Source organism: Brevibacillus sp. FSL K6-0770, assembly GCF_038000275.1.
Taxonomy (GTDB): Bacteria; Bacillota; Bacilli; order Brevibacillales; family Brevibacillaceae; genus Brevibacillus; species Brevibacillus parabrevis.
Map to the genome: position 1 here is coordinate 4154523 of NZ_JBBOBQ010000001.1, position 115343 is coordinate 4269865.

At 54.5% G+C, this 115343-nt stretch carries 104 protein-coding genes, 1 pseudogene and 1 riboswitch (2 of these 106 cut by a window edge); of the genes and pseudogenes, 26 read left to right on the forward strand and 79 right to left on the reverse strand.

Annotated elements, in window-relative coordinates; all coding sequences use genetic code 11:
* On the forward strand, positions 1-1427 hold the 3' portion of the coding sequence (locus tag NST23_RS19805; RefSeq protein ID WP_340964418.1) for a cell division protein FtsA. Its footprint begins 751 nt before the window's first position; 1427 of the gene's 2178 nt are visible here — the last part of the coding sequence; the start codon falls outside the window, past its left edge; it ends in the stop codon at positions 1425-1427.
* A gap of 66 nt (positions 1428-1493) precedes the next feature.
* Here NST23_RS19805 and ytxJ read toward each other — a convergent pair whose 3' ends face one another.
* The 3 genes from ytxJ to NST23_RS19820 all read right to left on the reverse strand — a co-directional run bounded on the left by ytxJ (position 1494) and on the right by NST23_RS19820 (position 2813).
* Positions 1494-1820 carry a bacillithiol system redox-active protein YtxJ gene (gene ytxJ / locus NST23_RS19810; protein ID WP_167470276.1) on the reverse strand — a complete coding sequence of 109 codons (327 nt, stop codon included), beginning with the start codon at positions 1818-1820 and terminating at the stop codon, positions 1494-1496.
* A gap of 164 nt (positions 1821-1984) precedes the next feature.
* Positions 1985-2383, reverse strand: coding sequence for a hypothetical protein (locus NST23_RS19815; RefSeq protein WP_229049716.1), 399 nt, complete (start codon positions 2381-2383; stop codon positions 1985-1987).
* Positions 2384-2579: 196 nt separating this feature from the next.
* A complete protein-coding gene (locus NST23_RS19820) occupies positions 2580-2813 on the reverse strand; it encodes a hypothetical protein (protein WP_063228116.1) in 234 nt (77 codons plus the stop codon).
* A gap of 212 nt (positions 2814-3025) precedes the next feature.
* On the opposite strand from NST23_RS19820, the gene NST23_RS28490 reads away from it, so the two are divergent.
* Together NST23_RS28490 and NST23_RS19825 are read left to right on the forward strand one after the other, a co-directional pair.
* Positions 3026-3118 (forward strand): YjcZ family sporulation protein, encoded by a 93-nt coding sequence (locus NST23_RS28490; protein ID WP_007783189.1) that lies wholly within the window; start codon positions 3026-3028, stop codon positions 3116-3118.
* 157 nt (positions 3119-3275) lie between these two features.
* Positions 3276-4388 carry an aminopeptidase gene (locus NST23_RS19825; RefSeq protein WP_173599886.1) on the forward strand — a complete coding sequence of 371 codons (1113 nt, stop codon included), beginning with the start codon at positions 3276-3278 and terminating at the stop codon, positions 4386-4388.
* A gap of 78 nt (positions 4389-4466) precedes the next feature.
* Here NST23_RS19825 and NST23_RS19830 read toward each other — a convergent pair whose 3' ends face one another.
* On the reverse strand, positions 4467-5006 hold the full coding sequence (locus tag NST23_RS19830) for a PadR family transcriptional regulator (RefSeq protein ID WP_122964010.1): 540 nt from the start codon (positions 5004-5006) through the stop codon (positions 4467-4469).
* 329 nt (positions 5007-5335) lie between these two features.
* Between NST23_RS19830 and NST23_RS19835 the strand changes: the two are divergent.
* A pseudogene (locus NST23_RS19835) lies at positions 5336-5716 on the forward strand (trypsin-like peptidase domain-containing protein); the annotation flags it as partial.
* A 78-nt stretch (positions 5717-5794) separates the two neighbouring features.
* Here the strand turns inward: NST23_RS19835 and NST23_RS19840 are convergent.
* A complete protein-coding gene (locus NST23_RS19840) occupies positions 5795-6913 on the reverse strand; it encodes a YheC/YheD family endospore coat-associated protein (RefSeq protein ID WP_122964009.1) in 1119 nt (372 codons plus the stop codon).
* Between the two features lie 239 nt (positions 6914-7152).
* On the opposite strand from NST23_RS19840, the gene NST23_RS19845 reads away from it, so the two are divergent.
* From NST23_RS19845 to NST23_RS19855, 3 genes are all read left to right on the forward strand, one after another.
* Positions 7153-7473: a winged helix-turn-helix transcriptional regulator gene (locus NST23_RS19845; RefSeq protein WP_005828119.1), complete on the forward strand. Its 321-nt coding sequence runs from the start codon at positions 7153-7155 to the stop codon at positions 7471-7473.
* Between the two features lie 136 nt (positions 7474-7609).
* Entirely contained in the window at positions 7610-9058 is a 1449-nt protein-coding gene (locus tag NST23_RS19850) for a recombinase family protein (protein ID WP_217022314.1), read from the forward strand.
* A gap of 11 nt (positions 9059-9069) precedes the next feature.
* The gene (locus tag NST23_RS19855) at positions 9070-9348 is read left to right on the forward strand and encodes a S1C family serine protease (RefSeq protein WP_122964007.1); all 279 of its coding nucleotides are present in this window, start codon (positions 9070-9072) and stop codon (positions 9346-9348) included.
* 38 nt (positions 9349-9386) lie between these two features.
* Here the strand turns inward: NST23_RS19855 and NST23_RS19860 are convergent, their stop codons facing one another.
* Together NST23_RS19860 and NST23_RS19865 are read right to left on the reverse strand one after the other, a co-directional pair.
* The gene (locus NST23_RS19860; RefSeq protein WP_157128119.1) at positions 9387-9563 is read right to left on the reverse strand and encodes a hypothetical protein; all 177 of its coding nucleotides are present in this window, start codon (positions 9561-9563) and stop codon (positions 9387-9389) included.
* Between the two features lie 32 nt (positions 9564-9595).
* Positions 9596-9877: a DUF2325 domain-containing protein gene (locus tag NST23_RS19865; RefSeq protein WP_005828113.1), complete on the reverse strand. Its 282-nt coding sequence runs from the start codon at positions 9875-9877 to the stop codon at positions 9596-9598.
* Positions 9878-10195: 318 nt separating this feature from the next.
* On the opposite strand from NST23_RS19865, the gene NST23_RS19870 reads away from it, so the two are divergent.
* The 3 genes from NST23_RS19870 to NST23_RS19880 all read left to right on the forward strand — a co-directional run bounded on the left by NST23_RS19870 (position 10196) and on the right by NST23_RS19880 (position 12725).
* A complete protein-coding gene (locus tag NST23_RS19870; protein WP_122964006.1) occupies positions 10196-10804 on the forward strand; it encodes an IMEF encapsulin system ferritin-like cargo protein in 609 nt (202 codons plus the stop codon).
* A gap of 36 nt (positions 10805-10840) precedes the next feature.
* Positions 10841-11689, forward strand: coding sequence for a family 1 encapsulin nanocompartment shell protein (locus NST23_RS19875; RefSeq protein ID WP_063228109.1), 849 nt, complete (start codon positions 10841-10843; stop codon positions 11687-11689).
* 208 nt (positions 11690-11897) lie between these two features.
* Positions 11898-12725, forward strand: a complete 828-nt coding sequence (locus tag NST23_RS19880) for an alpha/beta fold hydrolase (protein WP_173596900.1) — start codon at positions 11898-11900, stop codon at positions 12723-12725.
* Between the two features lie 80 nt (positions 12726-12805).
* On the opposite strand, the gene NST23_RS19885 is transcribed toward NST23_RS19880, so the two are convergent.
* The 5 genes from NST23_RS19885 to NST23_RS19905 form a co-directional block, all read right to left on the reverse strand.
* Positions 12806-14011, reverse strand: a complete 1206-nt coding sequence (locus NST23_RS19885; RefSeq protein WP_122964004.1) for an aminotransferase-like domain-containing protein — start codon at positions 14009-14011, stop codon at positions 12806-12808.
* 235 nt (positions 14012-14246) lie between these two features.
* Positions 14247-14885 carry a metallophosphoesterase gene (locus NST23_RS19890; RefSeq protein WP_122964003.1) on the reverse strand — a complete coding sequence of 213 codons (639 nt, stop codon included), beginning with the start codon at positions 14883-14885 and terminating at the stop codon, positions 14247-14249.
* An 8-nt stretch (positions 14886-14893) separates the two neighbouring features.
* Positions 14894-16003, reverse strand: coding sequence for an ABC transporter ATP-binding protein (locus NST23_RS19895; RefSeq protein ID WP_122964002.1), 1110 nt, complete (start codon positions 16001-16003; stop codon positions 14894-14896).
* Positions 16000-17703 carry an ABC transporter permease gene (locus tag NST23_RS19900; protein ID WP_340964421.1) on the reverse strand — a complete coding sequence of 568 codons (1704 nt, stop codon included), beginning with the start codon at positions 17701-17703 and terminating at the stop codon, positions 16000-16002. Before NST23_RS19900 ends, NST23_RS19895 begins: the two co-directional genes overlap by 4 nt.
* Before the next feature lie 4 nt (positions 17704-17707).
* Positions 17708-18823 (reverse strand): extracellular solute-binding protein, encoded by a 1116-nt coding sequence (locus NST23_RS19905; RefSeq protein WP_217022320.1) that lies wholly within the window; start codon positions 18821-18823, stop codon positions 17708-17710.
* Between the two features lie 153 nt (positions 18824-18976).
* On the opposite strand from NST23_RS19905, the gene NST23_RS19910 reads away from it, so the two are divergent.
* Positions 18977-19888 carry a LysR family transcriptional regulator gene (locus NST23_RS19910; RefSeq protein ID WP_254223353.1) on the forward strand — a complete coding sequence of 304 codons (912 nt, stop codon included), beginning with the start codon at positions 18977-18979 and terminating at the stop codon, positions 19886-19888.
* A 37-nt stretch (positions 19889-19925) separates the two neighbouring features.
* Here NST23_RS19910 and NST23_RS19915 read toward each other — a convergent pair whose 3' ends face one another.
* From NST23_RS19915 to moaC, 4 genes are all read right to left on the reverse strand, one after another.
* Positions 19926-20396 (reverse strand): hypothetical protein, encoded by a 471-nt coding sequence (locus NST23_RS19915; protein WP_122963998.1) that lies wholly within the window; start codon positions 20394-20396, stop codon positions 19926-19928.
* 216 nt (positions 20397-20612) lie between these two features.
* Positions 20613-21794 (reverse strand): pyridoxal phosphate-dependent aminotransferase, encoded by a 1182-nt coding sequence (locus tag NST23_RS19920; RefSeq protein ID WP_122963997.1) that lies wholly within the window; start codon positions 21792-21794, stop codon positions 20613-20615.
* 84 nt (positions 21795-21878) lie between these two features.
* Positions 21879-21992, reverse strand: a riboswitch (SAM riboswitch).
* Between the two features lie 96 nt (positions 21993-22088).
* On the reverse strand, positions 22089-23369 hold the full coding sequence (locus tag NST23_RS19925; RefSeq protein WP_173599133.1) for an MFS transporter: 1281 nt from the start codon (positions 23367-23369) through the stop codon (positions 22089-22091).
* Positions 23370-23372: 3 nt separating this feature from the next.
* Positions 23373-23855: a cyclic pyranopterin monophosphate synthase MoaC gene (moaC, locus tag NST23_RS19930; RefSeq protein WP_063228098.1), complete on the reverse strand. Its 483-nt coding sequence runs from the start codon at positions 23853-23855 to the stop codon at positions 23373-23375.
* Positions 23856-24087: 232 nt separating this feature from the next.
* On the opposite strand from moaC, the gene NST23_RS19935 reads away from it, so the two are divergent.
* The 5 genes from NST23_RS19935 to NST23_RS19955 all read left to right on the forward strand — a co-directional run bounded on the left by NST23_RS19935 (position 24088) and on the right by NST23_RS19955 (position 28011).
* Entirely contained in the window at positions 24088-24624 is a 537-nt protein-coding gene (locus tag NST23_RS19935; RefSeq protein WP_173599132.1) for a methylated-DNA--[protein]-cysteine S-methyltransferase, read from the forward strand.
* Entirely contained in the window at positions 24617-25330 is a 714-nt protein-coding gene (locus NST23_RS19940) for a 2OG-Fe(II) oxygenase (protein ID WP_280648755.1), read from the forward strand. Before NST23_RS19935 ends, NST23_RS19940 begins: the two co-directional genes overlap by 8 nt.
* Positions 25331-25344: 14 nt before the next feature.
* The gene (locus tag NST23_RS19945) at positions 25345-26163 is read left to right on the forward strand and encodes an SPL family radical SAM protein (protein ID WP_340964424.1); all 819 of its coding nucleotides are present in this window, start codon (positions 25345-25347) and stop codon (positions 26161-26163) included.
* Between the two features lie 109 nt (positions 26164-26272).
* The gene (locus NST23_RS19950) at positions 26273-26980 is read left to right on the forward strand and encodes a molybdenum cofactor biosynthesis protein (protein ID WP_173596893.1); all 708 of its coding nucleotides are present in this window, start codon (positions 26273-26275) and stop codon (positions 26978-26980) included.
* Between the two features lie 5 nt (positions 26981-26985).
* On the forward strand, positions 26986-28011 hold the full coding sequence (locus NST23_RS19955) for a ThiF family adenylyltransferase (RefSeq protein ID WP_122963991.1): 1026 nt from the start codon (positions 26986-26988) through the stop codon (positions 28009-28011).
* A gap of 34 nt (positions 28012-28045) precedes the next feature.
* On the opposite strand, the gene NST23_RS19960 is transcribed toward NST23_RS19955, so the two are convergent.
* The 3 genes from NST23_RS19960 to NST23_RS19970 are packed head-to-tail and all read right to left on the reverse strand — an operon-like array spanning position 28046 to position 31631.
* Complete coding sequence (locus tag NST23_RS19960) at positions 28046-29191, reverse strand: sensor histidine kinase (protein ID WP_340964427.1); 1146 nt, start codon at positions 29189-29191, stop codon at positions 28046-28048.
* Positions 29188-29862, reverse strand: a complete 675-nt coding sequence (locus NST23_RS19965; RefSeq protein ID WP_122963989.1) for a response regulator transcription factor — start codon at positions 29860-29862, stop codon at positions 29188-29190. Before NST23_RS19965 ends, NST23_RS19960 begins: the two co-directional genes overlap by 4 nt.
* Positions 29859-31631 carry an ABC transporter ATP-binding protein gene (locus NST23_RS19970; protein ID WP_280648752.1) on the reverse strand — a complete coding sequence of 591 codons (1773 nt, stop codon included), beginning with the start codon at positions 31629-31631 and terminating at the stop codon, positions 29859-29861. Before NST23_RS19970 ends, NST23_RS19965 begins: the two co-directional genes overlap by 4 nt.
* A 280-nt stretch (positions 31632-31911) precedes the next feature.
* On the opposite strand from NST23_RS19970, the gene acnA reads away from it, so the two are divergent.
* Positions 31912-34641, forward strand: a complete 2730-nt coding sequence (gene acnA / locus NST23_RS19975; RefSeq protein WP_122963987.1) for an aconitate hydratase AcnA — start codon at positions 31912-31914, stop codon at positions 34639-34641.
* A 225-nt stretch (positions 34642-34866) separates the two neighbouring features.
* Here acnA and NST23_RS19980 read toward each other — a convergent pair whose 3' ends face one another.
* The 3 genes from NST23_RS19980 to NST23_RS19990 are packed head-to-tail and all read right to left on the reverse strand — an operon-like array spanning position 34867 to position 39164.
* Positions 34867-36753: an ABC transporter ATP-binding protein gene (locus NST23_RS19980; RefSeq protein WP_274874142.1), complete on the reverse strand. Its 1887-nt coding sequence runs from the start codon at positions 36751-36753 to the stop codon at positions 34867-34869.
* Entirely contained in the window at positions 36750-38480 is a 1731-nt protein-coding gene (locus NST23_RS19985; protein ID WP_340964430.1) for an ABC transporter ATP-binding protein, read from the reverse strand. Before NST23_RS19985 ends, NST23_RS19980 begins: the two co-directional genes overlap by 4 nt.
* 36 nt (positions 38481-38516) lie before the next feature.
* Complete coding sequence (locus tag NST23_RS19990) at positions 38517-39164, reverse strand: TetR family transcriptional regulator (protein ID WP_173596888.1); 648 nt, start codon at positions 39162-39164, stop codon at positions 38517-38519.
* Positions 39165-39316: 152 nt separating this feature from the next.
* Between NST23_RS19990 and NST23_RS19995 the strand changes: the two genes are divergently transcribed.
* From NST23_RS19995 to NST23_RS20005, 3 genes are all read left to right on the forward strand, one after another.
* Positions 39317-39640, forward strand: coding sequence for a DUF3892 domain-containing protein (locus NST23_RS19995; protein WP_122963985.1), 324 nt, complete (start codon positions 39317-39319; stop codon positions 39638-39640).
* Between the two features lie 145 nt (positions 39641-39785).
* Entirely contained in the window at positions 39786-40967 is a 1182-nt protein-coding gene (gene alr / locus NST23_RS20000) for an alanine racemase (RefSeq protein ID WP_122964071.1), read from the forward strand.
* A 122-nt stretch (positions 40968-41089) separates the two neighbouring features.
* Complete coding sequence (locus NST23_RS20005; RefSeq protein WP_173596887.1) at positions 41090-42691, forward strand: alkaline phosphatase family protein; 1602 nt, start codon at positions 41090-41092, stop codon at positions 42689-42691.
* Between the two features lie 14 nt (positions 42692-42705).
* On the opposite strand, the gene NST23_RS20010 is transcribed toward NST23_RS20005, so the two are convergent.
* On the reverse strand, positions 42706-43179 hold the full coding sequence (locus NST23_RS20010) for a DUF4188 domain-containing protein (RefSeq protein WP_122963983.1): 474 nt from the start codon (positions 43177-43179) through the stop codon (positions 42706-42708).
* 10 nt (positions 43180-43189) lie between these two features.
* On the reverse strand, positions 43190-43828 hold the full coding sequence (locus tag NST23_RS20015) for a TetR/AcrR family transcriptional regulator (protein WP_340964432.1): 639 nt from the start codon (positions 43826-43828) through the stop codon (positions 43190-43192).
* Positions 43829-44007: 179 nt separating this feature from the next.
* On the opposite strand from NST23_RS20015, the gene NST23_RS20020 reads away from it, so the two are divergent.
* Positions 44008-45135, forward strand: coding sequence for a glycosyltransferase family 1 protein (locus NST23_RS20020; protein WP_122963981.1), 1128 nt, complete (start codon positions 44008-44010; stop codon positions 45133-45135).
* A 48-nt stretch (positions 45136-45183) separates the two neighbouring features.
* On the opposite strand, the gene NST23_RS20025 is transcribed toward NST23_RS20020, so the two are convergent.
* A complete protein-coding gene (locus NST23_RS20025; RefSeq protein WP_122963980.1) occupies positions 45184-45927 on the reverse strand; it encodes an IclR family transcriptional regulator in 744 nt (247 codons plus the stop codon).
* Between the two features lie 186 nt (positions 45928-46113).
* Here NST23_RS20025 and NST23_RS20030 point away from each other — a divergent pair, with 186 nt between their 5' ends.
* Positions 46114-46899, forward strand: a complete 786-nt coding sequence (locus NST23_RS20030) for a YheC/YheD family protein (RefSeq protein ID WP_229049719.1) — start codon at positions 46114-46116, stop codon at positions 46897-46899.
* A 170-nt stretch (positions 46900-47069) separates the two neighbouring features.
* Here NST23_RS20030 and NST23_RS20035 read toward each other — a convergent pair whose 3' ends face one another.
* From NST23_RS20035 to NST23_RS20195, 33 genes are all read right to left on the reverse strand, one after another.
* A complete protein-coding gene (locus NST23_RS20035; RefSeq protein ID WP_122963978.1) occupies positions 47070-47894 on the reverse strand; it encodes an aldo/keto reductase in 825 nt (274 codons plus the stop codon).
* A 108-nt stretch (positions 47895-48002) separates the two neighbouring features.
* On the reverse strand, positions 48003-48641 hold the full coding sequence (locus NST23_RS20040) for a pyridoxamine 5'-phosphate oxidase family protein (protein WP_173596885.1): 639 nt from the start codon (positions 48639-48641) through the stop codon (positions 48003-48005).
* Positions 48642-48728: 87 nt separating this feature from the next.
* Complete coding sequence (locus NST23_RS20045; RefSeq protein WP_233454100.1) at positions 48729-49673, reverse strand: GntR family transcriptional regulator; 945 nt, start codon at positions 49671-49673, stop codon at positions 48729-48731.
* A 133-nt stretch (positions 49674-49806) separates the two neighbouring features.
* On the reverse strand, positions 49807-50334 hold the full coding sequence (locus NST23_RS20050; protein WP_122963975.1) for a phage tail protein: 528 nt from the start codon (positions 50332-50334) through the stop codon (positions 49807-49809).
* Positions 50335-50350: 16 nt separating this feature from the next.
* Positions 50351-50848, reverse strand: coding sequence for a phage tail protein (locus NST23_RS20055; protein ID WP_122963974.1), 498 nt, complete (start codon positions 50846-50848; stop codon positions 50351-50353).
* Positions 50849-50879: 31 nt separating this feature from the next.
* Positions 50880-51392, reverse strand: coding sequence for a phage tail protein (locus NST23_RS20060; RefSeq protein ID WP_122963973.1), 513 nt, complete (start codon positions 51390-51392; stop codon positions 50880-50882).
* 107 nt (positions 51393-51499) lie between these two features.
* Positions 51500-56479 (reverse strand): Ig-like domain-containing protein, encoded by a 4980-nt coding sequence (locus NST23_RS20065; protein WP_340964433.1) that lies wholly within the window; start codon positions 56477-56479, stop codon positions 51500-51502.
* A gap of 246 nt (positions 56480-56725) precedes the next feature.
* A complete protein-coding gene (locus tag NST23_RS20070) occupies positions 56726-57721 on the reverse strand; it encodes an agmatinase family protein (RefSeq protein ID WP_340964436.1) in 996 nt (331 codons plus the stop codon).
* The gene (gene hutI / locus NST23_RS20075) at positions 57718-58992 is read right to left on the reverse strand and encodes an imidazolonepropionase (RefSeq protein WP_340964438.1); all 1275 of its coding nucleotides are present in this window, start codon (positions 58990-58992) and stop codon (positions 57718-57720) included. Before hutI ends, NST23_RS20070 begins: the two co-directional genes overlap by 4 nt.
* 5 nt (positions 58993-58997) lie before the next feature.
* Positions 58998-60668: a urocanate hydratase gene (gene hutU, locus NST23_RS20080; protein WP_173599122.1), complete on the reverse strand. Its 1671-nt coding sequence runs from the start codon at positions 60666-60668 to the stop codon at positions 58998-59000.
* A 165-nt stretch (positions 60669-60833) separates the two neighbouring features.
* Entirely contained in the window at positions 60834-62330 is a 1497-nt protein-coding gene (locus NST23_RS20085) for a helix-turn-helix domain-containing protein (protein ID WP_173599121.1), read from the reverse strand.
* Positions 62331-62423: 93 nt separating this feature from the next.
* Entirely contained in the window at positions 62424-62993 is a 570-nt protein-coding gene (gene lepB / locus NST23_RS20090; protein ID WP_122963967.1) for a signal peptidase I, read from the reverse strand.
* Between the two features lie 142 nt (positions 62994-63135).
* Complete coding sequence (locus NST23_RS20095) at positions 63136-64911, reverse strand: sigma-54-dependent Fis family transcriptional regulator (protein ID WP_274874149.1); 1776 nt, start codon at positions 64909-64911, stop codon at positions 63136-63138.
* Between the two features lie 64 nt (positions 64912-64975).
* Positions 64976-66139 carry an ArgE/DapE family deacylase gene (locus NST23_RS20100; protein WP_242774910.1) on the reverse strand — a complete coding sequence of 388 codons (1164 nt, stop codon included), beginning with the start codon at positions 66137-66139 and terminating at the stop codon, positions 64976-64978.
* A gap of 16 nt (positions 66140-66155) precedes the next feature.
* Positions 66156-67397 (reverse strand): diaminopropionate ammonia-lyase, encoded by a 1242-nt coding sequence (dpaL, locus tag NST23_RS20105; protein ID WP_173596875.1) that lies wholly within the window; start codon positions 67395-67397, stop codon positions 66156-66158.
* Between the two features lie 439 nt (positions 67398-67836).
* Positions 67837-68718 (reverse strand): putative RNA methyltransferase, encoded by an 882-nt coding sequence (locus tag NST23_RS20110; RefSeq protein ID WP_340964440.1) that lies wholly within the window; start codon positions 68716-68718, stop codon positions 67837-67839.
* Between the two features lie 240 nt (positions 68719-68958).
* Positions 68959-69942: an ATP-grasp domain-containing protein gene (locus tag NST23_RS20115; RefSeq protein ID WP_340964442.1), complete on the reverse strand. Its 984-nt coding sequence runs from the start codon at positions 69940-69942 to the stop codon at positions 68959-68961.
* Positions 69939-71222: a diaminopimelate decarboxylase gene (locus NST23_RS20120; protein WP_340964446.1), complete on the reverse strand. Its 1284-nt coding sequence runs from the start codon at positions 71220-71222 to the stop codon at positions 69939-69941. Before NST23_RS20120 ends, NST23_RS20115 begins: the two co-directional genes overlap by 4 nt.
* Positions 71209-72387 carry a DegT/DnrJ/EryC1/StrS family aminotransferase gene (locus NST23_RS20125; protein WP_173599115.1) on the reverse strand — a complete coding sequence of 393 codons (1179 nt, stop codon included), beginning with the start codon at positions 72385-72387 and terminating at the stop codon, positions 71209-71211. The genes NST23_RS20120 and NST23_RS20125 overlap by 14 nt, the downstream gene beginning before the upstream one ends.
* A gap of 2 nt (positions 72388-72389) precedes the next feature.
* The gene (locus NST23_RS20130; protein WP_173599114.1) at positions 72390-73418 is read right to left on the reverse strand and encodes a GNAT family N-acetyltransferase; all 1029 of its coding nucleotides are present in this window, start codon (positions 73416-73418) and stop codon (positions 72390-72392) included.
* Positions 73387-74034 (reverse strand): sugar transferase, encoded by a 648-nt coding sequence (locus tag NST23_RS20135; protein WP_122963958.1) that lies wholly within the window; start codon positions 74032-74034, stop codon positions 73387-73389. Before NST23_RS20135 ends, NST23_RS20130 begins: the two co-directional genes overlap by 32 nt.
* Positions 74018-75043 carry a polysaccharide deacetylase family protein gene (locus NST23_RS20140; RefSeq protein WP_309538772.1) on the reverse strand — a complete coding sequence of 342 codons (1026 nt, stop codon included), beginning with the start codon at positions 75041-75043 and terminating at the stop codon, positions 74018-74020. Before NST23_RS20140 ends, NST23_RS20135 begins: the two co-directional genes overlap by 17 nt.
* Positions 74997-76223, reverse strand: a complete 1227-nt coding sequence (locus NST23_RS20145; protein WP_173596868.1) for a glycosyltransferase family 4 protein — start codon at positions 76221-76223, stop codon at positions 74997-74999. Before NST23_RS20145 ends, NST23_RS20140 begins: the two co-directional genes overlap by 47 nt.
* Positions 76192-77391, reverse strand: coding sequence for an O-antigen ligase family protein (locus NST23_RS20150; RefSeq protein ID WP_173596867.1), 1200 nt, complete (start codon positions 77389-77391; stop codon positions 76192-76194). Before NST23_RS20150 ends, NST23_RS20145 begins: the two co-directional genes overlap by 32 nt.
* 3 nt (positions 77392-77394) lie before the next feature.
* Complete coding sequence (locus NST23_RS20155; RefSeq protein ID WP_280648737.1) at positions 77395-78111, reverse strand: phosphocholine cytidylyltransferase family protein; 717 nt, start codon at positions 78109-78111, stop codon at positions 77395-77397.
* Positions 78056-78883 carry a CDP-alcohol phosphatidyltransferase family protein gene (locus tag NST23_RS20160; protein WP_122963953.1) on the reverse strand — a complete coding sequence of 276 codons (828 nt, stop codon included), beginning with the start codon at positions 78881-78883 and terminating at the stop codon, positions 78056-78058. The genes NST23_RS20155 and NST23_RS20160 overlap by 56 nt, the downstream gene beginning before the upstream one ends.
* The gene (locus tag NST23_RS20165; protein ID WP_173596866.1) at positions 78880-80301 is read right to left on the reverse strand and encodes a flippase; all 1422 of its coding nucleotides are present in this window, start codon (positions 80299-80301) and stop codon (positions 78880-78882) included. The genes NST23_RS20160 and NST23_RS20165 overlap by 4 nt, the downstream gene beginning before the upstream one ends.
* Positions 80302-80329: 28 nt before the next feature.
* Positions 80330-81019, reverse strand: a complete 690-nt coding sequence (locus NST23_RS20170) for a CpsD/CapB family tyrosine-protein kinase (RefSeq protein ID WP_063228054.1) — start codon at positions 81017-81019, stop codon at positions 80330-80332.
* Entirely contained in the window at positions 81000-81752 is a 753-nt protein-coding gene (locus tag NST23_RS20175; protein ID WP_122963951.1) for a YveK family protein, read from the reverse strand. The genes NST23_RS20170 and NST23_RS20175 overlap by 20 nt, the downstream gene beginning before the upstream one ends.
* On the reverse strand, positions 81745-82854 hold the full coding sequence (locus NST23_RS20180; protein ID WP_340964449.1) for an LCP family glycopolymer transferase: 1110 nt from the start codon (positions 82852-82854) through the stop codon (positions 81745-81747). The genes NST23_RS20175 and NST23_RS20180 overlap by 8 nt, the downstream gene beginning before the upstream one ends.
* Positions 82851-84749: a polysaccharide biosynthesis protein gene (locus tag NST23_RS20185; protein WP_340964451.1), complete on the reverse strand. Its 1899-nt coding sequence runs from the start codon at positions 84747-84749 to the stop codon at positions 82851-82853. The genes NST23_RS20180 and NST23_RS20185 overlap by 4 nt, the downstream gene beginning before the upstream one ends.
* A 44-nt stretch (positions 84750-84793) precedes the next feature.
* On the reverse strand, positions 84794-86074 hold the full coding sequence (locus tag NST23_RS20190) for a nucleotide sugar dehydrogenase (protein WP_340965205.1): 1281 nt from the start codon (positions 86072-86074) through the stop codon (positions 84794-84796).
* Positions 86067-87050, reverse strand: coding sequence for an NAD-dependent epimerase/dehydratase family protein (locus NST23_RS20195; RefSeq protein WP_287102048.1), 984 nt, complete (start codon positions 87048-87050; stop codon positions 86067-86069). The genes NST23_RS20190 and NST23_RS20195 overlap by 8 nt, the downstream gene beginning before the upstream one ends.
* Positions 87051-87274: 224 nt before the next feature.
* Here NST23_RS20195 and NST23_RS20200 point away from each other — a divergent pair, with 224 nt between their 5' ends.
* The gene (locus tag NST23_RS20200; RefSeq protein WP_173599109.1) at positions 87275-88813 is read left to right on the forward strand and encodes a glycosyl hydrolase family 28-related protein; all 1539 of its coding nucleotides are present in this window, start codon (positions 87275-87277) and stop codon (positions 88811-88813) included.
* A gap of 67 nt (positions 88814-88880) precedes the next feature.
* Here the strand turns inward: NST23_RS20200 and NST23_RS20205 are convergent, their stop codons facing one another.
* The 5 genes from NST23_RS20205 to NST23_RS20225 all read right to left on the reverse strand — a co-directional run bounded on the left by NST23_RS20205 (position 88881) and on the right by NST23_RS20225 (position 97313).
* Entirely contained in the window at positions 88881-89276 is a 396-nt protein-coding gene (locus NST23_RS20205; protein ID WP_122963945.1) for a hypothetical protein, read from the reverse strand.
* 130 nt (positions 89277-89406) lie between these two features.
* Positions 89407-90630, reverse strand: a complete 1224-nt coding sequence (locus NST23_RS20210; protein WP_340964453.1) for an MFS transporter — start codon at positions 90628-90630, stop codon at positions 89407-89409.
* Positions 90631-90668: 38 nt separating this feature from the next.
* Positions 90669-92453 (reverse strand): ABC transporter ATP-binding protein, encoded by a 1785-nt coding sequence (locus NST23_RS20215; protein ID WP_340964455.1) that lies wholly within the window; start codon positions 92451-92453, stop codon positions 90669-90671.
* Between the two features lie 59 nt (positions 92454-92512).
* Entirely contained in the window at positions 92513-93055 is a 543-nt protein-coding gene (locus NST23_RS20220) for a MarR family winged helix-turn-helix transcriptional regulator (RefSeq protein ID WP_122963942.1), read from the reverse strand.
* Positions 93056-93359: 304 nt separating this feature from the next.
* The gene (locus NST23_RS20225; RefSeq protein WP_340964457.1) at positions 93360-97313 is read right to left on the reverse strand and encodes a DNA translocase FtsK; all 3954 of its coding nucleotides are present in this window, start codon (positions 97311-97313) and stop codon (positions 93360-93362) included.
* Between the two features lie 168 nt (positions 97314-97481).
* On the opposite strand from NST23_RS20225, the gene NST23_RS20230 reads away from it, so the two are divergent.
* Entirely contained in the window at positions 97482-98750 is a 1269-nt protein-coding gene (locus NST23_RS20230) for a hypothetical protein (RefSeq protein ID WP_122963940.1), read from the forward strand.
* 42 nt (positions 98751-98792) lie between these two features.
* Here NST23_RS20230 and cysC read toward each other — a convergent pair whose 3' ends face one another.
* The 14 genes from cysC to NST23_RS20300 form a co-directional block, all read right to left on the reverse strand.
* Complete coding sequence (cysC, locus tag NST23_RS20235; protein WP_242774892.1) at positions 98793-99422, reverse strand: adenylyl-sulfate kinase; 630 nt, start codon at positions 99420-99422, stop codon at positions 98793-98795.
* A gap of 47 nt (positions 99423-99469) precedes the next feature.
* Positions 99470-100612, reverse strand: coding sequence for a sulfate adenylyltransferase (sat, locus tag NST23_RS20240; protein ID WP_340964458.1), 1143 nt, complete (start codon positions 100610-100612; stop codon positions 99470-99472).
* Between the two features lie 44 nt (positions 100613-100656).
* A complete protein-coding gene (locus tag NST23_RS20245) occupies positions 100657-101373 on the reverse strand; it encodes a phosphoadenylyl-sulfate reductase (protein WP_173596853.1) in 717 nt (238 codons plus the stop codon).
* On the reverse strand, positions 101370-102455 hold the full coding sequence (locus NST23_RS20250; RefSeq protein WP_122963936.1) for an inorganic phosphate transporter: 1086 nt from the start codon (positions 102453-102455) through the stop codon (positions 101370-101372). The genes NST23_RS20245 and NST23_RS20250 overlap by 4 nt, the downstream gene beginning before the upstream one ends.
* Before the next feature lie 18 nt (positions 102456-102473).
* A complete protein-coding gene (gene cobA / locus NST23_RS20255) occupies positions 102474-103994 on the reverse strand; it encodes a uroporphyrinogen-III C-methyltransferase (RefSeq protein ID WP_287102435.1) in 1521 nt (506 codons plus the stop codon).
* Positions 103995-104058: 64 nt separating this feature from the next.
* Complete coding sequence (locus NST23_RS20260; protein WP_063228036.1) at positions 104059-104298, reverse strand: DUF3906 family protein; 240 nt, start codon at positions 104296-104298, stop codon at positions 104059-104061.
* A 44-nt stretch (positions 104299-104342) separates the two neighbouring features.
* Entirely contained in the window at positions 104343-105959 is a 1617-nt protein-coding gene (locus tag NST23_RS20265) for a nitrite/sulfite reductase (protein WP_173596851.1), read from the reverse strand.
* Positions 105925-106737, reverse strand: a complete 813-nt coding sequence (locus tag NST23_RS20270; RefSeq protein ID WP_122963933.1) for a sirohydrochlorin chelatase — start codon at positions 106735-106737, stop codon at positions 105925-105927. The genes NST23_RS20265 and NST23_RS20270 overlap by 35 nt, the downstream gene beginning before the upstream one ends.
* A gap of 184 nt (positions 106738-106921) precedes the next feature.
* Positions 106922-107692 carry a potassium channel family protein gene (locus NST23_RS20275; protein WP_122963932.1) on the reverse strand — a complete coding sequence of 257 codons (771 nt, stop codon included), beginning with the start codon at positions 107690-107692 and terminating at the stop codon, positions 106922-106924.
* 40 nt (positions 107693-107732) lie between these two features.
* Positions 107733-108170 (reverse strand): DUF350 domain-containing protein, encoded by a 438-nt coding sequence (locus tag NST23_RS20280; RefSeq protein ID WP_063228032.1) that lies wholly within the window; start codon positions 108168-108170, stop codon positions 107733-107735.
* Positions 108171-108191: 21 nt separating this feature from the next.
* On the reverse strand, positions 108192-109433 hold the full coding sequence (locus NST23_RS20285) for a glutathionylspermidine synthase family protein (RefSeq protein ID WP_287102466.1): 1242 nt from the start codon (positions 109431-109433) through the stop codon (positions 108192-108194).
* Entirely contained in the window at positions 109433-109699 is a 267-nt protein-coding gene (locus NST23_RS20290) for a hypothetical protein (RefSeq protein ID WP_122963930.1), read from the reverse strand. The genes NST23_RS20285 and NST23_RS20290 overlap by 1 nt, the downstream gene beginning before the upstream one ends.
* Before the next feature lie 12 nt (positions 109700-109711).
* On the reverse strand, positions 109712-110161 hold the full coding sequence (locus NST23_RS20295; RefSeq protein ID WP_173596849.1) for a hypothetical protein: 450 nt from the start codon (positions 110159-110161) through the stop codon (positions 109712-109714).
* Positions 110162-110538: 377 nt separating this feature from the next.
* Positions 110539-111339: an inositol monophosphatase family protein gene (locus NST23_RS20300; protein ID WP_122963928.1), complete on the reverse strand. Its 801-nt coding sequence runs from the start codon at positions 111337-111339 to the stop codon at positions 110539-110541.
* A 179-nt stretch (positions 111340-111518) separates the two neighbouring features.
* On the opposite strand from NST23_RS20300, the gene NST23_RS20305 reads away from it, so the two are divergent.
* Positions 111519-111896: a hypothetical protein gene (locus NST23_RS20305; protein ID WP_122963927.1), complete on the forward strand. Its 378-nt coding sequence runs from the start codon at positions 111519-111521 to the stop codon at positions 111894-111896.
* Between the two features lie 3 nt (positions 111897-111899).
* Here the strand turns inward: NST23_RS20305 and NST23_RS20310 are convergent, their stop codons facing one another.
* The gene (locus tag NST23_RS20310) at positions 111900-112388 is read right to left on the reverse strand and encodes a PaaI family thioesterase (RefSeq protein WP_122963926.1); all 489 of its coding nucleotides are present in this window, start codon (positions 112386-112388) and stop codon (positions 111900-111902) included.
* Between the two features lie 210 nt (positions 112389-112598).
* On the opposite strand from NST23_RS20310, the gene ilvD reads away from it, so the two are divergent.
* A complete protein-coding gene (ilvD, locus tag NST23_RS20315) occupies positions 112599-114275 on the forward strand; it encodes a dihydroxy-acid dehydratase (RefSeq protein ID WP_122963925.1) in 1677 nt (558 codons plus the stop codon).
* Positions 114276-114358: 83 nt separating this feature from the next.
* Here the strand turns inward: ilvD and NST23_RS20320 are convergent, their stop codons facing one another.
* A protein-coding gene (locus NST23_RS20320; RefSeq protein WP_173599137.1) for a glycosyl hydrolase family 18 protein crosses the window boundary here: on the reverse strand, positions 114359-115343 show its 3' portion. 83 nt of this gene lie beyond the right edge of the window; only the last 985 of its 1068 coding nucleotides appear in the window; the start codon falls outside the window, past its right edge; the stop codon is at positions 114359-114361.

The window sequence follows — 115343 nt, forward strand, 5'->3', positions numbered from 1 at the left end:
ACGAGATCACGGACGCGCTGATGAATGCCTTTTTGCTCGATTTTCCGATGGCAGAAGAGGTCAAACGCCTGCTCACCACCCATGAATCGGTGACGTTCACGGACATTCTCGGCATGGAACACACGATGAGCGCAGCGGAAGTAACCAGCGCCATTGAAGGAGACGTTTCCCAGCTGGCAGAAAAAATCGCGACGAAAATCATAGAGCTGAACGGCAAGGCACCACAAGCTGTCATGCTGATTGGCGGAGGCAGCCTGACGCCGGGCTTGACCGGAAAAGTCGCCCAGTTCCTGAACATGCCTGCCGCTCGCGTCGCTGTGCGTGGTGGCGATGCGATCAAGCAATTCGTGGGAGACAATCCGCTGCTTAGCGGGCCAGAATTTGTCACGCCAGTGGGAATCGCGGTAGCAGCACGCCGCCACCCGCTCCGCTACGTGACTGTTACCGTCAACGATGTGCCGCTGCGCATTTTTGACTTGCGGAAAATGTCCCTTGGCGATTCTTTGATCGCTGCCGGACTGGACATTCGCCGCCTTTACGGAAGACCGGGTCTGGCGATGAGCGTCACGGTAAACGGCCGGATGAAAATGATTCCTGGCGGTCACGGCACGCCTCCTGTCATCATGAATAACGGAGAAGCCGCCAGCCTTGATTCACCGATTGCCGATGGAGACACCATCACGGTTGTCGCGGGAAAAAACGGCGAGGACGCCCATGTTTTCGTGCGCGAGCTGCTCGATCAGCTGGACACGCTGGATATCGTCTGCAACGATCGCCCGCTGTCGCTGGGGCCAGTGATCCACGTCAACGGCACGCCTGCGCAGCTCGACGACTCGCTGGCCGATCGCGCGGAAGTAGAAATCCGCCTGCCCCGCACCGTTTCCGAAGTGCTGGCGGCAGCTGGTCTTTTGGCGCCTGATGAACAGCCAGCGCCATCCGGGCTGCACTTCAGCGTGAACGGGCAGTCTTACACACTCCCAGCGCACAACCCGATTCTGCTCTTAAACGGCAAAACCGCCACTTTCAGCGATGTCGTCCGCCAGGGAGACAAGCTTTCCTATCGCCTGGAGGAAATCGCACCGCCAGCCATCCGCGACGTCATCCCGCTGGAAGAATGGGTGCAAGAAACGATGACCGTCTCCTTCAACGGCGAGCGAGTGATGCTGCCCGTCGCACAGGTGACGATCACGTTGGACGGCAAAGTGGCATCCGCAGACGAGCTTGTGCCTGATGGGGCCGTCATTACGGTCAAATCTGCCCCATCCGCCCCTCCGGTATTCAGCGATGTGTTCCGGTTCGTCAACTTCTCTCTGGAGAAGCCGGACAATGAGAGCATCTCCGGCTTCGTCATGCTGGTAAACGGACAGCAAGCCAGCTTCCAGACCGAGCTGAAAAGCGGAGATAAACTGGAGCTGTTTTGGGAGTAAACACAAAAAAGAGCTGCGCTAAAAGCGACAGCTCTTTTTTCGTAACAAGCTTTTTCGATGAGGGGACTAGGCGCCGACTGCCTGCTTGATGGCATCCTTGGTAATTTTCCAGTGAGAAGTATGCCATTTCACTTCCCCGTTTTCCAGCAGGAAAATTTGCGGAGACTCGTGCTTGATCGCAAAACGCTCCGCTACTGCGTTCGATACCGGACGATCTTCGCGCACGAGAATCACGGCCGCTTCTACGGAATGATCCAGCAGATACGCCTGGAACTCTTCATAAGCGGATGTGCTGATCGGGCAAATCGTGCTATGCTTGAACAAAAGCTGCTTCCCTTTTTGCGCAACGAACTGATCCAGTTCCTCGATCGAGTGGAGTTGTTTTTGGGCCACCATTCATCTCTCCTTTTGTCGCTTCCTATGCGCCTTTCAGTATACCGAAATCTGGATGGCAAAGTCTACGCTTGCGGTGCACGGGGGCAAAAAGGGGCAGAAGCTGACGTCTCGACTGCGCCAACAAAAAGGAGCCGCCTGTTCCAGCGCCTCCTCTTTCGTGTTTATACCATGATTTTGGTCAATCGCTCCCGCAGTTCCAGCATCCATCTCTCATCGCCTAGGGACTGCGCCAACAAAAACAGATCCAGAAGCTCGTTGACCCTCTCGCCCAGCACTTCACGAACCGAAGAATCTGCCTTTTCGTTAGCAATCAATACCAATAAGTTGGATAACTCTGACATTTCTTCAAATTCGATCGCCTGGCGCTGCGGATGTTGGCCCAGTTCCTCCATGAGTGATTTCAAATCTTCTTTGATGACATCTACCACCTGGGAATGCGCGCAGCAATCGTCGACGCAAACGTGTACCGGGACGTTCATGATTTTGACCCGCTTTTTATACACGACATTGCGCAGCACGATCTCCATGTCATTCCCGCAGCGGCTGCATTTCTTTTGCACAAAGTTCACCCCTAACTCTATCTACATATGTATACCTCTCATACTATTCGAGGCTCCTCCCTTCAATCCTGCTAAAACGCAGGTGGTACATGGTGGATGCAGTGGCAAATATCGTCCATCCATGAAGGACGTGTCAAAGCAAAAAGCGATGCCCGCTTGAGCATCGCTTTTCGTGTATGTGCCACTGTCTCGCCGCTTACGCGTAAATGGCGTTTACTTTTTCACAGTGCGGGCAAACCGCTACCTTGCCGGAATGCCCCGCCTCATCTTCCACCCGGTATCCTGTAATCTGCTCCGAGAAGCAAAACAGGCATTCCGTATTGAAATCCATATCGTACTGGGCTTTCCACACAATGGACTTGAAATCCTCGCCTACATTAATCGTAATGGGAACCAACTCGTGCTGAAGACTCGACAATGATCTTTGCATCGCCATAACATCCTTTCGTTTTTTGCAAAGTCTTTTCGTATCCTCTAGCTTTTCCTGATTTTCAGAATAATAAACATGCGCAGGCAAGCAGATGGCATGGAAAGAATCTTCGCAAAAATGGGCGGATGCCCGTATCGGGACTGTGCATAAACCCATATGTTATGGATGTAAGCACAAGAGGCTTAACACACAACAAGGAGGATGTTCATCCTATGAGTAGCATTTTCAATGGAGACCTCGATGATTTCACCTTAGTGTTGATTCTTTTTATCCTGTTGGTCATCATCGGCTGCGGCTGCGATTGACATAGCCATATTGGCGCAGGACCCTGCATATACATGAAGAACCGAATCCTGTAAACGCGTTTCCTCCGCACGCTACCCTGGTATGGGTAGCTTTTTTCTATGCGATTTGTGTACAATACATACTGATATGATATGGAAAGCGAGGGATCCCCTTCCTATGAAAGATCCACGTATTGAGCAATTAGCTGACGTCCTCGTCAACTACTCCACCAAAGTACAAAAAGGTGAAAACGTTTTAATCTACTCCATCGGCGATGTGACTGACTTGACGAAAGCCGTAATTGCCAAAGTTTACGCAGCGGGAGGCAATCCTTACGTTCAACTGATTGACCAAAGCATTCAGCGCGAACTGCTTCTCGGTGTCAACGAAGACCAGCTCGGCATCATGCGTGAAGCTGACGTCTCCTTTATGAAGCAAATGGATTGCTACATCGGTATCCGTGGCGGCGACAACATCAGCGAGCTGGCTGACGTGCCGGGTGACAAAATGCAAATGTACTCCAAGCTGTTCGCCCGCCCTGTGCTGGACGTGCGCGTGCCTGAAACCAGATGGGTCGTGCTTCGCTACCCGAACGCTTCCATGGCTCAACTGGCCAACATGAGTACAGCCGCTTTTGAAGATTTCTACTTCCAAGTGTGCACGCTCGACTACGGCAAAATGGACAAGGCGATGGACAGCCTCGTCGAGCTGATGGAAAAAACCGACAAGGTGCGCATCACAGGACCTGGCACCGACCTGTCCTTCTCGATCAAAGGCATTCCTGCCATCAAATGCGCCGGAGAAGCCAACATCCCGGACGGGGAAGTATTTACAGCCCCAGTGCGCGATTCCGTCAACGGCACGATCTCGTACAACACGCCATCCCCATACCAAGGCTTCACTTATGACAACATCAAGCTGACCTTCAAGGATGGCAAAATTATCGAAGCGACTGCCAACGACACGACGAAAATCAACGAAGTGTTCGACACAGACGAAGGCGCCCGCTACGTCGGCGAATTTGCGATCGGGGTCAATCCTTACATCCAAAACCCGATGAAAGACATTTTGTTCGATGAGAAAATCGACGGCAGCTTCCACTTCACGCCTGGACAAGCCTATGACGATGCGTTCAACGGCAACAAGTCGTCCATCCACTGGGATCTCGTCATGATTCAACGCCCTGAGTGGGGCGGAGGGGAAATCTGGTTTGACGACCGCCTGATCCGCAAAGACGGACGTTTTGTCGTGCCAGAGCTGGAGTGCCTCAACCCGGAAAACCTGAAGTAAACAAAAAGAAGGCTTCGCCACTTTATTGCGGCGAAGCCTTCTTGCATGCGTGTTCAACCCAATTGGTCAAATCCCTGCTCAGATGGAAGCAGACAATGCTGGTTGTTTGGCTAGCGAGGGCATTTTGTGCTCCAAAAAGGAAATCGTCGACTCCAGATGATGGATCGTATATTCCCAGCAAAAGCGCTGATATTCGTCAAAATGCAGCTCCAGCTTCTTGAATGAGGCTCGGCTTTGTTGAAGCATTTGGCGCTGAAGGTTCAAACAGCTCTCCAGCATGTCCTTTTGCTCCTCGGGGGAACGGCTCTTGCCAAAGAAAATTTTCACCAGCATGTCAGAGCGCAGCACAGGAGGCAAAATCGGCGTCTGGATTTCTTGACGGAACGTGTCCTTGCCCTGCTCTGTAATCTGATACAAAATTTTGTTCGGCTTTCCAGACTGGATGACCTCTTGCTTGGTGACCAGTCCTTCCTCTTCCAGCTTGCGCAGTGCGGGGTAGATCGCGCCAAAGCTGGCATCGTAGAAAAAGCCGATGCTGTTGGAAAACGCCTGCTTGATATCGTACCCACTCATTTCTCCATAGCTCAAAAAGCCGAGTATGATCGTTTTAACATCCATCTCTTCGCATCCTCCATTATCTTTCTTTTTCTCTCTCTAGCGACAAAGCAGACAATTGCCTTTTTTCAGACAGAAGTGAATATCCATCTGCTAAGCCTTTATGTTCAAAATATTCTCTAACTACATGTATTATAATTCGATTCTAATAATTATACCAATGCTATTTCTTTATTATATCAATCAAAAATAATGATATAACAAACGCCGCGCTCAAATTGGGCGTCCCTTCCCTTTCGCCCCTCCATAAGATGATATATACCTAACTGCTGTAGGGGGAGAGATTGGTGAAAAGTAAAAAATGGTCCCAATATACGCGAGTAAAGTACCCTGTGAGCAGCAGCAGTCTGCACCCGTTCAATTTTTTTGTCCCTATTGTAGAGCGCGTACAGGAGGGAGTCGTTTCCATCGTCACGGAAGACGCTCCCCTAGCTAAAGACGTCGATTCTCTGATTCGCAGTCTCATCGACCAGGATGATAATACTTCGTCACCGCCTACCGAGCGCAGTTTCGGCTCCGGTTTTATCTTCCACCCGAGAGGCTATATTTTGACCAGCGAGCACGTCATCGGCAAATCGAAAAACATTTTTGTCAAGCTGTACAACGGCAAAGTATTTGAAGCCAAACGCATCATTGCCGATCGAGTCAGGGACTATGCTGTTATCAAAATCGACGCGGACTGCAAGCTCTATCCTTTGGCACTCGGAAACTCTTCACACACCAAGGTTGGTGAATGGGTCATCAGTGTCGGTTCCCCGCTTGCTTCCAAAGGAACAAAAACCAAGCTTCTTTCAGACCCTGACACGTTGTTCCCTCTGCCCTACATCCCCGGTCTGTCTCTTGCGGGCGAGATGGAGAGCGAATTGCACAGGCCGCTCGATCGCCTTGGCGTACGTGACCATATCCCCCATTTGGCGAAATACTTCCCGCCCCGGTTTCGGATTGACCTCGATCAGCCAGACGCTCCCGTCTACAGCGACACCGATATCCAGCCCGAACTCCATCATTCGTCCAAAGTAATCCTCCAGCGTCTTCGCCACCTCATGGGCAAGCGAGTGACACTCCTTCGTGATCAGCTGTGCTTGTCTCTTGCCGAATCGCTGCTCGATCAACCCTTCAAAGGAAACAGCGCGCCCTCCGCCGTGCAAATTGGAGGTCGAACTGCCAGCCTCCCCGATCCGTACCCCGGAGCCAGTCACCCTCCACTCCCCTGCCTGATCCTTTTGGATGAGCACGCGCACATCTGCCACATGATTCGGAATCAATCCGAGATCGATCCCTTGCTGCACGAGAAAATTGCCATCTGCAATCTGCTGCTCGACTACCCAGCGGCCAACCCAGTTCTCCACAGCACTGACGCTGTCCAGCTTGGCAGTGTGCGTCTGATATTGCTTGTCGCGCCCGGAGAGGCTAAATTCTTTGCCCTTGGCCGATATCCGCAAAATGCTTTTCCCCCCGGAGCCGTTCCCCGGTTTGACGTACACGAGTGGATATTTGCTCAGCATGGTTGCAACTCGCTTTTTTTCGTACAAGTGTGTTTCCGGAATCCAGTGCATCACCCGCCTGTCCTTGGCCAAAAGCTGGGTGACCCGCCACTTTTTGCTGAACGGGCTGTTGGCAAAGAAAAGCAGGTCGCTGTTTCGCAGCCGGATGTACTCGGGGACACGCCGCCGATAGCGGTCGATGACGACCTGCGGCCACGGAAACCATCTGCTGCTCCAGCCGCCGCCTGCTTTGGGAAGAAAGCCTTTGATCTTTTTTTCCTTCATGTTTACGTCCTGATGCGAAAACAGGTAAATTTCCGCCCCCAGCTTCTGCCCTGCCAGCACCAGCTTGCGCAAGTAGTCCGGCTCGCCAAAGCGCTGCCCCTGGCGCCAGGTCAAAATCCCGATCACCGGTTTTGGAAGCATCCTAACACCCTCTTCTTCTCGTATCGTTCGCCACAGTCTATGTGCATGTGCCTGCCTGTGAAACGATTTTTGCCGGAAACGGGCTTGGCTCGTGCGGACAATCCTATTTCCAGCATAACCCCGCCCCGGTATGGCAAACATAGATAAGCACATGCCAAACACTTCGTTACTTACTTTTTTCAAGTTTATCTGCTACAATAAGCGTTAACATAACCATGCTGTATAGAGGTGACACCAACATGAGTCAAGAATTTGCTGGCGAGCACATGTGTCCCAAGTACGAATGCGCCATCAATGTCCTCGGCAAGCGCTGGACAGGTTTGATCATCCACGTTTTGCTTCGCGGCGCTGTTCGCTTCAAAGATATTCGCGAGATGGTTCCGCACATGAGCGACAAAATGCTTTCGGAGCGACTGAAGGAACTGGAGGAGCTGGGAATTTTGGAACGAAAAGTATACCCGGAAATTCCTGTGCGCATCGAGTATGAATTGACAGAAAAAGGAAGAGATCTGCGTCCGGTCATTGAATCCATTCACGAATGGGGACAAAAATGGATGTAGCGCAGCCCCACTTGTCCAATCAGGATAAGCGGGGTTTTTTTGTGCGCAAAAAATCCAAGTTTTCCAATCTGTCCAGGCATACAAAGCGCTGTTTTGCTGTAGACTCTAGCAACCTCAGTTGATGGGAGGAAATCCGATGCGAACGGCTGTCTACATGCGCGTCAGCACCGAAGACCAGGCACGTGAAGGATTTTCAATCCCGGCCCAGCGGGAAAAACTGTTGGCTTACGTCCACTCACAAGGGTGGGAGGTTGCCGCCATCTACGCGGAAGAAGGCGTGAGCGCCAAAGATACGAACCGCCCTGAACTGAAACGGCTGCTGAAAGATATCCGCGAAGGGAAGACCGATGTCGTCCTCGTCTATCGTCTCGATCGCCTCACCCGCTCTGTGCTGGATCTGTACCGGCTTCTCCAGGAGTTTGAAAAGTATGACGTGCGCTTCAAAAGCTGCACAGAGGTGTACGATACGACTACCGCCATCGGCCGACTGTTCATTACGCTGGTGGCGGCGCTCGCCCAGTGGGAGCGGGAAAATTTGGCGGAGCGAGTCAAGCTCGGCATGGAGCAGATGGCGAAGGAACGAAAACGGCCAGGCGGCCCCCCGCCTTTTGGCTACGAGCTGGTGGACGGGGCGTTGACCATTCAGCATGCGGAGGCGGCTGGCGTCCGCGAAATGTTTGAGCGCTATGAGAAAGGCGAGTCGCCGCGGCAGATTGCGGAGTGGGCAAATCGCCAAGGACTTCGCGGGAAAAACGGCGCGAGCTGGGGGGCAAGTTCTGTCCTGCGCCTGCTGAAAAATCCGGTGTATCACGGGGCGCTGCGCTGGAATTACACCGACGGGCTTCAGCGCCAAAACTCGCCTGATCAATGGATCGTGGAAGAGGCCGCCCATCCGGCGATTATCGACAAAGACCTTTTCATGCGCATTCAGCAAAAAATGGCTGCGCGCAGCTCGCTCCACCCGCGTGTCCTTGGCTCCACCTTTTGCTTTTCCGGTTTGCTCTACTGCTCCCTGTGCCACTCCCCCATGCGCGGCAAGACAGCCAACACCAAGAGCGCGGGAAAACGTTACGTCCATCGTTATTATGTATGCAAAAACAAGCAGGCTGGCCGCTGCGACGCCCCCGCCATCCGGGAAGACCGTCTGGAGCAGGCCATCCTCTCCGAGCTGATGAGCTATTCGCACGAAGCGCGTGCTGCTTTGGAAGAAGTCCGGGCCTCGCTTTCTTCTGTGGTCCCTTTTGCAGATGCAGAAGCGCGAGAACAGAGGCGAGCGCTCAAATTGCGGCGCTGGGAAGCAGCTTACGAGGAAGGACTGCTCACCCTCGAAGCATTTCGGCTGAAAATCGCTGCCCTCGCCAAAGAAGCTGACGCTCTGTTCCCTGATCCACCTCCGTCTTTTGCCAGAGCTGCCTTCCCGCCCTACAGTCAGCTGACCAATTGGCCGCTCCTCTGGTCACATGCCAGCGATGAAGAGCGCCGCATGCTCATGACGGCACTCGTCAAACGCGTGGAAGCAGCCGAAGCTCCCGGCAGGAACGCACACGGCCGGACGATTCATCTGCAGCAACTGGTCTTTTTGTAGTTTTTGTCGCTATGTACACAGGCGGTTCCCCGCTTGGGTTGGAAAACTCTGTAACGGCCGGAATTATCAGCGCCAAAAACCGTCGCCTCCAGGTGGCAAAACGAATGTATGAAGAGATTTTCCAAACCGATGCCGCCATCAACCCCGGCAACAGTGGTGGGCCACTTATCAATCTGAATGGCGAGGTCGTGGGGCTGAACGCCTTTATCATCCAGTCCAGCCAATGCCTGGGCTTTGCCATCGGGATTGACGCACTGAAAACGCAGCTTGAGCAGTATGTTTTCAAATAAGCGGAGAAGCAGATATTGGGAAAATAAAAAAACCCCGTCTACGATGACGGGGATTGCTTCTCAAATGCGATCAGGTACACATTCTCGCCTTCTGAATTGAGTTGTTCCTCTGCCTGTTTCAACTGTTGCAGCTGCACGGCCGTCAGCTGCGCAATAGGCAGTTCGCTTAAACGATTTTGCTCCATGCGCCATTCCTCCGTTGGTATCAGACTCATGCGTTAGTCTGTCCACCTGAACGGGTATGTATTTACGCCGTCAAATCGAAAGCTTTGGCAATCGCCGAACACGAGCGCTTGCAGAATACGATTGGCAGCTCACGATCCTTCGCCTGGTTTTTCACGGTTTTCGCGAGGTTGTGATTGACGAAGTCGGTCAAAACGAGAATCATATGAATGCCCGCAGGAATTTTCACGCCTGTTTGGGAGCTTTTGCGCCCCGTTACGTGATGAATATCTTTAAACCCTTGTCCGTGCAGCAAATCTACGATATTACCAAGGCGATCTCCGCCAATGACTAAAATGGATGACATAATGTTTTCCTCCTTAAAATGGGTGAGTGTCGATGTATGTTCTGGTTCTCTGTTTTCTAATTGATAATGAATATCACTCTTATTGATAAATATTATCATTCCCAATTAGCTTTGACAATACTCTCCATGATAACTTTTTTGTAAAAATCCAAAACTAAACGTATCCACCTCAGTCGTGGCGTGGCTTGAGGCGATGTGCTCCCGGCAAAACGTGCCATTTATTAACAGAAAACGCCGAAAATCTACATATGTATTGCCCGGTTCATTTTTCCAACTGTATAATGAACAAATAGATCGTGAATGAGGAGGTGGCGGAGGGTGCAAGAAATTACACAGCTGCACGCCATTTTTGATCGCACCAGAGGTTACATCAATCGTTTCATGGGCATCATCCAGCCGATTATCGACGCTGCACAGGACGAGCACACCCGCTTGTACTACCATCACATTTTGGAAGAAGAAGAACAGCGCATGGGACGTCTCCAGGAACTGGTTCCTTACCTGGAAAACGTATCCGGAAAAGAATCGCTTGCCCAGCTGAGCGACCGCGAGCTTTCTCAGTTGCTGTCGGATGTGAACCTGGAGCGGTTTGGCCTGCACAATTTCCGCGAGCATCTGGAGCTTTCCCTGTACGAGTTTCAAGATGACGAAACCCGCACGACATTGGACGGCATGCGCGAAAAAACTCACGCCGACTACTTGCAAGTAAAAGAAATCATGGCTTCGCTCAGCGGACGGTTCTCTGACGGATCCCATCCTGACCTGACCGACCACGATGAAGGCCACGATATTCATCAGGTGGATCACCTGAAAGCTTCTGCAACGGCTGCTCACGGTGTTGCTTCCGTCATCAAACACGCGGCTCCTGCCAAGACTGCCGCTCCTGGCAAAAAGGGGCTTACTGTTGGAAGTTTGAAAGGACATTAAGGAAACACCGATCTTATATGACCTGGAGGTTACGCTATGGACAAGCTTCGCAAATACCCAGACTCTCCATTAACCAATGAAGAATGGAGCCAACTGGACGCTACTGTAGTCGACATGGCCCGCCGTCAACTCGTGGGACGTCGCTTTATCGATATTTACGGTCCGCTTGGTGAAGGTATCCAGACGATCACCAATGACGTATACGATGAATCGCGCTTCGGCGGTCTGTCCTTGCGCGGCGAATCGCTGGAAATGACACAGCCTAGCCGCCGCGTAAGCATGACAATCCCGATTCTTTACAAAGATTTCATGCTTTACTGGCGCGATGTCGCGCAAGCTCGCACACTGGGCATGCCGCTTGACATGAGTGCCGCTGCAAACGCCGCTGCTGGCGGTGCGCTGATGGAAGACGACCTGATCTTCAACGGAGCGGCTGAGTTTGATCTGCCTGGTCTGATGAATGTAAAAGGCCGCCTCACGCACCTGAAGAGCGACTGGATGGAATCCGGCAATGCGTTCGCTGACATCGTGGAAGCGCGCAACAAGCTCTTGAAAATGGGTCACAGCGGTCCTTATGCGCTGGTCGTGTCCCCCGAGCTGTACTCCCTCCTGCACCGCGTACACAAAGGCACCAACGTGCTGGAGATCGAGCATGTGCGCAACCTGGTGACAGACGGCGTATACCAATCGCCTACGATCAAGGGACGCTCCGGCGTGCTGGTGGCTACAGGCCGCCACAACCTCGATCTGGCGATTGCCGAAGACTTCGACTCCGCTTTCCTCGGAGACGAGCAAATGAACAGCCTGTTCCGTGTATACGAGTGCGTAGTGCTGCGCATCAAGCGCCCTAGCGCCATCTGCACATTGGAAGAAACAGAAGAATAAACAGCCTCGGATGGCGCAAACAAACCATCCCGGCCAACACGAAAAACGTATCCATTCGATCTGATCGCTTGGATACGTTTTTTTATGGCTTTTTGCTCCATATTTTTCTATTTCCCTCTTGCTTTTTCCAGATCTTAGATTAAAATAAGAACAAACGTTCCTTTTTTAGTTATGGAACGCAAAATCGGCGGGAGAGGTGTTAGCCAGTATGATTCAGTCACTGCACAACATTGACTTTTTTCAAGAACAAATCGGTTCCGGCGTTCCGATTGTCATGCTTCACGGTTTTTCGCTCGATCATCACGTCATGAAAGGCTGCATGGAGCCTGTTTTTGCTGAGCGCGAAGGTTTTCGCCGACTCTATATCGACCTGCCCGGTATGGGAAAGACGAAAAATTACGACAGCGTGCAAAATACGGACGACATGCTAGAGGCTGTTCTGCACTGGATTGATCGTGAACTGCCAGGCGAACCGTTCCTCCTCGCTGCGGAGTCGTACGGAGGTTATTTGGCGCGTGGAGTCATCGAAAAGCGCAGAGAGCAAGTCAAAGGCGCCCTGTTCATCTGCCCGAGTGTTTTCCCCAAAATGAGCCAGCGCACGCTGCCAGACAAAGTCATTTTGGTAGAAGAGCAAAGCCTGTGGGACAAGCTGACAGAGTCGGAGCGCGCCGAGTTCGAAGCCATGGCTGTGGTCGCCACAGAAGAGACATGGGACCGCTACAAAACAGAGATTATAAGCGGGTACAGCATCGCGGACTTCCCCTTTTTAGAACGACTGAAAACATCGTACGGCTTCTCTTTCCCGCTTGATACGCAGCTTTTTCCCCATCCTGGATTGTTCGTCGTAGGCAAGCAGGATCATGTCGTCGGCTACCAGGACGCATGGAGCTTGCTTCCTCACTATCCACGCAGTTCTTTTGCCGCGCTCGATTGCGCTGGACACAATCTGCAAATCGAACAGCCCACGCTGTTCACAGAGCTTGTCCATGAGTGGCTGAACCGGGTCGAAAGAGAGCTTTCTTTGTCCTTGTCCTAACAATAAAAAAGACAATCAGCTTTTCAGCAGCATGATTGTCTTTTTGCATCCTTTTGCTTTTCACTTACACGCCCCGGACGCTATTGCGTCACGAGACTTTTGCTGTACTCTGTAAACGCTTTGCCGAGTCTTGCGATGGCGAGCTGCGTATCTTCGCGGTTCAACAGTGTGTAGTTCAAGCGCATTGTGTTGTGCTGCGGCTCGGCGGCGTAAAACGGCTTGCCTGGCACGAATGCCACGCCTTCTTGTACAGAGCGGGCCAACAGCTTCTCTGCGTCCACATCGGCTGGCAAGTTGACCCACAGGAACATGCCTCCGCGCGGCTTTTCCCACTGCACGCCATCCCAGCTTTGTGCGAGCAAAAGCTCGTTCATCCATTCCATGCGCTCTTTGTAGGAAGCGCGGATTTTTTCGATGTGGCTTTCCAGATCGAAGCGGGAGAGCAACTCGTGCAGCGCGATCTGGTCAATGGTGCTGGACTGGAGGTCGACGGCTTGCTTCGCTTTTACCATCATCGAAATGACGCGCTGGTCGCCGATTGCCCATCCGGTGCGCAGACCAGGAGCAACGATCTTGGAAAACGTGCTGGTATAGACGACACAGGAATTGGTCGGATGTTCGTCGAGCGAGAAAATCGAGCGGTACGAAGCTTCGCCGTCAAACTGGATTTCGCCGTACGGATCGTCCTCCAGAATGAGAATGTTGTTTGCCTTGCACTGGGCGAGCAAGCCCTGGCGGCGTTCGAGGCTCCATACTTTTCCCGTAGGATTCGCAAAAGTCGGAATGACGTAGACCATTTTCGGACGATACTGCGCGATCTTTTTCGCCAGATCCTCCAGGTCCATCCCTTCCGAATCACCTTCCACCGGAATGGCGCGAATCCCCCGGAACTGGAACAATTGGACTGCAGCCAGATACGTTGGATTTTCTACCAGCACGACGTCGCCTTCATCCAAATAGACTCGACACAGTAAGTCGACGGCCTGCTGGGAGCCGGTGGTCAACAGCATATTGTCCAAGCCTACGTTCATATGTTTTTGCTTCATTCGTGAGGCTACCCACTCCCGAAGCGGGATATATCCGTCTGTCAAACCGTATTGCAACGATTTCGCGCCCAGATCGAATGCCCGATTAAACGCTTCGCGCATTTCCTGGATGGGAAAAGAATCCTCGGCTGGCAGGCCACCTGCGAGCGAGAGCACTTGATTGCCTTGGGTCAGCTTCAAGATTTCCCGGACAGCCGAGGAGGATAATGCATCTACTGATTTCGAAAATGTGTACTCCATGTTCCGTTCCCCCTTGATTTTGCTTATTCTTGTTTTATCACTGTCGATAGGCAAAGTCCAATCCCCGCTGGCTATGAGCGGATAGGTTTTGGCTATGTCGAGCGATTGTTCAATCGACTGCTTCCTCGGCTAAGGTGATCAGGATGCCGCTAACTGCTGCCTAGTGTGCCGTGCCGTTGCAGGCTGTTTTCCCATGTAAAAAAGCCACTGCCCGCTTTTCGCGCAGGCAATGACCCTACTTTTCGATGCACCAGTCCGCTGTGCGAAAATCTGTGTACACCCCTTTTGTCTCGGTCGAGCAGGAATAGCTTTTGTGGTGAGTGAGATCGAGCAGCGTCAATCTGACGCCGTGCTTCGCCCCGGTATCAATGCCGATCCGGTCAGCTTCTGCCCAGATGTCTCCCGGCGCAACCCCCATGCGATAGGTGGGAGTGTGACCAAAGACGACGATCCACTCGTAGCGAGACGGGCTGTTCCAAAACTCCTCGCGAATGGAAAGCAGATCGACCTGCTGCTGGGCAGCGAGCGCGATTCCCGGGCGAATGCCCGCATGGACGAACAAGTATGGCCCGTACTCGATGTACAATGGCAATCCGGCGACAAAGGCAACGGCTTGCTTGATCGACTCTGGCTGCTCTCCTGCCGCATGCTGGTCGAGAAACCATTGCTCCAGATTGCCCCGCACAGCTGCCGCCCCTTCTTGCAGCAGCCCTTGCACAAAAGAGAGCGTCTCCCACGTCTCCGGGCTTTTGTCGATATAGTCGCCGAGCAGAAACAGCCGATCGACTTTCGGATCGTACTGGGCCAGCTCCAGAAGCTGCTTTGCCCCTGCACCGTGCCCGTGAATGTCTGAAATGGCAAGGATACGTGACATGACTTCGCTCACCTTTCGTCCAGATGAGGAAACAAGTAAGCGGCTGATGGCTTCAGGCAGACGTATCCCCGTTCCGTATTTTCCAGTCGCTCCGCGTGAAAAAAGGCCAAAGTCTGTCCTCCGCCGATTTCACCGAGGATGCGCCAGCGATTGCCCTCGTATGTGCTGTGCACGACGCGAACAGGCAAGCTGTTTGCCTCCGGCTGCTGCGCCCACTCTGCTTCTTCGGGACGAAACAAAAGGTCAATCTGCTCGCCGTCTGCAAGCGCTGACTGGACATGAGCGCGATCCCCGCTTCCTTTTGCGGCGGGTATTGTACCCTCGACGAGCGCTTCTCCGATGAGCGCGATGTCGCGGCCAGCTGCCTTGCGCAACGTGCCCGTCAGCTGATTGCCAGCCCCCAGCAAAGACGCGGCAGAGCGTGTCGCTGGCTGCTCGTAGCAATCTTGCGGCGCTCCCATCTGATCGATCGCCCCCGCTCTCATGATGACCAGCCGATCTGCCATGGCAAACGCTTCATCCGGATCGTGTGTCACATGAAAGACGGTTGTTCCCAGACGGCGGAACAAGTAAGCCATTTCCGTGCGCATGCGGATGCGCAGCCGCATGTCGAGATTGGATAGCGGCTCATCCAGCAAAAGCAAATCCGGCTCTGTGGCAAGCGCGCGAGCAATCGCCACACGCTGCTGTTGGCCTCCTGAAAGCTGCGGCGGCAGGCGTTGCTCCAGTCCTTCGAGACGCAGCAAGCTGACAAGCTCGGCAATCTTGGCCTTTATGTAATCCGCTTTCGCTTTTTTGCGCTGCAATCCATAAGCGATGTTCTCGTAGACCGTCATGTGCGGCCACAGGGCGTAGTCTTGAAACACCATGTTGATATTGCGCTTTTCCGGGGGCACCAGTCGCGTAGGCGAAGCGACCTGCGCACCTCGCAGCTGCACTTCTCCCGCATCTGGCTGCGTCAGCCCGGCAATGACTTGCAACAAAGTCGACTTCCCGCAGCCGGATGGCCCCAGGACGCTGATGATTTCTCCCTTTTGGACGGACAAATCAATTCCGCGCAGGGCAGCATAGTTGCCAAACGATTTGTGTACTCCGCGAACTTCCAGTATCGGATTCAAGCATGATCTCTCCCAGCTTTCCATTTTTTCGGCTGAAACAACAGCTCGACAATGACGATGATCAAGACGACCAAACCGCCGCCCATCAAGGTCGAAGCCGCCGCATAAGCGAATTTCAGATCTTCAAACGCCTTGTTAATAAAGACGGGCAAGGTCATAAAATCAGGCGGGAACAAAATCGAAGTCGCCGCCAAATCAAACACACTGCTGCCAAAAGCGGACAAACCTGCTGCGACGAGCGCCCCGCGGATCAACGGCAGCAAAATCCACCTCACGCGCTGGACGAAGCTTGCTCCCTGCATTTGCGCAGCTGCCAGCAGCTGCCCCGGCACTTTTGCCATCGCGCCGACAATGACCCGCGTAATGATCGGGATGGCACCTGCCACACTTGCCAGCGCGAGAATCCACGGCGTTCCGTACAGCAACAAGCCGATCGGTTCGAGCCAACGCTGATTCCAGACAAAAATATAGCCAATGCCGAGAACAACGCCAGGTACAGCCAGCGAGACCAGCGAGATAACGTCGACAGCCCTGCGGTATTTGAACGGCGAATACGTCAGCACGTAGGCGACGAAAAATCCGACGATCAGTCCGATAATGCCTGCGGTAGCGGCGATGCCAAGCGAATGCAGCAAGCCGTCCAGCAAGGCTTCTCCATCGGCAAACAGCTCTTCGTAATGACGCAGAGTCAATCCTTGCAAGCCCTGATCCATGCTCGATGTATCCGAGATGGACATGAGCAGGTTCGCCCCGAACGGAATGCCGATGACGACCAGCAAAAAGCTGATGCAGCCGATATTCAGCCACAGGCTGCCCCGCTTTGTTGTCTTGCGCTCCTGTCTGGTCGCCCGGGAGGACAGTACATCAAACCGCGCCTTGCGCATCACATAAAACTGAATGCTCATCGCAGTGACAATCAGCAGCACGAGGTAAAACGACAGCACTCCCGCCATGTCAAAGCGGATGGGCGACGTGTACAGAGCCGAATAAATCGAATACGGCAGCGTCGGAAAACGGAAGACAGCAGCAATTGAAGCTGGCAAGCCGAAGTCGCCGATCGTATCCATGAACACGAGCAGCGCCCCGGAACAAATCGCAGGCAGCAATAGCGGCAGCTCCACCGTGCGCCAGACCGTCCAGAGCGAGCCGCCGCACAATCTGGCTGCCTCTCCCAATCGGTCCACCTTCCATTCCAGCGCACTCGCAATCGCCAAGTAAGCGAGCGGGAATTTGCTGAGCGACATCACCACAACCAGACCTTCTGGCGAAAAGACGAGACTTGTGATCCAGGTCCAGCCCAGCCAGGCGTTCGCCAGACCATCTGCCGCAGCAAACATCACCCAGCCTTGCGCCAAAATGAACGATGGCGTAATCAGCAACACCCAGACCGCCAGATCGAGCAGCCTTGCCGTTTGAAACGACCAGCGCGAACGGACGATAGCCAGTGCGCAGCCGAGCGCTGTCGCAAATACCGTCGTTCCTACGCCAAGGTATAAGGAATTTTTCAAGGAAGCCAGCCAGAGCGGCCGAGTGAACACGTCCAGCAGCAGCGATAAATCCCCGATGTTCCACTGCCCGAAAAACACACCGGGCAACAACACTTGAATGATGACAGCAGCAAGCGGCAATAAAATCAGGAAAAAGAGAATGGCCAGCACGAGCCAGCCCATTCGGTTTCCATATGTCCCTAGCAATCTCATCGCTTTACTTTACCGCTTTGTCGGCAAACCATTGCTTGATTTCCGCTTCATGCTCGGAAGCCCACTCTGGATCGGCGACGACCAGCTTGGCATTGGCAGCCCGGTCTTTTTTGGCAACGGCTCCTTTTGCGGACGGCTCGAAGTAGCTTTCTTCTCCCTGATCGATCAATTGCTGCTGGACCTTCGGATCGAGAATGAAGTCGATAAACGCTTTCGCTGCTTCCACGTTTTTCGTATCCTTCTGAATCCCGGCTACGCGCACAGATGCAGGCGCTCCTTCTTCTGGCCAGATGATTTCAACAGGCTCTTTTTTGTTTTTCAGCGTGTAGGCATTGCTTTCTTGCAGGGCTGCCAGTTTGATCTCGCCCCCTGTCAAAGCTTTTGCCACATTCGGATTTTTCGGGTAGACGCGAGCGCCGTTTTGCAGCAGCAGATCGAAGTAAGCTTTGCCTTTGTCCATGCCCTCCTGCTGGAAAAACCAGGCGACAAACGGATAGGCCGGAGCAGCTACCGCCGGGTCCGCCATGCCGACCATATTTTGAAACTCCGGCTTGACCAGATCGTTCCACGATTTCGGAGCTTTGTCTGCCGGGAGTTGTTTCGTATTGGCAATGATGACACCCGCTGCATGCGCACCTGTCGGGTAGTACGTTTTGTTCGCTGGAACGAGCTTCGCCGCAAAGTCTGTCAAGCCCGCAGCGTTATTCGGCGTCCAGCCTTCGAGCAGTTGTCCGTCTTTGCCCAGCTTGTGAATCGACGGCATCGCGTCCATCCAGACGACATCCCAGTGCGGATTGCCTTTTTCCGCTTCGATCCGCGACATGATTTCTGCTCCGTTGCCAGAGACGAGTTTGACTTTGTAGCCTGTCTCTTTTTCAAACATCGGGCCGATGATCTCATCGAAGTCATTGAGATAGACGACGAGCGGCTCTCCCTTCGACTTGTCTTCTTTTGTTGGCGCGCTCCCGGTTGTTGTGGATGCTGCCGGCTGATTGCCCGCTTTGTCTGTACCTGATGCTGCCGGAGTGGTGGAGCCTTGTCCACATCCTGCAAAAAGCAAAGACGTTGAGACGAGCAGCGTCAATACGGACCATTTTGGCTTGCGATTTTTCTTGTTCATTCCGTTTCCCTCCCATTTCTTTTCCTACCGACAACTTTACGCGATTAGTGTGAGCGGAAAGTAAATGAGATGCTAAGCTTGTGTTAAATAACGTCTATGTTTATTGATGGAACGATAGAGAGTATCTATACTGGTGGCGGAGGGATCGACTCGATGAATATTCAGCAATTGCGCGTATTTGCCGTTTCCGCTCAATGCAAGTCGCTGACCGAAGCCGCCGAAGCTTTGCATATCAAGCAGCCAACCGTCAGCTTTCACCTGAAAAAACTGGAGAGCGACCTCGGCGTGGAGCTGTATTACAAGCAGCCGCGGCACTTTCGCCTGACGGAAGCAGGAGCGGCGCTCTTGCCTTATGCCCGCAGAGTGTCCACTTTGCTCACAGAGGCCGGACAAGTCATGGAGGAGTTTCGCCACGGCGGCAGAGGAACGCTGAAAATCGGGGCGAGCTATACGCCTGCCACCTACTATCTTCCCCCTTATCTGGCTTCATTTCAGGCGGAGCATCCGCACGTCCTGCCGATTTTGACCGTAAAAAAAGCGCGGCCGCTCATGGAGCTGCTGCGCGATTTTGAGATCGATTTGGCGATTGTCTCGTTGTCCATGCAGCCCCAGGACGGTCTGCATGTCATTCCGCTGCTTGCCGACGAGCTGCGCCTCGTTCTCGCTCCGCAAAATCCGCTTGCCCAAAAAAACGTGATCGAGCTGACTGATTTGCAATCCGAGCCGTTTCTCATTCACGAAGCAGGCTCCACCTCACGCGAGCTTGCTGAACTTTGGGCCCAGGAAAACCAGCTGCGCTGGCAAGTGCGCATGGAGCTGGGGGCGATCGAGACGATCAAGGAAGCGACCAAACACAACATGGGCGTCAGTGTCCTGCCGTATCGCAGCGTCGTGCGCGAAAGCGAGACTGGTGAACTGATCGTTCGCGAACTGCCCGGCTACGTCAATCGCCGGCACATTTGCCTCGTCTATCGCCAGGACGACATCATGCCTTATCCGGTCCAGAGCTTCATCCGGTTTTTGCAGCATCAACGCCCGCACGCAAAAAGCCCCTCTCCGCTGTAAAAGGGAAAGGGGCGATTATGTAAATCAAATAGCTATTCTACGCGATGCGAACAACACGAGCCTTTTCTGCTTGCGGCAAGAAAGACAAGTCTACGTGTCCGCGTGCTTCATCCAGTCCGATGTCCTCTGCCAAAAGCAGCGCTTCTTCCTGGAAAGTCGGCGTACAGCTTCCTTCGTTCAGCTCACAGAGACGCTTCAAACGCTTCAAGCGATCCGCGCATTTCTCTGCACGCATGCATTCATTGGTCAGCTCACATACATTTACATGGCGCGCATCTGCGATCATGCTGATATCATCTACGTGCACAATCAGCCGCTTGCCTTCTTCTGTGACGAATCCGATCGAGCAAAAATGCGCACCTGACATTTCCAAACGAGTGAGAACCGCATTGGCAAAAATCTCTCCCGTGCGCAGTCGAACCTGAGCTGCTTCAATGGCTCCACCGATCTTCCGCTCGTTGGCGATCACCGTATACATGTCCGTGTAACCGTTAATCTGATAGCGCATAGTACCCTCCCGCTCTTGCTGAGATCAATTATCATTACCATCCTATAATGAAAATCATTATCTGTCAACGGTGAGAATGATTTTTATTCGCCTTGCCTGTCTTGGTTTCCAAAAACGCATGGCCCTTACATTTTACCCAGAAAATCTCCTGCTATCCCCTGATTTCCAAACAAAAACCGCACTTTCTCATGCAGGAAAGTGCGGTCCGTTCTCATCCTATTTGGTATTGGCAAACAGTCCTAATTTCTCAATGCGCTGTACCGCTTCGGCCAGACGTTCTTCACTCGACAACAGCGCGGCGCGAACGTATCCTTCCCCGGTAGGGCCGAAGCCGTCACCGGGAGCAACGACGACATGCGCTTTTTCCAAGAGCAAATCGGAAAACTCGATGGAAGTGAATCCGGCTGGAACCGGGAGCCAGGCAAAAAACGAGCCTTGGGACGGCGGCGCTTGCCAGCCGATGCGGTGCAGATTGGAGAACAAGGCGTTGCGTCTGCTTTCGTAGACAGCCACCAAATCCCGAACGCATTGCTGCGATTCGGTCATCGCGGTTACCGCTGCCATTTGCACAGCACCGAACAGGCTGACGAAATAATGATCCTGAATCAGATTGATCAGTCTCACCAGCTCGCGGTTGCCGACCATCGCACCTACGCGCCAGCCAGCCATGTTGTACGTTTTGGACAAAGTGTAAAACTCGACACCGACCTCTTTTGCCCCTGGCACCTGCATGAAGCTGACCGGCTTTTTGCCGTCGTAGCTGATCGCGCCGTAGGCAAAGTCGTGGCAGACGACGATCTCATGCTTGCGGGCAAATTGAATCGTTTCCTCGTAAAATTCAAACGGCGCATTCACCGCTGTCGGGTTATTCGGATAGTTCAAAAACATCAGCTTGGCCCGATCCAAATCGGCTTGCGGAATTTTGCTGTAGTCCGGCAAAAACTGATTTTCTGCTGTCAGCGGCATCATCGACATCCGACCATTGACGACCGCCACACCCGACCAGTAATCCGGATAGCCCGGGTCCGGTACGAGCGCGACGTCGCCTGCGTTCATCAGCACCTGGCAAATTTCCACCAGTCCTGTTTTGCTGCCGAACAAAACCGCTACTTCTTCTTCCGGATCAAGGTCTACGTCAAATTGTTGTTTATACCAGTGCGCAACAGCCTGCTTCAGTTCCAGTCGGCCGGAAAAAGGCGGGTACTTGTGGTGAAGCGGGTTGGCTGTATGTGCTTGCAGCGCTTCTACGATGTGGGGAGGAGTCGGCAAGTCCGGGTTTCCCTGCCCCAGGTTGATCACATCGTGCCCGTTGGCGATGACTTTATTTACTTTCGCTACCAGCGTCGCGAAAAATTGGGTTGGCAGTCGGTCAATCATGTCGGAAGGTTGGATACGCATTTCTCTTCAGTTCCTTTCTTTTCGCCCATACAGCAAAAACCCCTTTTTTCCGTACAGAAAAAGGGGGAGATCAGCTTGGTCACGTCCTTATCTGTCAGGAATACTCCTGCTGGAATTGGCACAGCATCTGCATCGCTACACGCGCAGATCCGCTGCCGGGCTTCATAGGGCCAGTCCCTCCGCCTCTCTTCATAAGTAAATCACACGGAATATACTGTTTTTAATCTTCTTCATACTACATTGCCTGCTCTCGACGTGTCAAGATGCTTCCCCGCAGGCGCTCGCCTTTTTTCGCTACATCTTTTCTGCGGTTGGCACAGCCACCTTTTGACGGCGATTCAAAAACGTTGTGTGGAAGGCGAAAAACGCCACGGACAAGAGCGCAAGCCCTGCCATGATGTACAAAAGCCCTTGCGCCTGAAAGTGCTGGAAAATGATCGCGCCGAGCAACGGTCCGAGCATCCGCCCTGCCGAGCCTGTTCCCGCGATCAGCCCTTGAATAAAGCCTTCCCGTCCTGCTGGCGTAATTTGTGCGGCTACGGCAGGAACGGCTGGCCAGACGAGCATTTCGCCCAACGTCATGATAAACATTGCGGCGACGAAGCCCGCATAGGAGGTCGACTGCGACAAAATCAGCATCGACAAGGCAAAGACGTAGGAGCCGAGCAGCATTTGCGCTTTCAGCGTGCGAGCAAAGCGGCGAATGACCCAGGCGATCAGCGGTTGACCAAACAGGATCAAGCCGCCATTCAGCGTCCACAGCAAGCTGTACTGGCGCAAGGAGATGCCCAAAGATTGCATGTAAGTCGACAACACCGTCGTCCATTGCACGTACACAATCCAGCTGATCAGCAAGCCGCTGCACAAAAACAGCAAGGCTCCCCAAACCACTTTTCGCGTTGGCTGAAGCTCTCCTGCGCCATGTGCGCCAAGCTGTCCGTCAGCATCGGTCTTGCTCGTGTCCGACTCGCCCGCTGGCGAAGCAGGCAGTGGCCGATTCTCCGCCGCTTTCAGATGGCGCGGCAAAAAGATCACGAAGATGGCGAGAACGATCATTTGCGTGAGTGCGTTCCCGAAAAAGGTCCAGGAAAACGATACGCTCGCCAAAAGTCCGCCCAGCGCCGAGCCTGCCGCCACTCCCGCATTCAACGCGACGTAAATCATGTTGATTCCTTTGCGCCCGCCTTCCGGCCACAAAACGACCGCCAGCGCGTTCATGACAGGAGACAGCGTTCCGTAGAACAGCCCGTTTAACAGCAGCAGGATCGTATACACGGTAAAATCGTGCGTAAGTCCAAGACCGATTGTAATCAAAATAATGCCGACAGAGCCGATTATGATCGTCCGCATTCTTCCCCAGCGGTCAAACAGCATGCCACCCGTGATGCTTCCGATCAAAAACGCGCCCTGGTTCAATAACAGCAAAAAACCCGCTACAGGCAGCGGCTTCCCCAAGTAATCGTGAATGTAAATCGTGACGAGCGGCCATATACATGCCATACCCGTAGAAAAAATGATGGCAGCAACCGCCAGAAGACGAATGCTGCTCGGATAGGATTCCCATTTCTGTCTCATAATCTAGTTCTCTCCCCGACGAAAATCGCCGTTCTTTCCGCCTGATTTGCTCAACAGACAGGTCGGCCCGATGACCATGCCTTTGTCCATCGCCTTGCACATGTCGTACACCGTAAGAGCAGCAACGCTTACCGCTGTCAAAGCTTCCATCTCGACGCCTGTTTTTCCGGTCGTCCGCACGCTTGCTTCCAGGCCCAGCGTCGTCTCGTTTTCAAAAGTGAAGCGAATATCAATCCCGGTCAAGGAAAGCGGATGACACATCGGAATGATGTCCCACGTCTTTTTCGCAGCCATGACTCCCGCTACTTGCGCGACTGCCAGCACATCCCCCTTCTCTACCCGCCCTTCGCGAATACGCTGAAGCGTCTCGGGCTTCATGACGATTTTGCTTTCCGCTACGGCCTCCCGCTTGGTGATGTCTTTTTCCGAAACATCCACCATGCGTGCACGGTTTTGTTCATTAAAATGCGTCAGTTGATCACTCATGTTCCTGTTCGTCCTCCATTTGTACGATCCCGTAACCCGCTTACAACTTTGCTTCTTCTACCTTACTCCCGCCGCTTGCGAAAAGCAATGGGAACACCGCGAGATTTGTCTTTGGCAAATCATGTCGCACCGCTTTCACTATCTTGCTGATTTATTGCCGAAAACGTACGGAATCGCGAAAACAAAGGTATACTGTGCGTACATTGGCAACTGTTAAGGAGGCGCAAACAAAATGAACAAAAATCAGCACATATACTGGGCAAAAGTAGAGCATGGCGAGTGGAGTCTGTACATCGCAGCAACAGAGAAGGGACTTGCTTTCGTCGGCTCCAATCACCACCCGATTGACGAATTGGCACAATGGGCAGCGCGGCGCAAACCCCGATACGCTCTCGTCCAGGATGCGGCTCGGCTGGCTCCGTACGCCAAAGAGATCATCGAGTATTTGCAGGGAGAACGCCAGCAGTTTTCAGTCGCCCACGATCTGTCGGGCACTCCTTTTCAACAAGCGGTTTGGCAGGCGTTGCAGCAAATTCCGTACGGACAGACGGCCTCTTACTCCGACGTTGCTGCCCACATCAACAACAGCGCGGCTGTCCGGGCAGTGGGCGCAGCGATTGGCGCCAATCCGTTGTTGTTGACGATTCCGTGCCATCGGGTGGTCGGAAAAGACGGGAAGCTTACAGGCTATCGCGGCGGCCTCCCCATGAAAACAGAGCTGCTCAAGCTGGAGAAAACGAGCGTGAAACGGAGCGCTGTCCATGTCTGACACGTTGGCGAATCGAATCGACGCGCAAAGCTGGGAGCAGATCGTTCATGAGTTGGATGCACAAGGCTACGCCACTCTCCCGCGCCTATTAAAGGAAGAAGAATGTCAGGAGTTGATCGCGGGCTACTCCGCTGACTCGCTTTTTCGCAAAACAATCCCGATGGAGCGCTACCGCTTTGGCAGCGGCGAATATCGCTACTATCAGGCTCCGCTGCCGCCGCTCGTCCAACAGCTCAGGGCAAGCTTGTATCCCCGGCTGGCTCCAGTAGCCAATCATTGGGGGCAACTGCTCGGACATACGGCTGCTTTCCCTGCGGCTCTGACTGATTTTCTCGATCATTGTCACCAGCACGGACAGACCAGGCCGACGCCGCTGATTTTAAAATACGAAGCAGGCGGCTACAATTGTCTGCATCAGGATATGTACGGAGAGCTGTTTTTTCCGTTTCAGGTTGTGTTTGTCTTAAATCAGCAGGAAAAAGACTTTTCCGGCGGGGAATTTCTCCTGACAGAGCAACGGCCACGCGCGCAAAGCAGAGGTCATGTGATAACCTTGGAACAAGGGGCGGGATTGATTTTCCCCACCTCCTACCGCCCTGTAGCCGGGACACGCGGCTACTACAAAACGACGATGCGTCACGGAGTCAGCACGATCACGACAGGCACGCGGTACAGCCTGGGCATCATTTTCCACGACGCTACGTAAAAGAAGGGATTAGCTTGAAAAGCACGCTCTTTTACAAACAACCGAAGTCGCTCCTGAATAAAGGCAGCGGCTTTCTCGCGGATTACACGCATTCGCTCAACCCGTACACAGGCTGTTCGTTCGCCTGTTCTTACTGTTACGTGCGGCAAATGCCTGTCTCGCTGTTTCGCGGTTTGGACTGGGGCACGTGGGTCGACGTCAAAACCGAAGCAGCCACGCTGCTTGTCAAAGAGCTGAGCAAAGCAAAGGCAAAAGGCAAGGTCACGATTTTCATGTCGTCGAGCACAGACCCTTATCAGCCTGCGGAGTACCAGGAAAAAGTGACGCGCTCGCTGTTGGAAGTCATGGCGGACAATCCACCCGACTTTTTGCTCGTTCAGACGCGCAGCCCGCTGGTCACGCGCGATATCGATTTGCTCGTTCAACTCGGAGAGCGTGTACGGGTCAGCATGACGGTGGAAACCGACCGGGAGGATATGCGCAAGCTGTTTTCGCCGCAGGCCCCGCCGATTGCGGCTCGGCTGAAAGCGTTGGAGCGACTGGCTGCCGCTGGCGTCCCGACCCAGGCGACGATCGCTCCGGCCTTGCCGAGCACGGAAGCGTTTCCCGACTTGCTGCGGCCGCTGGTCACGCGCGTCTGTTTGGACGACTTTTATATGGGAGACGGCAGCGGCGGCAAACGGACGAGCAAAAACGGCATCCCCGCCCTGTTCAGCGAAGCGGGACTAGAGGAATGGGCGGGACCTTCCGCGTATCGGATCGTCTACAAGCGGCTGTTGCGCGTCTTCGCCCCTGACGAAGTCAAAATCAGCCAGGAGGGATTCGCCCCCTAGCCCTTTTAGCGTGCACCTTGCAGCCCTTCGCTCATTGGCATCTCTCTCCGATTGTGATATCGTCAAGCCATAGAGAACTGTCATTTACAAGCGGAAGTGAGGAATTGCCTTGACGATTACCGTATTGTTGTTTGCCGGACTGGCCGAACGCGCCAATGCCCGCGACATCCAATTGACTTTGCCAGAAAACGCTACTGTACACGATCTGCTGCAAGCAATCCGGGAAGAGTACCCTGTCCTCGCCCCGCTGCTCGGCAGCAGTTTTGTTTCCATTAATCACGAATACGCCCAGCCTGATCGCGTCATTTCCGCTCAGGATGAGATCGCTCTTTTGCCTCCAGTCAGCGGCGGCGAAGAAGTGCCCTTTTTTGCCGTTACCCGGGAAAAGCTCTCGGCGGACAAGCTGGTCAGCCTCGTGAGCAACCCGCACGCAGGCGCGATTCTCACCTTTGTCGGGACGGTGCGCGAATTTACGCACGGACAGCGCACGGTCTACCTGTCCTATGAAGCGTACGAACCGATGGCAGTGGAAAAAATGAAGCAGGTCGCGGACGAGATCAAGGAACGCTGGCCTGGCGCGACCGTCGCGATGCATCATCGCATCGGAGACTTGGCTGTAGAGGAAATCGCAGTCGTCGTCGCCGTCGCTACTGCGCACCGCAACGAGTCTTTTGAAGCAGGGCGCTACGCCATCGAACGACTGAAGCAAATCGTTCCGATCTGGAAAAAAGAAATGTGGGAAGACGGCAGCGAATGGAAAGGCCACCAGCAAGGCCCGTGGAATCCGCTTGCCTCCGAGTACGGAAAGGAGGAGTAGTCGCTTTGGATACACGCTATTCCCGTCAAATCCTGTTTCATCCGATCGGACGCAGCGGGCAGGAGAAGCTCGGACAAAGCCGTGTGGCGATCGTCGGCATGGGGGCGCTTGGCACCGTGCTGTCGAATCATCTGGTTCGCGCCGGAGTAGGCTTTGTCCGCCTGATCGACCGCGACTTCGTGGAGCCGAGCAACTTGCAGCGGCAGATGCTCTACGACGAGACAGATGCCGCCGAGCATTTGCCAAAAGCGATTGCAGCCCACGCCAAGCTGTCGAACATCAATTCATCCGTCGTCATCGAACCGATTGTCGCCGATCTGTCCGCCTATAACGCCGAGGAACTGCTTTCTGACGTCGATCTGGTGCTGGATGCGACAGACAACTTCCAGGTTCGCTATCTGGTCAACGACGTCTGCGTCAAGCACGGCATTCCGTGGGTGTACGGCGGTGCTGTCAGTGCGACGGGCACGTTTACCACGATCCGTCCCGGCATCACGCCATGTTTGCGCTGTTTGTTCCCGGAAGCTCCCAACCCGGGCGAAATGCCCACTTGCGATACAGCGGGCGTCATCGGCCCGATCATTCATATCGTAGCTTCGTATCAAGCTACCGAAGCGTTCAAGCTGTTGGTCGGCGCAACAGACGACCTCAACTTGAATCTGGAGCATTTTGAAATCTGGCAAAACCGCCACCAGCAAATCAAAGTGGCGAATGCCCGCCGCAGCGATTGCCCAACCTGCGGCAAGCACGAATACACCTTTTTGCAGCCCGAATCCCAAGACGGACAAGCAGTCTCTCTCTGTGGCCGAGACACGGTGCAAATCTCGCCGGGCGCTGCTGTCTCGCTCGATTTGGACGCTCTCGCAGCACGGCTCGCTCCACTGGGCCGAATTGAGCAAAACAAATTCCTGCTCCGCTTCCACGTCGATGCTTACACCCTCGTCGCCTTCCCGGACGGGCGCGTACTCGTGCAAGGAACGGATGAGGTCAGCGTAGCAAGATCGCTGCACGCCAAATACATCGGGGCGTAATGCCACGAAAAAAGACCTTGAGATTGTATGGCTCTCAAGGTCTTTTTCTTTTTCGATGCTGTTCCTCGGCGCCAGGCTGCCCATCTGGTTGAGCGTCCGCCTGCTCGCTCGGCCATGCTACTGTAAAAGTCGTTCCTTTTCCCGGCTCGCTCTCCACGGAAATGGTCGCCTCGTGCATCTCCACAATTTTTTTGACGATGGACAGTCCAAGACCGCTTCCGCCTGCTGTGCGATTGCGCGACTTGTCTTCCTTAAAAAACCGCTCAAAAATGCGTTCGAGATTTTCTTTGGCGATGCCGATCCCCGTATCGGAAATGCGCACCTGTACAGCGCCCTGCTGCTCGTGCAGTGCGACGCGAATCTGCCCGCCCGGCTCGGTGAACTTGATGCTGTTGGCAAGCAGATTGTTCCACACCTGGCTCATCATGTCCTCGTCAGCCACGATGTGCACCTTTTCCAGATCAAGCTCCATCTCAATCTCTTTGTCCAGCCATTGCGGTTCGCACGCCAAAATGATTTGTTGCAACTGCTGATCGAGACGATAGCGCTTGCGTTCAAACGGGTGATGCTTGCCCTCCAGCGAGGTCAGCTTCAACAAGTTGTCGCTGATTTTGGACAAGCGGTTGCTTTCCGTTTCGATGATTTCCAAGTAATGTTGACGCTCTTCGGCGCTCAGGCTGTCGTTTTGCAGGGCGCGGGCGAAGCCGCGAATCGAAGTCAGCGGCGACTGGATTTCATGCGAGACATTGGAAATGAACTCTTGGCGCATGTTCTCCATTTCCTGCAATTGCTCCGCCATGTGATTGATGCCCGCCACGAGCTGCCCCCACTCCCGCTCCACTTTGAAATCCAGATTCACGTTGAAATCTCCTTTGGCAATCCGTCTTAACGCATCGATCAGCAATTGAAACAGCTCCAGATGTCGCGGACGGACAAAGCGAGAAATCACAGACGCTATGAGAATAAACAAAACGAAGCTGAGGAAAGAGCTGACTACTGCCCGAATAAATTCGCTCTGCGTAAGTCCGGCATAGTGGAAAACGAAACCAGTCGCCCAATACGCCCCAGCCCCGCAGGCGATGAGCAAAGCCACCAGCCCGACCAGAAACAGCAGTTTCAGAACGATAAACTTGCGACTGGAATGGGACAAATGGTTCGGCATTTGTTTTGGCTGTTTCATTTGTCCAGCTCCAGTCGATAACCGAGGCCGCGGACGGTGCGGATGCGAAAGCCGTACTCCCCTTCCGGAAAACGCTCGCGCAGCCGATTGATGTGCACGTCGACGGTGCGTTCGTTGCCTTCAAAATCGTAGCCCCAGATTTGCTCGATCAACTGCTCGCGCGGAATCGTCTGCCCCGGATAGCTCGCCAGCTTGAACAACAGTTCAAACTCTTTCAACGGAATCGTCCACGCCTTGTCCTGACACGCAATCTCGAACGTCTTGCGATCCAACTGCAAAAGCCCTGCCTGTACTTTGTGGGAGGCGGCGATTTTGTAGCGCTTGAGCAGCGCTTTTACCCGCACAGCCAGTTCTGCCGGCTCAAACGGCTTGACGAGATAATCGTCCGTTCCGAGTTCGAAGCCTTTGACTTTTTGTGCCGTCTCTCCTTTGGCCGTCAGCATGAGCAGCGGGGTATCGTAATGCTCACGCAATTGTCGGCACAGCTCCCAGCCGTCCATCTGCGGCATCATAATATCGAGGATGACCAGATCGGCACCGGGCGATTCCATTTTTTTCAGCGCCTCGACGCCATTTTCCGCTTCCACGACCTCGAAGCCCTCGTTGCGCAAAAAGACGCGGACAAGCTCACGAATGTGCGGATCATCGTCCACTACCATAATTTTCGTCATGTCGCCTGCACCTTCTCCTTCATCAGCAATTGCTGGCTAGCCAGCTCCTTGTACATGTCATGCGATTCAAACAGTTGTTCGTGCGTTCCCATTCCGGTTATTTTGCCTTTTTCCAGGAAGATGATCTGATCCGCGTCCACCACGGTAGACAGTCGGTGGGCAATCACGAGAGTCGTGCGCCCCTTCATCAAGTTTTGCAACGCTTGCTGAACGATGATTTCCGACTTGCTGTCGAGGCTTGAGGTCGCTTCATCCAGCATCAAAATTTGCGGATCGCGCAGCAGGGCGCGGGCAATCCCGATGCGTTGGCGCTGTCCTCCCGACAGCTTGACGCCTCGCTCTCCTACTTGAGTGTCGTAGCCATCAGGCAATTCGTCAATAAACTGGTCCGCGTACGCCATCGCCGCCGCTTGTTTCAGTTCTGCTTCGCTAATCGGGCGGGAAATGCCGTAGCAAATATTTTCCCGGATCGTGCCTGCAATCAAAGGGCTTTCCTGGGAGACGTAGCCGATCTTGCTGCGCCATGATGCCAGCGAAAACGTATCGATCGGATCATGTCCCAAGCGAATTTCGCCTTCTGCTGGCTGATAAAACCGTTCCAGCAAGGCGAACAGCGTCGTTTTGCCGCTTCCGCTCGGCCCGACAATCGCCGTCACTTTTCCCGCCGGAATCGTGAAGCTGACCTGATCGAGAATGCGCTCCCCGTTTTCGTAGGCAAAGCCCACTTTGTCCAGTTGGATCGGCAGCGCTGCATTTTCCAGTGTGCGACCTGTCTCGTGATCTTCCTCCGGTTCCTCCAATGTAGCTATGATTCGCTCTGTTGCGCCCATTGCCTTTTGCAGTTGGGTAAAAAATTGGGTAAACTGCCCCAGCGGCATGATGATCTGAACGAGGTACAAAATAAACGCGACAAGTTCGCCAGCGCTCAGAGCGCCAGTCGCAACGCGCATCCCGCCGTAGCCCATGATCACGACGAGCAACACCATCAAAACGAACGAGATCAACGGCCCGATCATCGCCTGCACGCGGCCTTCTTTCAGCCCGTAACGGAACAGGTTGCCAATCCCCCGGCTTCCGGCTGCGTACTCATGCGGCTCGGCGTTTTGCGCCTTGACCAGCCGCACCTCGGACAAGACTTGATTCATGACCGTGGTAAAGCTCGCTGTCTCATCTTGCAGCCCTTTGGAGATTTTGTACATTTGCCGGCCTAACGGGACGAGAATCGCGATGGACAGCGGGACGGCGATCAGCATCGTCAGCGTCATTTGCCAATCGAGGTACAACAGCGTTGCCACCGAGCCGATGATGGCGATAATTCCGGTAAAAAAGTTGGCGAGGTGCTCGCTGATCAGTCCTTTGACAACCCCGGTGTCGTTCGTCATCCGGCTGATCGTTTCTCCCGTGCGATGGTTGTCATAATAAGCGACGGGCAGGACGAGCAGCTTTTTCCACAAGCGCTCACGCAGAGCAGCCACAATGCTTTGGCCGACGTGATTCAACAAGTAAATGGACAAGCCGCTGGCAATGGCTTGCGCGACGAAAGCAATCATCAACAGCGCAATTTGCCCCTGGCTGATCGTCGAAAGGGTGAAGCTGTCGACGAGGTCTTTCGTAAACATCGGAATGACCAGACTGACCACAGTCGTCGCGATGCTCATAAACAAGGCGATGCCGAGCTTCATTTTGGACGGCTTCGTTGCCTTGATGAGTTGATAAAAAGGTCGCCAATTTCCCAATCCGGGTCGTTGGTTGGTCGTTTGTTCTTTCATATAGCTGACTCCTCTGCTTGTTTTTCGTGACAAGTGATACGATAACGGATGAATGTAAACGAAATATAAACGGGATAATACATGAAGTCTGGATATTTTTCCTTCATTAAATACAACGGGAAACATACCGGTTTGTTTTTTCTCCCATCATTTTTGTATATAAATGATGAATTTGGGGTAGAAGCCGGGAAACAAATCGAGTATAATAAGTTCGTAATAAGGAAACGAAACTGCGTTTCACCAGATGAAACCCCAAGTTACAATAGGGAGGTTGTATACATTGGCTAAACAAGATGCTTACAAAGTGAAATCTTCCCTGCAAGTAGGCGACAAGTCTTTCGCGTACTATCGCCTGCAAGGATTGGAAGAACAAGGACTCGGCGATGTTTCCAAACTGCCGTTCTCCATTAAAGTTTTGCTTGAGGCTGCTGTACGTCAGTTCGATGGCCGTGCGATCACCAAAGAACACGTACAACAACTGGCGACCTGGACAAAAGGCCGCGACGAAAACCAAGAAGTACCACTCATGCCAGCTCGTATCGTCCTGCAAGACTTCACAGGCGTACCTGCTGTCGTTGACTTGGCAGCGATGCGTATCGCGATGAAGCGCGCTGGTGGAGATCCAAAACGAATCAACCCGCTCGTGCCTGTTGATCTCGTAATCGACCACTCCGTAATGGTTGACGATTTCGGTAATGCAGCAGCTCTGGACAACAACATGAAGCTCGAATTTGAACGCAACCAAGAGCGCTACCGTTTCCTGCGTTGGGCGCAAACAGCGTTTGACAACTTCCGTGCTGTTCCTCCAGCTACTGGTATCGTTCACCAAGTAAACTTGGAGTACTTGGCAACTGTTATCGCTACTCGCGAAGTAGATGGCGAACTCGTTGCTTTCCCTGACTCTCTGGTAGGTACTGACTCCCACACCACCATGATCAACGGTCTTGGTGTTCTTGGCTGGGGTGTCGGTGGTATCGAGGCAGAAGCAGGAATGCTCGGTCAACCTCTGTACTTCGTAACACCAGAAGTTGTCGGCTTCAAACTGACTGGCACCCTGAATGCTGGTGCAACGGCAACTGACCTCGCCCTGACTGTTACGCAAATGCTGCGTAAAAAAGGTGTGGTAGGTAAATTCGTGGAGTTCTACGGCCCTGGCCTGTCCAACATCTCGCTGGCTGACCGCGCTACCGTAGCAAACATGGCTCCTGAGTACGGCGCTACAATGGGCTTCTTCCCTGTAGATGCGGAGACACTCAACTACATGCGTCAAACTGGTCGTGAAGAAGACCTGATCTCTCTGGTAGAAACTTACACCAAAGCACAAGGTCTGTTCCGTACCGACGACACTCCAGACCCAGTCTTCTCCGAAACATTGGAACTGGATTTGTCCACTGTCGTACCAAGCTTGGCTGGTCCAAAACGCCCGCAAGACCGCGTAGAGCTGACTGCTATGAAGGAATCCTTCAACAACAGCCTCCGTACGCCAATCGACAAAGGCGGATTTGGTCTTTCCGAAGAGAAAATCGCAGCAAGCGCACCAGTTGCTTATCCAAACGGTGAAACCGCTACGCTGAAAACAGGTGCTGTCGTGATCGCAGCGATTACTTCCTGTACCAATACATCAAATCCTAGCGTAATGCTGGGTGCAGGTATCCTGGCGAAAAAAGCAGTGGAAAAAGGTTTGAAAAAGCCTCCTTTCGTGAAAAGCTCCCTGGCTCCAGGTTCCCGCGTCGTAACGCAATACCTGACTGACGCTGGTCTGATTGATTCTCTGGATGCGATCGGATTCAACGTAGTCGGCTACGGTTGCACCACTTGCATCGGTAACTCCGGTCCATTGCCGGAAGAAACCAGCAAAGCAATCGCTGACGAAGACCTGACAGTAGCAGCTGTTCTGTCCGGTAACCGTAACTTCGAAGGACGTATCCATGCACAGGTAAAAGCGAACTACCTCGCTTCTCCTCCATTGGTTATCGCCTACGCACTGGCTGGTACTGTAGACATCGACCTGACTACAGAACCAATCGGTACTGGCAAAGACGGAGAGCCTGTTTACCTGAAAGACATCTGGCCAACTCCACAAGAAATCTCGGAAGCAATGGGCAAAGCAATGAACCCAGACCTGTTCCGTGCCGAGTACGGCCAAGTGTTCACACAAAACGAAGCTTGGAACAAAATCGACGTTCCAACTGGCGATCTGTACGAGTGGGACGAAAAATCCACCTACATCCAAGAACCGCCATTCTTCAAAGACCTTGCTGGCGAAATCGCAGCGATCGCAGACATCAAAGCAGCGAACACCATCGCTCTGTTCGGTGACTCTGTGACAACTGACCACATCTCCCCAGCTGGTAACATCTCGCCAACCAGCCCTGCAGGTATTTATCTGCAAGCAAATGGCGTAGAGCGCAAAGACTTCAACTCCTACGGCGCTCGTCGTGGTAGCCACGATGTCATGATGCGCGGTACGTTTGCCAACATCCGTATCCGCAACCAGGTGGCTCCTGGCACTGAGGGCGGCGTAACGAAATACTTGCCATCCGGCGAAGTTATGTCCATCTACGATGCTTCCATGAAGTATCAAGCAGACGGCACTCCACTCGTTGTACTGGCTGGTAAAGAGTACGGTACTGGTTCTTCCCGTGACTGGGCAGCAAAAGGTACTTTCCTCTTGGGCATCAAAGCGGTTATCGCTGAGAGCTTCGAGCGTATCCACCGTGCGAACCTCGTAGGTATGGGCGTTCTGCCTCTGCAATTCGCTGACGGCCAAAGCTGGAAGTCCCTGGGCATCGACGGCACTGAGTCCTTCAGCATCCTGGGTCTCTCCGACGAAGTTCAGCCAGGCCAACGCGTAAAAGTAGAAGCAACCAAACAAGACGGCAGCAAGTTCGAGTTCGAAGTAATCGTTCGTCTCGACTCCATGGTAGACGTAGACTACTACCGCAACGGTGGTATTCTGCAAACCGTTCTTCGCCAGCTGCTGGACGAAGGCAAACCAGTAAACGCGTAAGTTTTCGCGACACAAATAAGTTCGTAACAGCACCCACCCAAAAAAGCAGGCCCCGGAATTTTCGGCGGCCTGCTTTTTCGTGTTCTGGAACACGTACAAAAACCACCACAAAAAGTCTGTGGTGGTTACCGATTTACTACTCTACTGGCGTTTGGTTTGGAAAAAAAGCAGTTCAAGTGTCATGAAGCTTTGCCAGCGGAGGCTGGGAAGAATCCCGCACTTTTATTAGCTTACTTGCGTCTCGCTGTCTTGCGAAAACTGGCTGTTGTACAAATCGGCGTAGAAACCGCCCTGCGCCAGCAGTTCTGCGTGATTCCCCTGCTCGATCACCGTGCCCTTGTTCATGACGAGAATCATATCGGCATCGCGGATCGTCGACAGGCGATGGGCGATCACAAAGCTCGTTCGTCCTTCCATCAGACCAGCCATCGCTTTTTGAATCAACAGCTCTGTCCGGGTATCGACGCTGCTCGTCGCCTCATCGAGAATCAAAATCGCCGGATCGGCGAGGAACGCCCTGGCAATCGTCAAAAGCTGCTTTTGTCCTTGCGAGATATTCGAGGCTTCCTCATTCAGCATCGTCTCGTATCCTTCCGGCAGTGTCCGCACAAAATGGTCGGCATGTGCTGCTTTCGCCGCCTCGATGATCTCGGCGTCGCTTGCCCCCGCCCGTCCGTAGGCGATATTTTCCTTGATCGTTCCGTTAAACAGCCACGTGTCCTGCAGCACCATGCCAAACTGGCTCCGCAGCTCGCCCCGCGGCAAATCGCGGATGTCGTGTCCGTCAATCGTAATGCGTCCGCCATCAAGCTCGTAGAAGCGCATGAGCAAATTGACCAAAGTAGTCTTGCCAGCCCCGGTCGGTCCGACGATCGCCACCGTCATGCCTGGCTGTACATCGATGTTCATATCCGTAATCAGCGGTTCCGCTTCCTTGTAGCCAAACGACACGTGTTCGAACTGCACATGCCCCTGCGAACGGACAGCGACAGCTTCGGAGCGCTCATCTGCCGACTCCTCTTCTGCGTCCAGCACTTCAAAAACACGCTCGGCAGCGACAAGCGTTGACTGGATGATGTTCGCAATGTTGGCCGTTTGGGTAATCGGCTGGGAAAACTGCTGGGCGTACTGGATGAACGCCTGCACATCCCCGATCGTAATACTGCCGCGAGTCACGAGCACGCCTCCGACTACACAGACAAGCACAAATCCGATATTGCCGACAAACATCATCAAAGGCATCATGATCCCGGCAAGAAACTGCGCCTTCCAGCCTGATTGATACAGCTTTTCGTTAATCGCATCGAACTTCTCGATCGCGCTTTTTTCCCGGCCAAACGCTTTGACGATTTTATGCCCCGTGTACATTTCTTCCACGTGTCCGTTCAGTTCGCCGAGCGCTTGCTGTTGTCCTTTGAAATGCGGCATCGAGCGGGAAGCCACCAGTTTGATCACAACGACGCTAAGCGGCAAGGTCAGCATCAAAATCACCGTCATCAGCGGACTGATCGTCAGCATCATGACGACTACCCCCACCAGCGTGATGATCGACGTGATCGTCTGCGTCAAGCTTTGCTGCAACGTCCCGCTGATCGTATCCACATCGTTAACGACCCGGCTCATGATCTCGCCATGCGTGCGCTCGTCAAAGTATTTCAGCGGCAGCCGCGCCAGCTTTTCATTTACTTCTTTGCGCAAAGCATACACGGTCTTTTGCGCGACAGAAGCCATCACGTATTGCTGAATATAGGCAAACAGAGACGAAAACAAATACAGCCCGATCAGCGTCACGATAATTTGCCAGATCGCAGAAAAATCGAACGTCGCCCCAGGTACTCCCTTCACCTTGCCCATGAACCCTTCGAAAATCGTAGTCGTTGCATTCCCCAGCAGCTTCGGACTGAGAATGCCGAAAATCGTACTGAGTGCAGCGGTCAAAAAGACGATGAATAGCTGGAAGCGATACGGCTTCAAATAGCCGAGCAAGCGGCGCAGCGTCCCTTTGAAATCTTTTGCCTTCTGACCAGGCATTGTCAGCATTCCAGGCCCGCCGAAGCCCATCGGCCTTTGCCCGCCTGGCCCTTGGGGAGGTCGTTGTTGATTTTCCTTCATGCGAGTTCCTCCTCTGTCAGTTGGGATGTAACAATCTCCTGGTAGATGCTACAGGTGGCAAGCAGCTCGTGGTGTGTGCCGATCCCCGCCACTCTGCCTTCCTCCAGCACGATGATTTGGTCAGCGTCCATCACCGTGTTGACCCGCTGTGCCACGATGATGACCGTCGCCTCCTGCGTTTCGTTTTTCAAGGCAGCTCTCAGCTTGGCATCTGTTTTGAAATCAAGCGCCGAAAAGCTGTCGTCAAAAATGTAGACGCCCGGCTGGCGAACGAGCGCCCGGGCAATCGAAAGCCGCTGCTTTTGCCCACCCGACAAATTGGCTCCGCCCTGCGAGAGCACCGTATCCAATCCGTCCGGCATGTTCTCGATAAAGTCTGTGGCTTGGGCAATGTCCAGTGCGTGCCGGATTTCCTCTGTTGTCGCCTCTTCTTTTCCGTAACGAATATTGTCCGCAATCGTCCCGGTGAACAGCAGAGCCTTTTGCGGCACGAAGCCAATGTTTGTCCGCAGCTCGCTTTGCGGCCAGTCGCGCACATCCGTGCCGCCTACTTGAACACACCCGCTCTCGACATCGTAAAAGCGCGGGATCAGGCTGGCGAGCGTGCTTTTCCCCGAGCCGGTTCCTCCGATCACGGCCGTCACCTGTCCACGCCGGGCCACGAAAGAAATGTCGGAGAGGGCGGGCTTTTCTGCGCCTGGATAGCGGAACGTCACTTGGTCAAAAACGACGTCTCCCCCTGTGCTTGCTTTCCCTACACTTGCCTGCTCGCGGTCGACGATGACCGGCTCAGTCGAGAGCACGTCGTGAATCCGCGCCGCTGAAGCGGAAGCTCTCGGCACCATGCTGAACATCATCGACGCCATCATCAAGGAAAACAAAATTTGCATCGCATACTGCAAAAAGGCCATCAAATCGCCTACTTGCATATGGCCCGTGCTAATCCGCAATCCGCCAAACCAGATGATCGCAATCGAAGTGGCATTCATCATCAGCATCATGACAGGCATCATCCCAGCCATGATCTGGTTGGCTCTGATCGCTGTCGCAGTCAAATCTTCGTTCGCGCGATTGAAGCGTCCCCGCTCGTGCTCAATCCGATTGAAAGCCCGCACGACGCGGATGCCTGTCAACGACTCGCGCAGCACGAGATTGAGCTTGTCGATTTTGCCTTGCATGGCTTGGAAATACGGAATCCCTTTCGAACCGATCCCGAAAATCGCCAGGACCAAAATCGGAATCGCCACAATGATCACGATGGACAGCTCCGCGTCTTTGGACAAAGCCATGATGATCCCGCCGATACACATCATCGGAGCCATGACCATCATCCGCAACATCATGTTCAGCACCTGCTGGACTTGGGCAATGTCATTGGTCGTTCTCGTGATCAGCGAAGCGGTCCCGTGCTTGTCGAACTCCTCCAGCGAGAACCGTTCAATATGACTGAACACGCTGCTGCGTATCCGCATCCCGAAACCGGAAGCAGAACGGGATGCCATGTAGCTGGCCGCGACAGACAAAACTGCAGCGCCTGCCGAGACAAGCAGCATGAAGCCGCCCGTTGTCCATATATAAGCCGTATTTTCCTTCACGATCCCTTCGTTGACGATATGTGACATCAACGTCGGGAGATACAAGTTCGCAATCGACTGAAGCAACATAAACAACATCGTCAGAAAGACCATCTGACGGTATGGCCGTAAATAACGCAATAATTTCAGCAAAAAAATCCTCCTTTTGTCCTTCAGCTACATGCGCGGTTAAGGCCGGAGCATGGAGACGCACGATTCAGTTGCCGCTTCAATCTCATCCGTGAGCAACGCCTTGATTTGTTCCATATCATGTCCGTCCGCACGCAAGCTCTTCTTTTTCCGGTGCAAATAACCCATCGCGTGCATCATCGCTCCCCAAAACTGCTCCGCGAGCAGCTCCGGCGACATTTGACGCACATCGCCTGCCTCCATCCCTTGGCGGAGCGCATCTACCATGACTTGCAAATTGTTGTCGCGCCACATCAGCCCACGCAGTTCTTCCCCCGTAAACAGCTCACGCAAATCATGGCGCATGCGAAAAAAGAACATGACATGCAAAGAGCGTTCAAACAAATTGTGGAACATGACGAGGGCAAACTGTTTGCACAGTTCTACCGCTGTCCCTTCCTGCGAAAAATGATAGCGGGTATGCTTGTTGGAGAGCTGAAACATATGCGCAAACAAATCGCGAAACAACGAGCGCTTGTCTTTGTAGTAGTAATACACCAATCCTCTGGCTACTCCGGCATGCTCAGCCACATCCTTGATATCTGCGGCTGCATAGCCCTTTTCCACATAAACAGCAAGAGCGCCCTGCATGATCGCTTCCTTTCGCTGGGCGCGAATTTCTTCGTTCTGCTCCTTTGAGCGAGGCACGAGCTGCTCCCCCCTTTTTTCATTGACTTTCGTGTCAGTCAAAATATAATCCTGTTAGCAGCGACTGTCAATAGGTGAAAATCGTCGCTGTAAAACGAATGCATGTTCTCTTCCCGCTTGAGCCACCCTTATAGGGAAGGAGGGATACGATCATGAGCGAGCAAAACTTCGAACAAATTTATGCGGAATACAAAGCGGCAGGCGAGCAACAGGCTTTGCGCGAAAGCGACCAGGGCTACCTCCCGTCTGCTGCGGGCAAAGAGCAAATTGTTGCCGTGCGCAAAAATGACGATGGCGATTTGATCGCCTTCAAAACAAACTCGGGAAGGGAGCTGGATTACCTCACCGCTTTGCAGGAGGCCAAGGCGGGGAACCTGGCGCATGTAGACGTGTTTCACAAGTACGGACGGGATATTTTGCGCAGCGAGCCTGACGGCATCAAGGAAAACAACCTGGACAACCTCCCTGCTTTTTAAGTCGCCACACCCTGTACAGGCCATTGATCCGATGGCCTGCTTTTATTTGCTTCGCGAAAAGCAGGCCACGCCTAAGCAGCAGGGGCAGCGAATATTTATGGAAAAAGCAGGATTTCTCATTTCACCAAATGGGGAGGAACATACTGTGAAACAGTTGTTTCGAGAAACGTGGATCGAAGTCAATCTCGATGCGATCAAGAAAAATATTCGGGCGTTCCGTCGCTATATTCCCAAGCAGACGAAAATCATGGCGGTGGTCAAGGCGAACGCTTACGGACATGGTTCGGTAGGCGTTGCCCGCCACGCTCTGCAGTACGGAGCAACCTCTCTTGCTGTCGCGATCATCGAGGAAGGCATTGTCCTGCGCCAGGCGGGAATCACCGCCCCGATCCTTGTGCTTGGATTCACCCCGCTCTCACGCGTCAAGGAAGCACTCGCCTGGAATATCGAGCTATCCGCCTTCCAGGTAGACTGGATCAAAGAAGCGCAAAAAATCGTCCGCGCATCCGATTTCAGCGGCCGCCTGAACATTCACGTCAATATGGACACAGGGATGGGACGTCTTGGCGTACGGACAAAGAAAAATCTGCTCTCCGTCGTAAAAGCATTGGAGGCCAGCCCGGACTTGCACTGGAATGGCATTTTCACCCATTTTTCCACCGCCGATGAAGCCGACCACACCTTGACCAAGCTACAACACGAGCTATTCGTCAATGGCCTGCGCTATTTGGAGCAACACGGGTTCAAGCTCCCGACCGTACACATGTGCAACACAGCCGCCGCCATCGCCTATCCGGATTACAGCGCAGATATGATTCGCCTCGGCATCGGCATGTACGGACTGTATCCGTCCGCTTACATTCGCAGCCTGAATCGCATCAGGCTCGTGCCCGCGCTCAGTTTGAAGTCGCGTTTTTCGTATGTGAAAACGATGCTGTCGGAACCGTACACGATCAGCTATGGAGCGACGTACATAGCGAAAAAAGGCGAAGTCATCGGAACGATTCCCATCGGTTATGCCGACGGCTACTCGCGCGCTTTGTCGAACCGCGGGTTTGTGTTGTACAAAGGCAAGCGCATGCCCATTGCCGGGCGCGTGACGATGGATCAGCTGATGGTCAGTCTCGGTGAGCGAAAAGCGAAGCAAGGCGAGGAAATCGTCCTGTACGGCAAGCAAGAAGGCGGAGAAATTACCGTGGATGAAATCGCGGAAATGCTCGGAACGATCAACTACGAAGTCGTGGCTACTTTAAGCAACCGCATCCCGCGCTTGTTTTTGGTCAAAGGAGAAGTCGTGGAAATCACGCATTTGCTGCCAAAAGGATAACCGCTTGCCCACTCCCCTGTACGAACAGCACCCGCTGTCAGCAGGGGAGTTTTTTCGCATAGATTAGCCGCCAGCAACAAAACATAAGAGAATCTTGCCATGGAAAGGATTGGATTGAACCCATGAAGTCACGATGGACCTGCGCCATTCTTGCCTTTTTGCTGCTCAGCCTGCCCCTTTTCGGCTGCAAGGCTGGTGAACCATTTCAGCTCCAGGAGAAAAAGGGGCCAGCCCCGCTTTCTGACGACGGCTCGGTTCAGGCGCATAAGCCAGTCGTGGTCATCCTGATCGATTCGTTAATGGACAAGCCCCTGCAAGAAGCCATCCGCCAAGGCCGCGCTCCTGCCCTGGCTTTTTTGCAGGCAAAAGGACACTATTTCCCGCGCATCGTCAGTTCTTTTCCCACGATGTCTGTCACCATCGACAGCACGCTGCTCACAGGAAGCTACGCCGATCGCCACCACATCCCCGGACTTTCCTGGTACAGCGAAGCGGAAAACCGGATGATTTACTACGGATACGGCCCGAAAGAAGCGCTGAAAATCGACCAGCCGCAAGTGCTGCTCGATGCCATTCAGCAATTGAACCAAACCCAGTTGAGCAAAGACACAAAAACGATCCACGAAGAACTCGCGGACCTGGGCAAAGACTCTGCTTCCATCAATGCGATTGTCTGGCGCGGAAAAACAGCCCATACCTTGAAAATCCCCCATCTGATCGAGGTGGCCGCTCAACTTCCCGGCGAGCTTTCGGTTACGGGACCGACATTCATGTCCTACGCCGCCTTTGCCCAACTCGATCCGAATCAAAAGCGGCACACGCGAATCTGGCGCAAATACGGCATGAACGATGAGTTCTCTGCGCAGGAAACCGCCTTTTTGATCGATCATAGCCGACTGCCTCCGCTGACCATTGCCTACTTGCCGGAAAATGACGCAGAGGTCCACAAAAAGGGGCCAGCGACGATAGACGGGATTGAAAATGCGGACAAGGCGCTGCAAAGTCTGCTTGATACTTTTGGATCGTGGGACCAGGCGGTCGAGGAAGTGCGTTGGATCGTCATGGGAGACAGCGCACAAAGCGCGGTAAAAGCGGATCGGCAAGCCGCTATTATCGACCTGCGCAGCTTGCTCGCGCCTTTTCTCATCCCCCCGATCAGCCGTCCTCCGCAAGCGAATGACCAGGTCGTCATCGCCGCCAATGAACGGATGGCGTATGTGTACGCCCTTGATCCAAAGCTCTCCCTCTCTGCGCTCGTCACTCAGCTTCAGCGCGAGCCGAGGCTCGATATCATCGCGCGCAAAGAAGGATCGTCCACCGTCGTCTCCGCTGGCGGAAGCGATGGCAAACGCCGGGTGGCGTACAAGCCAGGCGGGCCTTTTCAAGATGAGTACGGGCAGTCGTGGAGCTTGCAGGGTGACGCGAGCGTGCTCGATATCAAGCGGGCAAAAAAGCGCATCACGTACGGAAAATACCCCGATGTGCTTGCCAGGCTGAACGGTGCCTTGAACTCCCATCCTGGGCGCTACGTGGTTGTCACCGCCCAGCCTGGCTACGAGCTGGTGACAGAAAGCTCTCCTGCCCATCTGGGAGGTGCTGCACACGGCTCGCTGCATGAAGTCGATTCACTCGTCCCGCTCTTGGTCACCGGGACGGACAGCCGACCGAAAACGAACCGCATCGTCGATCTCAAAGAATGGTTGCTTCGTCTCGTAAACGAATAGGCTTGCCGACGCGCTTATTCTTTGTTGATTCGCTGTCGGGCTGATTCCCGCTTGCCTGTGGCGGGAACCAGCTCTCCCACTTCTCCCAGGCCAAAAGCAGGCATATTGACGTACACGCACTCGTAGTTCCCTGCTTCCACCAGATACGTCTCGTGATAAATCCCTACCGAGCCATCCGTCCCTACCGCCTGATTGAATTTTCGCCACGCTGTCAGGTGAAGGGGCGCATGCCGCGCATACTTTTCCAAATGCTCAAACGACCGCCAATATTGAATCTGCGTAATCGTCCGCATGTTGACGCTGGAGCGGCTGCCCAAAAACCCGAGTTCGGGATTTTGATACAGCTCCTGCATCATCCCGCCCATCGCCTTCGCCACCGGAACCCATTTGTGCACAGCCAGCAGCTGGTTGATTCGCATACCGATAATGAACACCACATAAGACCCATCCACTTTTGCCGTATACCGCCCTGGCATTACGTTTGCCATCTGCAATCCCCTACCTTGTCAACGTTTTGAGATGAAGCTCATAGTAAGCCATGAAATCATCAGAATGAAACAAATGCGCCGACAAATACGCTCCGTAAAACATCGAGAATAACAAAACGACTGCCTCTTCGTTGCTGACATGAGCAACCAACTGTCCGTCTTCGCGCGCTTCCTGCACACACTGCTCAAAAATCTGGTGCATGTTCTTGCCGCCGATTTCAGCTCGCTGCGCCGCTTCGACATCGGGGAACAGCAAGGACAGTTCCGCCTTCGACAGTGCCGGAACGCACGGATGCATCTTTTGCTCGGCGAGAAAGCTGATCAGGCTGAGCATGATTCCAGGCTGCTTTTCCGCATATTCCGCTACCATGGAAAAAGCGTGGCGCACGGCGGCAAAGCCTCGCTTCCCGTTGTCTGCCAGCTCTTTGTAACACCGCACCTGCCAAATGCTCATAAAATAAATCAGCAGCTCTTCTTTTTGCGGGAAAAATTTGAAAAAGGTCACCTTGGAGACTTCTGCCTGCGCGCATATGTCATCCACAAGCACGCTGCGGAATGTGCCTTCGTTGATCAGCGCAAGCGCTGCCTCCAGCAAGGCGAGCTTCGTCTTCGCTTTCTTTTTCTCACGCAACGAAATCGTTTCAGCCATTGTTTCCTTCCCTTCCAGTTACACCCAAGACTAGGATAGCACTTAAGTTAACTTTAGTAAAGTTTTATATTAGAGTAAACAAAACTCAAAATCGCTTGCTGATTTCTCCTCCCCCAGTAGCCAATGGCCCAAAAACCCATACGATAGGGAAAGAGCCTTGTTGAAGGAGAGAATCCCCCGTGAGAATTTGTTTTTCCTGCAATCTCATCGAGTTCAAGCCAAAGGGGAACGTCCTGCAATTTTTTATTTTGCTGCGCTCCCTCGACCGCAAAGTGGCGAAGCTTGGGGCAAACGAACGCAAGCGGTACGTGCTCGACTGCGTCCTCCCCTTTCAGTTTCGCAACGGGATGGGCGGCTTTACGTTTGAACACGTCCGCTTTTACAAATCCGACCAGCTCGTCGACGACCTCATTGCCCGCGACCAAAAGCACAACTACGACTTTTTGTTTATCCGCGGCCGCAACGAAGCGTTTCATCTGGTGGAAAAAAAGCCGTCCCTCGGCAAAAAGCTGCTGTATTTGGCCGTCCAGTACAACTTGCGCGATCCGTACATCATGGGCAGGCTGGATCACATCTTTCAGCATTCCCGCGTCGTTTTTTTCCAGACCGAGCCGAATGCCGAGCGCTATCGCCGCTACCAGTTAAGCAAAGCCAAATACGCGGAAAAGGAACTGAACCGCAAAATCCAGGTGCTGCCCCAGTTTGTCGAGCATCAGGAAGACGGGGCGCTCATCCGTCAGCCGGGAGATCCGCTGCACCTGATCTGGGCAGGCGTCATCCGACCACGCTATGGACTTGCTGTAGCCACCAAAGCGATCCGCCTGATCCGCAAATCGGTTCCGCAGGCGAAGCTGCGCGTCCTTTACCCGTCCATCGTCGGGAGCTATCAAAAGAAAGCGCGGCTTCTGCTGCGCACGCCCGGAGTAGCCGACCACGGGCAAAAATCGATGTGGGCGACGAAAAAAATGATCGTCCAGAGCGGGATCGGCATTGCGCTGCTCTACGACAACACTCCGGACCAAAACCCGTCCCACTCCTACTTGTCGCGGATCATCGAATGCATGGCGCTCGGCGTACCCGTGCTGACGACCCGGACGATCGGCAATCTCGCTCTGCTCGGAGAAGCGTATCCCCTTTTCGTGCAAGATGCCCACGACATCGCTTTTCATTACGAAAAGCTGCGCAACCCGGCCTATTACGCGGACATGAGCGCGTACGTGCGGTCGCGCGGGGAGCGCTTTCTCGCCGACAACGCCGTCCAGTCTTTCTGGCGCGTCCTGCAAACGGAATTTAGCTACCGCAAATAGCCAAAAGCCAACACGCTCCTTGAGCAGAAGCTGTGTTGGCTTTTGGCGTTATTTCATCATTTTTCCCATGCGATAGGCTGCTTCCATAATGTACGGCGCGTACTGGCTCATTTTTTCCGGTGTCAGACGATTGGACGGGCCAGAAGCCGCAATCGATGCGACAAGCTGCCCGTTGCGGTTGAAGATCGGAACCGCGACCGCCGCTGTCCCAAGCTCCCGTTCCTCCACACTGGTGGCAAATCCTTGTCTTCTGATCTGGTCGAGCTGCTCGATGTACGCTTCCTGATTCACGAAGTCGGGCCAGTTCGGATCGTTCAAGACTTGCTCCAGCACATACGGATCGGCATAAGCCACCAACACCTTGCTGGACGCTCCCACAGCCAGTGGCATGCGCGCCCCGATCGGAGCGACCCGGCGAATCGGTTGTCTGCTCTGCACAGCCTGAATACGTATCCGCTCGTTTCCATCCCGCACATACAGGCTGATTGTTTCTTCGACCAAATCCCGCAATCTCTCCATCTCAGGCAAGAGAAGCGTAGCCGGATCATCGTTATGCGTCAAATTGGCCGAAAGCTCCCAGATTCGAAAGCCCAGCCGGTATTTCTCCGTCTGAACATCACGGATGAGAAAGCCCTTGTTCTCCAGCGTCGCCAGCAGACGATGCACGGTGCTTTTATGCAAGGAAAGGCGACTCGATATCTCACTAAGCCCAAGGTCTGTGGCGTCCGTAAAACAGAGCAGGATATCCAAAGCACGTTCGACAGAGCGAACGTTTGCTTTTTGTTCATCCATTGTTTCTTACCCCTTCTTCCTACTTGGTTCCGTTCGTTTCATCTGATGAAACAAATATGCTACTTTTCAGTATACAAAAATTAAAGGCATAGTAAAGAGCGAATCTTCGCCCTCCCCGCCATATCCTACCTATTTTTTGACAGCAAGGACATTCCCACAAGCGCTGAAACAAGCTGCACATACATTATGAAGAAGCAAAAGACGTTTCATATTTCGATTGGGGGAATGACCTCTTTGGGCAAAAAAAGCGAGTCCAAGCTTACCAAATACTACGTCTTGCGCGCAAGCTCCACCCTGTCCGGCGCATTGCCGCGCACGCGTCCCTTTTCCAAACGCGCCTTGTACGATTTCCTCGATCGCTACAGCAAAGTGATCGCCAAGCCAGCCGCAGGCAGCGGCGGAGCCGGAGTCATTCTCGTAACCGGACTGGGCCGCAGCAAATACCGCATCCAGCGCGGTGCCAAACGCAAGACCAAGCACAGCAAAAAATCGACCTACAAGTATTTGCGCAAAAAAATTAACAGCCGCTATCTCGTGCAGCGAGGCATCTCTTTGGCTCGCGTCAGCGGATCTTTGTTTGACGTCAGAGTCATGGTGCAGCGAAAAAGCGGTCAGCCGTGGGTCGTGACCGGAATGCTTGCCAAAGTGGCCGGACGCGGCTATATCATTACCAACATCAAGCGCAGCGGCGGCAAAGTGCTCCCGCTCTCCACAGCCCTCCACCGCTCGAACATTCGCGGCGCTTCTCCTGCTGCCGTCATCGCCCGCATGCGGCAGGTTGCTCTGCTCGCTGCCCAGCGTCTGTCCCGCTACTATACAAGTCAGCGCGTTTTCGGCCTGGACATGGGCGTCGATGCAAAAGGACGGGTGTGGATCATTGAAGCAAACTTGCGTCCTGACATCTCTCTATTTTTGAAGCTCGCGGACAAAAGCATGTACAGAACGATCGTTGCCTATCGCAGGCGCAGATAAACCGGGCATAAGCTCCTGATCGGGACGAAATCGTCCGGCGGGGGCTTTGCCTTTTTTGAGCACGCCTTGCCTTGATCTTGTTCGACCAGGAAAAGGCAAAAGAAAAGGGGCACATCCCCTTCGTCTGCGCGAGACGTTCGGGACAGCCCCCTGCTATTATCACCGTGATTTTAGAAATCGAAGTTGTCCGGGTCTGGCCCAAAGCGCTTGTTCTCGTTCAACGCACTGATTTTGTCCACGTCTTCCGCGCTCAACGCAAAATCAAAGACGTCGGCATTTTGCTCAATCCGAGCAGGCGTGATCGATTTCGGGATTGTGACGACCCCGTTTTGCAAATCCCAACGAATGACGATTTGCGCAGGCGATTTGCCGTATTTTTGTCCCAGTTCCACCAGCAGCGGATGATCGAGGTTTCCTTGCATCAGCGGACTCCACGCCTCCAGCTGGATAGCGCAATCCTTGCAGTACGCATGCAGCTCCTTTTGCGTGAGCAGCGGATGGTATTCGACCTGGTTGACAACTGGCGTAATTTCGCTGTGCTTGCGCAGCTCCTCCAGATGGTGAATGTGGAAATTGCTCACGCCGATTGCGCGCACGTAGCCGTCCCGATACAGCTTTTCCAAGGCTTTCCACGTGTCCACGAACTTGTCTTTTACCGGCCAGTGGACCAGGTACAAATCAAGCGTGTCGAGCTTCAGCTTTTTCATGCTCACGTCAAAAGCTTTGAGCGTCGACTCATAGCCCTGATCCGCATTCCAAACCTTTGTCGTGATGAACAGCTGATCGCGATCGATTCCCGCCTGACGGATACCTTCTGCTACGCCTTCTTCGTTGCCGTAGACAGCTGCCGTGTCCACACTGCGGTAACCCGCCTCAATAGCCGAGCGGACTGCCACTGTTTCGTTGCCTTCCTTTGCTTTCCAGACACCCAGGCCCAACCAAGGCATTTCCACTCCGTTGTTCAAAACGGAACGATCCGTGATTTTTGTTGCCATCCGATCTCCTCCCGACTAACGCTGTTTATGTACTTACATTAAGAAAGTATATCACAGGTTGGTCGATCGGAAAACTTGTCTCATACAAGCTGGCAAAAAGCCCACCTTTTAGTACAAGCGATTTTTATAGCTATCCTGCAATCCCTCAGCCACTTCTTTCGCCCCTAAACCGGGCAGCTTCACATGATCCGCGATCATTTTGGCGATATCCGGGGTCGTTCCAGCCTCAGGCCACGTATCCGGCTTCCACAGCCCGGAGCGCATGAACGCCTTGGCGCAATGGGCGTAACATTCTTCTACTTGCACGCCGATTCCATGCGTCGGCACCTTGCCTTTGACCGCCATTTTCTCCAAAATATCCTGATCCTGGATGATGCACGCCCGACCGTTGATCCGCAGCGTTTCTTCCAAGGTCGGAATCAAAAAAATCAGGCCGATGTGCGGATTCACGAGGATGTTGGTGATCGAATCCATCCGCTTGTTGCCCGGGCGCTCCGGGATAACCAGATGGTGGTCGTCGACGATGTGCACGAAGCCTGGAGCATCGCCGCGCGGGGATGCGTCACAGTTTCCTTTTTCGTCGGCAGTCGAGATAATCAAAAAAGGCGACTGGGCTATATAATTGCGGCAATGGTCGTCCAGTTGGGTAATCACCTTGTTTTGCACCAGACGGCTCGGCTCTCCGAAAATTTCCCGCAATTGGGTTTCCGATGTGATTACTTCACGAAATATTCCGAATCCTGACATGATAGCACCTCTTTTTCCTTTTGTGGAAAAGCTCTCCCCTTCATCATACCATAACGATCGGCGGACAAGTCCGGGGATTTGCTTTGCTCACTGCCGGAAGCCTTCGACGAATTGCTGAATGTACTGCACCGACTGGACATTCAAGAAGCGATCTTCAATCAGCAGCGGCAAAAAACGCGCCTGCCTTTTCAAATAAGCACCGACGATGCTGGTGCAGACAATCAGCTCGGGCTTGGCCGCCAGCACTTCATCCAGGGATGAGGGGTACTCCATCGTGCCGACCAAAAGCTCCAGATGAGTCATCCCGGCATTCATAATCGACTGGCGGAAATTGTGCGCGCCCTCCCAGGTCGTGCCCCCGATTCCGACCAGGCTTCCGGGCGGCAATTGCTGAAGCTCGCGGATCGACTGGAGATTGGAATCCAACAGGCAGCCGATGACGATCGGCACATTGTCTCCTTCCAGACGATCCAGCCATTTTTGCACTTCTTCTATATGCAAAAACGTCGTGACGACGAGATCGTAGTAGCCGTTCACGATGCTTGTGGCAAACTGGTCCAAGTCTTTGATCAGGCATGGCTTCACCGTGTAGCCTGTCGCTTTTTCCAGCTCGACTGCGTACTCCTGCACTTGCACGACATTGCACTCGGCAAACAGGATCGCTGGCTTCGTCCTTTCCTCCCGCTTGAAGCTGGCCGGATGTCCCGGCTTTCCTGAAACGGGCGGTGAAACAGCGGCATCCTTCTGCTGCTCTCGCGAAGAAATGCCACTCGCAGCGGGCATTCCGCTTTTTCTCGGGAGCGGGTCCGCAACCACTGCTTCGCCATCGTTTCCAATCGTGACGTAGCCCTCTGCTTTCAGCGCCTCGTACGCCTTTTGCACGGTATCCTGATTCAGCCGCAAAAAGCCGGATAGCGCACGGACTGCTGGCAATGTTTCGCGTGGCTGATAAATTCGTTGTTCCATCAAACTTTTTAGTTGCTCTTTCAATTGAACAGAGACAGAGATCGAGGATGAATCATGGACAGGCATCTGCATCAAATCACCCCAAGGAAACGGTATCGCAGTAATATTCTGTCATCTTACAATAGGTCAATCGGACAAAGCAAGTGCCAGATGCAGGGCAGCTTCGCATCTGGCACTTCTTTTTGAGATCAGGCTTTTGTTACGGCTTTTGTGGAAATTCGCCTTCCAGACAAATGATATAGTGAACACCCAAAAACGGCTGTCGATTGTTGTGCGGCATTCCTTCACCCGCAACTGAAATCGCGGCTTGGCTGAAAGGAGTCTGCTCCGAAGCGTTCGGCGCTCCATAGGCAAAGACACGTCCTCTGCCTTCCGTGTTCGCCCAGATCATCCCGTCCGGATTGTTCGTCGTCGGCTTCTCCGCTGCATTGGGAATGTGCGTATGCGCAGGCATCTCCTGAATCGTCAGTCCGACCTCGCTGCTCCCGCCCTGCTCGCCAATCGTTCGCGGCGTCAAATCCGGCGCTGCTCCATGGTGCATAGGTGCCGCCCCTTGCAAATTGGGCAGAGCAAAGGTGTTTATGCCATCTCCGCCAAATCTGGTGCCCAGGATGGCGTACAGAGCGGTATTCTGCCGAATTTGCATTAAGGCTCCATCGCAAAAAGCCCAGCCTCTTGGAGCGAACTTTCCTGTAAAAATGCGAATTTCCCCGTAATAGGCTTCCATTCGTTTTCCTCCTCTATCAATCGCGGCTCGGATATACTCCTTGGATGGCAATGCAGTAATTGAACACCTGATACGGCTGCATGTTATAGTGCGGCTGGCCCCCGCCCGTTGTGAGCAGAGCATCCTGGCGCATCGTCGCATTAGGCTGGGCAGCAAATGCCTGATAATCCGTCTTGGCCCATACGTTCGCAACTGCTTTTTCCGTTACGCCCGTTGTCACAAGAGGCTTGGCCACGTGCTGATGCTGCGGCATTTCGCGAACCGTCAGAGCATGGACCTCCTCACCGCCAGCTTGTCCATACCCCACGCCATTTCCGACATGCACAGGCACTCTGCCCCGCAAATCCGGCAAGGCAAACGTCGTTTTTCCGTCCCCTCCGTAGGTTGTTCCGATAATGGAGTACAGCGCCTGATTTTGGTTGATCGGCAAAATCTGCCCATCGCACAGCGCCCATCCTCTCATCGGAAAAGGAAAAGCAAAGGCGCGAATTTCGCCGACATACGGTTCTGACATGATCGTCAACCTCCAGTGGTTAATAGTTTCCTTATGATTGCGGTGGATAATAGCCTTGCGTGGCAATAATGAAGCTGATTACGGTAAACGGCATCATGTTGGAATGCGGCTGGTTTCCGCCCTCAAATGTTACAGAGCCTGGGCTCATCTGAATTGCGGCGGGATTTTGCGAGAATTGCACGATTCGTTTTGCCCATACGTGCTGGCCCGGCTCGATTTCTGTACCTTCTGCTGACGACACGTTGACCGTGTGGGTGTGGATCGGCAATTGGTTTGTCTGCAGGTGTACCGTCTCTGTTCCCCCTTTTGCCCCGATGGAAAAGGTTGTTTGCGTACGCGGATTTTTTCCCTGATGGACGGGAACCCGCCCACGCAAATCAGGAAGGCCAAACGTAGTCATGCCATCGCCGCCATAGGTCGTCCCAATCAGGTTGAACAATGCATCATTTTCCGCGATGCTGAGCAATTGACCGTTGCAAAAGGCCCAGCCTACTGGCGCAAATTCTCCGGCAAACATTCTGATTTCTCCCAAAATTGATTCCATCTTTGTCGCTGCCTCCTTGATTGCTTGTGGCGGATCAGAAAAAGCGCACATCCTATTGCGAAAGGGCCAGCTGAATCGTCCAGCTGGCACCTCTCTCCTGTTGCTTGCTACTGCCTGACCTCTACTGTGATTTTGGCTGTCTTGCCTTTGTAGGTGACCGTAATCGCAGTTTTTCCGGCTTGTTTGGCGACCACATTTCCGTCGACTACTTCCGCAATCTCGGGGTCCTCGACCGCCCATTCCACTTCTTCTGCAATGAGATCTGTATAGCTTTTGCTGTATGTTCCGATCAAGGTAATCGGCTTTTCCTGACCTTCTTTCAGACGTACATACGAAGGAGCAGCCTCCAAGCGAACCGGGATTTTCTCGTCTACAACCATGAGGCGAACCCGGAATTTGCTCTTGTCCACTTTTCCGGAAATTACCGCGGTACCAGTCGCTTTGGCGATCAGCTTGCCTTCTTCTGTTACCTCCACAACTTCAGGATCGGAGGATATCCAGTTTGCCTGCTCGGTAATATCTTCGGTCTCGTCACCGTCCAGCACGACAAGCTCCAGCTGCCGCTCCTCGTCTACTTCCAGCACGCCTTCGCTGCGAGTCAGCAGCTTGATTCTGGCGTCTGTACCGCTTGTAATCGTAACGGGGATGTGCAGCTCTTGCCCTTCATACGAAACCGTGATTATGTCTTTGCCCGTTTTGCTGCCTGCCTGAATCTCGCCCGCTGTCACCGTGACAAGATCGTTTTCGGTGGAATACTCTACCGCTTCATCCGTGGTGATGTCGACCTTTTTAGCGCCATCCACCTTGAAGATTTGGAAGCTTTGCCGCTCTTTGGGCTTCAGGCGAAATGCTTTTTGTGATGCCTGCAAAACGTCAGAAACAGTTGCCTTGACGGTTACGTCCGCCGTTGCGGTATAGCCGCCGTCTGCCGTTGTGACGGTGATGCGCGCGGTACCAGGTGCTACGGCCACGACCTTGCCTTGCTCATTCACTTCCGCTACGGCACGATCGCTGCTCTCCCACTTGACTCGCTTGTCAGTCGCATTTTCCGGCTGAATCACGGCCTTCAGTTCGTGCGTCTCGCCTGCTTTTAGCACCAACTGGCGAACGTCCAGCTCTACACCCGTTACCTTGACCGCGCTTGGCGGCTGATAGACAGACAGCCTGATCTGCGCTTCCAGCTCGGTCGTGTTATGCGCTTCGTCGCGCAGTTGCAGCAGCACCTTTTTCATGCCATTGCCATACGCGAGCCGCCAAGACGTGCTTGCAGCGACCTGTTGCCAATCGCTCCAGCCCTCGTTTTCATTGGCAAAACGCATTTCTACCGTTCCTAGCGAGTCCGTGGCGGTTACATTCAGCGTCACGTAGACGGAGCTGGATGTTTGCGCGCCGCTGTTGATGGCAAACGTGCCTTGCGGAGCAGTCTTGTCAATCGTAAAGGCAATGCGTGTGACATGGCTCGCGGCATCCGTGACGACAAGCTCATGCTCGCCTTCACTGCTTACGGTCGTTCCGCTGGTAAACGGCTGACCGTCGAGGGTTGCCGTCCCTTCGTTGAACGTAATCTGCACATCGTCTTTGTAGCTTTTGCCGTTCTCCACGCCCGAAACGACAGGCGCTTCCATATCAAGCTCGATGTTGGCGGAGACGTCGGCTACATTGCCCGCCTTGTCACGCATCTGCATGTGGACGGTTTTTTGCCCGTCGTTAGCAGAAAGCATCCACGTCTGTGTCGGAACCGCATCGTTCCAGGCGCTCCATGCATTACTTTCGTTGGCGAAGCGAACCTGGACAGGTCCATTGGCATCAGTAGCGGTGACAGTCAGATTGACCGTTTGATCCTGCGTCACGCTGGCCCCTCCATTAATGCTGAGCGACCCTGACGGCAAGGTTGTGTCCAACGTAATTTCATCTTGCATGTTCGCGATGTAACCCGATTTGTGCAGCAATTTCACATAGACGGTTTTGACACCGTCACCGACTGGCAATTGCCACGCTTTTGTTAGTGCAAAAGGTTCTGGCACGCTCCAGGTAGTACCGTCCATCGAGAAAGACATGCTTGTGTCAGCTGCACTTTTGCTTGTTGTCACGTGCAAGGTCACGTCTCGCGAGGTGGTGAACGGCGCATCTTCATTGATCGAGAAAGCGCCAAACAGCGGCGTCTTGTCGATGGAGAAGACGACGGTCGTCTTGTTTCCGGCTTCGTCTGTCACGACAAGCGTGTAGTTTCCTTGCTCCGTGACAGTCGCGCCGCTCGCGAATGGCGCGCCGTTCAGCGTAGCTGTTCCTTCCGAGAAAGTAATCAGCCTGTCTGAGTTGTACACGCCCTCATCGTCAACGCCTGTTACGACAGGAGCAGTCGCATCGAGAGTAATTGACTTTTGCAGGTCAAGCACGTTGCCAGCACGATCGCGTATTTGCAAAAATACCGTCTTCGCGCCATCCCCGTCTGACAAAGTCCACGATTTTGTCTCCTGTACCGCTTCCCATCCAGACCAATCGCCGCTGCCTGTCGGAGAAAAGCGCATTTGCAACTGATCGTCGGCATCGGCGTATTGCAGCTTCAGTGCCACCTGCTTCGCGTTTGTCGCACTCGCGCCGTCATTGATCGTGAAGCTTCCGGTCGGAGCCGTCTGGTCGACGATGACGGTCGCTTCCAATGTTGCGGTATTCCCTGCTGCATCCGTTATGTTTGCCGTGACTCGCTTCTCTCCGTCTCCGGGAGCAAGCGTCCATGTCTTCGTGCTTGCGTACGGCTCTGGCAAACTCCAGTTGGCCCCGTCATTGGAGTAGACAGTGGTCATGGAAGTCAAATCCGTCACGTTCAACTGCAAGCTGACTTGCGATTGATTCGTGTGAGTGTCGCCATTGCCGATCGTCATCGTTCCTTGCGGCTTCGTCTGATCCACGGTAAAAGACAGCGTTGTGACATTGCCCGCCTCGTCTGTGACGACAAGCGTGTAAGCCCCGTCTTGGGAGATCGTATCCCCGCCGCTGAAAGGCTGGCCGTTCAGCAAAGCTGTTCCTTCCGAAAACTGAACCGTAACAGCCTGCTTGGAAATCTGGTTCGCCGCAACTCCTGTCACGACTGGCGGAACCGTGTCCAGCAAAATGCTCGCTGATTTGCTCGTTTCATGCCCGGCCTGATCGCGGAATTTGGCGTAGACGGTTTTGGTGCCGTCGCCATTCGTGAGCGTCCAGGACATTTCCGGTTGCACCGGCTGCCAGCCGTCCGCGAACACGCCGTCAGTGTTGGACAGGCTCACCTCTACCGGCCCGTTAGCGTCTGTCGCTTCGAGCAACAGCTTCACTGCTGCCGTGGAAGTCGCCGTATTGCCCGCATTCGTGCCTTTAATGGACATGGTGGCTACCGGAGGAACCGTATCCAGCATGATGCTGTCAGAATATTGCTGCTCATGCCCTTCGCCATCCTTGAGCTTCATGTACACGGTCTTGTTTCCGTCTCCAGCAGCCAGTTGCCAAGCTTTGGTGGCGGCAAGCTGCTCCCAAGTAGACCAAGTCGTTCCGTCATTGGAAAAGCTCATCTGGATTTGTCCACTTCCCGCGCCGTCTGTACCCGTGATCGTCAGTGCAACGTCCCGTGTCGTCGTGAACGTCTTGCCGTTTTCGATCACAAGCGTTCCGGTCGGAGGAGTTGTGTCCAGAAAAAAGCGAATGGTCGTCGTATTGCCGGCCATATCTGTCACGACCAATGTATGGTCGCCATCTGCCGTTACCGTTCCGCCGCCGACAAATACAGCGCCGTCCAATGTCGCTGTTCCTTCGTTGAATGTGATTGTCACTGCTTGCGAGTAGGAGCCGTTATTGCTCACTCCAGATACCACAGGAGGTGTCGTATCCAGCGTGATATTGGCGCTCGCGGAAATTTGGTTGTGAGCCTCGTCGCGCGCCTGCATATAGACGGTCTTCGCTCCGTCGCCCGCAGTCAGCGCCCAGTTATAGGAGGTAGCCGCACTGTAAGGCTTCCAGTCCTCCGTCCACTGATCGGACGCATTGGAAAAACGCACCTCTAACGGCTTGCCCGTATCGGGGTCGACAACGGTTGCCTGCAGATTAACCTGACTGGAACCGGTGGCCAGCATTCCGCCATTGATTTTCAGCTCGGCAGAGGTAGGCGGCTCCTGCACATCCTCGATTTGAATGGTAAAAGCTTTGGTGAATGAGCCTCCCGACGGATCGCTTACCTTGATCGAGACGGAATAGCTGCTTTTCGCTTCGTAGTCAAACGATTGCGTTGTGTACAAATTGTTGTCAACCAGCTTGAAGGCGCTTTGATCGCCCCCTGCGAGCTCGAAGGTCAAATTCCCTTGGTCTTCGCTGTCAGGGTCTGTCGCGCTCAATGTTCCGACCAGCGTGTTCGGTGGCAGATTTTCTTTTACGGATTGTTTGCTGAGTGAAATGTCTGTCGGTGGGGAGTTATCGACATACTTGATTTCGAGTCTGGGAAGCAAAGGTGAGTTGTTGGAAGCTTTGTCGTAAAAAAGGACTTGTACTTGCGCATTTGGGATAGGCGGAGCGGTTTGAGCACCCTTTAGCACAAAGCTCGCCACTTTGTCGTTCGATTGGAGCTTGATGTAATCAGTCACATCAAAAGACACCCAGCTGTCCTTTTGCAAACTCGAGCCGGACGCGGGAGCTTTTCCAAGGGCAGTGCCGGTAGCAGGCAAGGTCATGTCCAACTGCGACCAGGAGTCATTGTCCACTCCATACAGGTCGAGAAAAGGCTCGCCCCCTGTCCTGTCCACTTTGGTCAGGTAAAGCTTCAATTGGGCAGATTCGATCTTTCGGCCAAAGTCCACCTTGTCTGGCCCCAAATGAAACTTCATTGCAGCATTCGCAGGTCCAAAAGCAGCGTCATACCCGACAAATACACGATTGTTTCCTCCTAGGCCATCTGCTTCCCCGTACGGATACGCACCCATAGGATCTACAAAAAAATCTTCATCGACAACGATTTGAAACGGATCTTCTACCTTGGCTACGGCAACACGCTCAGGCAACACCATCGGCTGCACCAGCGAAAAAACCAACAACATGGACAACAGCCTTGAAAGCATCTTTTTCATATCGGCCTCTCCATTCCTCCTTTCGCAAATAGTAAAAATGGCTCATTCCCTCGTCTTCTGCTGACTTTCTTCCGTCATGGATAACCCAAGAAATGGCAAGTAAATTCTACCAAAATTTGCTTGAAAAAGAACCTTACTAAAGTTAGCTTTTTTTCGACAAAAAACCGCTGTCCCTCTGTCAGCAGCAGAGAAACAACGGTTCGCCAAGCAAAAAAACTTTTGCAGGAGCAGATTTGACGCCAAAAATTACTTTCGCTGCCGATATCCCGTCAAAAAGGACAGCATCACATGAACGGCTGTTTTGACTGTCGCCTCCGTCCGGTCTTTGTACGGGTCGAGACATACGATGTCCATGGCTTTGACCTTCGGGTGCAAGCCTGCCTCATAGACGGCGTCAAACAGCTCGTCGCTCCGCATACCCCCGGGAGTAGAAGCAGGGACGCCCGGCCCGTAGCCGATGTCGAGCACATCCATATCGACGGTCAAATAAATCGTATCGACTTGTGCCGCCAGCCGTTCGAGCGCTTCCTGCACGGTTTGGGCAACGCCTTTTTGCCGCGCCTGGCGCAGCGTCGTATAGCGCACGCCTGCCTCATCCGCGTAAGCCTTGAGCGACCGGGCATTGAAAAAGCCGTGCAAACCGATGTTGTGAACGTCCTCGGCCTGGATCGTCTTGCTTTCGATCAAATTGCGAATCGGCGTGCCGTTCGAAGGTCCGTTATCCGTCAGGTCGCGCAAGTCAAAATGGGTGTCCAGCTGCAAAATGCCTACCCGCTCGTCCGTGTGAACGTCCTTGTAGCCTTTGATCAGCATGGCCGTAATCGAGTGATCGCCGCCCATCATCATGGGCAAAAGCTGAGGATGGTTCGTGCGCATGTGCGCCATGGCTTCGCGAATGTTGCGGTGGCACTGGGCGATGTCGGTAACATGCTGCCTGACGTCGCCCAGATCGACCACGCGAAGCGATTGCAGGTCGACATCGTAATCGAGATTGTACGTCGTAAAATATTTCCACGCCCGCCGCATCGCATCTGGATTTTCGCTGGCGGCCGAGGCCGAGATGGACGAACGGGAAAGCGGCACTCCGAGCAGCGCTACGTCGTAGTCGCTCCAATCAGTGCTGCCCGCCGTTGCCACCTCTAGCGTCTTGATCCATTCGCTCACTTTTGGCTCGGCTGGCGCGGCACTCCTGTCCCAGGCAAAGCTGGGCGGTTTAAGCAGCGGGTACGGGTATGCCGTCATACGAGCCGCCCTCCCGCCACGACTACTGCTCCGTTTTTGATTACCGTATCCACATGGTTCACACCGTAACGGTATTGCAGCGTCATGAAGTCAGGCACAGCAAAAATGGTAACATCGGCTTTTTTTCCGGCCTCGATGCTGCCGACCTCGTGGGCGCAACGGATCGCGTGTGCCGCATTGATCGTCGCCGCCGTCAGCACTTCTGCCGGGGTCATGCCCATTTTCAGGCAGCCGAGGTTCATGATGAGCGGCATCGAGACAGTAGGCGAGGAGCCGGGATTGCAGTCGGTCGAGATCGCGACTGCCACGCCACGGTCAATCATTTTGCGGCCGTTTGCGGACTCCGCCATGAGGAAAAAGGCCGTTCCCGGCAGCAGTACCGCGATGACGCCTGCTTCCGCCATTCGCTCGATGCCCGCATCTGACGCCCGCAGCAAATGATCGGCGGACACCGCTCCCAGAGACGCCGCCAATTCGGCTCCCTCGTACGGCTCGATCTCATCGGCGTGAATTTTCGGCAAAAGGCCGTGCTCCCGGCCCGCTTCGAGAATGCGCCGCGACTGCTCGGGAGTGAACACGCCACGCTCGCAAAACACATCGTTGAAGACGGCCAGCTTGCGGCGCGCTACTTCGGGAATCATCTGCTCGATGACGAGATCGACAAACGCATCCGGCGTTTCCTTGTACTCGCGCGGTACCGCATGTGCGCCCATGAAGGTGCTCACGAGATCGATCGGGTGGGTTTCATGCAGCTTTTGCGCTACTTCCAACTGCTTGATCTCGTCTTCCAAAGTAAGGCCGTAGCCGCTTTTCGCTTCGACCGTCGTCACTCCGTGCAGCAAAAACTGGTCGAGCCGCCGCTTGCTCTGCTCATACAGATCGTCATGCGTCGCCTGTCGCGTCGCAGCCGTCGTGGCGTGGATTCCGCCGCCGTTGTTCATGATTTCCATATAAGTAGCGCCAGAGAGCCGCATGTTGAACTCGTTTTGCCGCGTGCCTGCGTGTACCAGATGTGTGTGTGGATCAATCAGGCCAGGCGTAACCAGTTTGCCTGTGGCGTCAATGACATCCGCTTCGTGGGCGCGTTCGCGGAACCACTCAGCCAGTTCTTCATCCGTGCCGACGCGTTCGATTACACCGTTTTCCAGCCAGACGCTGCCATTTTCGATGATGGACAGCTCGTTCATTCTGGCACCTGTCACCGGAGAGTGAGAGCCGCCAGCCAGCGTGGCAAGCTGGCTGGCATGGCGAATCCATACTGGTTTGTTCATCGCTTTTACTCCTTCAACATCGGGATGTGGACGCCTTTTTCCTTGGCGGTCTGAATCGCCAGCTCGTAGCCTGCATCCGCATGGCGGACGATGCCCATTCCCGGGTCGCTGGTCAGGACGCGCTCCAGGCGCCGCGCCGCTTCCGGCGTGCCGTCTGCCACGATGACCATACCTGCGTGCAAGGAGTACCCCATCCCGACGCCGCCGCCGTGATGCACCGACACCCAGCTTGCGCCGCCTACCGCATTGATCATCGCGTTCAGGATCGGCCAGTCGGAAACAGCGTCACTGCCGTCTTTCATCGCTTCTGTCTCGCGGTTTGGCGAAGCGACAGAGCCAGAGTCGAGGTGATCGCGGCCAATGACGATCGGCGCTTTCAGCTCGCCGCGCGCCACCATCTCGTTAATGATTTGGCCAAAACGCGCCCGCTCGCCATACCCCAGCCAGCAAATGCGGGAGGGAAGTCCCTGGAACTGAATCCGCTCCTGCGCCATGCGAATCCAGTTGCACAGATGCGTATTATAGGAAAACTCGCGCAGAATGACTTCGTCCGTCTTGTAAATATCTTCAGGATCGCCGGACAGCGCTACCCAGCGGAACGGGCCTTTGCCCTCGCAAAATTGCGGGCGGATGTAAGCCGGCACAAAGCCAGGGAAGCGGAATGCGTCCTCGACACCCTCGTTTTTCGCTACTTGTCTGATGTTGTTGCCGTAGTCAAACGTAACGGCACCCTTCTCCTGCAAAGCCAGCATGGCGCGGACGTGGTTGGCGATGCTCGCTTTGGAACGTCGCTCGTATTCTTTCGGATCGCGCGTGCGCAGCTCTGCGGCCGCTTCCAGGCTCATGCCCTCCGGAATGTAGCCGTTGAGCGGGTCATGCGAAGAAGTCTGGTCCGTCAAAACGTCCGGTATAAAGCCGCGGTCAAGCATCGCATTCAGCACTTCCGGCGCATTGCCCAAAAGTCCGATCGAAATGCCTTTTTTCTCCCGCTTGGCTTCCTCCGCCATTTTGATCGCTTCATCGAGGCTGTCTGTCATCACATCCAGGTAGCGTGTATCCAGTCTGCGCTGGATGCGTGTCGGGTCGACCTCGATGTTGATGCTCACGCCGCCATTGAGCGATACGGCCAGAGGTTGTGCGCCGCCCATGCCGCCGAGGCCAGCAGTAACCGTGATCGTGCCAGCTAGTGTACCTGCAAAATGCTGGCGAGCCAGCTCCGCAAACGTCTCGTACGTTCCCTGGACGATCCCCTGGCTGCCGATGTAAATCCAGCTGCCTGCCGTCATCTGTCCGTACATCATCAAGCCCTTTTTGTCCAGCTCGTGGAAGTGCTCCCAGTTGGCCCAGGCCGGAACGAGGTTGGAGTTTGCCAAAAGCACGCGCGGCGCGTCCGTGTGGGACTTGAACACCGCCACTGGCTTCCCGGACTGGATCAGCAGTGTCTCGTCACTCTCCAACGTTTGCAATGTTTTGACAATAGCATCGAAACATTCCCAGTTGCGCGCCGCTTTTCCGATCCCGCCATACACGACCAAATCTTCCGTACGCTCCGCCACGTCGGGATTCAAATTGTTCAAAAGCATGCGCAGCGCCGCTTCCTGAATCCACCCTTTTGTATGCAGTTCAGTGCCCGAGTAAGCCTGAATCAATTGCTCAATGGATTGTGTCGTTGTCATCCTGCTTCCACCTGCTTTTCCTTAGAGTGTGTATCTCTTAGCTATATTGTAAAAGCCGGAAAACAGACAAAAAAGGCACCATGCTTTCGATTTGGTGCCTCTTCTTTCGATTGAATCAAGGGAAGCAGATTGAATTTTCTAAAAAACTCTCTTTTCTTTCGATTTCTATCTTTTCTTTTGATTTCGTAACAAACGTGGGGTTGTACCCGTCTTTTCCTTAAAAATTTTACTAAAGTAATTGGCATTGACGAACCCGCTGCGCTCGGCCACCTCCTGGACGGACAACGCCGTTTCCAGCAGCAGGCGCTGCGCTTCCTTCACCCGCATCGCCGTGAGAATTTGCCGGAAGGAGCTGCCTTGCTTCTGCGCAAACAACGTGCTGAAATAAGCCGGGCTGCGGTCGACATGCCGGGCCACATCTTCCAGGCGCAAAGCCGGATCGGTGTAACGCCCCTCCATGTAGCGCAGCGCTTGCTCGATCACATCCGCTTTGATCTCGTCGCCCCTGTTGTTGAAAGTATCGAGCAGTTCGTTGATAAAAAGCAGCAGCTCCGTCACGATCCGGTACAAGATCGGGGCGTACAAAATCGTCTCAAACACACGATGGTACGCTTCTTCGAGTAAAGCGCTGTCCAGCCCGTGCGACTTCATGTAGCGCCTGACCTGCGCGAGAATGCTGGTCAGACGAATGCGCAACAGCCCCGGCTCGGGGTACGGCTCGTCCTTGTAAAAAAAATGCGCATACAGCCACTGCTTCAGCTGCTCGCGATTGCCGCTGTGCAGCATGTCGATCCACGTTCGCTGCTCGCCTGGCGTCAGGAACGGGTCGATCATCAGCCAGTTTACGCTGCCTTCCACCATGCTCACTTGCCGATAGCCCTTGAAAAAACGCAAGTGCAGCGCCTGGCTCGCCTGCTCGTATTTTTGCTGCAAGCTCTGCTCGGAATCTTCGGCATCGTGGATGACGAGAAAAAGCGGAGCATCGCTCGACGCCTCCCAGTCCATCAGCAAGCGCTTGCCGAATTGGTGCCACTGGGACCAGGACAAGGTAGCGTCTGCCGGAAAAACAGCGGCAATCGCGTCTTTGGTCGGCAACAGCACAGGCTTGTCGCGAAACGGGTAGCCGGAAAAAAAGTCGAGCAGCTCCGAATGTCTGCGGGCATCCTCCAATTGGGCGAGCATGACTTTTTGCTGACCAACTGGCGACGATCCGGGCAAAAACAAGTCGAGATACGAGATTTCCTTGCGCAGCCCCTGGACGCTCCCCGCTCCTGGCTCCAGCCGTTCGTCTCCTGAGCGTTCCTGACAGCAGCGCGTCAAAACGCGGCGGATGTATTCAGGTGTTTGCGGCTTCAGCCACAAGTCCCGCGCGGAAAGCTCGATTCCTTGCATCGCCCGCTCAAAGGTCGCTTCCGAAGTCGTGACCAGCACGATCGGCCGATATTGGGCGACCAAAAGTTTGAAGCGCTCCCAGTGCGCCTTGTCAATCATATCCAGTTCCATGCAGACGACTTGCGGCAGGTGTGCTTCCATCACCTGAAACACTTCCGCCATCGTCCCGGCCGTATGTACTTGGTCATACGGGATGGCGCAGCTTGCGACGAGCCAGCTGATCCCGGCCCGCTCTGTCGCGTCCCTGTCTGCAATCAGTATGCCGGGCATCGTCAGCCCTCCTTTTGCGGCTTGCCAGAAAAATGCGAGAACTTCTCTTGTTGCAAACAAAGGTTGCCCGTGAATGGACAACCTTTGCTCCTGCTATTTCTCTTCGTTTGTAAACGGATTTTGGATCATCGTGCCCATGATGTGATCAAGTGGAATAAAGCCGATCTCACGGGAATCCGTGCTATGGTTGCGGTTATCCCCCATGACGAAAATATGGTTGGCTGGCACTGTCACTTTTCCATCGGATACGTACTCCATCGTTTCCTTGATGTACGGTTCGTTGAGCACCGTGCCGTTGCGATACACCTGATTGTCTTTGAACTCCAGCACATCGCCAGGCTTGCCAATCACTCGCTTGACGTACATCGAGTGGTCGTCGTCCGCTTTCCCTGTCACCAGCGCCACCAATGGGTGACTGACGACGTCGTCCACAAGGGACCTTTTGCGTTCCACGCGACTGTCGATGACGACGATATCGCCATAGTCCGGCAAATACGAAAACGTATGCGATAGCTTGGACACGTAAATGCGTTGCTGGTCTTGCAAGGTAGGGTCCATCGAATGACCATCAACCTTGTACGGCTGGAACACGAAGATTCCGAGAACCAGAGCGAAGACGATTGCAAAGGCAATCGAACGGACCCATCCCATCAGCTCTTTCATTATGCTATGCCACTCCTCTCATACAACTTCGTTCCCCTATCCTCTACCCTCTATCATATCACAAAAATGACGCAAACCCAAAAAGCCGGTCCCATAGGCTCCCCGGCTCTTTTCGCTCTTCATCCACGTCAGCACGCGAGAGTCACAACAGTCCGTACTCGCGCATTTTCCGAAACAGCGTCGCCCGGCTGATCCCGAGCAGCGCGGCTGCTTCTTCCTTTTTGCCCTTGCGCATCCGCACTTCATTCAAAGCTTGCGCCACAGCAGACTTTTCCAGCTCTTTGAGCGTCGCGATCGGCTTTGGCGCTTCGCTGCTATCTGTGCGTCCCGTTCTTTCCGCAGGCTTTTGCAGCCGGAATGTGTGTCCAGGCAGGCTTGCCACTTGTATCCAGTCGGAGTTTTCCAGATTGGCCGCGTATTCAACCGTATTCGCCAGCTCGCGGACGTTGCCAGGCCAGTCATGGCAAAACAGCACGGACTGCGCCTCCTGGGAAAAGCCGCGAATCGTTTTCCCCAGCGTTTTTGTATACGCAGCCAGAAATTCATGGGCGAGCAAAAGAATGTCTTCCCTGCGCTCCCGCAAAGCAGGCAGTTGAATCGGAATGACGTGCAGGCGGTAATACAAATCGAGGCGAAACTGGCCTTGCGCGACCCGCTCCTGCAAATCGAGGTGGGTCGCGGCGATAATCCGCGCTTCGACGGGTAGCGTTTTTCCGCTGCTGCCCAGCCGCTGGAACTCTTTTTCCTGCAACACCCGCAGCAGCTTGCCTTGCAAGTGCATCGGCAAATCCCCGATTTCGTCGAGAAACAACGTCCCTTTGCCAGCCGCCTCAAACACGCCTGCCTTTCCGCCTTTTCGCGCGCCGGTAAACGTGCCGTCTTCATAGCCAAACAGCTCGCTTTCCATCAGATGCTCGGGAATCGCCGCGCAATTGATCGAAATTAGCGGCTGTTGCCGCCGCGGACTGGCCTGATGGATCGCTTTGGCGAACAGCTCTTTTCCCGTGCCGCTCTCTCCCTGGAGCAAAATCGTCGATTCGCTGCCCGCCACTGTCCGCGCGATCGTTTTGGCCTGGAGCAGCGCAGGGCTGTTGCCGGAAATCGCCGCAAAAGCATCCCCTGCATCTGTGGCCGTGACCCGGCGCGCCATCTCGACGACTTCCTGCGCATCGTCGAGCGTAATGACCCACTCCTTGATCTCGTCGCCAAGCTGAACAGGGCGGATGGCAAACAAAAACGTTTTGGCTTTTCCGCCAACCGAAAGCACCACTTGCTTGGGCGTGGGCTGCGAGCCATCGGCCAAGCGAATGGCGGCAATCCATTCTGCGGCCTGACTGTCGTCTGCATCGAGTTGCAAATATTGCCGCGCCCGCTGATTCGCTTCGACGATGCAGTTTTTTTGATCGATCAAAAGCATTGCCTTGTCCATTTCATCCATGACGACACGCAGCTTTTCGGCAATGAGCTGTTGCCTGGTGTACATGATGTGCTCTTTGAGCTTGACCGCAATCAGCTCGGCCATTTTTTGCAAAAAGCCGAGAATCGCCTCGACATCGGCGAACAACCGCTCCCTTTGTTCGTCGTCAAAAGCGAGCAGCCCGATCACGCCTACGCTTTGCCCATCCAGCCGGATCGGACAGCATATTTCCCCCGTCTCCGCACAGCTTCCATAATGCGTGCAAGGGCGGCATTTTTCATCCTGCCCCGGTCGGGTAATCACGACAGGCTCGCCATTGACAAGCGACGCCCGGTAAATATGATCTTCGCCTGCCATCGTGCGCAACACGCCGGATTCGGTTTTGCCCGTCCCTGCAATTCGCAAAAAATCGCTGTCGGCAATCTCTACTTCCACTCGCAGCACGGCGGCGACTGCCTGGGCGATTTTTTGCACGCTCTCCTGAATCTCCCGCAAGGACATCGGCTTGTTCCTCCTCTGCTTGTCTTTTTCTCATTATAACGCGGCGACAGGAGGAACCGCCTGTCTACTCCTGGCAAAACTCGCAAATGGTTTGGGCCAAAATATAGCTCATGTCCACGAGGCTATCCACCTCGACGTATTCCACTGCCGAATGCAGTCCCGCTCCCACCGGGCCGAACAGGACGGTCGGAATCCCCGCTCCTTGCAGCAGCGCGGCGTCTGTCCAGCCGGAAAAGCCGCAAATGCCGGGCGCTGCCCCCAGCCGCTTTTCGCAAGCCGCTTGCAGGGCGAGAAAAATCGGCTCGGCCAGTGCCACCTCAAACGGCTCGCGCCAAAACGTCAGCTCGGCACTCGCGCGGAATGCCGCGTCCTCTGCCCGCAGCTTCGCAAGCAACGATTCGATTTCCAGAGCCACTTGTTCTTGCGTCTCGTTCGGCACCGTTCTGCGCTCCCAGTCGATCCGGCAATAGTCGGGATACGTAGACAGTTCTGTTCCGCCTTGAATCAGCGACGCGTGAACAGATGGCGTCCCGAGAATCGGGTGCGGCGGCTCTTGCGCCAGCTTTTCCGACAAGCTTTCCAGCTCGCGCAGCACCCTGCCCGCGTGAACGATCGCATCGATTCCTTCTTGTGGCCTGCTGCCGTGCGCCGCCTTGCCGAACACCTCGCACTTGACCCAGACAAAGCCTCTGTGCACAACGCCGATTTGCAAATCAGACGGCTCGCAGCAGATCGCGGCATCTGCGGAATAGTCTTGCACCAATGCTTCCGTCCCGATGCTCTTGTACTCCTCGTCGGCGACAAACGCCAGGATCACATCGCCCGCAAGCGGAACTTTCGCCTGGGCAACCGCTTCGACTGCCGCCAGCATCGCCCCGAGACTGCCTTTCATATCCTGGCTGCCTCTGCCGAAAATTTTGCCGTCGGTTACAGTCGGTTCAAAAGGCGGGATCGACATGCGCTTGGCGCTCACCGTGTCCATGTGCCCGTTCAGCATGAGCGACTTGCCGTTTCCACTCCCGCGCAAAATCCCGATGACGTTGCACGCCGTCTCGTTGATCGGAATGACGGCTACCTCAAGCCCGATTGACTTGAGCTTTTCAGCAATAAACGCAGCAATCCCGGCTTCTCCTGCTCCATCCGCGTCCAGGTACGGATTGACCGAATCGATGCGAATCAACTCTTGCACAAGTTGAACGAGTCTTTCCCGGTCGATCGTGACATTCATCGTCGCTTCCTCCTTTTTACTTGTCGTCAGACGAACACGCGCCCTCCCAAACAATGCGCCGATAAGAATCCTGGTCCGTATCTCCTTCGGTGCTGAAGCACAAGACGACCGACTCTTCGTTTAGCCCCAGTTGCTTGGCAAGTCCTCTATACTCCGGCTTGTTCATTAGCGCAGCCAACAGCCCTACTCCAACAGCACCGCTTTCGCCACTGATGACTTGCGGGTCGCCTGCTTTTGGCGCAGCCAGCATCCTCATCCCGTTTGCCGCGATGAAATCAGGGCAGCTGACAAAGAAGTCGGCATGGTCGCGCAAAATTTCCCAGGCAACCGGATTCGGCTCGCCACAAGCGAGTCCGGCCATAATCGTCGCCAGCTCCCCGTGCGCCACTTGCGGCTCTCCGTCCGCTGCTTCGGCAGACAAGACCATGCAATTCGCCGCATGCGGCTCGACGATGACGCTGACCAGCTCCTCCCCGCCAGCTTCTGCGACGAAGTGTCCCAGCACAGCCGCCGCCATCGAGCCAACGCCCGCCTGCAAAAACAAGTGCGTCGGCTTTTTGTCCGGCAAAAGGGCCGCCAGCTGCTCGCGCGCTTCTGCCGCCATCGTCGCATAGCCTTGCATGATCCAGCCCGGAATCGTCGTGTAGCCTTCCCAGGCCGTGTCTTGCACCACCTGCCAGCCGCGCTCCCTGGCTACTTTTTCCGAAAGGCGGACAGCCTCGTCGTAGTTGCCATTGATGACATGCGCCTGTGCCCCCAGCGAGCGGATCGCTTCCACCCGTTCTGCTGTCGAGCCTTTTGGCAAATAGACAACCGCGCGTTGCCCCAGCTCCCGTGCCGCCCAGGCAACTGCCCGGCCGTGATTGCCGTCGGTCGCGGTGACAAAGGTCACTTCTCCGATCTGTCTTCTCGCCTCTTCCTCGCCGAGAGCAGCGAAGCTCATCCCCTCGGGCGTGTGCCCCAGCTTTGCATACAAATACCGGGCCATCGCATAAGACGCGCCCAACACTTTGAAAGCGTTCAGCCCAAAGCGCAGCGATTCGTCCTTCACCAGCAAATGCCCAACTCCCAGCTCGCGGGCGAGTTGCGGCAGCGGGACGAGCGGCGTCGGAGCATAGACGGGACAAGACGCGTGAAAGTCGCGCGCAGGCTGTGTTTCCTCTGCGGACAAAAAGACAGGGATTGCCTGGCGCTCGGCTTGCGAGCCGCGCTGCTTTTTCGTGTTTGCCACTGTTCGTATCGTTTTTTCTGCTGACATCGGCAGTTTCCTCCTTTTGCTGGCTTTTGCCACTCTGGTTGACTATTTGAATTGCAAGGAATGTGCCAAGGCGGTTGAAGGCATGAGGATAGGCAGCCCGGCGATTTGCTCATCCCGTTCCGTTCCTTCTGGACAGAATATCCATATCAAAATGAGATGACAGAAGGATCATTTTGAGACTTTTTGTATCAAATTGAGACTATCGCATAAAAAACTTGGCTGCGCCAATGGTTGTGACAGAACCTTTCGCTGGCTGATATCCGCCCTTTGCATTTGCGCGATACGAATTTCCATCCCGGTTTCTTTAGCAAAAAAACGCCGCCCGCACCTTCACTCCCAAAGGAATGAAACGGCACAGGCGGCGCTCTCCGTCATTCTGTTTTGCCTAAAAAGGCGCGCTACTGCTGCAAGCTATCCGCGGCGCGCGCGGCCCCCTCACTCATTTTCTTCCAACAAGAACCGTAAACTCGCCGGAAATCTCTCCGCCCTCCAGCTCATGCGCCTGTGCCAACTGCTGCGGTGCGGCCCCCCACGTCAGCGGCGTCATCTGGACCAGCGCGGCCAGGCTCGGCTGGTCCAGCCGAAACGAATACGCCACCCGCTCGCAGTCGATCAGCGAAAAGCTGGCGGCGAAGCGCTGGATCGTCGCTGCATTGGAATACACCTGCTTTACAGGCTGGGCATAAAGGCGCTCGCGCAGTTCCAGCAAATATCGCTCGCCCGGCACGACCTTGATGACGAACCCGTCTTTTTTCAGCATTCGCGCAAACTCCCGCGTATTGGACGGCGACAGCACGTTGAGGATGGCCGCAAAGCGATTGTCGGCAAACGGAGCATTCGCCAGATCGCCGACGCACCAGATCAGCTCGGGGTGCGCCTTGGCTGCGAGGGCGATGCCCGCTTTGGACAGATCGACACCCGCGCCGACGACATCGACTGACTGTCGCGCTATCACCTCTTCGCGAATGCGGGCCAGGTGCGAACCTTCGCCGCACCCGGCATCCAGCACGTACAGCGGCTCGCCGCTGGTCGCTGCGTACTCCGCCAGCTTTTGACTGACAGCAGCGTGCAGCGGAGAAAAAAAGCCTTGCTCGCAAATCGTTCTTCTCGCCAAAAACATTTCTTGCTCGTACTTCGATCGGTAGCCCGCATTCGCCAGGTGCACATAGCCGTGTCTCGACACATCAAAGCAATGGCGGTTGGCGCATACAAGGCTGGCTGTATGGATGAGCGTCAGCGTCCCGTGGCAAACCGGGCATCTAAGCATCCCGCTATGCCGGGCCAGCAGTTCGGCCTGCCGCTCTTTTTTGGTTGGAAGCATAAAAAAGCACCCCATTCATTCGAAATCGGTGAATGAAAAAAGGCACAGTCAAATAAACCCCGGCTCTCCTTTTGAAAAAACGAGCGGGATCAGGCTAGACTGTACCTTTTCTTACCGATAACGCATGAATTGGGGACTCATAGTCATAGCGGACGACACTCCTGTCAAAATGCTCACGGGGGGCATTTCTCCCCCGTACCTTGCATTGTACAACAGATCGCCCAAGACCGCCGCGCTTTTTTACATCTCCTCCCCCGCCAGCCGACTGCTGTGGACGAGCATGACCTGATCGTATTTCAGCATGATCGTCCCTGCTTCGTAGTCGCCTACATTCGGCTTGCTCGCCTCTTTGCGCAAATTGCGGAACAGAGCAGCGACGGCGTTCACGCCGCTTTCGTGTGCATGAGGATAGCCGCCGCCAAACCGCGGATTGATCTCGGAGATCACGTACTGGTCCCCGAGCAAAAAGCAGTCGATGTCGAACGGTCCGCGAAGCGGCAAGACAGAGACGAGCGACGCGGCCAGCGACGTCAGCCGCTCGTCCCGGATCGCCAGCGAGCGGTCTGTCTCGCCAGCACGCATGCGAATTTTTTTGCGCGTAAAAAGCGTCGTCAGTTCACCCGTGACGAGATCGGCGTAGCCGTCCACGCCGTATTCCTCCGCCTGCAAAAACGGCTGGACAATCAGCTCCTCTGTCTTTTGCGCGAGTGCGGCAAGCTCCGCCCCGCTCTCGATACGGACCAGGCCCAGGCTGGCGCTGCCTTTGCGCGGCTTCGCCAATAGCGGATAGGCAAGCTCTCCGCAGGCAAGCGCCGCTCGCGCCTCTTCCAGCGTGTAAGTAGGAACGCACGGCAGCCCGTGGTCGCGCAAAAAATCGCAGGTCGCCTTTTTATCGAGGCACAAGTCCACCACGTCCGTCCGAGAGACGACGGCCTGCACGCCAAGCCGCGAAAATTGCTCGGCATGGGCGGCGAGCACGCCAAGCTCGGGATCGATCAAGGAAAGCACCGCCCTGATGTCATAGCGCAGGCAAATTTGCTCCAATGCCTGTACGTAATCCGGGTCGTCGATGCGCGGGACGATCTGCCTGTGATGGGCGGCGAACAGCGCGGGAGCCGTAGGATCGCAGTCCACCGCGATAATTTTGCCGGCACTGCCCCACTCTTGGACGAAATACTCGATCAGCTTGACCCTGCGGCCTACGCTCGTCATGAGCACATTCATTGGGCGTATCCTCCTGTTTTGCCAGCCTGACCAGCCGGAAATTCATAGAGCGACTCCGGGAAAAACTCCGCCAGCGTCTCTTTGCGCCTGGCGACGACGACATCGCCGCCTGCGATAGCCAGGACAGGCGGCCGCTCGCGAATAAACGGCGGATTGAACACGAGCGTGTACGCCCCCGTGTGCCCGAACACGAGAAAATCTCCCGGTTCCGGCACTTTGCCGCGAAAGCCTTGCAGCAAATAGTCTTTTTCCATGCACGTATAGCCTACGACATGGTACGTCCCTTCCCTTGCCTCGTTGCTCTGTGTCACGACGGTGGCGGGAAGCCGATGTGCGTGCATGGTCGGCTTGATATTGTGGACACTGCCGTCTACAAGCACAAAGCGATCGTTGCGGTTCACCTTGACATCCACGACCTGGCAGACGAACTCGACCGCATCGGCCACAAGCGAGATGCCCGGTTCCAGAATCAACTGCGGCAAGCGTGCCGCCTCCGCCAGTTCGTCCTTGAGTACAGAAGTGATCGCCGCAGCGTAATCGTCAAAGCTCGGAACGCCGACCATCCCGAACGTGGCGGGCAGCTCGCCGTAAAATCCGCCCCCGATGTCGATAAATTCAAGCCGCTCTCCGAGATGCGCTTTGCCCAGTCGGCACAGCTCGCGGGCAATTTGCCGATACACCCCCACGCTGCGGTTCGTGGAAAAATGCCCGTGCAAGCCCGTGACCCGCACATTCGGCACAGCAGACAACAGCGCCAGCGCTTGGGCAAAGCTGCCGTTTTCCACGCAAAAGCCAAAGCGGCTCACTTCATAGCCGTTTTGCAGCGGACTGACGCCGCCGCGCGTCAAATCGAAATTGACGCGCAAGCCGACGCGGACCGTCTGTTCAGGGTGCTGTCTTGCGTAGGTGAGCACAGGGGCAATCTCCGAAAACGAATCCAGATTGACCAGGCTGCCCAGCTCCAAAGCCAGCTGAATATCTTCTGCCGTTTTCAGCGGGCCGTTGAAAACGATGGCAGCAGGCTCGACACCAAGCTTCCGGGCGAGATCGTACTCCAGCCTGGACACGACCTCCGCCTGCGCCCCGAGCTGGTGCAAAGATTGGCAGACATACGGCACGTAGTTCGTCTTGTACGAGTAGGCAACGCTCACCTGCTCATAGCGACTGGCAAACGCTTCGTAAAACCGTCGGTAGTTGTCGCGGAGCCTGGCCGTATCCAGCAGGAAAAACGAAGATTGACAAAGCTTTCGCCACTCGGCAAGCTGCTCATAAGTGTACATGACCGACCTCCTTCGCGCGTCCCGACAGGCAACTCCTGATCACGGAAATGACCCGCTCCTGCTGTTCGTCGCCCAGACTGGAGCCGGAAGGAAGGCAGATGCCACGCGCGTACAGCTCGTCAGACACGCTGTACCCCAGCTCGTGCGGGTAGTAGCGGCACCCTGCAAACAGCGGCTGGCGGTGCATCGGCTTCCACACGGGCCGCGCCTCGATGTTTGCCTTTTCCAATGCATCAATCAGTTGCGTTGCGGTAATTCCGGCCTGCTCGGGGTCAACCGTCAGCGCCGTCAGCCAGCGCGTCGCTCTCCCTGTCGGAGATTCCGGCATGAAGGTGATGCCAGCATACGGCTGAAGCGCCGCTGCATAGCGTTGATAGATTCGCCTTCTCGCCGCCACCCGCTCCTCCAGCACGCGCAATTGCCCTCTGCCGACAGCCGCCAGCAAATTGCTCAACCGATAGTTGTAGCCCATCTGCACATGTTCATAATGGCGTTCCCGCTCGCGGGCCTGCATCGCCCAAAACCGCGCTCGCTCCAAAGCTTCGAGATCGTCCGAGACGAGCATGCCCCCGCCGGAGGTCGTAATGATTTTGTTGCCGTTGAACGAAAAAATGCCGAAATGCCCCAAGGAGCCGCTCATTCTCCCTTTGTAGTCGGCGCCGAGCGACTCTGCCGCGTCTTCCACGACCGCGACCTTGTATTGCTCGCACAGCGCAATGAGCGGCCCCATGTCGGCGCTTTGCCCGTACAAGTGAACGATGACGACAGCCTTGGGCAATTGCCCTAGCTCGTTTGCTTCTCGCAGCGCTCTCGCAAGCGCCGCCTCCGACATGTTCCAGGTCGCTTCATCGGAATCGATAAAGACGGGAGTGGCTCCCAAGTACAAGATCGGATTGGCGCTCGCCACAAAAGTCAAACTGGAGCAAAACACGAGATCGCCCGGCCCGACCCCGGCCAAGCGCAGCCCCAGATGGATAGCCGCCGTGCCTGACGAGACGGCAAGCGCTCCTTTTGTCCCGACATACCGGGCGACTTCGTGCTCAAACGCATCGACATGCTCCCCGAGCGGCGCAATCCAGTTGGAGGCGAAGGCGTGGGCAACAAGCTCCTGTTCCTCTGTTCCCATGTGCGGCGGCGACAAAAAAATGCGCGATTGTTCCCCCATATTCATTTCCCCCATGCGCGGTAGGCGGGAAAAAAAGTCGAACTTCCCGCGTCATCCGCCCGATTTTGTTCGCATAGCACCTGGTACACCTCTTCGTCGTGCACACGCTTGCCCATCCAGTAAGGATAAGGCGCATCTTTTGTAAACGATGCCTTGAAGCGAAACAGACCGTCTTGCTCCTGATTTCCTCCCCCGAGCAGCAAGTAATCCAGTCCGTCCTCCTTCGCCAGCGAAATCATCGCATCGAACAGCAAATGATTGATCCCGAGCGGCATGTCCTCCGTGTGCGATGCTCCCAGATGGAAATGGGCATAACGGCTGCCGCACAGCATGATCGCGCCCGCTACCGCGATGTCATCGTGAATCGCCAGCAACAGTCGCGGCTTGCACAGCGCCGTTTCCTGCAACAGTCCGGCAAAAAACGGATTGTCATAATAATAGGAAGCGCCAGCGTGATTGCGCTCCATCGTCTCGCGATACAACGAAATGAAAGCCGCGAGGTCATGATTGCTTTTTCCTTCCACTATTCTCACCGCATGGTCTTTGGCCTTTTTCATATTGCGCCTGACATTTTGACTGTACTGCGCCTGAATCTGGGCGAGCGAGGGCCGCACATCGACAGCAATCGTTTCGCGCACGAGATCAAGCTGCATCTGATCGCGAAACAGTTCGGCGTTGTTCAAAAGCGGGTGAAAACGCACCGTTTCTGTTACGTACTTTTTGCTCTGGCAATAGGCGTGAAACTGCGCGGAAAACGACTGGACCACGCTTTGCTTGGAACACAGCGACGGGCCGCCGTACCCGATCGATACGATATCCGAATAGCCCGGGAGGAACGAGTCGAGGGAGCGCACCACATACGGATAAAAAATCCGCTCCTCTCCCGCGGAGAAGAACACCGCTTCCGGCACTCCCCCTTCTCGCTCGGCATACAGGCTTACGTACTCTTTTGTGTAGGAAATGTCCAAATGCGCCACCTCGCGCATACAGCACGTCCAGTCATCCTGATTCGTAAGCACGATCAAACTCACGCAAGTCCCTCCTAGCCTGCTCTGCCTGTTTGCTTCCCGTGAATTTTTCCATCGTGACGCAGCCTTCGTGACTGATTCCGGTTTTTTGCAAGACCCGCTTGACGGTCAACAGCAATATTTTCATGTCGAGGAGAAAGCTGCGATTTTCCACGTACCAGACATCCAGTTCGAATTTTTGCTCCCATGTAATCGCGTTTCGTCCGTTGACTTGCGCCCATCCGGTAATGCCCGGCAGCACATCGTGCCGTTTCATTTGCCGGGGGGTATACAGCGGGAGATACTCCATGAGCAGCGGCCTCGGCCCGACGAGACTCAGCTCGCCCTTCAACACATTCCACAACTGCGGCAGCTCATCCAAGCTGTATTTCCTGAGCATCATGCCGAATGGCGTCAGCCTCTGGGCGTCTGATAGCAACTCGCCGGACGTGTCCCGCTGGTCGGTCATCGTGCGAAATTTATAGATGAAAAAGGGCTTTCCGTAGCGGCCCGGGCGCTCCTGGACGAAAAAGACCGGGGCACCGAGCTTGCAGCGAATCAACACGGACAACACGAGCAGCAGAGGCGAAACCGCGATTAACAGCGACAAAGCGACCAGCCGATCAAACAAAAGCTTCATGCCGCCCCTCCTTTTGCTTGTTCCAGCCCGCTGCCGCCTCCTCCATGCTGAGACTCTGCATCCCGTACTGGCGGCGCAAATCGGCAAAATAAGCGAGAAGCCGCTCCAGAAAACGCACATTTTCCGCCGGATAGCTGCCGAAGTTTTCCGGGTGCCACCACAAGTGATACAGTCGCTGATGTTTCGCGGCAAACAGCAAGTCGCGCCTGAGCCGTGCATACCGAAGCTCTTCCAGCCAGCGAAGCTTGGGCGAATAAGGCCGCAAAAAACGGCTGGAAGGGACGTTGACAAGCCCTTCCCGACTCGTGAACAGCTTGTCGTAAGCGTGATGTCCGCTCAAATTGACGTACGAGTCGGCAAGCCGCAAAGCCCGTTTGAACAGCGAGTCTTCCGCTCCCGGCCCGGCGCGGTACATCCACGCTGGCTCGTTTCCGCGGTACGAAGTGAAGCCGTGCTTTTTGCAGAGCGCCAAATAGGCAGGCTGGAGCTGATTGCGCGGAAAAACGATGCTCGTCGGGGAATGTCCTTTCTTGCGCGCCACTTTTTTGCAGGCGGCCAAATCTGCTGCAAACGTCTGGGCGGTCTGTCCCGGCTCCAGGCAATAGTAGTGGGAGTGCGTGTGGCTGCCGATAAACTGGTGCGGGTAGGAGGAGATCAGTCGAATGAGGGACGGAGCGTAGTGATACGGATCGGCCTGCTCGCGTTCTCCCACTGTTCCCGACTGCAAGTAACGGTAGGGCGACAAGTTGGCGTCTGCATAGTCTGGCAACAGTCCGGGAAGCGTGCTCATCAGTTCCTCGCGCGACTCGCAGAACAAAAAGCCGACCGTCGCCCAGGTAGCGTGAATCTCGTATTTTTGAAAAAGCTCCAAAATGGCGGGAATGACCTGGCGAGTTCCGTGCAAATTTTCCTGGCAGGAAGACAGCGCTCTTTTGTCGCGCACGCCCCAGTACAGTTCAAAATCAAGGGATATGACCAACGCTCCTGTTGTGCCCAATCCGTTCGTCAACCTCCTTTTCCGTGCGCGGCGGCTTTGTTTTGACGGCGATCAAGTCGGCGAACAGGCGGGCTTGCCTGTCGAGGACATGTCGCTCGTTGAAATGCTCCTCCGCAAGGTAGCGGCTGTTTTGTCCGTACGCTTCGCGAAGCCTGGCGTCCAAAGCGAGCTTTTTCAAAGCCTTGTACAAATATTCGCTATGCTTCGGCTCTACCAAAAGTCCATTCACGCCGTCCGTCACTTCTTCCCGGCAGCCGCGAATGTTCGTGGCGACGATCGGCTTGCCCATCGCCATCGCTTCGATGATCGACCGGGGCAAGCCTTCGCGGTGGGAAGGCAGGACGAAGATGTCGCTTGCCGCAAGCAACTGCGGGATGTCCGAGCGAAATCCGGTCAGGACGATTTGCGGATGCGACAGGCAAAGCTGCTGCAAATCTTGTCCGCGCTGGTCCCGCTCGCTCGCCAATACTTCCCCCACCAGCAAAAGACGCACGCGCGACGATTCTCTCGCCAGCCTGTGAAACGCCTCCAGCAGCTCGAATATCCCTTTTTCGCTCACCATCCGGCCCACGTACGCGATGACCAGCTCTTCCTGGCCGATGCCGAGAGCAGCGCGCACTTGCGCAGCCTCCTCGCTCGTGACTGCCTGCGGATGGAAGCGGCGTTCCACATCCACCCCGTTTCCGAGGTGCACGATCCGCTCCGGAGGGGCAAAACCTTCCTGCACGCTCAATTCGTAATCCTCCCTGCTTTGCAAGAGCAAGTAGTCTGTCAGGTGCTTGGCGAACCACTTTTCCAGCCCGTAGTAAAACTGGTACTCGCCCCTGCTCATTCCGTCGTGGAAGTAATAGCCGTGCGCCGTATAAATGACCGGACGGACGCCCGCGAGCTTCGCTGCCACCCGCCCGAGAACCGCGGCTATCGGCGTGTGAACGTGCACCGCATCGTACTGCTCCTGCTTCATCAGCCGGTACAGGGCGTGGATGGAACGGCAATTGGAGACGGGGGCGATTTTACGTTTGATCGGGATATGCCAAAGGACGTGGCCCATAGCCCGCAGCGACGCGAACCGTCCGGTATCCGTGCAAGCGGTATGCACTTCGTGGCCTTCGTCCGTCAGCTTTTCGATCAGCGGCAGCAGCAAGCTTTCCACTGATCGGTCAATTGCGCAAATTTGCAAGATTTTTCCCATGCAGGTCACCGCCATTTTTGATTGAGCCAAGACTCAGTCCGGCTGTCACACAATAGAGCGCCAGCAAGATCCAGAAAAACGTTTCGCGGATGCCGTTGTGCGTCAAGCCGTACACAATTTGAAAAAAGAGCGGATACCAGGAGTACAGCCGATGCCCTCTCACGCCAGCGTACAAAAGCAGCAAAAACAGCAGCGTGCCCACAATGCCGTACGAAAAGAACAGATTGGCAATCGTCGAGTGCAGTTCGAGCGTAATCGTGCTCTCAAACCGCTCATACTGCCCTTCTCCGGCACCGAAAAACACGTACTGCGGATGATTGGCGATCCTGTCGTAGCCTCTGGATGCCAAATTGTCGTCCGAGTCCTCCCCCAATGTTTCCATCCGCTCTTTTACTTGTGTGTAAATGGTCGCATCGTGCAATACGTTTTCATTCGTGTACAGCGATACGCAAAACAGCAGAAAAAAGAGAGCGAGCACACACACCACGTTTTGCCAAAAAAGCCCTGTCCGCTCTTTTGACGAGACGAACAGAAACACAAGGTACATCAGCACGGCACTCAAGATCGCTGCTTTGGACAACGAGGCGGCAATCACGCTCAGCGAGCAGCCGATGACGAGAAACAGGTAGAGCGATTTGACAGGAAAAAAGCGGGCGCAAAACAGGCAAATCCCGAGACAAAGCAAGCCGTAGTAGCCGAGCTGATTCGGGTTGTTGAAAAACAGCGCCTGACGGAAGTCGTGCTCCCCCGGGGCAAGTCCAAAGAGCAGCGCAAGTGTCTGCACAGCAAGCGAACAGGCGACGGCCCAAAACAGCCATTTCGCATAGCCGCGGGGATCACGCTGGCCCAGCACGATGATGGTCAGCATGACCGCTCCGTTGTACAAATACCATTTCGTCGACTCAAACACTTCCATGACGCCGCCCAAAGCGATCGCCCAAATCCCGTTCACCAGCAAAATATCGTATAAAAATAACAGCGTAATCACGACGAAAAAACGGTATTTGCGTTCCAGCCATTTCAGCTGAAACAAAAACGTATACGCGATGAGAAGCATCATGACAAAATCGGCAATTTGCGGATTTCCGCTCGGGAAGAAGTAGAAGGGCTTCAGCAGTACGTAGAGAAACAGCAGAACTTTGTCCAGCGAGAGCTTTGCTTTAGCCATCGCCTACATATGCGCCAAATGATTCGTAAAATGAAGAATCCGCTTGTAGTCCTCCCATGTATCTACCTCTGCCCAGAACAGCCCCGGCGGTATTTGCGCCACATGCACGTCTCTTTCTCCCAAAAACGAATACAGAACATTTTCCCACCACAAATCGTGCTGCCGCTGCAAAATCAGACTTTGCAGCCGCTCCTGAAAGATCGGGACAAACTCGCGGTGCAGCCGGGCAATTCCGACGTATTCCCCTGTCGTCTCCTCCAGGGGGAGTTCTTTGCCGTGCTTTTGCAAAAGGCCGTTTTCGTAGCCGAATTTGTAATCGCCTTCCGCCCTGCGAAAAGGGTCGGCGAACATGACCGGACTCCTCGTCTCCTGGAGCACGACATCCAATACTTGCTCTTCAAAATACACATCCGCGTTGAGCAAGAGGCAGTCGCTGTCCGTCAGAAAATCGCGGGCAAACCACATGGAGGCGATGCTGTTGGTGCGATCGTAAAACGGGTTGTGAAAAAAGCGGATGTTTTCGCCGCCAAGCAGACTGGTAATCACGTGAGCACGGTATCCGACGACCATGGCAATCTCGTGAATCCCTTTTCGCTTCAACTCCAAAATCGTATTTTCGATCAACGCCTGGTTGCCGATATCGATCGTGCATTTCGGGCTGCCGTCAATTTGCCCGCTGATCCTTGATCCGAGTCCTGCCGCCATGAGCAGAGCCTTCATGTGCTTCCCCTCCCTCTTGTCTCGATGAAGTGACATACTTGATGTTCAGTTTCAGCTTGTATAGCGCTCTGAGGAGTCCCACCAGCAGATGATACCCCGTCCATAAATCGAGAAACTGATGCTGTCCGCTAAATGCCCACATGAGCGCGGCGATCAGCACGCCACTCTGGAAGCCTGTCTGGGTCAGGAACAGAAACACTCCGGCATCGAGCCATCTGCTGCGCTTGCGCATGGATACGGTTTCGTGCGAGATTTTCCCTTGACCAAAAGCGAGATCCGAACCGTTCGTCGCCAATATTTCCGTAAAAATCGTAAACAGGATCAGGTAGATCAAGTACGGCCCGAGCGTCGGCTGGCTGCTGGCGACGCCGTAGATGACGCTGAACGAGACGAGGTACAGCGAGTAGTTCAATCCGATATCGAGCCAGACGCCCCCTGCGCTGTTCTGGTTTTTGATCCGGGCGACTTCTCCGTCGACGCAGTCCGCGAGGTAGCACATTTGGTAGAAAAAACACCCGATCAAAAAGGCTGCGGCCGATCCGTACATGAAAGCTGCGGCGGCGATCAGCCCGGCAGCGATTCCCGCGATCGTGATGGCATTCGGAGAAACCCCTTTTCTTTTTGCCAAAAACAGACTCAAGTAAATCGAGATGCGCCTGGAGAAATAGTACGACCAAAACTCCTCGCGAACCCATGGCTTTTGCACCTGAATCCGGCAATCTCGAATCTTCTCGCTGTCCCAAAACATGTTCGGATACAAGTCTTCCTTCACCGTAAGCCACCTTCTTCATTACCTCGTCTTCGTATCAAGACGGAATTTTTTTCAGAGAAGAACGGGATATACCACGTGCGGAAACCGAAATATCGGTATGCCCAATACGAAGCACAGATATCTCGACAGCTCAGGCTGATAGCGGTGGCGATTGCTGCTCCTGTAATGCCAAGCCAGGGAATCAACAGGCAGTTGCCGCAAATGTTGAGCAAGGCTGAAAAAACCAGGATGTTGCGCGACGTTTTCTGGCGGCCCGTCATCGTCAAAAGCGGAATGACGCTGCCGGAAGAAAAGTTGATGAACTGCCCCAGACAAAGAATGACGAGGACGAGACTGCTGCCAGCGAACTCTTCGCCGAACAAGGTAAGCAACGGGGCGGCAAAAATGGCGACCAGCAAATTGATCGGAGCAGATGCGAAGAAAATGAGCCGATTGGCAAACGCAATCATTTTTCTCAGCCCGTCCATATCCCCACGGGCGTACATCTCGGAAAATTTCGGGGAGAGAATCGTGTTGATGGAGATGAGCGCAAAGCTGGTCACCATCGAGAGACGAATGACGACGCTGTACACTCCGACTGTTTCCGCGTCTGTAAAAATCCCCAGCATGATCGTGTCTGTCCAGCTCATGATCAGCTCCATCGAGGCGCTCAGGTACATCGGAATCGCCATGGCGCAAAGCGTGCGAAAGCCGATGGCCTGGCCTTCCTCCATCTCGCGCGGCTGAATGCCCGCGTTCATGCTTCGCGACACAACATGCCACTTCCCCATGCCGATCAGCGTGTTCAAAATGACAGCGACTGCGAGCAAGCCGATCAACAGATTGGGGGTCGGAGCAAGCAAGGGCAGCGCGATCACGAGAAACAGCAGATGGAGGAAGCGCATGCCCACCGTATCGACGATCACGGACGCCGTCACGCGATGCAAGGCGCGGAAAGCCGAAGCGTACAGTCTGGCAAGCGAGACAAACGGCAGCATCCAGGCCATCACCCGCAGCGTTTGCGCAGGCAGCTCGTTGGCAAACACATAGCTGGAGATCGGCTCGGCAAACAAATAGAACAGTCCCGAAAGCAAGAGAGAGGGCACGAATGTCCAGACCGCAACCTTGTTGAACAACTGCCGAATCCGCTGGGACGCCCCCTGCGCCCGATACTCGGCCAGCAAGCGGATGATCGCCGTGTCGGTGCCAAACAGCGCCAGCACCATCCCGATGTTGAGCAGCGTGATCGTCAGCGAGTAAATGCCCAGATTGCCTGCCCCGTACTCCCTGGCTATAAACAACTGCAACGAATAGAGCAGAACAAACCCGAAAAGCCGGAACAGAAACGTAATCGCTGAACCGTGCAATACTTCATGAACGTCCCGATTGTTGCGGACTTTGGCCAACTGCTGCTGCCAAACAAGTTTGAGGGCATTCATCCATTACTCGCCCCCGCTTCTGACTTGACTATTCCATATACCCATAACCGTAATAGCCTTCTCTCTTCCCGAGCTTTTTGTTGTTGAGAACAACCCCGAGCAGGTTGGCCCCGGCCGTCTTCAGCTGCTCGACAGCGCGAACGGCCGAATCCCGCTTTGTTTTGCTCGCGTCCACGACGAGAATGCACCCGTCCGTCTCTCTCGCCAGCACCATCGCATCGCTCACAATGAGCGGAGGACTGTCCACGACGATCATGTCAAAGTTGTTGCGCAGCTGCTCCAGCAATTCCCCCAGTCGCGGCGTTCCCAACAGTTCAGCCGGATTGTGGGGAATCGGCCCCGCTGTCACGATCGACAAATTCGGAACGCCCGCATCCTGAATGATGTCGGAAAACTGGCACATCCCGGTCATATAAGAACTGATCCCGTACAAATTCGGCATCTCAAACGTGAAATGAATGCGCGGATTGCGCAAGTCGAAATCGATCAGCACCGTCTTGCGCCGATCTTTTGCCATCATCAGCGACAAGTTGGCTGCCGTAATCGTCTTGCCCTCCGACGGCCCCGGGCTGCTCACCAAAACCGTCTGCAACCTTTGTCCCTGTGTGGAAAACGAAATGTTCAGCTTCAAGGTGCGGTAGCCTTCCACCAGGGGAGACAGTGGCTCCCAATGGGCGATCAGCTTCTGGTAACGATCGTCAGGCTTCTGCCTTCTCATACTCGCTTCTTACCTCCTCCGCCCTTTTTTGCCGCAAGTGCTTCTTTGTCTTTTTGTCGATGACGGCGATGGTGGCGAGCACAGGCAGGCCCAAATATTCCTCCACTTCCTTTTCCGATCTCAGCCGTGTATCGAGATGCTCCATGAAAAACACAACGCCTACAGAAGTAGCCAGCCCAAGCACAAAGCCGATAATCGAGTTGAGCAGCGGCTTCGGACTGACAGGCTTGGCTGCCGGGTTATCGCGCGCTTCCGCCAAAATGTGCACGTTGTTCATGCTCAACATTTTGACCACTTCTTCCTGGAAGGTCGTGGCAATCGTGTTGGCAATCAGCACGGCTCGCTTTTGATCAGGGTCTTCCACTGTAATAGAAATGACTTGCGAATCTTTGACCGGCTCTACTTTCGTATGCAGCAACAGCTCATCCATGCTCGCTTCCGGCCCGAGTGTCTGCACGACTCTCTCCATGATTCGCGGACTCTCGATAATGACCCGGTACGTCTCGATCAGCTTGAGATTGGAGTCAATCTCGGCAACCGACAGCACTCCCTCCAGATTCGAGTCCAGCGAGCGATTCACCAAAATTTCCGTTTTTGCCTGATAGATCGGCGTCAATGCAAAAAAACTGATGAGTGCCGTTCCTATCGTAAAAATGGAAGTAATGGCGAGAATTACGCCCCAGCGTTTGGACAAAACCAGCAATATTTCCCGGAGATTCACGGTTTCATTCATTTTGCTCCCCCCTTCGCCCCTCCATGCTGTCACTCGCTTGATTCGGCAGTGGCTTGGCCTCACCGGCTTTCTCTGCGCCTTTCTCGACGACTTGCTCGCGAAAGGCAGACAGCCGACGGATCAACTTTTCCCGCTCCCCCTGGCTTACGATGTAGTAGTAAATCCCGTTGATCAGCTGGCCGTTTCCTTCCATCCGAATCGTCTCCACGCTTGATACGGCCGTACCGTAGCTTTGAACAAGCATTTTCATGTCGTCAAAGGTCATGTTCGTCTTCACGTATTTCCCCATGGTATCGAGGACTCCGTTCAAGGTAGAGGGAGACGCCAAAGCCCCCTTTTTTTGCATCAGCGCTTTGATAAGCAGTTGCTGTCGCTCGTTTCTCCCCAAATCTCCCCGCGGGTCTTCATAGCGCATGCGCGCATACACGAGCGCCTGCTTTCCATCCAGGTGAATCGGCCCCAACGGAAAGTGATAATCGGCGTAGGTAAAAGCGAGCTTGTTCTCGACATCCACACCGCCCAACGTGTCGATGATCCCGGCGAAGCCTTCCATGTTGGCGGCCACCACGTAATCGACAGGCGCGGAAATAAATTGCTCGACGGTGTCAACGGCTTGTTGCAGTCCGCCAAATGCGTAGGCGTGGTTAATTTTATCCAGCGTTTTCGAATGGGCCAGCTGCGTGCGCGTGTCCCGTGGAATGCTGACTAACAGCGCCGATTTTGTCTGCGGATTGACCGTCAACACGAGGATCACATCCGAGCGCCCCTTGTCGTTTTCCCGCTCATCGATCCCGAGCAAGAGCAAGGTGACGGGTTCGTGCACTTCTGCTTTCTCCGGCTGCACAGCAGGTTGTGCAGGCTGGGCTTGCTTTTCTGCTCGCTCTTGCTGCCTCACGGTTGGCGCAGGAAGGGAAGACGCCTTGGTCTTCTCCGTCCGCAGCGGGACGTACATGCTGTTTACGGTCTGTTTGATCGAAAAATAGACGTAAGTCGCATACCCTCCCAGTCCAACCAGACAGGCAATCCCCCCTGCCAGCAGGATGCGCGCCCACTTTTGCCTCGCTGTCCGCGCGATTCGCTCTTTCCTCGTCGTCTCTTTCATCCTGTGGCTACCGAGAAAGGAACTGGCTTGGCATCGTCGACAGGCTGGGAGGCAGACTGATAGCTCGGAATGATCGCCTGCAAGATTTCAATCATTTTTGAGTGATCCTCGATCAGTCCGCCCTTTTTGGCCAACTGCTCCAAACGGGAAATTGCAGACAACAGCTCGCTCCAGGAAAAGTCGAGCGGCTTTCCGATGAAAATGCGGTCGTGGCACGTCGAAGTCAGCCCTTCTTCCGCCGTCAAAAGTTCCTCGTACAGCTTTTCACCCGAACGGATGCCTGTGTAGACGACCGGGATATCTTTTTCCGGCTCCAGGCCCGCCAAGCGGATCAGGTCCTTCGCCATATCGACGATTTTGACGGGTTTGCCCATGTCGAGCACGAAAATCTCGCCACCGTGCGCCAGCGCGCCAGCCTGAATGACCAGTTGGGCCGCTTCGGGAATAGTCATGAAATACCGTTCCATCTCCGGATGCGTGATCGTCACCGGACCGCCCGCCCGAATTTGATCGAGAAAAATCGGCACGACGCTGCCTCTGCTTCCGAGAACATTGCCAAAGCGAACCGCCGCAAAACGAGTGTGACCAAAGCGGTTATATCCCTGGATCAAAAGCTCGGCAATGCGCTTCGTGGCGCCCATCACGCTCGTCGGATTGACGGCCTTGTCGGTGGAAATCAGGATGAAGTGCTCGGCTTGCGCTTCCAGAGCGCATTCGGCCACATTTTTCGTTCCCAAAATGTTGTTTTTCAACGCTTCACTCGGGTTTTGTTCCATGAGGGGCACATGCTTGTGGGCGGCGGCGTGAAAGATGACGGCAGGACGATACTCGCTCATGATCGCAGCAATCCGCTGCCGATCGCGTATATCTGCGATGAGGCTTGCTGTAGACAATTCAGGAAATGCTCGCTTCAGCTCCAGACTGATCTCGAAAATGCCGTTTTCCTCATTTCCAAGCAAAAGCAGTTTCCCTGGGCCAAATCTAGCGATCTGACGGCAAAGCTCCGAACCGATAGACCCTCCGGCTCCGGTAACAAGCACGACTTGCTGGCGCAAATAACCCGTGATTTCTTCCAGATTCATTTCCACCGTCTCGCGCCCTAGCAAGTCCTCCAGCTTGACGTTGCGGATCATGCCCATGCTGATTTTCCCGCTGAGAATATCCGAGACGTGCGGCAAAATTTTGACGCTTGCCTTCGTCGTCTTGCAAATATCAAAAATGTCGCGGATCGTTTGGCGCGACGCAGACGGCATGGCGATCACAATATCGGAAATCGCGTGCCGCTGTACGATGCGCGGGATGTCTTCCCTGCTCCCGATTACGGGCAAGCCGTACACGCGCAAATTTTGCTTGCTCGGCTCGTCGTCAATGAAAGCGATCGGCCGTTGCTCGGACAGCGGCGACCGCCGCATCTCCCTGGCAACGAGCACGCCTGCGCTGCCTGCCCCGACAATCAAGGTGCGCCTGCGATCCAGGCTCCTTTTGTCGCGTTCCTCATACCACCATTTCCACAGAAAACGCGAGCCTGTGATCCCGGCAAGCACGAACGTCCAGGCAATCAAAAACAAAGATATCGGAAACCGGATCGGCATCCACAGCCAGTGCCCCAGCGTGTTCAGGAAAAAAGCGAGAATCAGGATGGACAAACTCGTCGCCTTGACAATCGAGACAAGCTCGCCCGCACTGACGTAACGGTAGACGGGTCGGTACAACTCGGCGAGATGCATCCCCGCCAAAACGAACAGCACATGTCCAATGATCAAATAAAGAGGGCGATGCTCGTATATTTCGGCAAAAGAAAAATCAAATCGAACCAGGCAGGCCAGCCAAACAGCCAAACTGATAATTCCTGCGTCCGATAAGCTTAACCAGAATCTTCTCTTCCGGTAGCTCATATTCATCCGCTCCAGGCAGTCTAGATTCGCAATCGTGGCTGCATCTACAAGCGCCAGACAACGATATCAGACGGGCATGTTTTTTGATTCAACACGCTTTTCACATCTGCAATCACTCCGCAGTTTTGGTGCAGCAAAGACGACAGCTCAGCCCAGCTCAGCTGGACGTATTTCGCGTGCGGCACAGCCAGAACCAGCGCATCGGCAGGCTGCAATTCGTGCCATTCCCTCAGCTTGATGCCGTACTCTGTCCATGTCTTCTCCGGGTCTGCCAAATCGTCTGTCACCTGAACTTCCACGCCAAATTCCCGCAGCTCATGGACGATGTCGATCACTCTGCTGTTGCGAATATCCGACACATTTTCCTTGAACGTCATCCCCAAAATCGTGACGCGTGAGCCTTGAATCGGAATATGACGCCAGATCATCTGCTTGACCAGGGAGGTCGCGACGAATTTTCCAATCCCGTCGTTGATGCGCCGTCCCGCCAAAATCACTTGCGGATGGTAGCCTACGCGCTCCGCCTGATAGGTCAAATAGTAAGGGTCTACTCCAATGCAATGACCGCCGACCAGTCCTGGCGAAAACGGCAGGAAATTCCATTTTGTTCCAGCCGCCTCCAGCACGTCGGCTGTTTCGATTCCCAGTCGGTCAAAGATGATCGCCAATTCGTTGATCAACGCAATATTCAGGTCGCGCTGCGTATTTTCAATCACCTTGGCTGCCTCTGCCACCTGAATCGAGGACGCTTTATGAATCCCTGCTTCGACTACCAGCCCGTACATTTGCGCGATCTCGTTACACGTCGCCTGATCCTGCCCGGAGACGACCTTGACGATCTGGGCGAGTCTGCGCTCCTTGTCCCCCGGATTGATCCGCTCGGGCGAATAGCCGACAAAAAAATCGGCACCTGCCCGCATCCCGGATGAGCGCTCCAGCACCGGAATGCACGTTTCCTCCGTGGCGCCAGGGTATACGGTCGATTCATAGACGACAATCGCTCCTGGCTGCAAATGCTTTCCTACTGTCTCGGAGGCGAGCAGCAACGCCTTCAAGTCAGGGCGCTTGGCGTCATCCACAGGCGTAGGCACAGTCACGATGATAAAGTCGCATTCCGCGAGCAGTCCGGGATCATCCGTATACGTGATGCTGGAACGCGCCAGCTCGTCAGCCGTCAGCTCTCCCGTCTCATCCCGCCCTGTCTGTAGCGCGGCAATGCGCGCAGCGTCCACGTCGTAGCCGATCACCGGAACCTTTTGCCCAAAAGCAGCCGCAACAGGCAAGCCCACATACCCGAGTCCTACGACTCCTACTTTTTTACGCATGGGCATCACCGTAATAATCAAGATACCAATCGACAAAACGGGAAATTCCTACCTCGACCGGAGTATCTGGCCGAAAGCCCGTTTCTGCGAACAGCGCATCGACCGAGGCGAAAGTAGCAGGCACGTCTCCTGGCTGAATCGGCATGTACTGGCGGTTGGCTGGCCGTTTCAGCTTCTGTTCCAGCAATTCGAGGAACGAAAGCAGCTCCACAGGCCGATGATTCCCGATATTCAAGACTTTGTGCGGCGCCTTTCCGTCTTTTGGTCCAGGCAAACGATCCATGAGTCGCAAGATGCCCTCGACCACATCATCAATGTAAGTAAAGTCCCGGATCATTTTTCCGTAGTTGAAAATGCTCACTGGCTGCCCTGCCAAAATCGCCTTGGTGAACGCATAGAGCGCCATGTCCGGGCGGCCCCACGGCCCGTAGACGGTAAAAAACCGCAGCCCGGTCGCCGGAATGTTGTACAGATGGCTGTACGTGTACGCCATCAGCTCGTTCGCTTTTTTCGTGGCGGCGTACAGGCTGTTCGGCTCATCGACCCGGTCGCCCTCGGAAAAGGGGAGTTTCTTGTTCCCGCCGTAGACGGAGCTGGAAGAAGCGTAGAGCAGGTGCTTGACCCCTGTGTGCCGGCAGCCTTCCAATATATGCAAAAATCCCGTGATGTTGGAGGACGTGTATACGTGAGGGTTTTCCAGGCTATACCTGACTCCAGCCTGCGCCGCCAGATGGATGACCCGCTCCGGTTGCATTTTGCGGAACAACTCGTCCATTGTCGTCTGATCGGCTATATCTGCTTGATAGAAGTGGAACTGTTCGAACTCTTGCAGCATCGACAGTCTTTTTGCCTTCAAGCGGGGATCGTAATACTCGTTGCAATTATCCACCCCCCATACGACTTCCCCTCCTTCCAAAAGTCTTTTCGCTACGTGAAATCCAATGAATCCAGCAGTTCCTGTCACCAAAATCGACATACATTCCACCTCTTTGCTTATTCATACGGAGGTTCTAGGACAAATATGCCAGTAGGATGAGGACGGCCAGGAACGGTTCAGGAAGACTAGGACACTTTTGCCAGGCAAACAAGCTCTTGCCTGTTTTGCAAAATGGTTGTCAACTTTTTTCGTTTTTTGAATGAAATGAAAGAAGACAATCTAATCTTGTCTGACTATTTTTTCAAAGTGGAGGAGATTGATGCATGATGCTTGATGTAAAGTCCTACGGGGCGCGAGGAGATGGGGTGACAGATGATACGCAGGCGATATCCGCCGCGCTGGCAGCCGCGGTCAACCAGCAAATTCCGCTGTATTTTCCCCCGGGAACCTATATCATTGAACCGAAAAGACTGGCTGTCACACTAGGGAAAGGCAAAAGCCTGGTGCTGCAGGGTGCCGGTCCTTTTTCCGTTTTGAAACGAAAAGCCAATTCTACCGCCGAGGACTGGAGGTGGCTGTTTTCGATCACCTCAGTGGGTGGAGACGCTGATTCGTTTGTCGTGTCCAATCTGAAAATCGACTCCAATGCGCGCGAAAATCCCGTTCCGCCAGAACCATATGCCTATGAGCACTCCGCCGACTTCTACATTCGCGGCGACGGGCCTGGAAGCTATATCAACTACGTGCTGCTGAGTCACATATGGTGTACCGATGCCGTAGCCGATCATTTTTACTTCGCCGGGGAAGCGAACTGCTACGTCCGCTCCGTGTCGATCAGCGACTTTACGAGCGACAACCGGACACGCACCCGCTCCGACATCACGGTCACCGGAGGCTTGGAGCGTCTGAACGCTGTCAATGTTTCCTGCGACCGCTTTGAAGTAGAGCTGAATGAAGCATACGACGGCAAGCTCCCGATGATCGCCAATCTGAGCAATATCCACTGCCGCCAACAGCTCGATCTGGAAGGGATTGCGACAGCGCCGATTCGCGTCCAGGGAAGCCACCTCGTCTCGCTTGCCAGCTTCAGCCTGAGCTGCTTGACTGGCACGATCAGCGCCTCTACCTTTTATACCGCTACCGCGCAGAAAAACCGGGTCAACTTCATGCGGAACATGACTTTCCACCAGTGCAACTGGGTTCTGCATACAACCTCGCAAGGCGCAGCCAAAACAATCGGCAGCGGCCTGACTATCGACTACAACAACGTCGGTCTTGTGTTTGACGGCTGCTGCTTCGAGGCCGCCGATAGCGCTGCTGTGATCGATGGCTACGCGCTCAGCTTTGATCCATGGGATGTCCCGGCGCAACGAATCGTGACGGTCCGCAACTGCGCGTTCGACCCCCGCCTCAAGCAAAACCTGTACCTGAACCGCTGCGGCAATGTGTATCTGGAAAACAACCGCTACTCCGGCAGCGATCATGTGATTGCGCTGTACGGCTCCGGTTCATACCCGCTTTTTCTCACCGTGGACGGCGGAGATTTCAGCCAGGTCACCGGAAAAATGTTTTATCATAAAGCGGCTGACAAAGTCACACTTTCCATGAAAAACGTGCCCGTACCCGTCAGCCTGACGAGCGGCTACAACTCTGACAACTCTTCCTACCTCCCCAACGTGGCGATTAACGAGCGAATCGTCTACGTCAGCACTCCTCCCAGCTCGTCGGTTAAATACGGAGGGATCAAAGGCGACACGCTCCGGCTGATCACGCCTGTCAACGGGCAGCCGTGCGAGTGGATCGCTACCACGACAAACAAGACCGCCTGCACGTGGCTGGCGACCAAAACCGCAAAAAGCTAACTTTCCAGCACAAAAAAACATCCCTCCTCCCCGGTGAACTTGCCCGGGCGAGAAGAGATGTTTTTTATTAGGCAATCCGCTCCAGATCCGGATTGTATCGCTTCACATAGTCATAGATTTCGTCACCGATGAGACGCACGTGGTTCAGATCGCTTGTCTTTTCGGACAGGTGTTGAACCAATTGTTCGGTGCCTTGCTCAATCCGTCTTTTGGCTGCTTCTGGCAAGGTGAGGACGTGCGGGACGAGCAGTTGCAGGTACCAGTTCCCTTTGTCCTCCTCGGATACATCGATTTCCAGCTCCATATCTTTGCTGTCGAAATCGTAGAGGTGATTGAACAGCGCTTCTCTGATTTCCAGCGTCAGCGCGGAAATATCGATTTTTGCCACACCCAGATAATACTCCTCGTTGAACAACACGATCTTCTCGTCAATTTGCTGATACTTTTTTGCAAGCGGATTCATTGTCTCGTTCCCCTTCCAGCTATCGCCACAATCTATCCTATAGCATACTATCTCCCCGAATCATTCGGCAACAAATTCGTCGGAAAATGTTGAATAGACAAAAAAGTTGCATGTTCAAGCGGCCTTTCCCTTATGTTTGTTTCAACGCCTGATTTTCCGCAGGCGCAGGCACCTCTCGCTGAATCAGCAACGAAGCCAGCAGACCTATGCCGAGGAGCAGCGCCAGTAACGCAAAAGTCAGCAAGTAGCTGCCGCTTTCCATCAAACGGATAGAGATAATAGGGCCGAGACTTGTTCCCGCAAATAGAACAAACGTGTAGACCGAAACGGCAATTCCGCGCGCCTTGCCTGCCAATTGGCCGACGAGAGAGACGAGCGCTGGAACGGAGAGCGCAATGCCCGCCACAAAAATGACACTCATCACAATCAGCAAAGGCAAGCTGGCAATCAGCCCCAACGAAGCCAAGCCTGCCATCGCCAGCAGCAATCCGCCTCGCAGAACCGCGCGAACCCCAAAGCGCATCGCTACTTTTCCGGACAAAGGAGAAATCAGCATGCCCAAAACACCGACAGAGCGAACATAAAGAACTTCTGCTTTATTCAGGCCAAAATCGGGACCGCTCAAGTAATTGCCCAAAACCGTGTACATGCTGACAAAAGACATGAGCAGCACCAATGCCACCACATAGCACAGAACAAGGTTTTTTTGCGAAAATACTTTACCGATTTGCTTCAAAGGTTCCCATATAGTCGCGTGTGGCTGTTGAATCTCTCCTTTTGGCAAGAAGCGCAGAATCAGAACCGCTGTTAAGGCATACACCCCTGCCAAGAGATAAAATACGGCGTTCCATCCGTGCTGTTCACTGATGAGGCTACTGACAACCTGCCCGACGATGCCTGCGACCAAAAACCCGGTGCTGATAAATCCGATCGTCGTCACCCGTTTGTCTGCCGGGAACATTTCTACCGCATAAGCAAGGGCAACTGGCGAAAACGTGGCTGCCGCAAAGCCTTGCAACCCTCTCAGCACAATCATCCAGGAGAAGCTTTCGACCATGCCAAGCAGCAAAGAGATGGCCGCAAGCGCAACAAGTCCAATCAAAATGACTTGCTTGCGTCCGTATTTATCCGATAATGCGCCATAAATCAGGCAGCCAATCGCAAAGCCGACCGAAAAAACACTTCCTGTAGCCGCTGCCTGCGTAGGCGTAATGCGATAAAGCTCGGCAAACAAGGAGATTAAAGGGATCGTTACATACAAACTGGACATGACGACCATCCCAGACCAGCATAAAATCGCCGCCATGAGCGAAAAGTTTCTTTTCGTTACCGCTGAACTCGCTGCTTGTGACATAAGGCACCTCTTTTCATAAATGTTGGAGCGTAAATGGACTAAGCTAGAAGCGTCTCCTTCGCTTTGATCATTTGCGGAAACTGCTTATCGTATAACGTTTTGTATCGACCGGAAAGGGTCAGCAGTCCTTCGTGCGTGCCCGCTTCGACAATCCTGCCTTTTTCCAAAACTACGATGTGATCGGCGCTTTGAATCGTGGAGAGACGATGGGCAATCACCAGGCAGGTTCGCCCGGGAAGCAGAGTGGAGAGCGCGCTTTGGATCAGTTGTTCCGATTCTGTATCCAACGCCGCTGTCGCTTCATCCAATATGATCAGGCGCGGATTTTTCAACAACGCCCTCGCGATCGACAGCCGCTGTTTTTGACCGCCAGACAGCTTGACGCCCCTTTCTCCGACCAACGTATCGTACCCTTGCGGAAAAGCTTCAATAAACTCCAGAGCATTCGCAGCTCTCGCCGCTGCCTCAATCTCTTCGCGAGTGGCCTGTGGCTTTCCGTAGGCAATATTGTCCCGAATCGTTCCGTTAAGCAAGATGACATCCTGTGATACAATCCCGATTTGCGTGCGGAGCGATTCAAGCGTGACATCTGTTAGTGGATACCCATCGATGAAAATCGCTCCTTTTTGCACATCGTACAGACGGGCAATCAAGTGCGCGATGGTCGACTTCCCGGAACCAGACGAGCCAACCAATGCGGTAACTTGTTGAGGCTCTATTTGCAAATAAAAATTTTCCAAGACTGGCACGCCTTTTTCATAAGCGAAATCCACGTTGTCAAACAGAATCTCTCCTTGAATGGGTGGTAAAGTGATCGCTCTCTCTTTGTTCCGCACTGCTGGCACCGTCACCAGCACTTCATGGATTCGTTCATAGGCAGCCGAAGCTTGTTGAATTTTACTAACCATTCGGCTGAAGGAACGAACAGGTCCTTGCAGCAGACGCAAGTAAGCCAAATAGGCGACAATGTCTCCTACAGTAATGTGGTTGTGCATCGCCTGCCACGCACCAAAAAGCAGTACGAGTGTCATTCCGATGTAATTCAGCCACTCGATAATCGGCGGGAAGGACGCGGACAGCCGGGAAGCTTTCACGATTGAGGCCCGATTGATCTCGGTCAGTCCAGCGAATCGATCGATTTCATCGTTCTCGCTCGCAAATGATTTAATCACGCGAATCCCTGACAACGTATCCTGCAAATGATTGCTCAATTCGGCAGAGGATTGTCGTACCGTTCGATAGACCGACTTGATTCGTCCGCTGAAAAACCGCGACGTGTAGAACAGAAAAGGAAACGTGCTCATCAGCAAGAGCGCCAGTTGCCAGTCGACATACAGCAAATAACCGCATATGGCGATAAACGTGAAGAAATCGGCCACAATGGATAATGTGTCGGCCGAAACCAGTTCCTGCAACTGGTTGACATCACTCGTCAATCTGGACATGAGATCGCCGGTGCGATTGCGATCGAAAAAGTTCAAATCCAGGTTCACGGTATGTCGGTACAGCTTGTTCCGCAGTTGTGAAATCGCTCCTTGGCTGACAATCGTCATCACGAAGCTGCTAACAAACCGAAACACTCCCAACAGCAGCGCAGCTCCAACGATCGCGGCTCCCAGTTCAAACAAGGCAGCAATTTGTTGCTGGGGGATGACCTGATCAATGACGACTTTCGTCCACTGCGGAATGATAAATTCAAGGACGGAAATCGCCAGGATAGACGAAGCGGCTACCAAAACAAACTTCCATTGCCCTTTTGCTTGAAAAAACACCTCCCGGAGCATTTCTGAAAACAATCGATAACGGTGGGAACGGGATTTCATCGCATCACCTGAATTTCTCTTTAAAATAGTAAGATTATCTAACTATATGCACAAAAAAATTATCTGCCCACCCCTAACCTTTTTTCTATACTTCCATTCAATTTAACCAAAATTTTCTCAAACAGCTTGCGTTCCTCCGCATCCAAGTCGTCGAGCAAGGAAGCGCAAGTCGCCCAAAAGGTCGGCAGCACATTGTCAATCAAGTCCACTCCTTCTTCGGTAATACGGACATGAATCATGCGGCGATCTTTGGCGCTTTGCTCGCGGGCAATCCATTTTCTTTTTTCCAGCCAGTCGAGCAGAGCTGTTACAGAAGCCCGGCGAATCCCCAGCCGATCTGCGATGGCCGAAGGAGTGACCAGTTCTCTTTCCTCATGCAGCAGAAGCAAAAGCAACAAATCCAGCTTGCTCTCGGTAATTCCGAACGCAGACAAATCCTCGTCGATCACATCCAGGACATTGTCACTGAGCCACAACATCAGCAATCCCATCTGGGCCGATTTGCGATCCGTTCCCTTTGCCATCGTGTTGTTCATCAGTTGCAAATAAGGAGCGATCCCTAATTTGGGCAACTGTTGATCCACTGTGCTTTCTTTTGCCATGACATCACCTCTGTAATTCAATTAGATTATCTAACTAAAATCAGTTATATCTTATTTTGCCTGATCTTGCAAGCAGGAAACTTCTCGGTGAAGCCAACGGACACCTCCCTAACGAAATGAGGTTGCGCGGGTTTGGCACGACGGGAGCGTCCTTCTCTGGGCGCGGTGCCTTTTTATATATTCTGCTGTCTGTTTTGCAAAAAAGCTGCCACAGCAGCGTGTTTACACGCATCTGCCTACCTGCCTCGGTTAGCAAAAAGAGCCTGCCACCTTGGGCAAGCTCCTCTGCTTTTGCAACATTCTTTTACAACAAAGTCGAGCCGTCCGCTACAGCCTGGGCGTCCTCGCGGGTGATGAGAACAGCTCGCGCCTTGCCTCCGCTCTGTCCAGCGACGTAGCCGTCCGCCTCCATCATCTCGATCAGGCGGGCAGCGCGGTTGTAGCCGACCCGGAAGCGGCGTTGCAGCCCGGATGCCGAAGCCTGACCCTGGTCTGCCACGAACAGCAGCGCCTCCATATACAGCGGATCATCCCCTGCATCAAAAGATTGCACCTGCTGCTCCAAATCTTCCTTGCTGAACAGGTACGACGGCTTGCGCTGCTTCTTGATCGCCTGCGTAATGCGCTCGATCTCATCGTCAGAGACGAAGTTGCCCTGCAAACGCACCGGGGTGGTGCCGCTCTCCAGGAACAGCATGTCGCCTCGTCCCAGCAACCGTTCCGCCCCCGACTGGTCGAGGATCGTGCGGGAATCCACCTGGGAGAATACGGCAAACGCCAAACGCGTCGGCACGTTTGCCTTGATGTTGCCCGTAATGACGTCCACCGAAGGCCGCTGGGTCGCGAGCAGCAAATGAATGCCGCAGGCGCGCGCTTTTTGCGCAATCCGGATGATGCAATCCTCCACATCCTGCGGGGAGACCATCATCAAGTCTGCCAACTCGTCAATGACAATCACGATATACGGCAGCTGATCGTCTGTCGTCTGGTTGTAGCGATCAATATCCCGCACACCTGCGTCGACAAACAGGGCATAGCGCTTTTCCATTTCCTCGACCGCCCATTTCAGCGAGGCTGTCGCCTGCTTCGCGTCGGTCACAACAGGTGTGACGAGGTGCGGCAAATGGTTGTACGGTGCCAGCTCGACCATTTTCGGATCGATCAGCAAAAGCCGTACTTGTTCTGGCGTCGCTTTGTAAAGCAGGCTGACGATGATCGAGTTGATGCAGACGCTTTTCCCTGATCCGGTCGAGCCTGCGATCAGGCCGTGCGGCATTTTTTTGATATCCGCAATAATCGGCTCGCCGCCGATGTCCATGCCGAGGGCTACAGCCAATGGCGACGAATGCTGCTGGAACTTTTCCGATCCGATGATCTTCTCGATCAGTACAGGCTGGCTCGCCAAATTCGGAACCTCGATCCCGATCGCGTTTCGTCCCGGGATCGGCGCTTCGATCCGAATGTCTTTGGCCGCCAGATTCAGCTTGATGTCGTCGACCAAGCCGGTAATTTTGTTTACCTTCACGCCAGGAGCAGGCTGCAGCTCAAAGCGCGTGACGGAAGGGCCTTTGACGATCCCGACGACTGTTGCGCTCACGTTGAAGTTGGACAACGTTTCTTCCAAAAGCAGCTTTTGCAGTTGCGTATGCTCATCGTCGTCATCGCTTGGCGGCGGGCTCGGATTCAACAGCGCAAGCGTCGGCAAGCAGTACGGAGGTTCCGCGATTTCCGCTTCGCTTGGCTCGGATGGTGTGCTTGATTGCGCCGTACTTGCAGGTGGATTCGCGCTCGGACCCGGTGTTGCCACCCCGGCGGCTGGCGATGTCTGGAAGCCAGTCTGTTGTCCAGCGTTTGGCAGCTGGATCACGGGTGCTTGCTGTGCTGGTTGGGCGTTCTCTGTAGCAGCATCCGCCGCTAAAGCCGGGGATGCTTCGGCTGTTTCTGGCTTCGCTTCTGCCACGGTCAAGGTTGCTTCGGCCGATTCCAGCTTCGCTTCTGCTACGGTCAAAGTTGGCTCGTCCGATTCCGGCTTCACTCCTGCCACGGGCAAGCTTTCTTCGCCCATTTCCGGCTTCGCTCCCAACATGGTCAAAGTCGCTTCATCCGACTCCAGCTTCGCTCCTACCACAGTCGACGTTGCTTCATCCGACCCTGACTTCGCTCCCGCCACGGTCATTGTCGCTTCATCCGACTCTGGCTTCACTTCCGCCACGGTCAGCGTTGCTTCATCCGACTCTGACTTCACTCCCGCCACAGTCAGCGTTGCTTCATCCGACTCTGGCTTCACTCCTGCCACAGCCATCGTCACTTCACCCGACTCTGACTTCGCTCCCGCCACAGTCATCGCTGCTTCATCCGACTCTGACTTCGCTCCCACCACGGTCAGCGTTGCTTCATCCGACTCTGACTTCACTCCCGCCACGGTCAGCGTTGCTTCATCCGACCCCGACTTCACTCCCGACACGGTCATCGCTGCTTCATCCGACCCTGACTTCGCTCCCGCCACGGTCAGCGTTGCTTCATTCGACTCTGGCTTCACTCCTGTCACGGTCAACGTTGCTTCATCAGACTCCAGCCGCTTCACGCTCGCCACAGACGAAGCTTCACCGCCCGACTCCGGCATCGCACGCGCCAAAAGACGGTTGACATCCGCATCAAAATGATTGTTGCTTCCCGTAACAGCAGGCTTGGCGCTATCGACTACTTGCCCTTGTCCGTGAACAGCCGCGAAGCCCTCCTCGATTCCTGTGCGCACGGCGTCGCCTAGCGCTGCGATCAGCTTTTGCTGCGCCTGCGCTTCGCTCTCGTCGGTCACCGAACGCCCCTGCGCTGTTAACGTCGACTCCGCTACTTCCGCGCTTTCGACCGCTTCACCTGCACCCGCTTGTTCTCGCACGACCACAAGCTCCACGTCAGGCTGTGCCTGTCCCTCCGCGATCTCCGCAGTTGCCGCGGCCTCGTGAAGTTCTCCCTCTGTCTCGGCTTGTCCCGCTGCAAACGCTGACTCTCGCTCCACTCCTGCGCTTGCGCCGCCACGTTCCGCATCCGCCAACTCGCCATCTGCTTCGGTTGTCGTCGCATGGTCGGTCGAGAGCACAACCGCTTGCGCCTCGCCTTCCTGATGAACCGCGCCGCTCGCTGCCCTTTGCTGCCATTCTTGCATGTTTTCTGGACCTGGACCTGACTCATACGCCCCGTCCAGCTGCTCTGTCTGCCCTGGTTCAGTCGTCCGTTCAGTTAGCTGCCCAACTTCTGTCTTCTCGCCGTCTCCGTGTTCACCGCCAACCATTTCTGGCGGCTCCACAACAATACGTCCAGGCTCCGAAACCGCTGCTTCCGCCTGCAAAGCCACAAAGGCCGCTGCTGCTGCCTGGTCCTGTGCATCCGCGGTTTCCTCTGCTGCTTGCTCAAGCGGAACAGCTTTTTCCCCACCTTGCTCGCTGACCCGGCTGTCCGCCTTCGTCGCGCTTGCGGCATCAATGGTTAAATCGCTCGCAAAACCGTTTGCGGGGTCGCTTGCTGAACCCGCATCGCTCGCTGAATGCACATGCTCCCACGTCTCATCCGGGAAATAACGCTCGCTAATTTCCTGTTCCCACTGCTTGAGCTGCTGGAGATGCTCCTCCTGCTCCAGACGCGGGTACACGATACCGCCTGTCGTATGGATGCGATGCTCAGCCTCACGGGTAGCCGGGGTGATTTTGCCATACACGGGCGACACGATCTCCGAAGGCTGGTACGCCTTCTTCCCTTCCGCAATCGAAGGCGCGCGCCCTGCGCTGTCCGGCTGTTTGACAGGCTCCCTTCTCGGTGTCTCGCGTTTGTACTCGGTGGTAGCAGACGGCTTTTTGTCTGCGCCCGTCTCTATAGGCTTGTCCGGTATGTATTCTTCGCGTGCGGCACGAAAAGACTCGCGGGAAGACTCCCTGACGCTTGGCTCCCGCCGTTCACGCACGGGCGGCTGAACTCGCTGGGCCTCTTCTGTCGCCTGCTGCTTCATTCTCTCTTTTCGCTTGTTCTCCAAATAATCGTCTGGCACGACAGGAAAACGAAACTGACGATCCCTGCGTGGACGCGCATCCTCTATATTCCGGCTACTTACCCGCTCTTTCGGGTAAATGCTTTTCGTCTTCGCTTGGGGCTGGCGGGGAGCCGGGCTTGCAGGAGGAGGACTCGCTGCCGGACGCCCTTCCACTACTTCATCTTGCTCCTCTTCGCCCTGAAAAAATTTCATCAGCTTTTGAAGCCACAACCACATGCTGCAACGTCCTTTCTTTGCTAACCATCTATTCCCTTTCATCTTACCATGAAATCGGCGCCGAATTAGACCGATTGTGATTTTTTTCCGTATTTGCGAAACCTTTTCTTTACTAAAACGTAATACATAGAGGAACAAAAATACAAATACATAGGGGAGGAACACAGCATGTGGAAAAAAGGAAGTGCCCTACTGCTCGCAGGTATGCTGGTACTCACTGGATGTGCTGGTGAGGCTTCACTGGTGCGCGATTCGATCGTGGCATCCATCGATAAACCAAACTACGACTTCCAAGGCACTGTGAAATTGACCGGAGACGTAGACAAATTGCCTCAGGCATTTGGGGAAACCAATCCTGACAAAGAAGGACAAGCCATTTTGTCCGCTTTGAAAGCAGGGGTAACAGTAAAAGGCTCCCAGCTTGACTTGAAAAACGCAAAAGTTCAACTGGAAGTAAACGACGACAAACTGCTGCGCGACAACAAGCTCTGGACTGGCGACAAAAAAGCGTCTGTTGAGCTGCTCGTAAGCGACGACAAAGTATTCGTGAAATCTCCGCTCGACAACAAATACTTGGCTGTGGATGCAAACACTTCCGGCGCTTTCACTGGCGTAAGCGGAAACGACAAGGCAAACCCGGCGAAACTCAAAGAATACCAAGACAAAATGAACAAGCTGACGCTTGACTTCATCAAAAAATACGTAGGCAAATACGGCTACAAACTGGCTGATGCGAAAAACCTCGGCACAGAAACCGTAACCTTGCCAAACGGCGAAAAAGTGGAAGCGACTCACGTAAACGTGAAGATCGATGCCAAAGAACTGGTAAAAATGTTCTTCTTCACTGCTAACGATGCGGTAGCAAGCCAAGACGTCAAAACGTTCGCAATCGACATGCTGGTGCTGACCAATTCCCTGACAGAAGAAATGTATCCGGAAATGGGCAAAACGACAGAGGCAGAAAAACGCGCCAATGCCGAAGCTACCATCAACGAAGGCTTGAAAGAAGCAAAACAATGGCTGGAAGAGACAGGCAAAACATACACACCTGAAAAAATCGTAGAAGAAATGAAAAAAGAAGGCTTCCACAAGCTGGCTTGGAACCTCGACTTCTACGTAGACAAAAACAAAATGCCTGTTCACCAAAAGAGCGACCTGAGCGTAACGTTCCAGGCGCCAGAAATGAAAGAGCCTTTGACAGTCGGTCTGTTTGCTGATCAATACGCGTTCAACTTCGGAAAAGCAACCAAGTTCGAAATTCCTGCAAAAGACGCTTACCTGACAGCGGAAGACCTTTACAAAGACGAAAAAGCGATCAACAACTTCAGCGACAAAGGCTTCATGCGCCACTTTGCACAAAGCCTGGTGGACGATCTGAAATGGCAAAAAGAACTGGAAGCGGAGTGGGCTGAAGAAGTAACTCCGGCTACTCCTTAACAGCAGCCTTAGCTGCACTTGTACAAAAAAAGCACGGCGCATTTACGCGTCGTGCTTTTTTTCGTAGGTGAGGATGCCCGCCTGCTCCAGATAGGCCAGGACCGCAGCAACCGACTCCTCAATCGACTGCTCGCTGCTGGCGACGACAAGCTCTGGCTGATCCGGCTCCTCGTAGGGCGCAGAAATTCCGGTGAACTGGCCGATCTCCCCGCGCCGCGCCTTTTGATATAGCCCTTTCACGTCTCGCCGTTCGCATTCTTCCAGCGGACATTGGACGTAGACTTCGATAAATTCCCCTGCCGCTACCAAACTGCGTGCCAGCTCGCGATCCGAGCGATACGGCGAAATAAACGCGGTCAGGACAATCACGCCTGCATCCACAAACAATTTGGCAACCTCGCCGATGCGGCGAATGTTCTCTTTTCGGTCCTCTTCCCCGAATCCCAGTCCCTTGTTCAAGCCGTGACGGATATTGTCGCCATCCAGCACATAGCTCGCCAAGCCGCGCTGATTCAGCTCGTACTCGACCGCGTTGGCCAATGTCGACTTGCCCGCCCCGGACAAGCCCGTGAACCAGAGAACAGCGCTTTTATGTCCAGCGCGCTGCTGCCGCTGTTCTTTCGTCACCGTTGTCGGGTGCCACACAATATTCGCAGCACTGTCGTTCGCCATAGTCGTTCCCCTTTCTTCCCTTCCTTGCCAAAAAGCTGCTTGCCTGGTTATACGGAGATCGGCCGCAACCCCTCGATCAACACTTGCGCCACTTCCGGACGGCTAAATTCCGCTGGCGGAGCTTCGCCGCGAGACAGCATTTCCCGCACCTTTGTTCCCGACAAGGCGACATGGTGTTCAGCGCTGTGCGGGCACGTCTTCGCAGATGCCATATTGCCGCATGTCTTGCAGTAGAAGCTGTTCTCGAAAAACAGAGGCGTGATGCCCAGTTCCTCAGGCTGGAACTGGCGGAAAATATGCTGGGCGTCATATGTACCGTAGTAGTTGCCGACACCCGCATGGTCCCTGCCTACGATAAAATGAGTGCAGCCGTAGTTTTTGCGCACCAGCGCGTGGAAAATGGCTTCGCGCGGCCCGGCGTAGCGCATCGCGGCAGGAAACACGGCCAGTTCGACCCGCTCAGCCGGGTAGTATTTGTCCAGGAGCACCCGATAGCTTTTCATCCGCACTTCGGCCGGAATATCATCGGATTTCGTCTCGCCCACGAGCGGATTGAGAAACAGGCCATCGACGGTTTCCAATGCCGATTTCTGGATGTACTCATGCGCCCGATGCACAGGGTTGCGCGTCTGGAAGCCGACGACCGTTTTCCAGCCTTTGGCGGCAAACGCCGCTCTCGTTTCCGCCGGGTCGAAATGGTGAGCGGCAAACGCCCCTTTATCAGCTCGCCGCACCAACGTAATCGGCCCGCCGAGATACACATCAGGACGTTCCAGCAGCTTTTTCACGCCGGGATGGTTCTCGTCGTCCGTGCCGTATACGAGGCGCGCTTCCTGCCGCTTATCCGGGGAATAAATGTCGGAAATTTCCAACAGGCCGTACACCTCGCCCTGATAGACCAGGCGCACCGCGTCTCCTGCTTGCAGACTTCCTGCCACAGCTTCTGAAACGGGAAGCGTGATCGGAATGCTCCAGACCGATCCATCGGCCAGCCTCATGCGTTCCACGACAGATGTATAGTCGTGCCGATCCAAAAATCCGGCAATCGGACTGTATCCTCCGATCGCGATCAGCTCCAAATCTGACAGGGCAAAAGCATCCAGTTCGACCTCTGCTGTCGCACGGGACAGGTCAGCGGTCGGATCAAAACGGTTTACCAGTACGTTGCCATGCGGAATGCTACCACTCACTTTCAAGCCCTCCTCATCCATATCCGTTTTCTCTATCTTCACACTCACTTGGCGAGATGCAGCCCGCACTCTGTCTTGCCCAGATGCGACCAGCGACCAGCCCGTTCGTCTTCGCCCGCTCTGACCGGACGCGTGCATGGCGCGCAGCCGATGCTCGGATAGCTTTGGTCGTGCAAAGCATTGTACGGCAGCTCGAACACGCGGATGTACTGCCACACCTCTTCTGCCTTCCAGTGAATCAGCGGGCAAATTTTCAGCGACTGAAACTTCTCGTCGCGATTGACAAACTGGACGTCTGCTCTTGTCGCAGACTGTTCGCGGCGCAGTCCTGACATCCAGGCCACAGTGCCCTTCAACACGCTTTCCATCGGCAACACCTTGCGCAAGTGGCAACACAGATCCGGCTTCGCGATCCACAATTCGTCGCCGTGCTCTGCTGCCTGCTGGGCAAGCGACAGCTGCGGCTCCTTGATCGTCAATTGCAGCGCAGGATAGCGGGCACGCACTTTTTCAATCAGCTCATACGTCTGGGCAAAGTGCAGATGGGTATCCAAAAACGTGACGCGGGCGTCTTTTTTCACATCGCTGATCATATCGATGAGCACCATGGCTTCTGCCCCGAAGCTGCATGAATAGATCAGATCATCGCCAAACGTCTCGTAGGCCCACTTGATGACATCGACGGTATCTCCCTTTGCCAGCGTTTTGTTGATCGCGGCAAGCTGCTCGGCTGTTGCCGTGTCGTAATGTAAACGGCTCATATGCCCCCTCCTTGATCGTTGATGGAACTGTTTTCCCTGCGAATCAGCCGGATCAGTCCTACGAAGCCCAATGTCGCTACGAATACGCTCACGAGCACGACGAGCGTGTACAAATCCGAGCGCAAAAAGAGATGGACAAACGCGAAGGAAACGACCAGCGAGGAAACAGGCGAGACAATCCAGACCATGAGAATTTGCTTGATAATCCCTTTTTGCCACAAAACAAAACCTCGCTCAGACGTCCCGACACCCAAAATCGCGCAAGTAGTCGCCTGCGTCAGAGGCACGGGAATCCCGAACAAAGACGCGACAATCACCAATGTCCCACCCGTTGCCGATACGGCACTCCCTTGTAAAAGCGACAGCGACGTAATTTTCTTGCCGTTCGTTTCCAGCACTTTTCCGCCCAGCAACAGGCACCCGGCAGCGACGGCCAAACCGCCGAGCCACACGCCGGAGTCGGTCGACATCAAGCCTGCTCCCACTAACGGGCCAACCGCATTCGCTACGTTGTTCATTCCGGCTGAAAACGCTTCGTATACCCCACACAAAACGAGCAAGATCGTCAGCCAGCGCTCTCCTTTGGAGCCTGGTTTTTGCAAGTCTGGCCAGCGCCGCTCCACACGGGAAATGACCCTCCCGGCGACGTAGGCTCCGATAAAAGCCGCGATTGGCACCACGATCCAAAAGAACAGAATGACGAGAATGTGCCCCACAAACAGCGACTGATAAGCAAGCCCTACCCCGACGATCGATCCGACTGTCACTTCGCTGGTCGAGAGCGGAATCCCGAGCAGGTTTGCGCCAAAAAGCGTCAGTGTGGCGGAAGCAAGGATGATCACGACGACCTCGATGCTGAGCAAATTCGTCGGAATAATTCCTCCGCTAATCGTCTTGACGACCTCGCCGCCGCCAAGCACAGCTCCAAGCAGAGCCGCGATGGCGACGAGAATCATCGCAAGCAGCTTGCTTTTAACCGCTCCGCTGCCGTATGCTGCACCCATCGAAGCAGCAGTCCCGCTTGCGCCGATATTCATTGCAAAAAACAAAGCGATGGCGATGGCGACGTAACTCCAATCCACGAGCAGCCCTACCTCCTGTCATGCCAATCTGTTTTTCCAAAAAAGCAGGGGCGCCGGATTCGTTACACTGGCGATTTGCTCATGCGGATGGATTCCTTGGGCAAAGCTTTCCAGGCTATCGTCGATGACGATGCGCCACCCCATTTTTTTCGCCACCTGCTGTGTACGCTGGTTGGCGCAAAAGAGTGGCACATTCTCCCAGCCAGCCCCTGCAAAATCCGCCAAGGCAGGCAAAACCTCGCCGTCATCGGCTGCAAACCAGTCAAACGGCCGCTTTTTTATCCAGGAAACAATCGGATGCGTCTCCTCCCACTCCAGGACTCCCCCTGCTGTGAGATGGATGACATCTGCCGCCGGATGGGCAAGCGCTGCCACGCCTTTTGAGCGCAGATGCAAAACCCGCTGTTCCCCGTTCTTTTGCACAAGCTCCTCGATCAAAGCCGACGAAGCGAGCGACTCGGCAAAGACCCGCTCCGGATACAATCCTCTGTCCGCCAGAAACAGTGCTGTACGCTCCCCGCGCGCGGCGAGCTTGCACGTCAGCTTTCGCAGGTCAAAGCGGCGCCTGCCAAGCTCCGCGAGAAACGCCCTCGCTTGCCGCTCGTCGTCGAGCAGCACCCAGCTGTATGCCGCCATGTCTTTTGGCACGCCCAAGCATTCCGCTGCCAGCAAGGGCCGCTCCGCAAGCGGCAGGGGGACCACTTCTGCCCCTAGCTGCTCCAGGCGGTTCGCCAGCAGTTGGCTGCCTGATCCTGCCCGGGTTGCCACGGCCACCCGCTGTCCGAACAGGGGCCGAGACTCGTACCAGTTCAATTGCTCGCGAAGCTGCACCACTTCGCCGACAATGATGATCGCAGGTGCCGCAAAACCTGCTTTGGCTACATCCTGATCGATCGTCGCAAGCCTGCCGACCAATGTTTGCTGCTCGCCAACCGTGCCCCATCTGACCAGGGCGACTGGGGTATTTCCCGCTTTTCCGCACGCAAGCAGTTGCTCTTGAATGTGCGGCAAATTTTTCACGCCCATGTAAATCACGAGCGTCTCCACTCGGGACAATGCCTGCCAATCCACTTGCTTGTCGGCATTTTGCTCGCAGAGATGTCCGGTGACAAAAGCAACGGAGGAGCTGAACTGGCGATGGGTCAACGGAATGCCCGCATAGAGCGGCGCAGCCATGCCGGAAGTAATCCCCGGCACGATCTCATACGCCACGCCATGCTCCACGCACATTTGCGCCTCTTCGCCGACCCGGCCGAACATGCTCGGGTCCCCGCCTTTCAGGCGCACGACGTTATTCCCCTGTTTGGCTTCTCGTATCAGCAGGAGGTTGATCTCTTCCTGCGGCAGCGTATGGCTGTCTCTTTCCTTGCCGCAGTAAATGAGTCTGGCTTCCCTTTTGACATGGGAGAGGAGCAACGGACTAGCCAGACGGTCGTAGACGACGACATCCGCATTTTGCAGCGCCTCCATCCCGCGGATGGTAAGCAGTTTCGGATCGCCGGGGCCTGCCCCTACAAAGACGACTCTGCCAGCATTCATTGTTGATCACTCCTCCTTGACGCCTTCCTAGCATGAAAAGCAAAGCTGCCTGTTTCACATCCGGTTAGCTGAACCGGGATGTCTCCACGACGTAGCCGACTCCCTGACGGCCGAGCGGCTTTTTCTCGACCAGGCTCAGCTCCTTGACCTTCGGCGGGACAATCGTGTGCCGAAGCAGGTTGTTTTCCGCAGTGGAAAAGGCACGCTCATCCGATTTCGCAATCACGACCACGGTCAGCAACTGGCCTTCTTCCAGCACAGCCTCCAATTTGTACAAATAGCTCTCGGCTTGTTCCTCTGCCATGGTACTCCCTCATTTCCTCAGATTGCGTTTTTCGCTCGGCTTGGTTATGCGGTTTGCAAAATGCTGTCGACTTGCTCCTGAATCCGGGCAAGCCCGACCCGTTCGACGTAGCGCCAGTATTCCTCGCCCTCCAGCCGATCTTCCTTGTAAAGCGCGATCAGCTGCGCCAGGAAAGCCCCCAGCCTGTCTACGGTGACGCGCGCGTTCAGCTTGCGGTTGAATTGCGGCTCTTCCAGCGTTCCGCCTACGTGGACATCAAAAGCTTCGACCATCCCGGCTGGCGTCTTCACCAGCGCGCCTTGCAGACCGATGTCGGCAATCTGGCGTTGTCCGCACGAGTTCGGGCAGCCGATCATGTGAATGCGCAGCGGTGTGTCGAGCGAAACCGCATCATCCAAATATTGCGCCAGCCCGCGCATTCTTTCTTTTGTCTCGACGATAGCCAGATTGCAATACTCGATGCCTGTGCAAGAGACGGCATATCCGACAAACGTATTCGGCTTTAGTTTGAAACGGTTGACAATCAGCGGTTCTTGGCGGAACGCCGCCACTTTTTCTTTGGCGATGTTACGGATCAGGATATTTTGCGTGTTGCAGGCTCCGATCGTGCCATCCCCGTATTCGTCCGCCAGACGAGCCAGTTCGATCAGCTCCTCCGCGTTCATCCGCCCGACGGGAACAGACAGCCCTGCGTAGTACAATCCTGGCTGGCGCTGCTCGTGCAGACCGTAGAAGTAACCGCCGTTCCAGCCTTTCGTCAAATCCTCTCCGCCAGCTTCCAGCTCGCCTACCAGTTGGACAAGCTCTTCCTTGAACTTCTCCGGTCCCCAGTCCGCCACCAAAAATTTCAGGCGGGCATGCGTGCGCTTCTGCCGATAGCCGAAGTCGCGGAACAGCGTCGTGACGCCTGCCGCCACTTTGACGACCTCTTCCGGACGGACGAAAATATCGAGCTTTTTCGCCAAATACGGCTTTGCCGACAAGCCTCCGCCCACCCAGACGTGAAAGCCGATGACTTCTTCGCCAGCGATGACTTTTTTTGCCGGAGTAAAGGCGAGATCGTTGATTTGCGCATGGGCAGCGTTGTAAATGTTCGCAGATACGGACATTTTGTATTTGCGCGGCAGGTTGGAGAAGTCGCGGTTAAGCAGGAAAAACTGCTCCAGCTCGGCTACGATCGGGCGCGTATCCAGCACTTCATGCGGATCGATTCCTGCGAGCGGATTGCCCATGATCTGCCGCGGACAGTCTCCGCAAGCTTCGAAGGACGACATGCCAGCCGCACCGAGCCGATCAAAAATGTCTGCGAGCGACTCTACGGTCAACCAGTGAAACTGGACAGCCTGACGCGTCGTTACGTCGACCAGATCGCGGCCGTAATCCTGGGCGATTTTGGCAAGCACTCTCGCTTGCTCGCTGCTCATGATCCCGCCAGGTATGCGCACACGCATCATGAAGTGGCCGTCTTTCGGGCGTTGCTGATAGACACCGGCCCACTTGAAGCGGTCCATATCAGAAGATTCGATCGATTCGAAGCCTTCTTTGGAATAAGTGTTGACGATTGTCTCGATGACATCCAGTCCGTCCTTTTCCAGCTTGGTAAATTCCATTTTGTTCAGGGACGGATCATCTGCCCACTTCCACTGTTTTCTCTCTGCCATGCTCATACACGCTCCTTTGCGTAAAAAGGTCTGTTACAAGTGCCATGCGAATCGATTGGGCAATCCAATCAGCAATCAGCGGATGGGGCAAATACGCGCTGCCGTTATACCGATACGACAACTCTGCCAGCCGTGCCGGAATCGCCTTGCGGGTGAAATACCCTTGACTGACAAACAGAGGGAGCACGATGACCTCTCCTTTTTCCGAGAGCGCCACGACTTGTTCCCGCAGCGTGTCTGGCCGAAGCGTCGCATATCCGGCTGCAGCAAAGGCATAGCGGTTTTGCAGGCGAAACGTCATGCGGCGCAGCAGCTTTTCCCACCGCTCCTGGCATCCCGGCCAGTCGCTGCCGTGACCGACGAGCAACAACGCTTCCTTGCGAGGATCTTTTGCCAGCTCCATGGCGCGCTGTCCGACGATCTGCTCCACCAGCGAATGATCTTCCAACGGCGGACACCATAAAATCCTCGCCCGAACAGGAATGCGCACCTGCTCCGTCTCCCAGGTGGGCCAAGGCGTAAGCCCCAGCATCGCCCGTATCTCTGTCACATGATTGCTGCCCGCCGAGGCAAACAGAGGAACCACGACAATCCGCTTCGCTCCGGATGCCTCCAGACGCTTCCACTCGTCGCTGATGCTGCGCCCCTCTACTCCCCCCAGATAGGCGACCCGGGTCGGCAGCTCGCTCTGGCACTGCCTGACTGCTGATTCAACCAGATTCAGCCAGTCGGGATCGGGAGAACCGTGAGCGATTACCAAAGCCGCAGTTTTTGCCATCGGATATACCCCTCATCCAAACTTATTTAGTAAATCATATGTGTTTACTCGGAATTATAAATGGGTTGCTTTTCCGCGTCAACAATCAATTCGTATTTCTTCGGTATAATCTTCACGAAAATAGCTTCTTTTCTGTATTTTCCCCCGAAAAGTCATGAAAAAAAGCTGCCGGCGCACCGACAGCTCACTCTTCTTCGTGTTTCTTTCTCGTTCGACGATACAATAAGTCCAGACTTTCTTTTAACGTCTCGTACTCTTCTTCCCGCAAGCTCTCGATTTGCTGGATGTAGGAAATCGTCTGCTTCCGGATTTCTTCTGTCAGTCGGTCGGTTTCGGAGTCGCTTTTGGCATCGTGCGTCTCCGTCCAATGGGTCGCAAAGTTGGCTGTCAGCGCACCGATCATGCCAATCCCTGTCACCATCAAAATCGTCGCCATGATCCGCCCGCCTGACGTCACAGGGGAAATATCCCCGTACCCTACCGTCGTCGTCGTCACGATCGACCACCAAAGCGCATCGGTGAAGCTCTTGATATTTTCGTTCACGCCGTATTCCAGCAAATAAATCGCTGTCGAGCTCCAGAGCATGATAATCGTAACGACCCCGAGAACTTGCCGCATAGGGCCGGAGCGGATGACGCCAAGCAAAAACGGAGAAGCCCGCACAATGCGCACCAAACGCAGGACACGCATGAACCGGGCCAAATACAAATACTGGTCCAAGGGAATCATCGCCACCAGATCGAACCAGTTGGAGATGACAAACTGCCGCTTGTTTTTTGCCTTCCACAAGCGAACCATATATTCTGCGATGAGCATGACGATAAGCCCGTTGTCGACCCAATGCATCAATTCGTCTGTCAGCAGCGGGTGGTTCGAGAAATCAGCAAAAAGCAAAATTGCATACGTAATTACTAGCATGATGACGAATATCTCATACATGACGCGCCAAAACACGAAGGACTCCTCCCGAGGACCGATCCCGCTTTTCTATATCTTAGTAGCTGATGAGAGCCGCCATCAGCAAGCCTGCCGCAATGCTCAGCCGGGAGGCGAAAATGCCGACAGAAACGTTGCCGTTCGGGATTTCCGACACCACTTTGAACGGCGTGATCCACTCGAACAAATAAAAAATAACGACTTGAAACACCATGCCAACCAATCCCCACACGACCAGATCCAACAGGTTGACGGAGTGATAGACAGCGGATGCAAGCACGATCGCCAGACCGATAATTTTTCCGCCCAAATCGTGTGCCGCTGCTTTCGCCGCCGCCATTTTTTTCGGGTCGTCTGTCTGTGCCCCGTCTTTGATCAACGCAAATTCCTTATACGGAGTCGTAAACGTAAAAACGAAAATGCCGACTGCCAATATCGGAATAGTCACGGCCAAATAGGCCAAAAAATTGAGTATGTAACTCCATTGTGTAATCATGCCGCACTCCTCTCCTTTTCGTTACCCTTTCATGCCGACCGGCAAGTAATAGGACAAGTTGTTGGTGATCGGGCCGCCGACACGGGCCACGACCGCAGACGCTTCTCCGCCAATCCAGAAGGAGCCCCACAACAGCCTGCCTTGATACGGGCCTGACAGCGTCTGTACCGTAATCTCGGGCAATTCCACCCGCTTTTGATAAATCATCGGCTGCTCCCAGTAAAATTCCTCCTGATCTTTTTCGACCAGTGTCCCATCGGCTGCAAACAGCGCGACACCGCCACCCTCTCTGCCGAAAATCGGCTTGGTGACATAGTCATTCGCTCCTGCAAACCGATTTTCGAAGTACGTTGGAAGCATGTACGTCTCGATGATCGCGTGTTCTTCTTCCTGGAAAAATTCGCCTGCCTCGTGCAAGTTCCAGATCAGCGCCTGGAGCGCTTTCGTCTGGATCAAAAACGCAGACGGCGGATTGATAATCGCCAGTTTTTTCGCAGCGATCAGGGAAAGCACGTGCTCCCCTGTGGGATAGCCGTCTTCGTCCCGCTCTTCGGCCAGCTTTTCCAAAGCGTGCAGCCGATACAGCACATCGACGGGAAGCAAGCTGCCCTCTGCTTCGACGTACAGTCCGTCTTCCCAGACGCGAAGCTTTTCCAGCGGCGCAAATCGGGCGTCGATTCCCGACTTTTCCATCAGATACAAGGTCGTTCCCTTGTCTTCCTCGTGCCAGTCCAGCGAGCTGAACCAGACGTGCTCAACCGGATAGCCCTTGTCTTTGTAAGCTTGCATCAGCCTGGCAAAAGCGCGTTGCAGCTGCGCGTCCATCCCGGCATTCGGGTTTTTCACCCCGAAGTAGCGACACGCGTGTTCGTTGACGTGAAAAGCTTCCACAATCCCTGTCGGGGTATCGCTGTTGCATTCCAGCATCTTCAGCCCTTCGCTCGTGCTGGCGAAGTCAAAGCGGCCGATCGCTGTAGGCAAATCTTGCAGGACAGCGGTTCGCACGGTTTGCAACGCTCGCGCCGGAACGCCCAACTCAAGCAAAAGCGCATCGTCCGCGCGTTGCAAGACAGGCATCACTTTCGTAAAAATGCGGCCGAGCTTTGCCGTTGCTGTCGCAAGCTCCTCCCGAAACGATTCGGAGATGAGGTGGATATCCGCCAGCGCGTACTCTTCCCCGTACATCCAATCCCACAGGAAAATTCCTTCCTCGCGCAAAGGGCCGTACAGCGCTTCTCTTCGGTTCTTGTTATCCACTTCCATCACCCCGAGCTGGACACACCCGAGCTGCCGATTCCGCCTTTGGAGCTGCTGGGGCTAATGCCGCTGGATACTCCTGACGACTTGCTTTTGGACGAACTGCCGCCGTAGTAGCCGGACGATCCGCGCGAACTGCTCCCGCCGTCGTCGCAATACCCGTCATTGTCATCGTCGTAGCAATCGTCATCATAATCAGACGAGCATCCGCTGATAGCCAGCGTTGCCGCCACAAACAGACCGACCACCTTTGCCGATTTTGTCAGTGCCATGCTTTTTCCCTCCTACCCTGCCGGCTGTGCGTAGTAAATGTACACCTGACGATCCTCATCCACCTCAGCCGAGGTTTTTTCCCATTCGCGGCCATTCAGATACAAATAGTCGCTTTGCAAATGCAGGAGAGCATCGTCGTCATCTTTGAACGAAAACGTGTGCACGAGTGGGTAGAGACGTGTGTTCTCCCTGTATTCGCGCATCTCGATCTGGATGCTCCCCCAGCGCACGGACGGTCTTTCGGCATAGTCCACCGCCGTCTCCTCGGACGAGTGGCGGACGTAGATCACATATGTCCCGCCCTCGATGGCGCAAGAAGTCTTCTCGTAGACGACATGCCCCTTCACCAAATAGTCGCAGGCAAAGCGCAGCGACACCTCGTCCTTGTCGATGCGATCGTAATAAAACAGGACAGGGTACCCGTTCGTCTCGTCCAGCAGACGATATTCCAGTCTAGCCATGCTGTCACCCCATTTCTCAGTAAAATGATGCCCTTTTCAAGATAGCACCAATTTATACGCATCACGGAACAAATGGTTGCCGAAAAAACACGAAATTCGGCTAAAAAGGGAAAAGCTGGTGCAAGAGTCCCGTCTCCTGCCCCAGCCTTGGCCATTTTTGTGAAGGCTCTTTTCGCAAATTTTGTTGCTATTGCTGTTGTGGAAACGTGTGTTCTATAATGAAAATCAGGAAGTCTATAGGATTTCCATTTACCGTGAATGCACGCTTCGCTTGGTACTATAAATATCAAGCAACTCACGGCTTTTCTAAAAGCAACAATTTCTTAGAAAAGAGCGTTTGTGAAAATGGTCGCGCTGTTTGTATGTGGCTTCCAAGCCTACCGCTGCACATTCGCCACGTGCTGCTCCACTGTCATCGCGCGGATCGTATCGTGCAGCTGACCGTTTGTCGCTACGAGCGAACGCGTCTGATCCTGGAAAAACGGCTCGTGTCGGTAAGGCTCACCTTGCCAATCGGTTATGGTAGCGCCCGCTTCACTCGCGATCACGATTCCGGCAGCCACGTCCATGATCCCCGAACGCTGCATGACGATGTAGTCGAGCCAGCCATTGGCGAGCAGGCACCAATCGAGTGCCGGAGCCACGTTGCGCAACAGACGCTTCGTCTGGAGCATGAACGGCTCTGTAACAGCAAGCTCCTCCTGCCTGGTCACGGTTTCGCGTCCGCGAATGTACGTCCCTGCTGCCCGCGTCAAGTCTGTCCGGTTGTTGATCGAGATGCGTTTGCCGTTCAGGAACGCTCCTTGCCCTTTTTCCGCCCAGAACATTTGACCTGCTACCGGATTGTACACGACGCCAAGGGCGAGTTCGCCTTTGTGCTGCAAGGCAATCGATATACTAAAATACGGATGGCCGATAAAATAATTGTTCGTGCCGTCCAGCGGATCGACAATCCACAAATACTCCTCGTCGCGGCTGACCATCCCGATCTCTTCGGAAAAAATCGTATGCGTCGGGAAGTGACGGTGCAGCACTTCAATGATGCGCTGCTCGCTGCCTTTGTCCTCCGGCAGTTTCACATCGTTATGCAGCTCCTCGTCAGGGGTGAGCTGCTCCAGAAAACGCTCCTTCAAAAAGGCTCCTGCCACACTTGCTGCTTCCTTGGCAATTTCCAGCATCGGCTTTTCGCTCCTTCATTGGGTCGTTTGTCCATTGTTTTCCCTTGCATTCCTCATGCGCACATCACTATGATAGAATGACACCCATCGCGAAAAAGACAAAAGACGCAGCGCAGGCGAGCGGGCGCAAAGCCAGGCTTTGGCGCATACAGCCCGACGCTTTTTAGGAGGGGAAAAACATGAACAGCGACTTCATTCGTCTGAAAAATATGGAGGGTGAGCTGAAATTCACCCAGATGAACAATAGCTACGGCTTTACGGTCACGACAAAAGAACTCGTGTTTTTCAAGCCGCACCTGACCTACCACCTGTTTTTGCACGATATCGTCAGCATGGTGCCGCATACGCTCGATACGGCGCCGATGTCGTTTCGGCTGAACAGAGAAACCGTCCACACGACCTTTGGCTCCCAATACTACAAAATCGGCGTCAAATGGGCGCGGATCGTCTCTCGTTCCGGCATCGTGGAGAAAGAAAACATGGAATTTATCGTGCCCCTCTCCGGCAAGATGCTGACCTATATTTCACAATACAGCGGACTTGTTGTGATCCGGTGAAGTTCAGGTAAAAAATTTTCGATTTAAAACGATAAACGAACCCGTGCCGTGCGCGATCCGATGGTTACGCTCGTCGTAAACGCTGCCTTCCATAACGACCAGCGTCTGTCCCCGATGCAAAAATGTCGCTTCAGCGCGCAGCCGTTCCCCTATTCCCGGACGCAAGTAGTTGAGCTTCAACTCGGTCGTGACCGCGTACTGCTCCGGGGGCAGGGAACGGTTGATCAACGAGCCCATGGCCGAGTCGATCAGCGTGGCGAGAATCCCTCCATGTACCGCGCCTCCCGAATTGTGCATGAACACCGTGAGCGGCAGTTCGAAGCGATACGACTGCTTCTTTTCGTCGATAAACTCTCCCTTCAAGCCGAGAAAGCCTGAAAGATAGGCACTTTTGCGCTCGCGCTTTTGCCGGATAGCCTGCATCGCCAACTCCAGTATTTTGCGCTCCTCATCGCTGCCTTCCTCGCAAATACTTTTCAATTCCTCTATCATTTTGTTCACTCCAACAAAATTAAAATTCGTTCTCTTATTGTAGCTGATAAAGCTTGTTTTCGCCATGCTGCAAGCGGCATGGCAAGCTGCCTGCAAGCGTCAGACTGAGCAAATGTTCAGACTTTTACGGTTGTTTCTACTAATAAAAATTGATAAGATAGTGCAAAACATAAGACAGGTCATTTTCAAGCAGGAAGGGAGAGCTATACATTGGCTAGACAACGCAGTGACATGATTAAAAAAGGTTTCGACCGCGCACCGCACCGCAGCTTGCTCCGGGCGGCAGGCGTAAAAGACGAGGATTTCGACAAACCGTTTATCGCCATCTGCAACTCTTACATTGATATTATCCCAGGCCATGTGCACTTGCAGGAGTTTGGCAAGCTGGTCAAAGAAGCTGTTCGCGCCGCAGGCATGGTTCCATTTGAGTTTAATACCATCGGGGTTGATGACGGGATCGCCATGGGCCATATCGGGATGCGCTATTCCCTCCCAAGCCGCGAGATCATCGCAGACAGCCTGGAAACGGTCGTAGCCGCGCACTGGTTCGACGGCATGATTTGCATCCCGAACTGTGACAAGATCACTCCGGGAATGATCATGGGCGCTCTGCGCGTCAACATTCCGACTGTCTTCGTGACAGGCGGACCGATGAAAGCAGGCAAGACAAGCGACGGCCGCTCTATCTCGCTTTCCTCCGTATTCGAAGGAGTCGGGGCGTACCAGGCAGGTCTGATCGACAACAAGCAGCTGGAAGAGCTGGAGCAATACGGATGTCCGACTTGCGGTTCCTGTTCCGGTATGTTTACCGCCAACTCGATGAACTGTCTGCTCGAAGCGATCGGTCTGGCGCTGCCAGGCAACGGCACCGTTCTCGCCGTCTCTCCGGAGCGCCGCGAACTGGTACAAGCCTCTGCAGAAAAACTGAAAAATTTGATCGAGCGTGATATCAAACCGCGCGATATCGTTACCCTCGAAGCGATCGACGACGCCTTCGCGCTCGATATGGCGATGGGCGGCTCGACGAATACCGTTTTGCACACATTGGCAATCGCTCAGGAGGCAGGCATCGAGTATCCAATCGAGCGCATCAACGAAGTGGCGAAGCGCATTCCGCACATTTGCAAACTGGCGCCATCGTCCGACTACCACATCGAGGATTGCCACGAAGCAGGCGGCGTCTCCGCTGTTCTCAAGGAAATTGCGCGAAAAGAAGGCGCGATCCATCCGAACCGCATCACCGTGACAGGCAAAACGCTCGCGGAAAACATCGCGGAAGCGGAAATCAAAAACGACCAGGTGATCCGCCGTCTGGAGAACCCGTACAGTGCCTCCGGCGGTCTGGCCGTCCTGTTCGGCAACCTCGCCGAGCAAGGCTCGATCATCAAAACGGGCGGTGTCGATCCTTCTATTAAAAAGCACGAAGGACCAGCGATCTGCTTCGACTCCCAGGAAGAAGCGCTGGCGGGCATCGCGGCAGGCAAAATCAAGTCCGGTCACGTCGTCATCATCCGTTACGAGGGACCAAAAGGCGGCCCGGGCATGCCAGAAATGCTGGCTCCTACTTCGCAAATCGTCGGGATGGGACTCGGCAAGGAAGTGGCTCTCGTCACAGACGGCCGTTTCTCCGGCGCTTCCCGCGGCATCAGCATCGGGCACGTCTCCCCGGAAGCGGCTGAAGGCGGCCTTATCGCGTTCGTCCAAGACGGCGACATCATCTCGATCGATCTCGAAGAGCGCACGATTCACCTGAACGTTGACGAGGCTGAACTGGCCCGCCGTCGCGAAGGCTGGAAAGAATTTGAGCCAAAAGTGAAAACAGGCTACCTGGCACGTTACTCCAAGATGGTAACAAATGCGAGCATGGGCGGCATCCTGAAAATCTAGTATGCGCACGACCTAATAGAAAAGAGAAAAGCCCCCTTCCCTCTGGCCTAGAAGTAATGGCCGCAAAGGAAGGGGGCTTCTTCTTATTCATTCATGAACGAAACACTTGCCGGACTCAAATCACCCAGGCGCCACAAAGCGAGCTTGTGGTAGCCTTCACTGGCAATGACTTGCGACCAGGTTTGCAATGTCGTCTCGTCGGCATACCAAACCGTGTGCTTCTGTTTTTGCTCGTCTACGTACTGGAAATAAAGGCTGCCACTCGCCTCGTCACGCTGCGGTTGCGCCATATTGACTTTCGCCAAATACACGGCTTGCTGCTCCGTTACCTGGACCGCCTTGCCCGAAGCTGTCCAGTCAAACCCGCCAGACGCAATAGCGATTACCTTTTCTCCCGGCACGACCTTCATGCGGGTTGCCAGTTCTTTGATGAACGCCCGGTCCGCTTTCGGTCCTGGCCCGGTCGAGGTTCCGTACAGGTTGTATGCCATCATCACATAGACGGGGCCTTTGGGCAGCGCGAGTGTTTCAATCGGCGTCCGCGGCTCCAGCACCACCCGGAGGGTCTTTTCTTTTGCCTGAAGGCGCTTATGCAGTTCCTGGATAAACAGCAGCATGTTCTGCCAGTCTTTGTCCGCAACCCGTTCGTAGTCGATCTCCACCCCATGGAACTGGTACGTCGTTACCGCCTCCATGATCTGGTCGATGTGCTTCGTCCGGCTTTGCGGCGTCGCCATCAGCCGCGTTACGATCGCCGGGTCCTTTTGGCTGTCCGTGCCATTCTTGCGCTTCTGATCGTTCACGATCGTCAAATCCACATGGACGAGACTGCTTTTTCGCGAGATTTCCTGGACTTTGGGCAACCCCTCTTTGAACATATCGGTAAACAGCAGTTGATCCGCTTCGTCAAAATAGGCAGCAAACATCTGCACACTGGTCAAACCGTTCGTCATGCCTTGCAAATCCGCGGAGCCGTCCATCCATTGCCAGTCCGTGACCCAGGCTGTCTTCTCCATCGGCTGTTCTGCCGCCTCCACACTTTTCCACGAATCGGAAGTGCTTCCCAAG

Excerpts from the sequence above, each read along its gene's own strand:
- NST23_RS20050 (WP_122963975.1), bottom strand. The coding sequence starts at position 50,334 with ATGGAAGCCTATTACGGGGAAATTCGCATTTTTACAGGAAAGTTCGCT.
- NST23_RS20065 (WP_340964433.1), bottom strand. The coding sequence starts at position 56,479 with ATGAAAAAGATGCTTTCAAGGCTGTTGTCCATGTTGTTGGTTTTTTCG.
- NST23_RS20265 (WP_173596851.1), bottom strand. The coding sequence starts at position 105,959 with ATGGCAGAGAGAAAACAGTGGAAGTGGGCAGATGATCCGTCCCTGAAC.
- NST23_RS20300 (WP_122963928.1), bottom strand. The coding sequence starts at position 111,339 with ATGCTGGAAATTGCCAAGGAAGCAGCAAGTGTGGCAGGAGCCTTTTTG.
- NST23_RS19940 (WP_280648755.1), top strand. The coding sequence starts at position 24,617 with ATGTCTGACACGTTGGCGAATCGAATCGACGCGCAAAGCTGGGAGCAG.
- NST23_RS19910 (WP_254223353.1), top strand. The coding sequence starts at position 18,977 with ATGAATATTCAGCAATTGCGCGTATTTGCCGTTTCCGCTCAATGCAAG.
- NST23_RS20060 (WP_122963973.1), bottom strand. The coding sequence starts at position 51,392 with ATGGAATCAATTTTGGGAGAAATCAGAATGTTTGCCGGAGAATTTGCG.
- NST23_RS19820 (WP_063228116.1), bottom strand. The coding sequence starts at position 2,813 with ATGCAAAGATCATTGTCGAGTCTTCAGCACGAGTTGGTTCCCATTACG.
- NST23_RS20270 (WP_122963933.1), bottom strand. The coding sequence starts at position 106,737 with ATGGCAAAAACTGCGGCTTTGGTAATCGCTCACGGTTCTCCCGATCCC.
- NST23_RS20290 (WP_122963930.1), bottom strand. The coding sequence starts at position 109,699 with ATGGCACTGACAAAATCGGCAAAGGTGGTCGGTCTGTTTGTGGCGGCA.
- lepB (WP_122963967.1), bottom strand. The coding sequence starts at position 62,993 with ATGAAAGAGCTGATGGGATGGGTCCGTTCGATTGCCTTTGCAATCGTC.
- NST23_RS20175 (WP_122963951.1), bottom strand. The coding sequence starts at position 81,752 with ATGAATGAAACCGTGAATCTCCGGGAAATATTGCTGGTTTTGTCCAAA.
- hutI (WP_340964438.1), bottom strand. The coding sequence starts at position 58,992 with ATGAACAAACCAGTATGGATTCGCCATGCCAGCCAGCTTGCCACGCTG.
- NST23_RS19935 (WP_173599132.1), top strand. The coding sequence starts at position 24,088 with ATGAACAAAAATCAGCACATATACTGGGCAAAAGTAGAGCATGGCGAG.
- NST23_RS19850 (WP_217022314.1), top strand. The coding sequence starts at position 7,610 with ATGCGAACGGCTGTCTACATGCGCGTCAGCACCGAAGACCAGGCACGT.
- NST23_RS20015 (WP_340964432.1), bottom strand. The coding sequence starts at position 43,828 with ATGGCTGAAACGATTTCGTTGCGTGAGAAAAAGAAAGCGAAGACGAAG.
- NST23_RS20030 (WP_229049719.1), top strand. The coding sequence starts at position 46,114 with ATGAAGAAGCAAAAGACGTTTCATATTTCGATTGGGGGAATGACCTCT.
- NST23_RS20205 (WP_122963945.1), bottom strand. The coding sequence starts at position 89,276 with ATGAATCCGCTTGCAAAAAAGTATCAGCAAATTGACGAGAAGATCGTG.
- NST23_RS20285 (WP_287102466.1), bottom strand. The coding sequence starts at position 109,433 with ATGGAAGTGGATAACAAGAACCGAAGAGAAGCGCTGTACGGCCCTTTG.
- NST23_RS19885 (WP_122964004.1), bottom strand. The coding sequence starts at position 14,011 with ATGGAGTACACATTTTCGAAATCAGTAGATGCATTATCCTCCTCGGCT.
- NST23_RS20085 (WP_173599121.1), bottom strand. The coding sequence starts at position 62,330 with ATGCCCGGCATACTGATTGCAGACAGGGACGCGACAGAGCGGGCCGGG.
- NST23_RS20310 (WP_122963926.1), bottom strand. The coding sequence starts at position 112,388 with ATGATAGAGGAATTGAAAAGTATTTGCGAGGAAGGCAGCGATGAGGAG.
- NST23_RS20200 (WP_173599109.1), top strand. The coding sequence starts at position 87,275 with ATGATGCTTGATGTAAAGTCCTACGGGGCGCGAGGAGATGGGGTGACA.
- NST23_RS20190 (WP_340965205.1), bottom strand. The coding sequence starts at position 86,074 with ATGCGTAAAAAAGTAGGAGTCGTAGGACTCGGGTATGTGGGCTTGCCT.
- hutU (WP_173599122.1), bottom strand. The coding sequence starts at position 60,668 with ATGACAACGACACAATCCATTGAGCAATTGATTCAGGCTTACTCGGGC.
- NST23_RS20145 (WP_173596868.1), bottom strand. The coding sequence starts at position 76,223 with ATGGGAAAAATCTTGCAAATTTGCGCAATTGACCGATCAGTGGAAAGC.
- NST23_RS19960 (WP_340964427.1), bottom strand. The coding sequence starts at position 29,191 with ATGAAACAGCCAAAACAAATGCCGAACCATTTGTCCCATTCCAGTCGC.
- NST23_RS20040 (WP_173596885.1), bottom strand. The coding sequence starts at position 48,641 with ATGTCAGGATTCGGAATATTTCGTGAAGTAATCACATCGGAAACCCAA.
- NST23_RS20070 (WP_340964436.1), bottom strand. The coding sequence starts at position 57,721 with ATGACGGCATACCCGTACCCGCTGCTTAAACCGCCCAGCTTTGCCTGG.
- NST23_RS19900 (WP_340964421.1), bottom strand. The coding sequence starts at position 17,703 with ATGAGATTGCTAGGGACATATGGAAACCGAATGGGCTGGCTCGTGCTG.
- NST23_RS20045 (WP_233454100.1), bottom strand. The coding sequence starts at position 49,673 with ATGCCTGTCCATGATTCATCCTCGATCTCTGTCTCTGTTCAATTGAAA.
- NST23_RS20195 (WP_287102048.1), bottom strand. The coding sequence starts at position 87,050 with ATGTCGATTTTGGTGACAGGAACTGCTGGATTCATTGGATTTCACGTA.
- NST23_RS20025 (WP_122963980.1), bottom strand. The coding sequence starts at position 45,927 with ATGGATGAACAAAAAGCAAACGTTCGCTCTGTCGAACGTGCTTTGGAT.
- NST23_RS19980 (WP_274874142.1), bottom strand. The coding sequence starts at position 36,753 with ATGAAGGAAAATCAACAACGACCTCCCCAAGGGCCAGGCGGGCAAAGG.
- NST23_RS20180 (WP_340964449.1), bottom strand. The coding sequence starts at position 82,854 with ATGAAAGAGACGACGAGGAAAGAGCGAATCGCGCGGACAGCGAGGCAA.
- NST23_RS19890 (WP_122964003.1), bottom strand. The coding sequence starts at position 14,885 with ATGTCACGTATCCTTGCCATTTCAGACATTCACGGGCACGGTGCAGGG.
- NST23_RS20280 (WP_063228032.1), bottom strand. The coding sequence starts at position 108,170 with ATGATTACACAATGGAGTTACATACTCAATTTTTTGGCCTATTTGGCC.
- NST23_RS19880 (WP_173596900.1), top strand. The coding sequence starts at position 11,898 with ATGATTCAGTCACTGCACAACATTGACTTTTTTCAAGAACAAATCGGT.
- cysC (WP_242774892.1), bottom strand. The coding sequence starts at position 99,422 with ATGGCGAACGACAGTGCTGCGAATATTGTGTGGCACCCGACAACGGTG.
- NST23_RS19840 (WP_122964009.1), bottom strand. The coding sequence starts at position 6,913 with ATGCTTCCAAAACCGGTGATCGGGATTTTGACCTGGCGCCAGGGGCAG.
- NST23_RS20125 (WP_173599115.1), bottom strand. The coding sequence starts at position 72,387 with ATGGGGGAACAATCGCGCATTTTTTTGTCGCCGCCGCACATGGGAACA.
- NST23_RS20095 (WP_274874149.1), bottom strand. The coding sequence starts at position 64,911 with ATGTCCTTGCGGGAGATTCAGGAGAGCGTGCAAAAAATCGCCCAGGCA.
- NST23_RS19995 (WP_122963985.1), top strand. The coding sequence starts at position 39,317 with ATGAGCGAGCAAAACTTCGAACAAATTTATGCGGAATACAAAGCGGCA.
- NST23_RS20115 (WP_340964442.1), bottom strand. The coding sequence starts at position 69,942 with ATGAATGTGCTCATGACGAGCGTAGGCCGCAGGGTCAAGCTGATCGAG.
- NST23_RS20120 (WP_340964446.1), bottom strand. The coding sequence starts at position 71,222 with ATGTACACTTATGAGCAGCTTGCCGAGTGGCGAAAGCTTTGTCAATCT.
- NST23_RS19925 (WP_173599133.1), bottom strand. The coding sequence starts at position 23,369 with ATGAGACAGAAATGGGAATCCTATCCGAGCAGCATTCGTCTTCTGGCG.
- NST23_RS20110 (WP_340964440.1), bottom strand. The coding sequence starts at position 68,718 with ATGCTTCCAACCAAAAAAGAGCGGCAGGCCGAACTGCTGGCCCGGCAT.
- NST23_RS28490 (WP_007783189.1), top strand. The coding sequence starts at position 3,026 with ATGAGTAGCATTTTCAATGGAGACCTCGATGATTTCACCTTAGTGTTG.
- NST23_RS20230 (WP_122963940.1), top strand. The coding sequence starts at position 97,482 with ATGTGGAAAAAAGGAAGTGCCCTACTGCTCGCAGGTATGCTGGTACTC.
- NST23_RS19825 (WP_173599886.1), top strand. The coding sequence starts at position 3,276 with ATGAAAGATCCACGTATTGAGCAATTAGCTGACGTCCTCGTCAACTAC.
- NST23_RS19920 (WP_122963997.1), bottom strand. The coding sequence starts at position 21,794 with ATGCGTATCCAACCTTCCGACATGATTGACCGACTGCCAACCCAATTT.
- NST23_RS19830 (WP_122964010.1), bottom strand. The coding sequence starts at position 5,006 with ATGGATGTTAAAACGATCATACTCGGCTTTTTGAGCTATGGAGAAATG.
- NST23_RS20295 (WP_173596849.1), bottom strand. The coding sequence starts at position 110,161 with ATGGCTAGACTGGAATATCGTCTGCTGGACGAGACGAACGGGTACCCT.
- NST23_RS20305 (WP_122963927.1), top strand. The coding sequence starts at position 111,519 with ATGAACAGCGACTTCATTCGTCTGAAAAATATGGAGGGTGAGCTGAAA.
- NST23_RS20055 (WP_122963974.1), bottom strand. The coding sequence starts at position 50,848 with ATGTCAGAACCGTATGTCGGCGAAATTCGCGCCTTTGCTTTTCCTTTT.
- NST23_RS19845 (WP_005828119.1), top strand. The coding sequence starts at position 7,153 with ATGAGTCAAGAATTTGCTGGCGAGCACATGTGTCCCAAGTACGAATGC.
- NST23_RS19965 (WP_122963989.1), bottom strand. The coding sequence starts at position 29,862 with ATGACGAAAATTATGGTAGTGGACGATGATCCGCACATTCGTGAGCTT.
- NST23_RS20220 (WP_122963942.1), bottom strand. The coding sequence starts at position 93,055 with ATGGCAAAAGAAAGCACAGTGGATCAACAGTTGCCCAAATTAGGGATC.
- NST23_RS19875 (WP_063228109.1), top strand. The coding sequence starts at position 10,841 with ATGGACAAGCTTCGCAAATACCCAGACTCTCCATTAACCAATGAAGAA.
- NST23_RS20035 (WP_122963978.1), bottom strand. The coding sequence starts at position 47,894 with ATGGCAACAAAAATCACGGATCGTTCCGTTTTGAACAACGGAGTGGAA.
- NST23_RS19905 (WP_217022320.1), bottom strand. The coding sequence starts at position 18,823 with ATGAACAAGAAAAATCGCAAGCCAAAATGGTCCGTATTGACGCTGCTC.
- NST23_RS20165 (WP_173596866.1), bottom strand. The coding sequence starts at position 80,301 with ATGAATGCCCTCAAACTTGTTTGGCAGCAGCAGTTGGCCAAAGTCCGC.
- NST23_RS20245 (WP_173596853.1), bottom strand. The coding sequence starts at position 101,373 with ATGAGCCGTTTACATTACGACACGGCAACAGCCGAGCAGCTTGCCGCG.
- NST23_RS20260 (WP_063228036.1), bottom strand. The coding sequence starts at position 104,298 with ATGGCAGAGGAACAAGCCGAGAGCTATTTGTACAAATTGGAGGCTGTG.
- NST23_RS20210 (WP_340964453.1), bottom strand. The coding sequence starts at position 90,630 with ATGTCACAAGCAGCGAGTTCAGCGGTAACGAAAAGAAACTTTTCGCTC.
- NST23_RS20185 (WP_340964451.1), bottom strand. The coding sequence starts at position 84,749 with ATGAGCTACCGGAAGAGAAGATTCTGGTTAAGCTTATCGGACGCAGGA.
- NST23_RS20150 (WP_173596867.1), bottom strand. The coding sequence starts at position 77,391 with ATGGCTAAAGCAAAGCTCTCGCTGGACAAAGTTCTGCTGTTTCTCTAC.
- NST23_RS20135 (WP_122963958.1), bottom strand. The coding sequence starts at position 74,034 with ATGAAGCTTTTGTTTGATCGGCTGGTCGCTTTGTCGCTGTTAATCGCG.
- NST23_RS20005 (WP_173596887.1), top strand. The coding sequence starts at position 41,090 with ATGAAGTCACGATGGACCTGCGCCATTCTTGCCTTTTTGCTGCTCAGC.
- dpaL (WP_173596875.1), bottom strand. The coding sequence starts at position 67,397 with ATGTCAGCAGAAAAAACGATACGAACAGTGGCAAACACGAAAAAGCAG.
- NST23_RS20225 (WP_340964457.1), bottom strand. The coding sequence starts at position 97,313 with ATGTGGTTGTGGCTTCAAAAGCTGATGAAATTTTTTCAGGGCGAAGAG.
- NST23_RS19970 (WP_280648752.1), bottom strand. The coding sequence starts at position 31,631 with ATGAAAGAACAAACGACCAACCAACGACCCGGATTGGGAAATTGGCGA.
- NST23_RS19860 (WP_157128119.1), bottom strand. The coding sequence starts at position 9,563 with ATGAGTCTGATACCAACGGAGGAATGGCGCATGGAGCAAAATCGTTTA.
- moaC (WP_063228098.1), bottom strand. The coding sequence starts at position 23,855 with ATGAGTGATCAACTGACGCATTTTAATGAACAAAACCGTGCACGCATG.
- NST23_RS19865 (WP_005828113.1), bottom strand. The coding sequence starts at position 9,877 with ATGTCATCCATTTTAGTCATTGGCGGAGATCGCCTTGGTAATATCGTA.
- NST23_RS20215 (WP_340964455.1), bottom strand. The coding sequence starts at position 92,453 with ATGAAATCCCGTTCCCACCGTTATCGATTGTTTTCAGAAATGCTCCGG.
- cobA (WP_287102435.1), bottom strand. The coding sequence starts at position 103,994 with ATGAATGCTGGCAGAGTCGTCTTTGTAGGGGCAGGCCCCGGCGATCCG.
- NST23_RS19855 (WP_122964007.1), top strand. The coding sequence starts at position 9,070 with ATGTACACAGGCGGTTCCCCGCTTGGGTTGGAAAACTCTGTAACGGCC.
- NST23_RS20100 (WP_242774910.1), bottom strand. The coding sequence starts at position 66,139 with ATGAATGTCACGATCGACCGGGAAAGACTCGTTCAACTTGTGCAAGAG.
- NST23_RS20170 (WP_063228054.1), bottom strand. The coding sequence starts at position 81,019 with ATGAGAAGGCAGAAGCCTGACGATCGTTACCAGAAGCTGATCGCCCAT.
- NST23_RS19915 (WP_122963998.1), bottom strand. The coding sequence starts at position 20,396 with ATGCGCTATCAGATTAACGGTTACACGGACATGTATACGGTGATCGCC.
- NST23_RS20155 (WP_280648737.1), bottom strand. The coding sequence starts at position 78,111 with ATGAAGGCTCTGCTCATGGCGGCAGGACTCGGATCAAGGATCAGCGGG.
- NST23_RS20010 (WP_122963983.1), bottom strand. The coding sequence starts at position 43,179 with ATGGCAAACGTAATGCCAGGGCGGTATACGGCAAAAGTGGATGGGTCT.